Genomic DNA, 112722 nt, shown 5'->3' with positions numbered 1-112722 from the left:
CCTCGACCTGGACGAACCGGCCGCCGCGACGCCCATCGGGATGGGCTGCAAAGTCTGCGACCGGCCGGCCTGCTCGCAGCGCGCGTTCCCGACGATCGGCAAGCAGCTCACCGTCGACGAGAACACCAGCACCTTCGTCCCCTACCCGGCGGTGCCCAAGAGCTGATCAGCCGATCACGCGCGTGGTCCACTTCGACTCGTCCGGGCCGAGCAGCGTGATCCGGCTCAGCAGTTCCTTCGCGGTGACGCCGCCGATCTTCGGCTGGTTGAACGAGACGCAGGCCTTCAGCCCGTTCTTCGTCGTGCACTGCGGTTCGCCGAGACCGTCCGTCGGGCCGCCGGGGGGCGAGACGTTGATCGTCGCCAGTCCGCCCTCCGACGTGTACTGCAGCACCAGCCGCCACGGGACGCCGTCCTGGTCGGGGCGGCGCCGCAGGTAACCGTCGGTGAGGGAGGACTCCTTCGGCAGGCTCGTGATGTGGAGCGGGAGCGGGACCGGCCGGATCCCGAACGTGGCTTCGCCGGCGACCCGCGTCAGCACCTGCTGCAGATCCGGGCCGACGAGGTAGTACGCGTGCAGCTGGGCCCACCGGCCCTCCCGGGTCCGCCAGTGCAGGTAGCTGTCGCCGCGGTTCAGCGGGTCGTCCGGGGCGTTCGTGAGCCAGTAGCCGTCCTGGCCGCCGATCCGGACGGGGATCCGCGACGGCTGCCCGCCCAGGTTGTGCGGGATGGGCGGTTCCTGGTCGGAAATCGACAACGAGATCATCGGCGGCAGCTCGCCGCGGCCGATGGCCAGTGTGCCGTCGCCGTGGGCGCCGACCATGTACTCGATGTCCTTGATCTGCTCCGGCAGCCAGCCGAAGGTCGCCGTCGCCTCCATCGGGTTGGTGACGGGCACCGGGATGACGGGGGTGGGGGTGGGGGTGGGGGTGCCCACTCCGGACCCGGGCGGCGCGGCCGCCGGTGCGATCGCCGGCGGCGGGACCGGCCGGAACAGCGACACCGCCGTCACGCCGCCCGCCGTCACGGCCGCGGCACAGCCGAGGGCCAGCGCCGTGGTCCGTACGCGACGACGGCGTCCCCCGATCCGGCGCGCGCGGTCGAGGTCGATCCGGGGCGGCGGCGCGGGCGTCTCGGCCAGTTCCTTCAGCTTGGTGGCCAGCTCGTGGTCGGTCATGCTCGTCCCTCCCGGATCGGTTCGCGCAGCAACTCGCGAAGGGCGTCCACGGCCTTCGCGGTCTGGCTCTTGACGGTGCCTTCGGAACAGCCCAGCGCCTGCGCGGTCTCCGCGACCGGCAGGTCGCAGAAGTAGCGGAGGACGACGGTCGCGCGCTGCCGGGCTGGCAGCCGCTCCAGCGCCGCCCGCAGGTCCAGCGCCAGTTCCACGTCCGCGCCCGGTGCCGGCGGGTCGTGGTCTTTTTCGCGCAAATCCACTCGCCGCCACCACGACGTCCGCTGTTCGGCCAGGAACGTGTTGACCAGCGTGCGGCGCGCGTAGCCATCCAGGTTGTCGGCGCGGGAGGCCCGCGGCCAGTTCGCGTAGAGGCGGGTGATCGCCGACTGGACCAGGTCGTCGGCCCGGTGCCAGTCGCCGCAGAGCAAGTACGCGACCTTGCGCAGCCACCCCGCCCGCGAGGTCACGTACTCGGTGAATCCGGCGTCCATCGACGTCCCCCATCTCGTTCGACACCCCTTTGATGCGCCCGGAGGGCCGGACGGTTGCCCGGGACGCGCGAGTCGTAGATTCACCGGGGTGCACGACATCGACACGGTGACCGCGGCGACGATCGAAAAGGCCGCCGAGCGGCTGGCCGGGGTGGTGACCCGGACGCCGCTGGAGCCGAGCGCCCGGCTGTCGTCCCGGGTGGACGCGCAGGTCTGGGTGAAGCGCGAGGACCTGCAGACCGTCCGGTCGTACAAGATCCGCGGCGCCTACAACTTCATCGTCCAGCTCGACGAGGGCGTCCGCGCGCGAGGCGTCGTCTGCGCCAGCGCCGGCAACCACGCCCAGGGCGTCGCGTACGCGTGCCGTCGGCTCGGCGCCACCGGCCGCGTGTACGTCCCCGGGACGACGCCGCGGCAGAAGCGCGAACGCATCGCGACGCTCGGCGGCGCGCACATCGAGGTCGTCGTGGTCGGCGAAACGTACGAAGACGCCTTCGCCGCGGCCAACGAGGACGCCCAGCGCACGGGCGCGACGTTGGTGCCCGCGTTCGACGACGTCCGCACCGTCGCAGGCCAGGGCACGGTCGCGTGCGAGGTGATCGAGCAGCTCGGCTTCGTGCCCGACGTCGTGGTCGTGCCGGTCGGCGGCGGCGGGCTGCTCGCGGGGGTCGGCAGCTGGTTGCGGGAGCGGCACCCGGACGTCCGGATCGTCGGCGTCGAACCCGCGGGCGCGGCCTGCATGGCCGCGGCTCTGGAGGCCGGGCACCCGGTGCGGCTACCCGCACTCGACTCGTTCGTCGACGGCGCCGCCGTGCGCGAAGCCGGCGCGGTCACCTATCCCCTGATCCGCGAGAGCGGCGCCGAACTGACCGCGGTCGCCGAGGGCGCGGTGTGCACCGAGATGCTGGCGATGTACCAGTCCGACGGGATCATCGCCGAGCCCGCGGGCGCGCTCGCGGCGGCTTCGCTCGGCACGGTCGTCGAGGTCGAGCCCGGCCAGACCGTCGTCTGCCTGGTCTCCGGCGGCAACAACGACGTGAGCCGCTACAGCGAGATCCTCGAACGCTCGCTGATGCACGAAGGGCTGAAGCACTACTTCCTCGTCGGCTTCCCGCAGGAGCCCGGCGCGCTGCGGCGGTTCCTCGAGCAGGTCCTCGGCCCCGAAGACGACATCACGCGCTTCGAGTACGTCAAGCGCACCAACCGCGAGATGGGCCCGGCGCTGGTCGGCATCGAAATCGCCCGGTCGGCCGACCTGCCCGGGCTGCTGGCGCGGATGGACGCGAGCCCGTTGCAGGTGGAGCGGATCGAGCCGGGCAGCCCCCTGTTCCACTTCCTGCTCTGAGCGCGTGGTCCACTAGGCGGATGGTGAAGGTCGACGGTGTCCGCAGTGTCGAGGCGTTGCGCGAAAAAGTCCACGAGGGTGCGGAGCCCGAGTACCTGCTGTTCTACGGGCACACGCCCTCGAAGTCCGGGCGGGTGACGGCGAGCTGCCTGAGCCAGTGGTGGGCCGACCCGTTCGAGGCAGGCGGCGTCGTCTACCCGACCGCCGAGCACTACATGATGGCCGGCAAGGCCGAGCTGTTCGGCGACCACGAGAAGGCCGAGCTGATCCGGACCACGCCCGACCCGAAGGCGGCGAAGGTGCTCGGCCGCGAGGTCGCCGGGTTCGACGCCGCCACCTGGGAGCGGCACCGGTTCGACATCGTCGTCGACGGCAACCTGGCCAAGTTCCGCGCCCACCGCGACCTGCGCCGGTTCCTGCTGGGGACCGGGGACGCCGTGCTCGTCGAGGCGTCCAAGAAGGACCTCGTCTGGGGCAGCGGCCTCGCGCGCGAGGAGAAGAACGCGACCAAGCCGGACTACTGGCGCGGGCTGAACCTGCTCGGCTTCGCGCTGATGGAGGTCCGCGAGCAGCTGCGGGCCCGCATCTGACTCACGGCCGGCTCATGGCGCCGGCGCACGACGCCGACGTTGTCTTGCCCGTGTCGAAGAAAGTGACCACGGTCGCTTCCCGGCCATCCGGCGGTGATCGTCGACTGGCCGGCCGATCCCCACCACGCCCGCCCCCGGCAGCCTGTGGCCGATTCTCGACCACTCGGGAAATCGCAGGTCAGGAGCGTCGCGGCTGCAGGCGGAGCCGAGCCGGTCAGCCGCCCGGGCAGTCGTTCCCGCCGCCGCTGCGTTCGACGCAGTGGCGGGGACCGGGCGGAGGCGGCGGGCGGTGCCGGAGTTCGTCCGCCCAGTTCAGCGCCGCGACCGCCGCGGCCAGTGCGAGGCAGCTCCCGAAGAACCACGTCCACCCGCGGCGCCGCGTCGTCGCCGAAACGACCACGCCCACCAGCGGCAGGCCGGCGCCGAGCCAGGCCGCCCAGGTCAGGTAGCCGTCGCCCCCGTGCGCGCTCGTGCCGAACACCGGCAGGTTCGCCAACGCGCCTTGCAGGACCAGGAACGGGACGACAACCAGCCACCCCACCGCCGCCAAGGCGAGCAACGCGGACACGGCGACTTCGCGGAACTCCCCCATGCGACCCCACTATGGCCGGAAAACGACCACGCGTCCTGAGTAGTCCTACTGCTCGCCGAGGGTCTTCTGCAGGGCCTTGTTCGCCTTGCGGGCCATGTCCGCGACGGCCTCGCGACGGGCGGCGTCGGCCGCGTAGTCGTCTTCGCGGTTGCGGACCACTCGCGCCGGTGCGCCGACCGCGATCGAGTAGTCCGGAATGTCACCACGGACCACCGCGTGCGCGCCGAGCACGCAGCCGCGGCCGATGCGGGTGCCCTTCAGCACGCTGACCTTGGTGCCGAGCCAGGTGTCCGGGCCGATCCGCACCGGGGACTTCACGATGCCCTGGTCTTTGATCGGCACATGGATGTCCGAAATGACGTGATCGAAGTCACAGATGTAGACCCAGTCAGCGACCAGTGTGGCCGCGCCGAGCTCGATGTCGAGGTAGCAGTTGAGCACGTTCTGGCGGCCGAACACGGACTTGTCGCCGATGCGCAGCGAACCCTCGTGGCAGCGGATGGCGTTGCCGTCGCCGATGTGGACCCAGCGGCCGATCTCCAGCCGTCCGTAACCGGGACGGCAGTGGATCTCGACGTCCTTTCCGAGGAAGAGCATCCCCCGCAGGATGATGTGCGGGTTGGCGAGCCGGAACTTGAGCAGCCGGTAGTACCGGACCAGGTACCAGGGCGTGTACGCGCGGTTGCGCAGTACCCAGCGCAGCGAGTCGGCCGTCAGGAACTTCGCCTGCCGCGGGTCGCGGCGGGCGCGGCGCCAGGCCCGCACCCGCGATAGCGCGGGCGCACCCCACATCGACGTCATGCCCGTGACCGTAACCTGTGTGCGGGACGGGTTCGCAGGCAAGGGGAGCGGGATGGGCACGAAGCTGATCATCGACACCGACCCGGGCGTCGACGACGCGCTGGCGATCGCGCTGGCGGCGCTGTCCCCGGACGTCGACCTGCTGGGTGTGACGTCGGTTTTCGGCAACGTCCCCCTCGACCGCACGACGTCGAACGCGCGCCGGCTGCTGGAGCTCTTCGGCCGGACCGACGTGCCGGTGGCCGCGGGGGCGGCGCGGCCGCTGGTCCACTCCAAGCCGCGTGACGCGAAAGAGGTCCACGGCGGCGACGGCCTGTCGGGCCACTCCTACACCCTGCCCGAGGCGAGCCGTCCGCTGGAAGAGCGCGACGCCGTCCAGCTGATGCTCGATCTGCTGGACACCGCCGGCGAACCGGTGACCATCGCCCCGATCGGGCCCCTGACGAACATCGCCGCGCTGCTCGCGGCCCACCCGGGCGCGGCGGCGAAGATCGCGCGGCTGGTGGTCATGGGTGGCGGCGTGACGTTCGGCAACAGCACGACCGCCGCCGAATTCAACATCTGGAGCGACCCCGAAGCGGCCCGGCGGGTGCTGGTCGAAGAGGACGTCCCGGTGGTGCTGGTGCCGCTGGACCTCACGCACCGCTGCGCCGTCGACGGCGAGTGGCTGGCGAAGCTCGCGTCGTCGGGGCCCGTCGGCGCCACCCTCGAAGGGCTGACGTCGACCTACCGGCAGCACTACACGCGTGTCTTCGGCGAAGACCGGATGGTCATGCACGACGCCGTCGCGGTCGCCGAGGCGATTTCGCCGGGCATCCTGCGCACCGAGACCTACCGGGTCGACGTCGACTGCGGCCTCGGCCCGGCGCGCGGCCAGACCCTGGTCGACCGGCGGCGGCTCGGCGAGGACGACCCGCAGTTCACTCCCGGCCGCCCGATCGAGATCGCGCTGGACACCGACCTCGACGGCCTGCGCGGCTTCGTCCTCGACCGGCTCACCGGAGCGGCCCGGTGAGCGAGGAGCCCGAAGTCGTCCCGGCCGAAACGCCCGCACCCCGCCGCCGGAAGCCCGTGGTCGTGATCGCGGCGGTGGTCGTCGTCGCGGGCGCCCTGGTGGCCGGCATCCTGTTCGCACCGAAACAGCAGGAGACCACGAACGCCGCCGCGACGGCGACACCGGCGTCCTCGTCGCCGAAGCCGTCCGAGCCGCCGACGACCACGCCGCCGCAGACGTCGATGCCGCCGAAGGTGCCCGAAGCGAGCGAGTTCGACGCCTGGGCGTCCAAGACCAGCCAGTGGCTCGACGTCCCGCTGCGCGCGATGGTCGGCTACGCGAAGGCGACGACGAAACTGGGCAAGGACGTCCCCGGCTGCCACCTTTCCTGGGTCACGCTGGCCGCGGTCGGAAAAGTGACCACGGACCACGGCCGGTCGCGGGGCGGGCAGTTCGGCACCACCGGCGTCCTGGACAAGCCGCTCGGGACGATCGAGGTACGCGACTTCTACAACAAGGTCGTCTCGACGGCGAACGCCGCCGGGCCGATGCAGCTCTCCCCGGCGATCTGGGGCAAGTACCAGGCGAGCACGTCCGGCGGGAAACCCGATGTCCAAAACATCGACGACGCCGCCTTGACCACCGGCCGCGCGCTGTGCGCCGACGGCCGCGACCTGTCCCAGGGCCAGGCGTGGTGGGACTCGGTCGGCACGCTGCAGCCGGCGCCGCTGTTCCTGCACCGGACGCTGGCCACGGTCAACGTCTACGGCACGGTCGGCCAGGGCTCGGCGGCGCCGAACCCGGCGGTGCTGAGCGCGGTGAACTTCGCGATCGACAAGATCGGCCTCCCGTACATCTGGGGCGGCAACGGCACCGGCGGCAACGATCCGGGCTTCGACTGCTCGGGCCTGACGACGGCGGCGTACGGCAGCGCGGGGATCAAGCTGATGCGCACGGCCGACACGCAGTTCCGCAGCGTGCCGCACGTGACCGACCCGCAGCTGGGCGACCTGATCTTCTACGGCGAGCCGGCGACGAAGATCCACCACGTCGGGCTCTACATCGGCAACCAGCAGATGATCGACGCGCCCCAGACCGGCCAGGCGGTCCAGGTCCACTCGTACCGCCGGGCCGGCGACGACTACGCGGGAGCGGGCCGCCCGACAGCCTGAACCCGGCTGTGGTCGCGCAGGCGACCAAATGGAGTGGACACGCCGTGACCTGGGCTTGTAGCTTGCCGGGGACCGTGACACCGCCCGAGGAGGTGAGACCCATGAACGCTGGATCGACGTGGGTGCTCCCCCTTCAGTCACGGCCGGGCGACTGACGTAGGTGTCGCCGGGAGCGCCTCGACCACAAGGCACTCCCGAAAGGCACCACCCATGGACTCTTCCACCACCGAGCCGTCGCCGGACGTGATCATCGCCGGCTGCGGGCCGACCGGCGCGACGTTGGCCGCCGAACTGCAGCTGCACGGCGTGCGGGTCCTCGTCCTGGAGCAGGAAACCGAGCCCGCGTCGTTCGTCCGCATCGTCGGGCTGCACATCCGCAGTCTCGAGCTGATGGCCATGCGTGGGCTGCTGGACCGTCTCCTCGCCCACGGACGGCAGCGGCCGGCCGGCGGATTCTTCGCCGCCATCCCCGCTCCCGCGCCACGCGACCTCGACTCCGCGCACGCCTACCTGCTGGGCATCCCGCAGCCGGTCGTCGTCCGGCTCCTCGAAGAACACGCGGTCCACCTGGGCGCGCAGGTCCGGCACGGGTGCGCCGTGGCCGATTTTCGGCAGGACGACGACGGCGTGACCGTCGAGCTGGCCGGCGGCGAGCGGCTGCGTGGCCGCTACCTCGTCGGCTGCGACGGCGGGCGCAGCACGGTGCGCAAGCTCAGCGGCGTCGGCTTCCCCGGCGAGCCCTCGCGGACCGAGACGCTGATGGGCGAGATGGAGGTGGCGGCGCCGCCGGCGGAGATCGCCGCCAAGGTGGCCGAGCTCGGCGAGACCCACAAGCCGTTCTGGCTCAGACCGCTCGGCGGCGTCTACAGCGTCGTCGTCCCCGCCGCGGGTGTCGGCGATCGCGCGGCACCACCCACCCTGGACGATTTCCGGCAACAGCTGCGGGCCATCGCCGGAACCGACTTCGGCGTGCACTCCCCGCGGTGGTTGTCGCGGTTCGGCGACGCCACCCGGCTGGCCGAGCGTTACCGGACCGGGCGGGTGCTGCTGGCCGGCGACGCGGCGCACATCCATCCGCCCATCGGCGGCCAGGGCCTCAACCTGGGCATCCAGGACGCGTTCAACCTCGGCTGGAAACTGGCCGCGCAGATCCGCGGCTGGGCGCCGGAGCCGCTGCTGGACACCTACCAGGCCGAACGTCGCCCGGTCGCCGAGGCCGTGCTGGACAACACCCGCGCGCAGATGGAGCTGTCGTCGCCCGGACCGGGCCCGGAGGCCGTGCGCCGGCTGCTCACCGAGCTGATGGACTTCGACGAAGTGAACCGCCACCTGATCGGGAAGATCACCGCGATCGACCTCCGCTACGACTTCGGCGCGGGCCCCGACCTGCTCGGCCGCCGCCTGCGCGACATCGACGTGAAGCAGGGCCGCCTCTACGACCGGCTGCACCGCGGCCGCGGTCTGCTGCTGGACCGGACCGGACGGCTGACCACCGGCGGCCGGCCGGACCGGGTCGACCACCTCGCGGATCCCACAGCGGCCCTGGACGTTCCGGCTGTCCTGGTGCGCCCCGACGGCCACGTCGCCTGGGTCGGCGACGATCAGCGGGACCTGGACGACCACCTCGCCCGCTGGTTCGGCTCACCTCTCCGGTGAAGCCGCGTGGACGGCGCCGAGGCCGGCCGGCTCGTCCGGGGTGAGCCGGAGGTCTCCGGCGGCGACGTTGTCCTCCAAATGACCAAAGGTGCCCGTGCCGGGGATGACCAGCACGTTCGGGCCTCGCCGCAGTGCCCACGCGAGCCGCACCTGCACCGGCTTGCCCCGTGCGCCCGGGCGGTGGCGAGCACCTCCTCGTGCTCGTCGCCGCCCGCTCCCGCCTCCCGTCCGGCGCCGGCGATCGCGAGGAACGGCACGAACGCGATGCCCCTGCTTCCCGCACGTGTCGAGGAACGCGTCTTGTTCCCGGCGGTAGCCCAGGCCGTAGGCGTTCTGCACGCAGACCACCGGCGCGATGCCGAGGTGCCGGATCAGCCCGGCCTCGCGCAGCCCGGCGACGCGCAGGTTCACCAGGGCCAGGTGGTCGCGGCCCAGCAGCACGGCGATCGCCTGGTCACGATCGCGCGAAACGGCGTCGGCGGCGAACGCCTTGCCGTTTTGCGTCAACCGCATCACGCCGAAGCCGATGCGGTTGACGGTCAGGTCACCGAGCGTCCAGGTGCCGGTCGAGTCCGCGATCATCAGCGGAGTCCGGCACCCGCTCCCCGCGGCTCGGCCGAACAGGCCGGTCGCCAGCTCGCCCGTGCTGAGCCCGAGCCGTCCCTGCACCGCGGGCACCCGGGCCAGCCAGGTCGCGAACGCGGCGCCGCACACCGCGAACACGACGGAAACCCCCAGCCGAGCGCGTTTCAGCTCCCCAGTCACCCAGCCACCCTACGGATCTTGGGCCGCGGCGAAGTGGCTGTCCAGGTCCGCCGAGGCCGGCTTCGGGGCAGCCGATCACGACCCCACGGCCGCCGTCGCCCGGCCTACGGTGGCGAAATGAAGTCTCTGAGCCACGACCGGCTGGCCGGCGCCCTCGTCTCCGAAGCGGACCGGTTCGGGACGGCGATCGCGGGTGCCGCCCCGGACGCACACGTCCCGACGTGTCCGGAGTGGACACTGCGGGACCTGGCCTGCCACGTCGGCGTCGCCTACCACAAGTCCGCCGCGATCATCGCGAGCCGGCCCACGGGTTACGTGCCGTTCGAGGCCGTCACGATCGACGGCCCGCCCGCGTTCGACGCCCTCGGCGGCTGGTTGCGCGACGGCGCGGAGCGGCTCGTCGCCGCGGTGGCCGAGGTCGGCCCCGAGACCCCGACGTCGACGTGGACCCCCGATCGGCGTGCCGGGTTTTGGACGCGGCGGCTGACCCACAAAACGGTCGTCCACCGCGCGGACGCGGCCTTCGCGACGGGCACGCCGTACGACGTCGACGCCGACCTCGCCGCGGACGGGATTTCCGAGAGCTTGGGCCTGGTGGCCGTGTTCTCTCGGCAACAGCACCCGGCGCTGGACAGGACGGCGTTGCGGGGCACCGGCGAAACACTGCTGTTCCACGCCACCGAACCCGAGGTCTCCTGGCTCGTCCGGCGGATGCCGCCGGGGGTCGAGGTGAGCCGGGAAACCGCGGAGGCCGACGTCGTCGTCGAGGGCCGCGCCGCCGATCTGCTCCTCGCGCTGACCGGGCGCGTCACCGCGGACGACCCGCGGCTCACCGTGTCCGGCGACGCGGCCCTGTTCCAGCACTGGCGGGAGCACACCCGCTTCTAGACCGCACGTGGCTTGACGGCCGTCGTATAGTCGGTTCCGACTAATAGGGAGCGACTAGTGCCGACACGCAAGATCCGCAACACCCTCGCGCTCGCCCTGCTCGGCCTGCTGCTGGAACGCCCGATGCACCCGTACGAAATGGCGTCCACGCTGCGCGAGCGCTACAAGGGCTCGACGTTCAAGATCAACCCGGGTTCGCTCTACGACACCGTGGAGTCCCTGGCGAAGCACCGCTGGATCGAGCCGGTCGAGACGGTCCGGGAAGGCAACCGGCCGGAGCGGACCGTCTACGCGCACACCGAACTCGGCCGCCAGGAGTTCGTCGCCTGGCTCGACGAGCTCGTCCGCGAACCGGTCGCGGAGTACGCGAAGTTCGTCGCGGCGGTGAGCTACCTCGGCGCGCTCGGCCCGGAGCGGGCCGCCGACGCGCTGGAGGAACGCGCCCGCCACCTCGCCGAACGCATCGACGACGCCGGCACCGCGCTGGCGGAAACCGTCGGCAAGGGCATGCCGCGGCTGTTCATGATCGAGGTCGAGTTCGCCCAGCACGCCTGGCGCGCGGAGCTCGACTGGGCGCGCCGCACGGCCGCCGAAATCCGGTCCGGCTCCCTGCCGTGGCCCGAAAACTCCTGAGGGGAAACCGTGTCCGATCCCGATGTCCTCATCGCCGGCGCCGGCCCGGCAGGCCTGCTGCTCGCCGCGGAGCTCGCGCTGGCCGGCGTCCGCACCACGGTCGTCGAACGCCTGCCGGAGCGGCCGCCGTATTGCCGCGGCTTCACCCTGAACGCGCGGGCGCTGGACCTGCTGGCCCGCCGCGGCCTGGCCGAAGGGCTGGTGGCCGAAGGGCACCGGGTGCCGCACGCGCCGGTCACCGGCCTGCCCGGCCCGCTCCTGCTCGACGGCGCGGCAACGGACCACCCGTTCTCGCTGGGCATCCCGCAAACCCGCGTCGAAGAGGTCCTGGAAGCACGGGCGCGCGAACTGGGCGCCGAAATCCTGCGCGGACACGACGTGCGGTCGTTCACCCAGTCCGCGGACGACGTGCGCACCGTGGTCCACAATGGACGTTTCGGCCGGACGATCCGCGCCCGCTTCCTCGCCGGGTGCGACGGCGGCCGCAGCACGGTGCGCAAGCAGGCGGGAATCGGTTTCCCCGGAGTCGACGCGCGCTGGTACGCCCTGCTCGGCGACGTCGAATGCGAGCTGCCGTACGGCCCTTCGACGGGCCCGGACGGGCGGAGCGTGTTCGTCATCCCGCGGCCGGGGTACGTCCGTGTCGTGGTCCGGGAGGACGACCCGCCGTCGGACAAGGACACACCGGTCACGCTGGAGAGGCTGCAGGCCCAGGTGGATACGGTCCTCGGCCGCCACGTCGAGCTGCGCGCACCTCGCTGGCTGAGCCGCTTCGGCGACGCGGCGCGCTTGGCCTCGCGGTACCGCGAAGGCCGGGTGTTCTTGGCGGGCGACGCGGCCCACATCCACCCGCCGGCCGGGGCGATCGGCGTGAACGTCGCCCTCGACGACGCGTTCAACCTGGGCTGGAAACTGGCGGCGGCGGTCCACGGGACGGCACCGGAGGGTCTCCTGGACACCTACCACACCGAGCGGCACGCGGCGGGCTCCCGGATCCTGGCGAACACGCGGGCCCAGGTGGCGCTGGAGGAAGCCGGCGACGAGCCGTGGGCCGACTTGCTGCGCCGCGTGGCGGCCCACCCGGCGGGGAACCGGGCGCTGGCGGAGATCATCACGGGATTGGACGCGTGTTACGAGCCGGGCGCACACCCATGGCTGGGGCGGTTGGCTCCGGACGTGCCAATGCGGGTTTCGGGAGCCGAGACGCACTTGGCGGCGCTGCTGCACGCCGGACGGCCGGTGCTGCTGGACCTCACGGCTTCGGGATCGTTCGCCACGTGGTCGGCCGGCGTGGAGGTGGTGACCGCTTCGAGTCCGTCCACTTCGGACGTCGACGCGGTACTGCTGCGGCCGGACGGGCATGTCGCGTGGGTGGGCACGCCGGGCTCGGGTGAGGCAGGGCTGGCGGAAGCGGTGCACCGGTGGGTCGGCGATGTTCCGGTTCCGGCATCCGCCTGAGTCAGGCAGCGAGGGCGGGGGCACAGAATCCCCCGCCCTTCCCTGGCAGGGTTCCGGCGAAGTTGCCTGTCTGCGTTTCGCGCCGTCCGTCGCGGGCCGGGGCCGGCGAGGTAGGCGGTCGCTGCGGTGTCGGTGGCGGTTCGGCGGAATCGGGGTCCTCGCCGCCGGCCGGACCCGTGGCCGGGAAACGGCCGGACAGGACTTTGCCGGTCCCCCGCCACTCCCAGGGGGGCGTCCCCAGGTCCAGTCTATCGGCGGGGTGTGACGAAACCCCGGAAACGACCACCGGACGGCCGGCTTATCCACACCCCGGCCCCGTTGTGGACAACCCTCAGCTCGGCCGCTCCAGGATCGCCCGCCGCTCCACGCGCCCGTCCAGCAGGAACTTGCTGTGCACCGTGAAGCCGAGCTTCTCGACCACCCGCGCCGAAGGCTTGTTCGCCGGCTCGTACACCGCCAGCAGGCGGTCGGCCCAGTCTGCCGCGAAAGCCTTGTCGCGCACCGCCGCTGTTGCTTCCGTGGCGTAACCGCGGCCCCAGCCCGAGGGGGCTATCCACCAGCCCATCTCCACCGCCGGTGCGCCGAGGCCGGACTCCGTGGCCGTGCGGCGCACCAGGGAGACCACTCCGTCGAACGAGCCCGGCGCCGCCGATACCGCGAACCAGCCGAATCCGTGCTCGGCCCAGTGTGCGAGCGTTGCCCGATGCTTGGCCAGCGTGTATTCGCGGCTCCACGGCTCGCCCGTCCCCACGTAGCGGACCGTCTCGGGCAGCTGGGCCAACGCGAACAAATCGTCGAAGCAGTCTTCGGACCACGCGTGCAGCGTGAGCCTCTCCGTGGTGATCAGCACCGCCGCAAGTCTAGTGGCGGGCCAGCAACGCGGCGATTCCGTCGAGCTGGCGGTGTAGGCCGAACTCGAACGCCTCGTCGAGGTCGACGTTCTCCACGCCCGTCATCACTTCGGCCAGCACCGGGAACCGGCCCGAAGCCAGGTGCTCGCCCAGCAACGCCAGGTCGGCCTCCAGGCGCTGATCGCCCGTGATGCCCGTGTCCTGCTCGGCCTGGACCTCGAACGCGTTGCTCGCCGCGAGGCCGCCGACCCAGCCGTTGAGCGTCATGATCACCTGCAGCTTCACCCGCCGCTTCAGGCCGGTTCCGGCCAGCGCTCGCAGCGACCAGTCGACCAGCCTCAGCCCCGCCGCCAGCACCGGCGGGCGGACCAGGGAATTGAGCAGGATCGGCGCCAGCCACGGATGAGCGCGGTACGCCCGCCACTGCGCGCGGGCGGCGAGTTCGAGGCGCCGCCGCCACGGCTCCGGGCCCGGCTCCGGCAGCTCCGCCTCCCCGAGCGCGACATCGGCCATCAGCCGCAGCAGCTCGTCCTTGTCCGGCACGTGCCGGTACAACGCCATCGGGCCGACGCCCAGCTCGGCGGCCAGCCGGCGCATCGACAGCGCCGCGAGGCCTTCGGCGTCGGCGAGCGCGATCGCCGCGCGCACCAACGCGTCACGGCCCAGCGGCGGCTTGGCCGGTGCCCGGTCGGCGACGACCGTGCCGCTGCCCGGCACCGCGCGGACCCAGCCCTGCTCACCCAAGGCAGCCAGCGCCTTCGCCGCGGTCGCCATCGCGACGCCCCATTCGCGGACCAGCGCCCGGGTCGACGGGACGCGGTCGCCCGGCCTCAGCTCGCCCGCGGTGATCCGGCGGCGCAGGTCCGCCGCGATCTGCAGATAGGGCGCCTCGGCCACGAACCCCCGTACTAGAACACTTGCCATGCCGACCTAGAACGGTTTCAGGGTACTCCCCCAATATCAACAGCAAGGATTGCCGGGTGTGAATCCCGAAAATACGGTGCGAGTACACCGTATGAAACAGGGGGATCCATGACGACGACCGCTGTCCGCCGCCCGAGGACGTGGGTGTTTCCGCTCGGCCTCCTGGTGACGGCCTTCCTGGTCTTTTCGCTGCCGCCCTACCTCGGGCTCGATCCCGCGCAGTCGCGGATCCCGGCGCCGACCGGCTGGTACTACCCGGTGCTCGTCACGCACATCGGCTTCGCGACCCTCGCCATGGTGACCTGCGCCCTGCAGATCTGGCCGTGGCTGCGGCAGAAGCACCCGGCCGGGCACCGCCGCACCGGGCGCGTGTACGTCTTCGCCGGCGCGGTCCCGGCGTCGATCGCCGGTTTCGCCATCGCCCTCGCGGCGCCGTTCGGCCCGGTCGCGGCCGTGTCGAACGTCCTGCTCGCGGCGCTGTGGTTCGGCTGCACCGTGCAGGGCTACCGGATGGCGCGGGCCCGCCGGTTCGGCGAGCACCGCCGCTGGATGGTCCGCAGCTTCGCGCTGTGCATGTCGATCATCAGCAACCGGGTCTGGGGCGTGCTCTGCGCGGTCGTGCTGACGCCGCAGCTGGAGACGACGTTCGGCGGCAGCGAATTGGCGCTGGGCCAGGCGATCGCGGGGATCACCACGTGGACCGGCTGGGTGCTTCCGCTGCTGGCCGCCGAGTGGTGGCTCGGCCGGGGACGGCGACGCGCGGCCGCGCAGAGGTAGCACGCTCGAGCCGAAGCCCGCGGATCACCGCGGGCCCGGCCGCCGGCGCGCTGCTTGTGAAGCGAGGTCCGGCTCAGTCGTCGATGAGCTCGATCGAGTCCACGACGTTCGGGTAGAACGCCACGTGGTCCTTGATCGGCGCGACCGCGTCGTACGACTTCTCGTACGTCCAGACCGCGTTCTCGCCCTTCACCTCGCCCGCGTCGAGCGAGTAGTAGCTGCTCTCGCCCTTGTACGGGCAGTACGTCTCGTGGTCGGTCCGCTCCAGCACGCTGAAGTCGACGTCCTCCCGCGGGATGTACTGCACCGCCGGGTAGGACGCTTCCTGCAGCGTGAGCGCGTTGCGGCTGTCGGCGACGACGCGCCCACCCGCCTTGACCACCACGCGCGCCTTCGTGGGCTCGACGGTGATCGGGTGGTCCGGGCCCGGCTGCAGAACCTTCTTCGCCATGTCAGCTCCCTAAGAATCCTGTGTACAGGGAGCAGCACGCCGGGCCCGGCGGTTATTCCGTCCCGAGGGATCAGGGCAGGTAGTACATCGGGTTCGGCAGCTTCACCGGACGCAGCGCGTAGCCGCCTTCGAGGTCGCTGAACTGGTCGCCGAGGTTGAGCACGATCTTCGCGCCGGTGGCCTCGATGTGCGCCCGCGTGCCCGACTTGTACTGGACGGTGGTGCAGGTCAGCCCGCACGGCAGGTAGTCCGGCGCGGTCGTCTTCGGCTTGAAGAACGCGCCGGCCGGAGCCGGGTAGCCCTCGTTGGCCAGGTTCTTCAGCGACTGCGGGCCCTGGAACTCGTTGCGGCCGGTCAGGAAGTACACCTTGACGCCGTGCTGCACGACCGCCGGGTTCTTCACCCCGGCCCAGCTGCTGCTGCAGGAAGCGCTTCGCGTCCGAAACGATCCGGTTGGTGTCCTTCACGAACTGACTGGTGTCCGAATAGTGGTGTTTGCCCGCGGCGTCGAGGTAATCGCCGTAGTACGCCTTGACGTCCAGCTTGACCCGGCCGATGTTGGCCGGCTCCTTCGAGCGCGCGGCGGTCGATTCGTCCGAGGACTAGACGACCGGAGGAACCTACGTCACGCTCACCGGGAGTTCCACCCTCCGAAAGTTCATGTGATGCGTTCGGCATGGCACAGGAACGCGACGGGTGCCCGCCCGATCCGCGTCAGCACCACCGACGCTTCCGCGGCACCACGGGGCTTCAGGCGCCGCCGCAGCGCGTCCGGGTCGATGTCGAGGCCCCGCACCAGGATTTCCAGCCGCCCGACGTCGTGTCGCTTGAGGACGGCCTTCAGCGCCTTCTCGGTGTACGGCCCGTGTTCCAGGACGCGGAACGCCCGCACTCCCGGCGGCGGCGTGTCCCCGGTCAGGTACGCGATGCGTTCGTCCAGCTGCCACAACCCGTGCCGCGCCGCGTAGTGGCGGACCAGCCCGGCCCGGACGACGGCACCGTCGGGGTCGACGATCCACTCCCCCGGCTCCCGCGTGGGCAGTTCGTCCGGTTCGGTGTCGGTGACCGTCCACTGTGTCCCGTCCGAGCGCAGCACGCTCGCCCGGCGGGTGACGCCGGTGCCCAAGCCCCGCCAGAGGCAGGATTCGCGCACCTGCCCGTCCAGGGACACCAGCTCGACCTCGTCCGCCCACGGCGTCAGCGCGAAGTCGAGGCCGGGCGCGCACTTCACGGACAGCGCTCGTCCCGGGTGGGCCTCGACCAGCCCGTCCAGCGGCGGGGCGAAGTCCGCGGGTTTCCACGCCCGCCGTCCGGCGGAGTCGCGCCGGGCCGGGTCCGCGACGACGACACCCGAACGGCTCACCGGCCGCAGCGCGTCGGCACGGACGAGCCCGAACGCGACCCCGGCCGTGCTTCCATTGTGCCGCGCCATCTCCAGCCGGACCGGGTCCAGATCGGACCCGAGCGCGCGCCGCGCCACGCGGGCGATTTCGACGAGGTCGGCGCCGACCGAACACGTGACGTCGTGCACGTCGAGCCCCGCGAGCCGGGCGGCCCGGTGCCGCGCCACGATCGACGCGCTCGCCTGCTGGAGCGCGTCGGACGTGAACAGCAAGTCCACACCGGACAGTTTGCCGACGGCTTTCCGCCGCAGCAGCACGGTTTCCAGCACCGCGGCGGCGTGCTCTTCGCCGACCAGACGGCGAACGGCGGCGACGGACGCGATGCGGTCGGTCAGCGGCAGTGCCGCGACCTCGGCGAGCGCCGCCACCCCCGCGTCCGAACGCAGGTGGGCGACGTCGCCGAGGCTGAACGAATAACCCAATTCAGGACGGCCGCTTGGTCCCGGTGATCATGACGTTGTAGAACAGCTCCCGCGGCAGGATCTTGGCCAGGACCTTCTTGTCCACGGCGGACAGCCGCAGCCACAGGTGGTAGGCGAACAGCCGCCAGCGCACGGTCAGCTTCTCGGCGGGCACCGCCGCCTCGAACGTCCGGATCGGCCAGCCCGCGAGCGCTGCCGCAAACTCCTCGGTGACCGCGCGGACGTCCTGGGCGCCGGCGCCACGGGCCCACGACTCCAGCTCCGACGGGTCGAAGGTGTGGATGTCGACCACGGCTTCGAGCGCGGCGGCGCGCGACGATTCGTCCAGTTCGGACTGCGGACGCCGCCAGCCGCGCAGCGCGGGCAGCTTCGTCACGCGGGTGGTCAGGAACCAGGTGAACTGGCCGAGCTTGCGGGCGTAGAAGTCGCCGACCTTGGTCGGCTCGCCGGCGAAGACGAACCGGCCGCCCGGCTTGAGCACGCGCAGCACCTCGCGGAACGCCGCCTGGACGTCCGGGATGTGGTGCAGCACCGCGTGCCCGACGACCAGGTCGAACGTGTTGTCGTCGTAGGGGATGCGCTCGGCGTCGGCGACCCGGCCGTCGACGTCGAGGCCGAGCTTCTCGGCGTTGCGCAGCGCGACCTGGACCATGCCGGGCGAGAGGTCGGTGACCGAGCCCTTCTTGGCGACGCCGCCCTGCATCAGGTTCAGCAGGAAGAAGCCGGTGCCGCTGCCCAGCTCCATCGCGTGCTGGTAGGGCTGGCCGTCCTCGCCCGCGACGGCGTTGAACACGTCGGTGGCGTAGGAGATGCAGCGCTCGTCGTACGAGATCGACCACTTCTCGTCGTAGGTGCCGGCTTCCCAGTCGTGGTAGAGCACGTTCGCCAGCTTGGGGTCGGCGTAGGCCGCCTGGACCTCTTCGGCGGTGGCGTGCGGGTTCGGCGCCGGGTCGTTCACGTCGGTCAAGGCGTCATTTCCCTTCGAAAGTGGCCTTGCCGGGCCCGTTTTCGATGAACGACTTCATGCCGTTCTGCTGGTCTTCGGTCGCCCAGAGAGCGGCGAACAGGTGCGATTCGAGCTTGAGCCCGTTCGCCAGATCGGTGTCGAGGCCGCCGTCGATGGCCGCCTTCGCCGCGCGCAGCGCCACGGCCGGGCCGTTGGCGAACTGCGCCGCCCACTTGTGCGCGGCCGCGTAGACGTCGTCGGGCGCGACGACCTGGTCGACGATCCCGAGGCGCAGCGCCTCTTCGGCCTTGACGAACCGTCCGGTGTAGACGATGTCCTTGGTCTTGCTCGGCCCGATCAGCCGGGCCAGGCGCTGGGTGCCGCCCGCGCCGGGGATGACGCCGAGCTGGATCTCCGGCTGGCCGACCTTGACGTTGTCGCCGGCGACCCGCCAGTCCGCGGTGAGCGCCAGTTCGAGGCCGCCGCCGAGGGCGTAGCCGGTGATGGCCGCGACGACCGGCTTCGGGATGTTGGCGATGGCGGCCAGCGTGCCGGTGAGGGTCGCGCCGAACTTCGCGATCTCCGGGTACGTGCGGGTGGCCATCTCCTTGATGTCCGCGCCGCCGGCGAAGGTCTTCTCGCCGCCGTAGAGGATCACCGCGCGGACGTCGTCACGCTCGGTGGCCTCCTTCGCCAGCTCGGCGAGTTCGGCGGTGACCTGGGCGTTCAGGGCGTTGACCGGCGGCCGGTCGAGCCGGATGGTGCCGACCCCGTCCTTGACCTCCAGGGTTACGAACTCTCCCACGCCCATCCTCCTCGTTGACGACCGGCCAACAAGGGCACTTTCACGTGAAAGTGCCCTTCTTGACGCCCTGCCGGCACCCTACCGGCCGGTAAGCGACAGCTTAGCGACGACGGGCGAAGAAGCGGTCGCCGGAGCGCTCCAGGACGAGGTCCTGGTCGAACGCCTTCGACAGGTTTTCGCTGGTGATGACGTCGTCGACGAGCCCGGACACCACCGCGTGGCCGTCACGCAGCAGCAGCGCGTGGGTGAACCCCGGCGGGATCTCCTCGACGTGGTGGGTGACCAGGACCATGGCCGGCGCGTCGGGGTCCATCGCCAGCTCGGACAGCCGGGCGACCAGGTCTTCGCGGCCGCCGAGGTCGAGCCCCGCGGCGGGCTCGTCCAGCAGGAGCATCTCCGGGTCGGTCATCAGCGACCGGGCGATCAGCGCCCGCTTGCGCTCGCCCTCGGACAGCGTGCCGAAGGTGCGCTCGGCGAGCTGCCCGATGCCCATCGCGTCGAGCAGCTCGGTCGCGCGCGCCATGTCGAGGGTGTCGTATTCCTCACGCCACCGGCCGAGCACCGCGTAGCCGGCGCTGACCACGACGTCCTTGACCAGCTCGTCGCCCGGCACGCGCTGGGCGATGGCGGCCGAGGTGAAGCCGATGCGGGGACGCAGGTCGAAGATGTTGACCCGGCCGATCCGCTCGCCGAGCAGGTCGACCTCGCCGGTGGTCGGGTGCAGCTCGGCCGCGGCGAGGCGCAGCAGGGTGGTCTTGCCTGCGCCGTTCGGCCCGAGCACCACCCAGCGTTCGTCCAGTTCCACGGTCCAGTCGAGGCCGGCGAGGAGGTCGTTGGTCCCCCGGCGGACGCCGACACCGGCCATCCGGACCACGAGGTCGTCAAGTTCGCTGGGCTGGATCGGCTCGCTCACGAGGCCCATTCTGTCTGCCGTCGCGCGCGCGTGCGCACCCGGCCGGGTGAGACGGCGAACCGGCAGGTCGGAACTGTCCACGACGTGGAACGCCCCGGTCGGGGACGGTGGGTTGTGCCACTATCGACGGCATGTCCGCCGACGCGCCCGTGACCCCGGTGACCCGGGGCTCGTTCTGGCGCCGTCGCGCGATCGACCTGCTCCTCGTCGCTTCGGCCGGGTGTACGCGGGCGCGGCTCCGCTGATCCCTCGCGTCCCCGTGAGGCGTGCGGTGCCGCGCTGTCCCGGCGTCCCGATCACCACCCGTTGCGAGGAGCACCCGCGTTGACCACGTCCCTGGTTCGCCCACCCGTCGAAATCCACCCGCAGCTGACCGACCCGCTGCTGCCCGAGCTGCTGCACCCGTCGCGGCTGCTCTGGACGCCGCGCGAGCTGGCCGACCTGACCGCCACCGTCACCACCGAGCTGACCGCGGGCCTGCGCGGCATCCTGCGGTTCGACGAGGATCGCCGCTGGTGGGCCCGGCTGGCGCTGACCGACGGCGTCGAGCTCTGGCTGCTGTCGTGGCTGCCCGGCCAGCACACGAAGCCGCACGACCACGGCGGCGCGTCCGGGTCGTTCACCGTCCTGCAGGGCGAGCTGGGCGAGGAGTACCGCTACCCCGGCGGCCCGGTCCGGCGCCGCACGCACGTCGCCGGCCAGGGCCTCGGCTTCGGCGCCGGCCGCGCCCACCAGGTCACCGGCCTCGGCGACCGGCCCGCGGCCAGCGTCCACGCGTATTCGCCGCCACTGGTGGCGACGCGGGAGTACACCTCGCTCGCCGACGTCCCGGCGGAAATCCCGCCGCTGCCCGCTATCGTCCGGTCATGAGCGCTGTCGATTCGCTGCTGGCCACCGCACGGTCCGGCCTGGACCGGGTCACCCCGGCCCGGGCCCGCGAACTGCAGGAGGCGGGAGCGCTGCTGGTCGACATCCGGCCGCTGGCGAACCGCGAGGCGGAGGGCGAGATCCCCGGCGCGGTGATCGTCGAGCGGATCCACCTGGAGTGGCGGCTGGCGCCGGACAGCGAGTGGCGGCTGCCCTCGGTGACGCCCGGCTCGACGGTGATCGTGGTCTGCAACGAAGGCTATTCGTCGAGCCTGGCGGCGGCCGACCTGCAGCGGCTGGGGCTGGGCAACGCAACCGACCTCGACGGCGGGTTCCGCGCCTGGGCCGCCGCCGGCCTGCCCGTGCAGGCCGGCGGGAGCCCGGCGGTGCCTTAGCAGCCCCCGTTTTCCACGTTACCGAAGGGGACCGACGGTTTTTCGGCCGACACTGTTCAGCCCGCCAGCGCCGGGGCGACGTGCTGGGTGAACAGGTCGATGCCGCTCCGGTCGTACGCGGCCTCCGGGAAGTTCAAGATCGCGTACGACAGGCCGCGCTTGCCCAGTGCGGCGAGGTGCTCGGCGACCTGCTCCGGCGTGCCGACCGTCGGGCCGCTCGCGAAGGTGGCGATCGCCCGCTCGGCCTCCTCCGCCGGGACGTACTTCGCGTAGTGCGCCTTCAGCCAGGCCACCTTCTCCTCGACCGCCTTTTCGGTCTCGGCGAGGACGACGCCGAGGTTGCCCGAGCGCACGATCGCGTCGAAGTCGGTGCCGACGTCCTTGCAGTGCGCCGCCAGGATCTCCGACTTGCGCGTGAACGTCTCCGGCTCGGGGAAGAAGTTCGTGTACCGCGCGTACTTCGCGGCGATCCGGAGCGTCTTCTTCTCGCCACCGCCGGCGATCCACAGCGGGATGCCGCCCTCCTGCGCCGGCAGGGGCCGGAGGATCGCCCCGTCGGTCTTGTAGTGCTTGCCGTCCAATGTGGACGTACCGGTGGTCCACAGGTCCCGCATGATCCGGACGCCCTCGTCGAGCTGGCCGAGCCGCTCGCCGGCGGACGGGAAGCCGTAGCCGTAGGCCCGCCACTCGTGCTCGTACCAGCCGGCGCCGATGCCCATCTCGACCCGGCCGCCGGAGATGAGGTCGGCGGTGGCGGCGACCTTCGCCAGGTAGGCGGGGTTGCGGTAGCCCATGCAGGTGCACATCTGCCCGAGCCGGATGGTCTCGGTCGACGCGGCGAACGCCGAGATCAGGGACCACGCCTCGTGCGTGGCCTCCTCGGTCGGGACGGGCACGGTGTGGAAGTGGTCGTAGACCCAGATCGATTCGAAGGGGCCCGCCTCCGCGTGTTTCGCGAGGCCGAGCATGGTCTTCCAGTGGTCCGCGGGGTCGATGCCGGCCAGGTCGAGCCGCCAGCCCTGCGGGACGAACATTCCGAAGCGCATGCCTACAACTTAGCTCTGCTCAGGGATGTGCGCGGCGTGATTTCACGGCTGGAGCCGCTCCAGGTCAGCGGCCGGTGAGGTGGTCGAGCACGGCGTCGCACAGGTCCTGCAGGTTGTCGCGGTACGCCACGCGATCCACGTCACCGAGCCGCGGATCGACCGGCTCTTCGGGTTCGGGCCCGGGAGCCGGCCCGCCTCGCCGGACCGGTGGCGGCGGCAGCAGCGGCGGCCCGCCGACCGCCGGTACCGGCGCGGCCACCGCCACGGCGTGCTCGGGGAGCACCGGCCGGAGCGCGGCGAGTTCGCCGGCCGCCTCCCGGCAGGCGGCTTCCGCCAGTTCGCCCAGCTCCGCAAGGGTCTCGGCGTAGTCGTCCAGCACCCGGGACGCGAGGTGGTGGGCGTCCGCGGCCGAGCGCAACTGCTTCGCCAAGCGCCCACGCGTGTCGCTTCCTGGAGTTCGCCGAGGGACCTGGCGAGCAGCACGTCACCGGTCTGCTCGGGCTTGGCCGCGTACCGCAGCCCGGGGGAAGCCGCGCACCAGCTCGGCGATCAACGACGGCGGGAGCGAGAAGGCGCGCTCCCGCCCGGTGCCGCTCCGGGCGGGGGCCGGTGACATCCGGCGGCGCCGCGGTACTCGTCCAGCGCACCCCGGTCGCCGAAGACACACAGCCAAGCGCCGCGCGCGCCGAGGTCGATGACGGGCTCGTGACCGGCGTCGGCCGGCGCGCACCAGAACCGGTCCAGGAACCATCGGACCACCGCGGCCGAGTCCAGGTGGAAGCTCTCGATCGGACTGGCCGGGACGGTCCTGGCGGACCCGGGCGCGGCTGGTGAACTCAGGCCAGCACCACGCGCGCCAGCTCGGCCGGCGTCGCCAGCAGGCCGTGCTTCGGCAGCACCCGGACCGTGTAGCCGATCGAGCCCGGCCGCGGCAGCTTCACGCGGGCCGCGAACGCGCCGATGCCGTCGGCGGTCATCGGGACCGTCACCGGGTCGCGGAGCTCGTCGTCGTCGGCCACCCCGCCGACCACCGCCTGGATGTCCACTTCGGACGCGTCGAGGCCGGCCAGGTCGATGCGGGCCCTGATGGTCACCTCGGTGCCCACCACCAGCGGCTCGGTCGCCTCCACCAGCAGCTCCGAGTCGAAGATCCGCAGCCGCGGCCACGACACCTCGAGTTTCGTGCGGTAGTCCGCCAGCGACAGCGCGCCGCGGTAGCCGTCACCGGTCGCCGCCGCGACCATGCGGGACGCCGGCAGGTAGCCGTTGTCGACGTACTCGCGGACCATCCGGGACGCCTGGACGCGCGGGCCGAGCGTCTCCAGCGTGTGCCACACCATCGACAGCCAGCCCGTGGGCACGCCGTCGGGCGAGCGGTCGTAGAACAGCGGCGCGATCTGCTGGCCGAGCAGCTCGTACAGGGCCGCCGCCTCCAGGTCGTCGCGGCGGAGCGGGTCGGCGACGCCGTCCGCGGTCGGGATCGCCCAGCCGTTGCTGCCGTCGTAGCACTCGTCCCACCAGCCGTCGCGGATGGAGAGGTTCAAGCCGCCGTTCAGCGCCGACTTCATCCCCGACGTCCCGCACGCTTCCAGCGGCCGCACCGGGTTGTTCAGCCACACGTCGCAGCCGCGGTAGAGGTAGCGCGCCATCGACATGTCGTAGTCGGGCAGGAAGACGATCCGGTGCCGCACGTCCGCGCCGTCGACGAACCGGACGATCTGCTGGATCAGCTGCTTGCCGTTCTCGTCGGCCGGGTGCGACTTGCCCGCGACGACCACCTGGATCGGCCGATCCTCGTGCAGCAGCAGCGTCCGCAGGCGGTCGGGGTCGCGCAGCATCAGCGTCAGCCGCTTGTAGGTCGGCACGCGGCGGGCGAAGCCGACGGTCAGCACGTCCGGGTCGAAGACCGAGTCCACCCAGCCCAGCTCCAGCGGCGACGCGCCGCGCTGCAGCCACGCCGCACGCACCCGGCGCCGCACCTCGTGCACCAGCTTCTCGCGCAGCTCGCGCCGCAGCTCCCACAGCTGGGCGTCGGAAACGCCGTCGCGCAACGGCCCCTCGCCGACGTCGAGGCCCCATTCCCGGCCGAGCAGCGTGCTCAGCTCGCGCGCGACCCACGTCGGGCCGTGGACGCCGTTCGTCACCGACGAAACCGGCACCTCGTCGTGGTCGAACCCGGGCCACAGCCGGGAGAACATCTTGCGCGTGACGCGCCCGTGCAGCTGCGAGACGCCGTTCGCGCGCTGCGCCAGCCGCAGGCCCATGTGCGCCATGTTGAACAGGCCGGGGTTGTCCTCGGCGCCGAGCGCGAGCACGCGGCGCGGGTCGATGTCGGGCACCAGGCGGCCGTCGTTGAAGTAGCGCTGCACCAGGTCCACCGGGAACCGGTCGATGCCCGCGCTGACCGGGGTGTGCGTGGTGAACACCGTCCCGGCCCGGACGGCGGGCATGGCCTCGTCGAAGGCGAGGCCGTCGGCCTGGACGATCTCGCGGGCGCGCTCGAGGCCGAGGAACCCCGCGTGTCCCTCGTTCGTGTGAAACACCATGGGCTGCGGGTGCCCGGTCAGCTCGCAGTACTTCCGCACCGCGCGGAACCCGCCGATGCCGGCCAGGATCTCCTGCCGCAGCCGGTGGTCGGCGTCGCCGCCGTAGAGCCGGTCGGTGACGCCGCGCAGGTCTTCGTCGTTGGCCTCGGTGTCGGTGTCGAGCAGCAGCAACGGCACCCGCCCGACCCGGGCCTGCCAGATCTGCGCGCACAGCTCGCGCCCGCCCGGCATCGCGACGCCGATCAGCACCGGCCGCCCGCCCGCGGTCAGCAGCTCCAGCGGGAAGGCGTTCGGGTCGATCACCGGGTAGTGCTCGACCTGCCAGCCGTCGAGCGACAGCGACTGCCGGAAGTAGCCGTTGCGGTAGAGCAGCCCGACGCCGACCATCGGCACGCCCAGGTCGGACGCGGCCTTGAGGTGGTCGCCGGCCAGCACGCCGAGGCCGCCGGAGTAGTTCGGCAGCGCTTCGGTGACGCCGAACTCCATCGAGAAGTAGGCAACCGCGGACGGCAGGCCGTCGTCTTCCCGGCGCTGGTACCAGCGTGGTTCCGACAGGTACTTCTCCAGGTCCTCGGCCGCGGCACGGGCGCGCGCGAGGAAGTCGTCGTCGACGGCGAGCTCGTCGAGCCGCGCCGGCGGCAGCGCGGTGAGCATCCGCAGCGGGTCCCGCACGGCGTTGAAGAGCTCGGCGTCCATCGACGCGAACAGGTCACGCGTCGGCGGGTGCCACGTCCAGCGCAGGTTGGTGGCCAGCGCGCCCAGGCCGGACAGGGAATCCGGGAGACTGGCGCGGACGGTGAACCGGCGGACTGCACGCATGGGAAGCGACGATATCGGGCCGCGGGCCGCGGTGCGCAGGGAGTAGTTCGGGGATAACGTGCACGCCCCGCGTATGCCCTGGGTAGGGTCCTGCCCGTCGGGTACCGGGTGGGCACGAGAGCGAGTTGGACAGATGATCCCAGGGGGAGGACGGCGGGCGCTGATCGCGCTGCTGGCCGTCGCGGCGGTCGCCGTGAGCGGGTGCAACGGCAAGGGCGGTTCGAACAGCGGACCGGTCCAGGACAACGGCGCCGGATCCGTGTCCGGGCTGCCGGTGACGCACTTCGAGAGCGGCCTCAAGCCGGACGCGCCGACGCCGAGCCTGAACGTCCGCAACGCCGACGGCGGCGAGGACGACAAGCTCGCCACCGCCGCGATCGCCGACGTCCAGACGTACTGGGGCGAGATGCTGCCCGCCAACTTCGGCGAGCAGTTCGAGCCGGTCAAGGCCCTGCTGTCCTACGACGCGCAGACCGACACCGAGGAAACCGGCTGCGGCAGCGTGAAGAAGCTCGTGAACGCGTTCTACTGCCCGGTCGACGACTCGGTGGCGTGGGACCGCGGCGTGCTGCTGCCGATGCTGCGCCAGCGCTTCGGTCCGATGTCGGTGGTCGTGGTGCTCGCGCACGAGTTCGGCCACGCCGTCCAGTACCGGCTCGGCGACAAGGCCGGGATCGCCAAGAACACCCCGACCGTGGTCAAGGAACAGCAGGCCGACTGCTTCGCCGGCGGCTACTTCCGCTGGGTCGCCGAGGACAAGAGCAAGTACTACCGGGTGTCGACGTCCGAAGGCCTGAACCAGGTGATGGCGTCGATGTTCCTGATCCGCGACCAGGCGGGCACCAGCGCGGCCGACAAGGGCGCGCACGGCACGGCGTTCGACCGCACCTACGCGTTCCAGGCCGGGTTCGAGAAGGGCCCGAAGGAGTGTGCGGGGATGACCGCCGAGAACATCAAGTCCCGGCTCACCGAGCGTCCCTTCGACAAGGGCGACAAGGGCAAGGGCGACGCGAAGTTCAACGCCCAGACCGTCGAACTGCTGAAGAAGAGCCTCGACGAGGCGTTCAAGGGCGCCGGGGTGGCCGCGCCGGAGATCACCGACAGCGGCAGCTGCCAGACCACGCCGCCGGCGTCGTACTGCCCGGACGACAACACCGTGAGCATCGACATGGCCAAGCTCGCCCAGCTGGCCCAGCCGATCGACCGCGAGGCCGAGATGAAGGGCGAGGACCCGGGCGGCATGGGTGACTTCGCGGCGTTCTCGGAGGTCGCGGCCCGGTACGCGCTGGGCATCCAGAAGGGCGTCGGCGCGTCGATCGACAACGCCAACGCGGGCCTGCGCACGGCCTGCCTGGTGGGCGCCTGGGCGGCGTTCACCAACCGGCCGGGCGACCTGCGCCTGTCGGCGGGCGACCTCGACGAGGCCATCGCGGACCTGCTGCAGCCGGAGAGCCTCGTGTCGGCGGACGTCAACGGGAAGCGCCCGGACAGCGGTTTCGACCGGGTCGAGGCGCTGCGGAAGGGCTACCTCGAGGGCTCGGCGGTCTGCTCGAAGCAGTACGCCTGATCGGTTTCACGGAAAGGGCCCCCACCGCGGTGGGGGCCCTTTCCCGTGCGTTCTAGAACAGGGCGCTCGCGAGGTCGCGGCGGGCCTTCATCACCCGGTCGTCGGCCGGGTCGAACAGGTCGAACAGGGCCACCAGGTGCTCGCGGACCTTGTTGCGGTCCTCGCCCGCCGTGCGGCGGACGGTGTCGATCAGGCGCTTGAAGCCCGCCTCGACCTCGTTCGCCGCGATCTCCAGGTCGGCCGCGTCGAGCTGGGCCGCCAGGTCCGACGGGTCCGCGTCCGCCTTGGCGCGCGCCTCCGGGTCGGCGTTTTCGGCGCGGGCGGTGAACTTGACCTGGGCCAGGGCGTTCTTCGCCAGCTCGTTCGCCGGTTCGACGTCGAGGATGCGCTCGTACGCGGCCTGCGCGGCGGCGAAGTCGCCCCGCTCGAAGGCCTCTTCCGCCTCGGTGAAGCGCGGGTCCTCCGGCTCCTCGACCGGGCCGCCCGCCGCCTCCGCGTCCCGGATCCCCGGCAGCTTGTCGCGCAGGGCGTCCAGGAGCGAATTGATCCACTTCCGGATCTCCGGCTCGGGCAGGGCGCCGGAGAAGGCGTCGACCGGCTGGCCGCCGGCGATGGCGACGATCGTCGGGATGGACTGCGCGCCGAACAGCTGCGCGATCCGCGGGTTCGCGTCGACGTCGACCTTCGCGACGACCCACGCGCCACCGGACTCGGCGGCCATCCGCTCCAGCACCGGGGACAGCTGCTTGCACGGGCCGCACCACTCGGCCCACAGGTCGACGACCACGAGCTGGTGCAGGGACCGTTCCACGACCTCGGCCTGGAAGGTGGCCTCGGTGACATCGATCACGGCACCGCCCGGGGCGGGCCGCGGCGGCCCGTCACCACCGGCGGGGCCGGCGGGCGGGGCCGGTTGCCGTTGCGCCGCTTCGGCACGGGCCTTGAGCGCGGACAGGTCGACCGCGCCGGAGAGGGCGGCGGACAGGGCCGCTGACTTCGCTGCAGATCCGCGTGGTTGTGTCACGGTTCCATCCTGGCACGGGCACCGGAGGAGTTTCACCGGGTGCCCGGCCCGTCCGCCGGGCAGGACGGCGGCCGCCGGCCGCCGACCGGTGCCGCACGCCCCGCGCCGTGGGCTTCGGCACCCTCCCGCCCCGTCCGCTTGGCAGGACGGCAGCGCTGAGGCAGGCTCGGCCGGGTGCACATCCGGCGTGACGTGAAGGTGGGGCTGTCGATCACCGCCGCCGTCGTCTGGGTCGGCGCGGTCACGCTGCTCATCGCGCACGAGCCGGACCCCGGCGCGGCCTCACCCACCGAACTGCGCGACCGGCTCGCCGCGGCCCTCACCGGCCACGACGCGGACGCCTTCGCCGACCTCGTCGACTACCCCGGCTCGGGCGGCGACGACTTCGCGAAGGAGTACGTCTCGGTGCTCGCCGGCCGCGGCGTCCACGGTGTGCGCGTCGAGCTGGGCCCGGACGCGGGCGCCCCGACCCAGGCGACGATCTCCGGCGCCCTCGGCGACGGCAAGCCGTTCAGCTACCCGCTGACGGTGACGAGCGACGACGGCCGCTGGACGGTCGCCTTCACCCCACCTCTCCCCTGACCCGAGCGCCCCAATGTGGCCTTGGTTGCGTTCAACGCACCGAAGGCCACCTTGGGTGCGTTCAACGCACCGAAGGCCACATTGGGGCGCTGGAAACCGGTCAGTCCTCGCGGAGGTGGGCTTCGATGCGGTCCACCTTCGCCTCGAGCTGGCCGGAGAAGCCCGGCCGGATGTCCGCCTTCAAGACCAGGCTGACCCGGGACGAGCCTTCACCCGCGGCCTCGACCGCGCGCTTCACGACGTCCATCACCTGATCCCAGGACTCACCTTCCACGTTCGTGAACATCGCGTTGGTCGAGTTGGGCAGGCCGGACTCGCGGACCACTTTCACCGCGCGGGCCACGGCTTCGCTCACCCCGCCGTCGGGGTCCCCGCCGGACGGGCTGACGCTGAACGCGACGATCATGCTCGGAAGTCCCTTCTTCGGTGGTCGTTTCCGCCAGTCGTGCGACACCCGCCGGTACCCGCTGGTAACTTCGCGTGTCATGAACCGTCCGCTGCCGTTCGACCCGATCGCCCGCGCGGCCCGGATCTGGGAGGACCGGATCGGGCCCTCCGGGACCATGGCCGCGGTGACCGGGGTGATGCGGGTCCAGCAGATCATCCAGTCCGCGGTGGACGGCGCGCTCAAGCCGCACGGCCTGACCTTCGCCCGGTACGAAGCACTGGTGCTGCTCACCTTCGCCCGCAGCGCCAGCCTGCCGATGCGGGTGATGGGCGAGCGGCTCCAGCTGCACCCCACCAGTGTCACCAACATAGTGGACCGGCTGGAGCGCGACGGGCTCGTGAAGCGGGTCCCGCACCCGACGGACCGCCGCACGACGCTGGTGGAGATCACCACCGAGGGCCGGGCGCGCCGCGAGGCCGCGACCGAGGCCGTCACCGCCATCGACTTCGGGCTCAACGGGCTGACCGAGCGGCAGACCGAGCAGCTGACGGACCTGCTGACGAAGGTGCGCCGCGCCGCCGGGGACTTCAGCGAGTAAGGGCGCGGCTGCGCACCGCCAAAGAAGGCACCGCCAAAGAAGGCACTGTCCAAAAAGAAAGGCCCGCGCCGAAGCGCGGGCCTTTCTCACGTCTTGGGAAGTCAGACGGCGACGGGTTCCTTCGCCTGGAACAGGCCGACCCCGCCGTGGGACAGCCGCTGCGGGCCGTCGAGCTTGCCGTTGCGCAGCGCCCACTTCTCGAACAGCCACGTGAACAGCGGCGGGATGCTGGCCAGCAACGCCAGGACCAGCGTCTTCGGGCGCCAGCCGAGCGGCTTCGCCACGGACAGGGAGATCACCACGTAGAGGACGAAGATCACGCCGTGCACCATGCCGAGGACGGGAACGCCGCCCTCGCCGGAGGAGTGGACGACGTACTTGAGGAACATCCCGACCAGCAGCCCGGCCCACGAGAGGGCTTCGGCTACCGCGGCCACGCGGAACACTAGAGCGGCCTTGCTGGACACTTCTTCCTCCTGTGGGGTCTCACCACGTTGTTTCATGACACAAGAAAACGCCCGACACCGTCCAAGGCGGACTTGCCATGGACGTCAACAGCGCTGTCGGACGTGTTGGTACCAGTGTGAGGCGTGACGGCCCTCACGGGAACACCGGGGCCCGTGACGATGCTCACGGCCGTGGTCCTTTGTGGTCTGGTCCACGGCCGTGAGCGTCCGTTGTCTACTCCGCGCAGGGCGGAGCCGGGACCGACGATGGTGACGTCCCCCACTTCGCCGTGGCGTCGGCGGTGAGCGCGAAGTCGAGCGTCGTACCGCGTTTCAACTGGTCGACGCCGACGTACACGCGGTCACTCGGCTTCGAACCGATCTTCAGGCCCGAGATGTACTGGAGCTTCGAGCCGTCGGCGCCGGCCGCCTCGATCGTGATGTCCCGCCCGTTCTCCGGGTGCAGGACGGATTTCGCGAAACGCGGAGCGTCGAGCACGAAGTTCCCAGTCCCTGGAACGGCCGGGTACAGGCCGAGGGCGCTGAAGACGTACCAGGCCGACATGGTGCCCAGGTCGTCGTTCCCGGTGACGCCGTTGGGCGCGTTGGTGAACAACGTGTGCGCCGCTCGCACGACCGTGGACGTCTTCGCCGGCTGCCCGGTGAGCGCGTACATCCACGGCGAGTGCAGGTCCGGCTCGTTGTTCGGGTTGTAGCGGAACTGGTCGTAGTAGTCGTACGGGCCGACGACCCAGTTCTCGCGCACCGCCGTCGCCGGGTTCTTCACCAGTTCGTCGTAGGCGAAGAAGTCGTCGAGGCGCTTGCCGGTGGCCGCCGGGCCGCCCATGCGTTCGACGAGCCCGGGGACGTCCTGCTGCACGAGCCACTGGTACTGCCAGGCCGTGCCCTCGTGGAAGCCGTCCTGGCTCTGCGGGCTGTAGGGCTTGTCGGCGGGTGAGAACCACGCGCCGCCGAGGACCTTCGGCCGGAAGAAGCCGGTGAAGCCGCGGTCCGTCAGCGACGAATCCCACAGTGTCCGGTAAGTCCGGCCCTTCGCGGCCAGCGCCGCCGCGTCGTCCTTCTTGCCGAGCGCGGCCGCCATGATCGACAGCGAACAGTCACCGAGCGCGTACTCCAGGGTCGCCGACGCGCCGTGGTTCGGGTCGGTGTCCTGGCCCTTCTTCGGGAAATCCGGGTCGTACTGGACAAACCCGTCCCGTTGGTAGCTCGCGTTGCCCGAGCGCCCTTGGAACGGCGACGCGGCGGGCGGGATCTCCCGCGAGTTCTGCAGGAGCGCCTGGTAGGCGTACACCTCCTCGCCCGGCAACGCGCCGAAGCGCCAGAGGTCGACCAGGAACGGCGTGACCGGGTCGCCGGTCATCGTGTTCGTCTCCTGGCTCGCGTACGCCCACCGCGGCAGCCAGCCGCCCTGGTCGTGGATGGCCAGGATGCTCTTCGCGATGTCACGCGCCCGGGACGGCCGCAGCAGCGCCAGGAGCTGGTTCTGCGTGCGGTAGGTGTCCCACAGCGAGAAGAAGCCGTAGTACGTCCAGCCGACCGCACGGTGGATCTTCTTGTCGAAGCCGTAGTAGCGGCCGTCGGCGTCGTTCGCCGTCAGCGGCTGCAGCAACGCGTGGTACAGCGAGGTGTAGAAGACCGTGCGGTCGTCCGGGGTACCGCCCTTGACGTCCACAGTGGACAGCTCACGCCGCCAGGTGCGCTGCACGGCGTCCTTGGCCGCGTCGAACGAGGAGATCCGCTCCGACGCCAGGTTCGTCCGCGCACCGGCGGCGTCGACCTGGGAGATCGCCGTGGTGGCGGTGACCTGGCCGCCGCCGAAGGTCAGCCACGCGCCGCGCAGGCCCGCCCCGCCCCCGGACGAGCGCGAGCCGGGCGTGCCGCCGGTCGGCGACCACGTGCCGAAGGACTTGAACGGCTTGTCGAACTTCGTGGTGAAGTACGTCGTGTAGGCCTTGCCGCCGCAGAACGCCTGCGACTCCACCGTGCCCTCGACGGTCCGGTCGTCGACGACGCGGATGCTGCTGCCCGTCACCGGTTCCTTGTCGTTGGCCTGCCCGACGTTGACGAAGACGTTGGCGTCCCCCGGCTTCGTGAAGGTGTACCGCTCGACACCGGCCCGCGTCGCCGCCGTCGTCTCGACGTCGACGCCGCCGTAGCCGGTCAGGCGGACCTTGTAGTAGCCGGGCTTCCCCACCTCGCCGTCGTGGGTGAACGGCGAGGCGTACTGCTTCTGGTCGAACGAGGCCGGCTCGGTCGTGTCGAACGCCTTGCCGGGACCCACTTCCCCGGTCGTCGGCAGGGTCGCAACCAGGCCGCCCTGCTCCCAGCAGCCCGCGCCGGACAGGAAGAAGTGGCCGAAGCCGCGGATCGCGGTGTCGGTGTAGCGGTAGCCGGCGTAGTGCGAGGTGATCGGGCTGACCTGCGTCATCCCGAACGGCGCCGAAGCACCCGGGAACGTATTGCCCTCGTCCTGTGTGCCGATGAACGTGTTGACGGCGTCAAGGGCGTCCCCGCCGGCCGCGACCGCGACGGCGGGACTCACCCCCGTCGCCACCACGGCGAGCGTCAACGCGCTCACCAGGACCTTGTTCTTCATGCGCCGACTCCGATCGCGAAGACGTGCAGGACACCGCCGCTGACGTTGGACGGCAGGGTCACGCCGGCCACGGTCTTGCCCGCGTCGAGGGTGATCGGGTTCGTGCCGAACACCATGGTGCGGATCTGCTGCGGGTCGCCGCCCGAAGCGTTGCGGTACGGGGTGGACAGCACGATCCGGTTGCCGAACGCCGGCTGCGCGCCGCCGCCGCCGAGGGTCCAGTCGGAGAACCCGATGGTGGCGGTGGACTGGCTGCCGTCGGTGTAGGTGACGGTCAGCGTGCCGGAGGCGTTGCCGTTCGACGCCGAGCCGAGCAGCGCGAGCCGCCCGGAGCCGGAGACGTTCACCGTCTGCCCGGCGGCGATCGCGTTGTCCGGGTCACCGGCCGGGAACGACGGCCAGGTGAACTTCAGCCCGTCGGTGGTGACCGTGCCGCCCGGGGCGGCCCCGGCCGCGGCGAGGGCGTCGGCCGAGTAGCTCCAGCCGCCGCCGTCGAAGTTCGCTGCCTCGGGCTTCGCGTCCGGCGAGACCCCGGCGTTGTTCACCGTGGCCAGCCAGCTGTTCGGCTGGGCCACGAGCACCGTGAGCACGGCCTGCGAGGAGGCCACCCCGGGTGCCGAGAACGTCACCGGGATGCGGCGGGCACCGTCGGCCAGTCCCGTCGGGACCGAAACCGTGAGCTCGGCCTGCGCCTTGCCCGCGGCGGGCACCGCGATGCTCCCGGCCGCCGGGGTCAGCGTGATCCCGTCGACGCTGCCCGCGGAGTACGCCCAGCTCCGCGCGGTGCCGGAGAGGTCCTGCACCCCCACTGACACCTTGGACGTCGCCCCCGCCGGGGTCACCGCCCGCGCCGGGTCGACGAACGACAGGCTCGGCTTCTCCTGGTCGCGGAAGGACGGCGGGGCGTCGGCGGGCGCGCTGCTCCACGCGGTCGGGGTCGCCGACCGCGCGAAGTCGAGGGTGCCGCCCGTGGACACCAGGGCTTCCGGCATCCACGCCTTGGCCGCGTCGGCGCCGTTGACCTTCAGACCGGCGACGTAGTCACCCGTGCCCGCGGAGGTGACGGTGATCTTCTTGCCCGCGCCGGTGGTCAGCACGGCCTTGCCGAACAGCGGCGTGTTGAGCACGAACTCGGCGCGGCCCGGGATCTCCGGGTAGATGCCGAGCGCGGCCCAGACGTACCAGGACGACATCTGGCCGAGGTCGTCGTTGCCGATCAGGCCTTCGGGACGCGGGTTGTACAGCTCGGTCATCGAGCGCCGGACGATCGACTGCGTCTTGGCCGGCGCCCCCGCGTAGGAGTACACCCACGGGGCGTTCGAGTTCGGCTCGTTGCCCATGAACGCGTACGGCTCCTGCGTGCCCGCGTTCAGCTGCGTGAAGAAGGTGTCCAATCGGGACTGGACCGCGATGTTGCCGCCGAACGCCGTGACGAGGCCGCCGAGGTCGTAGGGCACCATCCAGTCGTACTGGGCGCCGTTGCCCTCGACCCAGCCCTGCGAGCCGGCCGGGTCGTAGGTGCCGGCGAAGGAGCCGTCGGCGTTGCGCGGCTGCAGGTGGCCGGTGCCCGGGTTGTAGAGGTTCTGCCAGTTCTGGGCGCGCTTCATGAACGTCGTGTACGTCGCGGAGTCGCCGAGCCGCTTGGCGAACTGGGCGATGGCGAAGTCCGCGCTGGTGTACTCGAGGGTGTCGGCGCCGGCACCCGGGACGTACCCGAGGGTCTGGTAGTCCTCGAGACCCGGCCGTTCGGTGTAGCCCTGCGTCGGCTGCGTGGCGCCCTTGATCATGAGCAGCAACGCCTTCTGCGCGTCGAAGTCCCGCGCGCCGAACGCGTACGCGCTCGACACGATGATGTGGTACGGGTCGCCGTTCATGACGCCGGTGTAGTCGTTGGCCACCGTCCAGCGGTCCCAGGAGCCACCCTGTTCCGCGTAGGCCATCATCGACCGGACGATGTCCGACGTCTCGTGCGGCGCGATCGTCGCCAGCAGCGGGATCTCCGAGCGGTAGATGTCCCAGCCGGAGAAGTTCGTGTACATCGCGTGGCCCGGGTCGGCAGTGTGGATCCGCCCGTCGAAGCCGATGTACTGGCCGTTGACGTCGGAGAACACGTTCGGCTGGATCAGCGAGTGGTACAGCGAGGTGTAGAACGTCGTCAGGTCGGTGTCCGAGCCGCCGGAGACGGCGATCTTGCCGAGCTGGGCGTTCCACGCCTTGCGCGCGCCGGCGGCCACCGTGTCGAACGACTTGCCGGTGTTCTCCGCCTTGAGGTTGGCCTTCGCGCCGTCGACGGACACAAAGGACAGTCCGACCTGGACGTTCACCCGGGCGCCGTTGAGGTTCGCGAAGGTGACGTACCCGCCGCTGCCCGGGCCGCTGACGGTGGTGTTCTGCGGAGCGGTCTTCGCCGGGCGCGCGATCGAGGCGCCGACGCCGTTGGGCTGCGCGACCTTCGTCCTGGCCCCGCCGGTCTCGGCGGCCTTGCCCGGCGTCACGGCGCCGTTCTTCCAGGTGCCGATCGACGCGAACGGCGTGTCGAACTTGGCCGAGAAGTAGACGCGGTAGCTGTTGCGCGCGCCGCAGAAGCGGCCACTGGTGGCCCAGCCGCTGATGGTGTCCTTGCCGATGGTGATCGACGCGTCGTCGGTGCCGTTGACCGAGCCGGACGTGTTGACCAGCAGCGTCGAGGACGCGCCCGCCGGGTAGGTCAGCCGCGCCGAGCCGGTGCGCCGGGTCGCGCTCAGCTCGACCTTCGCTCCACTGTCGAGGGTGACGTCGTAGGCGCCCGCCGTCGCGTGTTCGTTCGTGTGCGAGAAAGTCGACGTGTAGCGGGCCGGGTCGGTCGCCGGGGAAGTCGTCACTTCACCGACATAAGGGATGAACGGGATGTCCTGGTAGGTCGAACAGCCCGCGCCGGACAGGTGCGTCAGGCTGAAGCCGGTCAGGGCGTTGTCGTCGTAGAAGTAGCCGCCCGGCTGGGATTTCACCGTGTCGGGGCTCCACTGGACCATGCCGAACGGCGCGACCGCGCCCGGGAACGTGTTGCCCGCACCGCCGCCGGTGCCGTGGTCGGCGCCGCCGGGGCGAGTGCCGACGAAGGGGTTGACCCACTTCGCGTAATCGGTGCCGGTAGCCGCCGCGGCGGGGACAGCGGGAGCCACCGCTGCGGTCACCGCCAAAGCCAGGAAAACCGCTACACCGGCGAAGCCGGTTCGGGGGGTCCGGGGGGTCGTCCCCCCAGGAATGTCACAGCCGGCTCTTGAGCGCGCTCGCGCCATGGCCATCGCCTCTCCACCTCGTCAGCGCGACCGGAACCGGGTGACATGACAACCTTGTCGCGCCCGGCCACCTTGGGCAGCGGTTCACCAAGCAGTCAAGGAACTCGTCAGGACCTGTCCGCTTCCGGACAGCACGATCCGCCGATCGCGGGGCCGAATCGGCACAATCCGCACACGGGGCGTTGACAAGGACGCCGGTCGGGAGTTCAATCCCCGTCACTATGACAACGTTGTCTCCTCTCGGCCGGGATCGGGACGGCAGCACGCGCACCGCGAGCAGGCGGGCCACGATGAGCGACGTGGCCCGGCTGGCGGGCGTGAGCATCAAGACCGTCTCGCGTGTGGTCAACGACGAACCGGCGGTGCACCCCGACACCGCCGAGCGGGTCATGGCGGCCATCGAGCAGCTGGGGTTCCGGCGCAACCTGGGCGCGCGGAACCTGCGCCGCGGGTCGACGACCGGCACCATCGGGCTGATCGTCGAGGACGTCGGGAACCCCTTCTACTCCGAGCTGAACCGTGCGGTCGAGCGCATCGCGACGTCGTTCGGCCGCCAGGTGCTCACCGGCTCGTCCGAGGAGAACTCCGACCGCGAGCGCGAGCTCGTCCTGGAGTTCTGCGCGCGGCGGGTGGACGGCATCCTCGTCGTCCCGGCCGGTCTCCAGCACGGCTACCTGGTGCCGGAGATGCGCGCGGGCACGCCGGTGGTGTTCATCGACCGGCCGGCCGGCGACATCGTGGCCGACACCGTGCTGGTGGACAACCTCGGCGGCACCATCGAGGCCGTCACACACCTGGCGCGGCACGGGCACCGGCGGATCGCGTTCCTGGGCGACAGCCCGGACATCTTCACCGCCGCCGAGCGCCTGCACGGGTTCCGCGAAGGCTGCGTGCGCAACGGGATCACCTACGACGAGTCGCTGGTGTCGATGGGGACGCCGACGCCGGACTCGATCGGCAACACCGTCAAACGGCTGCTCGACGGCCCGGACGCGGCCACGGCGGTGATCGCGGGCAACAACCGGGTCGCCGTGCACCTCCTGCGCGCCCTCGCGCACGCCGAGCGCCGCCCGGCGATGGTCGGGTTCGACGACTTCGAGCTGGCGGATCTGCTGAACCCGCCGGTCACCGTGATCGCGCACGACGTCAGCGCACTGGGCCACGCCGCGGCCGAGCTGCTCTTCGCCCGCGTCCAAGGAGATCAGTCCCCGCCCAGAAAGGTCGTCCTGCCCGTGCATCTCGTCGCCCGTGGTTCCGGTGAGGTGGCCCCGTGACCCTCGAACCGATCCGGCTCCCCGCCAACCAGCCGCCGCAGTTCTACCGCGGCGGCGACGCCATCGCGGCGCTGCGCGGCGCGTCTTCGGACAAGAAGTCCGGCCCGGAGGACTGGGTCGCGTCCGCGACCACGATGTTCGGCCAGGAGACCAACGGCCTCACCCGCCTCCCCGGCGGCGCCTGGCTGCGCGACGCCGTCGAAGCGGACGCGAACGGCTGGCTCGGCGCGAAGCACGTCGAGGCGCTCGGGACGTCGACCGGGCTGCTGGTGAAGCTGCTCGACGCGGGCCAGCGGCTGCCCGTGCACTTCCACCCGGACGACACCTTCGCGAAGCGGCACTTCGACTCCCACTTCGGCAAGACGGAGGCGTGGATCGTCGTCGGCACCTACGGCGACGACCCGCGCGTCTACCCCGGCTTCAAGGAGACGCTGCCGAAGGCGGCCGTGTCGGAGTGGACGCGCGAGCAGGACGTGCCGTCCATGCTGGGCGCGCTGAACAGCGTTCCGGTGACGGCGGGCGACACCGTCTACATCCCGGCCGGGCTGCCGCACGCGATCGGCGAGGGGGTGTTCGTCGTCGAGCTGCAGCAGCCGACCGACTTCTCGCTCACCATCGAGTGGCGGGACTTCCTCACGTCGCCGGAGAAGGGCCACCTCGGCCTCGGCTTCGACACCGCCATCGAGGCGCTGGACACCTCGGGCTGGGACCCCGAACGGCTGGACACGATCATCAAGCGCACGGCGGGCGACCGCTCGTCCACTGTGGACCTGCTGGCCGGCGGCTCGGAACGGTTCTTCCGAGCCGAACAGCTGCGTACCGACAAGCTGACAACGTTGTCACTCGATCCGTCCTTCGCGGTCCTCGTCGTCCTCGACGGCGAAGGCACCCTGCGGACCGAGCACGGCGGCGAGCACGCGCTGGCGAAGGGCGACACCTACGTCGTCCCGTTCGACGCCGGCCAGACCGAGCTGTCCGGCCCGGCGACGGTGATCCGCTGCCGCCCGCCGGCGCCGGAAGAGAGGCGCGGATGAGCGAAATCCTCCTGGAAGCGATCGACCTGACCAAGCACTACGGGTCCGTCGAAGCCCTGCGCGGCGCGTCGTTCCAGGCACGCGCGGGCGAGGTGACGGCGCTGATCGGCGACAACGGCGCCGGCAAGTCCACCCTGGTCAAGTGCCTCTCCGGCGCGGAACAGCCGTCATCGGGGCAGATCCTCCTCGACGGCGCACCGGTGCACTTCGACTCGCCGACCACCGCCCGGCGCCTCGGCATCGAGACCGTCTACCAGGACCTCGCCGTCGCCCCCGAGCTCGACCCGGCGGCCAACCTGTTCCTCGGCCGCGAAATCCACCGCAAGGGCATCCTCGGCAAGCTCGGGATGCTCGACAAGGCCGAGATGCGGCGGCGGGCCGTCGAGGAGTTCCAGCGTCTCGGCGTGACGCTGCAGAGCACGGACGTCCCGATCGGCTCGCTGTCCGGCGGCCAGCGTCAAAGCGTCGCCGTGGCGCGCTCGGTCGTGTGGGCGTCGAAGGTCGTGTTCATGGACGAGCCGACGGCCGCGCTCGGCGTCGTGCAGCGCGAGCGCGTGCTCGACGTCATCAAGAAGGTGCGCGACAAGGGCATCGCCGTCGTGCTGATCAGCCACAACATGCCCGAGGTGCTCTCGGTCGCCGACCGCGTCGAGGTGCTGCGGCTCGGCAAGCGCGTCGCCCGGTTCACCGGATCGGACACGAAGCTCGAAGACCTCGTCGCCGCGATGACCGGCGCGCTCGTGCAGGAGGAGGTCACGTGACCGAGCCTGCGAGGTCCGCAATAGACACGGCACCGTCGGTCACGACGCCGACGAGCGCGAGCGAGGAGGAGGCGTGACCGAAATCCAGGAAGCGCCGGACGCCGGGTTCGGCAAGCGGCCGCTGGGCAAGCGGCTCGCCGGCGCCAACACGTTCTGGATCGCGCTGGTCCTGGTGGCGCTGGTCATCGTGTTCAGCGCGATCGCCCCCGGCGAGTTCGCGACGCTGTTCACCTTCCAGACGCTGCTCATCGAGACGTCGGTGCTGCTGGTGCTGTCGGTCGGGATGACGTTCGTGATCATCACCTCCGGCATCGACCTGTCCGTCGGCTCCGTGCTGATCTTCGCGGGCATGGTGGCCGGCAAGGTGATGGAGGCGATGTCCGCCGGCAACGCCTCCGCCGCGGGCTGGGGCGTCATCACCGTCGGCCTGGTCGCCGCGGTCGTCGCCGGGACGGTGTGGGGACTGGTCAACGGGTTCCTCATCGCGGTGGCGGGGATCCCGCCGCTGATCGTCACCCTCGGCACCATGGGCGCCGCCCTCGGCGCGGCCTACCTGCTCAACAACGGGTCGGACGTGCGCAGCGTGCCGGTCGTGCTCAACCAGACCCTCGGCTACGGCACGTCGTTCGGCGTCGTGCCGAACCTGGTCATCGTCGCCGTGGTGATCACGCTGATCGGCGCGTGGCTGCTGCACACGACCAAGTTCGGCCGGTACACCTTCGCGGTCGGCTCCAACGCCGAGGGCGCGCGGCGCGCGGGCATCGGCGTCACCCGGCACCTGCTGAAGGTGTACACGCTGACGGGTTTCCTGGCCGGGATCGCCGGGTTCCTCTCGCTGGCGTACTACGCGTCGACGACGATCTCGGCGCACACCACCGACAACCTCAACGCCATCGCCGCGGTCGTGATGGGCGGCACGAGCCTGTTCGGCGGCGTCGGTTCGGTGCTGGGCACGGTGATCGGCGTGTTCATCCCGGCCGTGCTCAAGAAGGGCTTCAACATCACGCACGTCCAGGACTTCTGGCAGATGATCGCCGTCGGTGCCGTGCTCATCGCCGCCGTCTGGTTCGACCAGCGCCGCCGCCGTCGTCGCAACTCCCGCTGAGTTCCCCCCGAGTGCAGTTCAACCGAGTGCAGTTCAACCGAGTACAAAGAGGTGCTTGCGTCATGAACCTGTCCAAGACTTTCGTCGCCGCCGGCGCGCTGGCCTCGGCCGCCGCCCTGCTCACCGCGTGCGGCTCCGGCACGGTCGGGCAGACCGGGTCCGGCGACGGCCAGGCCGCCTCGGCCGGCTCCAAGAAGCTCGCACTCATCCCGGGCGTGCAGGCCGAACCGTTCTACATCTCGCTGCAGTGCGGCGCGCAGGCCGAAGCGCAGAAACTGGGCTACGAGCTGACCACGCAGGCACCGCAGAAGTTCGACGCGGCGATGCAGACCCAGCTCGTCAACGCGCTGGGCTCGAACCCGCCGGCCGCGCTGCTGATCGCCCCCACCGACGACACGGCGATGCTCGCCCCGATCCAGCAGGTCAAGAACCGCGGCGCGAAGATCGTCGAGGTCGACACCTCGCTGAAGGACACCGGCGTGGCCGTGTCGTCGGTGTCCTCCGACAACACCGCGGGCGGCAAGCTCGCCGCGCAGACGATGGCGAAGCTCGCGGCCGGCAAGAGCGGCTCGGTCCTGGTGCTCGACACGATCGCGGGCACCTCGACCACGGCGGCCCGCGCGAAGGGCTTCGAGGACGAACTGAAGAACACCCCGAACCTGAAGTCGATCGGCGTCCAGTTCACCCAGAACGAGCCCGACCAGGCGGCGTCCAAGGTGACCGCGGCCCTGTCGTCGACCCCGGACCTCATCGGCGTCTTCGCGACCAACCTCAACACCGGGGAAGGCGCGGCGACCGGCCTGCGCAACGCGGGCAAGGTCGGCGCGGTCAATCTGGTCGGCTTCGACGCGAGCCCGTCCGAGGTCGAGGGCCTCAAGAACGGCCAGTACCAGGCCCTGATCGCCCAGGACCCGGCCTCGATCGGCGCCCAGGGCGTTCAGCAGGCGGTCGCGGCCATCGAGGGGAAGCCGGTGACGCGGAACCTCACCGCGGAGCTGCACTCGATCACCAAGGCCGACATGGACGCCCACTCGCAGTACTTCTACAAGCAGAGCTGCTGACCCGCGTCCGTCAGGGTCCTGTGCGCGGTACGGTCCCCGGTGCAGGGCCCTGAACAGGGGTGTTCACCGGCAGTGAACACCCACTGCCGGTCACCGCGGTGGGGGAACCGCTCACCGCACCGCCCGTTTGCCCGGACGGGTGCCCTGCGTCACACTCATCTGCACATGCATTTGCACTACCAGATGCATGATCGCAGGGAGGGTGCGATGAAGTACGAGCGGCCGGCTTTGCACCGGACGATCTTCGCCGTGGACGTCGAGGGCTACGGCGACCAGCGCAGGACCACACCACACCGGCTGGCGCTGCGCAAAGGGCTGTACCGAGCGCTTTGCCGGGCGTTCGACGACGCCGGCGTCCCGTGGGCGGACTGCCGGCGCGAGGACTGCGGCGACGGCGTCTTCGTCCTCGTCCCGCCGGAGATCCCGAAGGGGCTCTTCGTCGAGTTCCTGCCCGCCGCGCTCGCCGTCGCGCTGCACCGGCACAACCGCACGCACGACCCCGGAGCGCGGATCCGGCTCCGGATGGCGCTGCACGCGGGCGAGGTCGCCTACGACGACCACGGCGTCACCGCGCCGGCGATCAACCAGACGTTCCGGCTGCTGGAGGCGCGGCCGCTGAAGGAGGCGCTCAAGGCGTCGCGCGGCGTGCTGGCGCTGATCACGTCGGCGTGGTTCTTCGACGAGGTCGTCCGGCACAGCGACGGCCTCGACCCGACCACGTTCCGGCCGGTGCCGGTGGCGGTCAAGGAGACCCGCACGACCGGGTGGATCTCGCTGCCGGACCGGCCGTACCCGGCGAACTCGAGCCTGCTCGGCGCCGTGACGGCGATCGACCACTACCGGACCTGGCGCCGCTTCCGCCGCCACGCCCAGGTGCTGGCCGACCGCGACGGGCCCGCGTAGCCGTAGGATCTACTGCCCTGGACACCGCCGCCGAGGGAGGCTCGACCGTGCACCTGCGCCCGGCGTCCCGCGCCGACCCGCTGCCGGTGCTCGCCGCCGCCCGCCGCATCACCGACGACCTGCGCGACGGCCTGTCCGGCATGCCCGCCCGCCGCGCCGCGCACCGCCTGCGCCGGCTCTTCGGCTTCCCGGGGCTCGGCCTCGCCGACCTGTCCGGTGCCCTGCTGTGGTCGGGGCGGCCCGGGCCGGACGCGGTCGTCGCGACGGTGCTCGACAGCGTGCTCCACAGCGAAGAACCCGGCTCGGCACCGGACGTCCTGGTGCTGCCGCTGCACGTCCGCGACGAGCTGGCCGGGGCGCTGCTGGTCGTCGGGGACGTCCGGGACGCGGTCGCGGCCCAGGCCGCCGACCTCGTCGTGCAGGCACTGGAGCGGGGACGGCTCGAGGCGTCGGCGGAACAGGCGGCGCAGGCCGAACTGCGGGCACTGCGCGCGGAGATGTCGCCGCACTTCGTCTACAACGCCCTGACGGTGATCGCGTCGCTGGTGCGGTCGGATCCCGACCGCGCCCGCGACCTCATGCTCGACTTCGCCGACTACACCCGCTACAGCCTGGCCCGCCACGGCGAGTACACCGTGGTCGCCGAGGAGTTCCGGGCGATCGAGACGTACCTGGCCCTGCAGAAGGCGGTGCTCGGCGAGCGGCTGCGCGTCCAGGTGCGGGTCGCGCCGGAGATCCTCGCCGTCGCGGTGCCGTACCTCGTGCTGGAGCCGCTGGTGGAGAACGCGATCCGGCACGGCATCGAGCCGCGGTCGGGCACCGGGCAGGTCCAGGTGCACGGCCAGGCGGAAGGGAACGACTGCGTGATCTTCGTCGAGGACGACGGGGTCGGCATGGACCCGAAGCGGGCCGCGGACATCCTCGCCGGCCGCACCGGCGAGGACGACCCCGCCGGTCTCGGACTGGCCAATGTGGACAGACGGCTGCGGGACGTGTACGGCCCCTGGTACGGCCTCACCGTCGAAACCGAGGTCGGCGCGGGCACCCGGGTGATCGTGCGGGTGCCGCGGTTCCAGCCGGGGGTGCTGCCGTGACCGGCCTGCGTGTCCTCGCCGTCGACGACCTGCCGCCCGCGCTGGACGAACTCTGCCGCATGCTCCGCGAAGCGCCCGAAGTCGGCGAAGTCGTCGGGGCGGGTGATGCGCTGAAGGCGTTGAAGCTGCTTCAGGCGGATCGATTCGACGCGGTGTTCCTCGACATCTCGATGCCGGGCCTCGACGGCTTGGAGCTGGCGTCGCTGCTGGCGAAGCTGAGCGAGCCGCCGGTGATCGTGTTCGTCACCGCGCACGACGGGCACGCGGTGACCGCGTACGGCATCGGCGCGGTCGACTACCTGCTCAAACCGGTCCGCACCGAACGGCTGGCCGCGGCCTTGGCGAAGGTGCTGCGGATGGCCACCCCGGCGTCCCGGCCGACCCCGGACGCGATGGCGGCGCTGCCGGTCGAGTCGGGCGGGCGGACCCGGTACGTCCGCCGTGACGACGTCCTGTTCGTGGAGGCCCACGGCGACTACGTCCGCCTGCACACGCGGGGCGGGGTCCACCTGGTGCGGATGCCGATCTCGCGGCTGGAGGAGTACTGGGAGGGCACCGGGTTCAGCCGGGTCCACCGGGGTTTCCTGCTGGCCGTCGGGGCGGTGCTGGAGCTGCGCAGCGACACGGCGGGCGGGTTGCTGGCCCACACGGAGGCCGGCGACGTCCCGGTCAGCCGCCGTCACGCGCGGGACCTGCGTGACCGGCTGCTCGAAGCCGCGCAACGCGGCCAGCTCGGATCGGACCCGCGATGAGCAGGATCCGCCGGGTCGCCGTCACCAGCCCGCAGACCCGCCTCGCCCACGCCCGCCGCCGGTCGCGCGGCCGCTGGCGCCAGCCCCGGCTCCCCGCGGGCGACACCCAGCGCGCCACCGCCCTCTACGCCGCCCAGCGTCGTCACGGCCTTCCCGCGCTCGTCCTCATGTTCGCGCTGCTGCTCGGCCTCCCCGGCGTCTTCGCGCTCTTCCCGGCCCTGGACACCGTCCGGCTGCTGGGGATTCCGCTGTCCTGGCTGATGCTCGCGGTCCTCCCCTACCCCGCGATGGCCCTCCTGGCCCGCTGGCAGCTGCGCCGCGCCGAACGCCTCGAGGACGACCAGTGACCAGAGCGCCCCAATGTGGCCTTCGGTGCGTTCAACGCACCCAATGTGGCCTTCGGTGCGTTGAACGCAACCAAGGCCACCTTGGGGCGCATGAGCGCGGCGGGGAGCGGTAGTGGGTGTCGCGCTCGCCGTCGCGCCGGTCGTGCTCGTGACGCTGCTGATCGGCGTCCGCGGGGTCGCCGCGATGCGCACGACGTCGGACTTCCTCGTCGCGTCCCGCCGCATTTCGCCACTGGTCAATTCGGCGGCCGTCTCCGGTGAGTACCTGAGCGCGGCCTCCTTCCTCGGCATCGCCGGGCTCGTCGTCAAGGACGGCATCGGGGCACTCTGGTACCCGGTCGGCTTCACCGCCGGCTACATCGCGATGCTCGTGCTCGTCGCCGCGCCGATGCGGCGGTCGGGCGCGCTGACCGTCCCCGACTTCGCCGAAGCCCGGCTCAACTCCCCCGCTCTCCGCCGCCTCACCGCCGTCGTCGTGCTGGTGATCGGCACCATCTACGTCGTCCCGCAGTTCCGCACCGCCGGCCTGGTGCTCGCCGCGGTCGGCGGCACCCCGTACTGGGTCGGCGTGGTGCTGGCCGGCGCCGCGGTCAGCGTCACCCTGGCGCTGGGCGGGATGCGCGCGGCGACGTACGTGCAGGCGTTCCAGTTCGTCCTGAAGCTGCTGCTGTTCCTCATCCCGGCGATCTGGCTGGTGCTGCAGGCCGGCGCGGTCAACCGGACCGACGCGCTCAACCCCGTCGAGTTCACCCACTTCACGCGCGAGACGCCGGTGCGGTTCGAGGTCGACGTCACCATGGAGATCCGCGAACCGACGCCGGTGCGGCGCAACGGCGTCGTCGAGATCCTGCCGCCGGGTGAGTTCACCGCGCACAGCCAGGACGAGGTCGTGTTCGGCACCGGCGCGGCCGTCCCGGCGGTCCGCGGCGGCGCCGCGCTCGGCGGCCCCGACTGGCAGCGCCCGCTGCTCGACCTCGGCGACCAGGGCTACCCGCTGCTCGGCACCTGGGCCGTCCTCATCGCGACCATGCTGGGCACGATGGGCCTGCCGCACATCCTGATGCGCTTCCACACCAGCCCGGACGGCCGCGCCGCCCGCCGCACCGCCGCGATCACCGTCGCGCTGCTCGGCATCTTCTACCTCTTCCCCGGTGTCTACGGCGTGCTCGGCCGCGTCCTCGTCCCCGGGCTGTACCTGTCGGGCGCCACCGACACGGTGGTCGTCGCGCTCCCGGCCCAGGTGGACAGTGGCTGGGCCGGCGGGCTGTTCACGGCGCTGCTGACCGCGGGCGCGTTCGCCGCGTTCCTGGCGACGTCGCTCGGCCTGCTGCTGGTCATGTCCGGCGCGCTCGCGCACGACCTCGTCCCCGGCGGGCTGCGGCGGCTGCGGATCGCCGTGTTCGGCGTCGCCGGGGTGATGGTGCTGCTGGCGCTGCGCTCGGCCGAGCTCGACGCCGGCGTCCTGGTGACGTGGGGCTTCACCGTGGCCGCGTCGACGTTCTGCCCGCTGCTGGTGCTCGGCATCTGGTGGCCGCGGCTGACCGCGACCGGCGGGATCGCCGGCGTGCTGACCGGGCTGGTGGCGTCGTCCGGCTCGATCCTGTTCGCCCTCGCCGGGCCGCCGCTGCGCGGCTGGGTGGCGATCCTGGTGCAGCAACCGGCACCATGGTCGGTACCGTTGGCGTTCGGCGTAATGGCACTGGTCTCCTTGCGGGGCAGACCACCCGCCTGGTCGACGGCGGCGATGCTGCGCCTCCACCTCGACGAACCCCGTTCGACCGGGCCGCGCGACCGTTCGTCAACCGTTCGTCGTCTGGCGAGGCTGTTGAACCGCTAGTTCTTCACGCGCGCCTCACCCGTCCCTACGGTGTCGCACGTCACTTTCCGCAAAGTCGCAGGGAGCAGCGATGAGCACCACGGACACCGGCGGGCCCCCGGAGACCTCGGACACGATCTGGGAACGCGCACACGAAAGCACCGAGTTCCGTGAGCTGCGCAGCCGCCTGCGCCGGTTCGTCTTCCCGATGACGGCGTTCTTCCTCCTCTGGTACCTGCTGTACGTGCTCCTCGCGGACTACGCGCACGGCTTCATGAGCACGAAGGTGTTCGGCAACATCAACATCGGCCTGCTCTTCGGCCTGCTGCAGTTCGTCTCGACGTTCGTGATCACCGGCCTCTACGTCCGGTACGCCAACCGGAAACTGGACCCGGTCGCCGAGAAGATCCGTGAAGACATCGAAGAAGGCACCGCGAAGGAGCACGAATGAACGCCACCCTCGCCGCGAGTGTTGAGGGCAGCAACCCGCTCCTCAACATCGGCATCTTCGCCCTCTTCGTGATCATCACGATGGTGATCGTGTTCCGGGCCAGCCGCAACACGAAGACGGCGTCGGACTACTACGCCGCCGGCCGCGCCTTCACCGGCCCGCAGAACGGTGTCGCCATCGCGGGTGACTACCTGTCGGCGGCGTCGTTCCTCGGCATCGCCGGCGCGATCGCCATCAACGGCTACGACGGCTTCCTCTACTCCATCGGCTTCCTGGTGGCGTGGCTCGTCGCGCTGCTGCTGGTCGCGGAACTGCTGCGCAACACCGGCAAGTTCACCATGGGCGACGTCCTGGCCTTCCGGATGAAGCAGCGGCCGGTGCGGGCCGCGGCCGCGACGTCGACGCTGGCCGTCTCGTTCTTCTACCTGCTCGCGCAGATGGCGGGCGCCGGCGGCCTCGTGGCCCTGCTGCTCGGCGTCGAAGGCGGCGGCGCGCAGGCGCTGGTGATCGCCGTGGTCGGCATCATCATGATCGCCTACGTCCTGATCGGCGGCATGAAGGGCACCACCTGGGTGCAGATCATCAAGGCCGCGCTGCTGATCGTCGGCGCGCTCGTGATCACCCTGTGGGTGCTCGGCAAGTACGGCTTCAACTTCTCCAGCCTGCTGCAGGCCGCCGTCGACAAGGCGGGCAAGGCCGGGGAGACGCTGCTCGGCCCGGGCAAGCAGTACGGCGCCACCGGCACGTCCAAGCTGGACTTCCTGTCCCTCGGCATCGCACTGGTGCTGGGCACGGCGGGCCTGCCGCACGTGCTGATGCGCTTCTACACGGTGCCGACGGCCCGCGACGCGCGGCGCTCGGTGGTCTGGGCGATCGTCCTGATCGGCGTGTTCTACCTGTTCACGCTGGTGCTCGGCTACGGCGCCGGTGCGCTGGTCGGGCCGGACACGATCAGGAAGGCGCCGGGCGGGGTCAACTCCGCGGCTCCGCTGCTCGCGCTCGAACTGGGCGGGCCGGTGCTGCTGGGCCTGATCTCCGCGATCGCCTTCGCGACGATCCTCGCGGTGGTCGCCGGCCTGACGATCACGGCGTCGGCGTCCTTCGCCCACGACGTCTACGCGAACGTCGTCAAGCGGGGCAAGACGTCGCCGGACTCGGAGGTCAAGGTCGCCCGGATCACCGCGGTGGTGATCGGCATCCTCGCCATCGGCGGCGGCATCCTGGCCAACGGGCAGAACGTCGCGTTCCTGGTCGCGCTGGCCTTCGCGGTCGCGGCCTCGGCGAACCTGCCGACGATCCTCTACTCGCTGTTCTGGAAGCGGTTCAACACCCAGGGCGCGCTGTGGTCGATCTACGGCGGCCTGGCCATCACGATCGTGCTGATCGTGTTCTCGCCCGCCGTTTCCGGCAAGAGCACGTCGATGTTCAAGAACGCCGACTTCGCCTGGTTCCCGCTGAGCAACCCCGGCATCGTCTCGATCCCGGCCGCGTTCATCCTGGGCTGGCTGGGCACGGTCCTGTCCAAGGAGCACGACGAGAAGAAGTACGTCGAGATGGAGGTCCGCTCCCTCACCGGCGCGGGCGCCGAGAAGGCGGTCGTCCACTAAGGGCTTTCCGACAGGCTTTTCACGGGCGGCATGACACCGGAGGCCGCCGCGAGGGTGTTCCCGATCCCCTCGCGGCGGCCTCCGGCCATTCAGTACGGCAGCTTGCCCTGCGCGACGCCGGCGACCACCGCTTCGAACTGCTTGCGCACGTACTGCCACAGCCCGCCGCCCAGTGAAATCCTCGCCACCCCCAGTCCGGCGAGGCCTTCGAGGCCCGGACTGCCCGGCCAGGCGGCCGTGTTGACCGCGCCGCCGGTCGCCCGCACGAACTCCGCGATCAGCTCGGGCGTGCGCAGGTGGATCGGGTAGACGCAGTCGGCGCCCGCTTCGAGGTAGGCCTTCGCCCGGGCGACGCCCGCTTCGAGCGCCCCTTTCGGGTCCACGCCGCGGAAGGAGTCGACGCGGGCGTTGATCACCAGCCCGTCCCCCGCCGCCTCGCGCAGGGCGGCGATCCGGGCCGCCTGCTCGCCGACCGGCCGGACGTCACCGGCGGCGTGATCGGTGTCCTCGAAGTTGCAGCCGACCGCGCCGGCGTCGAGCAGCCGGCCCGCCAGTTCGGCCCCGGACAGGCCGTAGCCCGACTCGGCGTCGACGGTGACCGGGACACCGACCGCCTTCGCGATCCGCGCGGCCGCGGCGAGCATCTCGTCCGCGGGCGCCTGCTCGCCGTCGGCGAACCCGAGCGCGGCCGCCACGGCGACCGAGCTGGTCGCGATGGCCGGGAACCCGGCGGCCTCGACCAGCTTCGCGGTGTCGGCGTCCCAGACGTTCGGCAGGACCAGGGGCTTGCCGGGGACGTGCAGCGCCTTGAGCGCGGCGGCGGTCACGCGTCCCGCTTCGGCAGCGGCGTGTGGCTGGTGATGGTCATCCGGTTCCAGCTGTTGATGGCGATGATCTCCCACGCGACGGCCTGGTACTGCTCCTCGGTGAACACCTTCACCGCCTGCTCGTAGACGTCGTCGGGCACGCTCTGCGTCACCGGCAGCTTGGTCATCGCTTCGGTGAGGGCGAGGGCGGCCTGCTCCTGCTCGGTGAACAGGTCGGTCTCGCGCCAGCCGTCGAGCACGAACAGCCGCCGCGGCGACTCGCCCAGCTCGAGCGCGTCGCGGGAGTGCATGTCGAGGCAGTACGCGCAGCCGTTGATCTGCGACGCGCGGGTCTTCACCAGTTCCAGCAGTTTGGGGTCGAGCCCCGCGTTGGCGCCGGCCTTGTTCACCTCGGCCTGCAGGTTCGCCATCGCCTGGTAGAGCTCGGGAGCACCGCCGAGCCCGATTCGCTTGGTCATAGCGGCTACGCTAGTGCGAACTGGTCCACGAGTATGGTCCAGTCACATGACGGAATCGTGGTCCAGTTCCGGGCTCGACGTCCACCTCGGCTGGCAGCCTTCGACGGGCCGCAGCGGGCTCGCGGCGGCGATCCGCGCGGCGATCCGGGACGGCCGGTGGCAGGCGGGCGCGACGGTGCCCTCGACCCGGGCCTTGGCCCACGACCTCGGTGTCGCCCGTGGAACGGTGACGCGCGTGTACGCCGATCTCGCCGCCGAGGGGTACCTGCGCACGGCCCAGGGCGCGCCGACCCGGGTGGCGACGGCGGGTTCGCTCCCCCAGTCCGCGCCACGGCAGGTCCCGCGCGACCCGGCACCGCGCTGGGACCTGCGGCCGGGCCGTCCGGACCTGACGGCGTTCCCGCGGCAGGCGTGGCTCACCGCGACCCGCCGGACGCTGCTGCGGACCCCGGCGTCGGCACTCGGCTATGAGGCGGAGCTGGGCGCACCGGAGCTGCGGGACACGCTCGCCGGCTACCTGGCCCGGGCCCGCGGGGTCGTCGCCGACCCGGCGCGGATCGTGGTGTGCCACGGGTATTCGCACGCCATCGCGGTGGTGTCCCGCGCGCTTTCCGGCCTGGGCATCGGCGAAATGGCGTTCGAGAACCCTTCGCTGGGCATGTACCGCTCGATCGCGGCGGCGCAGGGCCCGCGGATCGTGGGCGTGGACGTCGACGGGCACGGCATCGACGTGTCCGCTTTGGACAGTCCGGCGGTGGTCGTCACCCCGGCGCACCAGTACCCCACCGGCGTCACGCTGGCCCCACCGCGCCGGGCGGCGCTGGCCCGCTGGGCGAGCGATGCGGGCGCGTTCGTGCTGGAGGACGACTACGACGGCGAGTTCCGCTTCGACCGCCAGCAGGTGGGGGCGTTGCAGGCCCTCGCGCCGGAGCGGGTGGTGTACGCGGGCACGGCCAGCAAGACGCTCGCCCCGGCCCTCCGGCTCGCGTGGCTGGTGCTGCCGCGCTCGCTGGTGGAGCCGGTCCGCTCGGCGATGGCCGACAGCGGCTCGCGCCCGTCGTTGCTGAACCAGCTGGTGCTGGCCGAGCTGATCGACTCGGGTGCCTACGACCGGCACGTCCGCCGCAGCCGCGCGGAGTACCGCTCCCGCCGCACCCGGCTGCTGGCGGCCCTGCCGGACTCGGTGCGCCCGCACGGCATCGCGGCGGGCCTGCACCTGCTGCTGATGCTCCCGCCGGACGGCCCTTCGGAGGCAACGGCCCTGGCGGCCTGCCGCCGCCGCGCGATCGGCATCGAGGGCCTGGCCGGCCACTGGATGACCCCCAACGCCCCCGGCGGCCTGATCGTCGGCTACGCGGCCACCCCGGCCCACGCCTTCGCCGGCGCAACCCAAAACCTGGTCGAAGCCCTGGCCGAAATCACCCCCTAACCCACCCGACTCCCGCCCCAACCACCCGACTCCCGCCCCCAATCACACGACTTCCGTCCCCAATCACACGAGTCCCGCCCCCAATCACACGACTTCCGTCCCCAATCACACGAGTCCCGCCCCCAATCACACGAACCGACCCTCTAGGCACGCGAGTCGACCTTCCAAGCACACGAGTCGACCTTCCAAGCACACGTGATGCCCGCGGGCCGCCCCACCGGAGCGGCCCGCGACCACCGTCAGAACCAGCAATCAGGCCGGACGCGAAGCAGTTCCGTCCGCAGCACCGGCGTGCCGTCGACCGGCGCCGGGTCCTCCGCGGTCGGCTGAATCCCCCCGGCCGCGACCTTGTCGAGGGTCTTCAGCCCTTCCGGACCGACCGTGCCGAACACCGTGTAGTTCGGCCGGAGCGCGGAATCGCCGTACACGACGAAGAACTGCGAACCGTTCGTATCCGGCCCCGCGTTGGCCATGGCGAGCAGGCCACGCGCGTAGACGCGACGGGCGCCGGTCGGGTCGGTCGGGGCCGGCGGCAGATCCACCGGCAGCTCGTCCCGGTACTTGTAACCCGGCCCGCCTTCACCGGTCGCCGTCGGGTCTCCGCACTGAAGCACCTTCAACGTCGGGTACGCGGTGAGCCGGTGGCACACCGTGTGGTCGTAGAACCGGTGCCGTGCCAGGTGCAGGAAGCTCTGCACGGTGCACGGCGCCTTCGCCCGGTCCAGCCGCAGCGGCAGCGCGCCCTGGCTGGTCGGGACGGTGACGTCGACCTTGCCGTGGCTCGGCGTGTGCCGCGGGTCGGGTGGCAGCGGCACCGGCCGTGCGGGCGGTTCGGCGGGGGTTTCGGTGTACTGGCAGGGCCCGTGCGTCGTCTTCGGCGGCGGGGCGTCGGCCGCCGCGGCGACACCGTTCCCGGCCACGAACAACGCGCCCGCCGCCAGTGCGGTGAGAAGTGTCTTCTTCATGCTGCACGCCCTCCCAGTGATCGCCCGGTTCCGGAGCGCCCCGCAGTCTAGGGCGCGGCACCGACGGCCAGAACCGGCGAAAGTCGCCCCCATCAGCCGGTCGGGTGAATGTCGGGCCCCGCACCCCGGAAATTGTCGGACCCCCGGCGCACGATGGTCAGCACGCGGCAAACCCGCCGCACCACGAGGAGGGCACCATGGCAGTTCGACGAAGACCCGTTGCGGTGGCACGGTTTCTGCTCGCCCGGCTCGCGTCGGCGGTCCGGCGCGCGCTACCCCCGCAGGTCCGCGATCAGTTCCTCGGCGGCGGCGAACGGGTCGAGCTCCCGCGCCACGACCCGCTCGGCGACCCCGGCGAGCCGCCCCCCGCCGCGCAGGTCCACGAGCTCGGCCCGCAACCGCCGGAGCGCGATGGCCTCGACCTCGTCGCGCGCCCGGGCCACCCGGCGCCGGGCCAGCTCGTCGTGGCCGACCAGCCAGTCGTGGTGCGCGGCCAGCGCTTGCACGACCTCGCCGACCCCCTCGCCCTTCGCCGCGACGGTCCGCACGATCGGCTGGCGCCAGCTCGGCCCCCGGATTTCCCGGCGCGCCAGGGAGATCATCTGCTTGAGGTCGTGCACCGTGGCGTCGGCGCCCTCGCGGTCCGCCTTGTTCACGACGAAGACGTCGGCGATCTCCAGCACGCCGGCCTTCGCGGCCTGGATGCCGTCGCCCATGCCCGGGGCGAGCAGCACCACCGTGGTGTCGGCCAGTTTCACAACGTCCACTTCGGACTGCCCGACGCCGACGGTCTCGATCAGGACGACGTCGAAACCGGCCGCGTCCAGGACGCGCACCGCCTGCGGGGTCGCCCACGAGAGCCCGCCGAGGTGCCCGCGCGTGGCCATCGAGCGGATGAACACGCCGGGATCGGTGGCGTGCTCGGTCATCCGGATCCGGTCGCCGAGCAGTGCCCCGCCCGAAAACGGCGAAGACGGGTCGATGGCGAGGACCCCGACCCGCTTGCCCTCCGCGCGCAACGCGGTGAGCAGCGCCGAGGTCGAAGTCGACTTGCCGACGCCGGGTGGTCCGGTGAGCCCGACGACCCGGGCCCGCCCGGTGTGCGGGGTCAGTGCCCGCGCGATTTCGGCGACGCGGGGGTGGGCGTCCTCGACGAGCGACAGCAGCCGCGCGACGGCACGGGGGTGTCCGTCCCGCGCGCGGCCGACCAGGTCGTCGAGGTCGAGTGCACTGGCCACTTACGCGGACGGAACCCGCAGCAGCAGGGCGTCGCCCTGGCCGCCGCCACCGCACAGCGCGGCCGCGCCGAGCCCGCCGCCGCGGCGGCGCAGCTCGTGGATCAGGTGCACGGCGAGCCGGGCACCGGAGGCGCCGATCGGGTGGCCGAGGGCGATCGCGCCGCCGTTGACGTTGACCTTCTCCGGGTCGAGGCCGAGCTTCTCGGTGGAGACGAGCCCGACCGCGGCGAAGGCCTCGTTGATCTCGACGAGGTCGAGCGCGTCGGCGGCAAGGCCGGCCTTCGCCAGCGCGGCGAGGATGGCGTTCGACGGCTGCTCGTGCAGGCTCGCGTCGGGCCCGGCGACGACACCGTGCGCACCGATCTCGGCGAGCGGGGTGAGGCCGAGCTCCTCGGCCTTCGCCTTGCTGGCCACGACGACCGCGGCGGCGCCGTCGGAGATCTGCGAGGCCGAGCCCGCGGTGATGGTGCCGTCGGAGGCGAAGGCGGGACGCAGCTTGGCGAGGCCTTCGGCGGTGGTGTCGGCGCGGACGCCCTCGTCGGTGTCGAAGACGACCGGGTCGCCCTTGCGCTGCGGGATGGCGACCGGAGCGATCTCGTCGGCGAAGTAGCCGTTCTTGATCGCCTCGGCGGCGCGCTGGTGGGAGCGGGCGGAGAAGGCGTCCTGCTGCTCGCGGGTGATGCCGTAGCGGGAGTTGTACTTCTCCGTCGAAGAGCCCATGGCGACCTGGTCGAAGGCGCAGAAGAGACCGTCGTAGGCCATGTGGTCGACGAGGGTGGTGTCGCCGTACTTGAAGCCGGAGCGCGACTTGGGCAGCAGGTGCGGTGCCTGGGTCATCGACTCCTGGCCGCCGGCGACGACGAGGTCGAACTCGCCGGCGCGGATGAGCTGGTCGGCGAGCGCGATGGCGTCGAGGCCGGAGAGGCAGACCTTGTTGATCGTCAGCGCGGGCACGCTCATCGGAATGCCCGCGGCGACGGCGGCCTGGCGGGCCGGGATCTGGCCGGCGCCGGCGGTCAGGACCTGGCCCATGATCGTGTACTGCACCGCGTCCGGGGAGACCCCGGCGCGTTCGAGGGCCGCCTTGATCGCGACCCCGCCCAGCTGAGCTCCCGTGAAGTCCTTGAGGGAGCCCAGCAGGCGCCCGATCGGCGTACGGGCGGCACCCAGGATCACGGAACCGGACACGGCGTCCTCCAAGCATCGGCGCATGGGCAGTTTTCCCGACCATACCCGGGAGCAGGGCTTCTTGATGGAGCCAGTGTGAGGCGGGGCACGCGACGATTCCGCCTCGCCGCGGCGCGCGGGCCCCCTATCCTGCCTCCATGAATGACGCCCTGCAGCCGTTCGTGACGGCCATCGACCACGTCGGCATCGCGGTCCCGGACCTGGACGCGGCCATCGAGTTCCACCGCGCGCACTTCGGCCTGGAGGTCGCGCACGAGGAGGTGAACGAGGAGCAGGGGGTGCGCGAGGCCATGCTCCGCGCACCGGGCACGGCGGGCACGGAGACGCAGATCCAGCTGCTGGCCCCGCTGCGCGAAGACTCGGCGATCGGCAAGTTCCTGTCCAAGAGCGGCCCGGGGCTGCAGCAGCTGGCGTACCGCGTGTCCGATGTGGACGCCGCAGCGGCGGCCCTGCGGGAAAAGGGCCTGCGCATGCTGTACGAGGAGGCGAAGAGGGGCACATCGAACAGCCGGGTGAACTTCGTCCACCCGAAGGACGCGGGCGGCGTCCTGGTGGAACTGGTGGAGCCGGCCAAGAACGCGGCGGCGCACTGAGCCCGGCCACCTCGTTCCGGCACAAGGATTCCGCGCACCGCTCCGGCACTGAGCCACACACCGGCGGCAAGAGCCGGACAGGCGGCCAGCCGGCGCGGCCGAGAGCAAGGCAGGGCGGCCGGTCGGCGCGCGGCTGAAAGGCCAGACAGGCAGGCGGGCGGCCGGCGCGGGGGCCGAAAGCCGGGCAAGCGGATGCCCGGCGCGCAGCCGAGCCGGACAGCAGCCGGCCGGCGTGCGGCCGAGAGCCCGGCGGCCGGCGAGCACACCGGCGGGCGCCGACACGTCGGCGGAGGCCGGGTGGGCCTGCCCGGCCACAGCGCCCGTCGGCCGAGGGCCGCCGGGGGCGCAGGCGCGCCCGGCTCGCCCAAGCGCGCCCGCCCTGCCGAGCGCGCCCAGCTGGCCGAGCGGTCGCACTCCGACAAGCCGTCGCGGCTCGGCGAAACCCATGCGCCCCCCGCCAAGCCGGCCCAGCCCGCGGCCAAGCGCGCAGCCAAGCCAGCCAGGCCGGCGGCCAGGCCAAACCGGCGCAGCCCGCCAACCGAGCACGCCCGCCCCAGTCACGCCAGCGCAGCCCGGCCACGCAGGCGACCCCGCAGACCACCAGCCAGCCAAGCCGCAGCCCGGCCAAGCCAGCGCGGCCAGGCCAAGCCAGCGCCGCCCGGTCACGCAGGCGACCCCGCAGACCACCAGCCAGCCAAGCCGCAGCCTGGCTAAGCGGGCGCGGCCTTGGAGGCCAAAGCGTCGGCGATGAACGTCAGCTCGCCGTCGAACTCTGCGGGGAGGTCGTCTTCCGAATGGCGGGCCGTTGCGTGGCGGTGGCTGACCGCCCGGGCCAGCAGGCCCGAGGCTCGGTCCACGTCGGCCGTCGGCAGACCACCTCCTGTTGCGGCCACGATCACCGCCCGGACCTGGCGGACCAGGATCTGGAAACGGTCGTGGAGGGCGTCGCGGACCACGTGGTGCGTGTCGGCTTCGCGCCACAGCAGGTGGGACAAGCCCAACGATCGGCTGAAGCGGTGGTCCAGCTCGCGGACCAGGCGGCGCAGGCTGCCCACCAGGTCGCCCGGGACCACGACCACCGCCGGCTCGATGCGCTCGTCGGGCAGGCGCTCGACGAGCGCCGTGAGCAGGTCCGACTTGTGGCGGAAGTAGTAGTGGACCAGCCCCTTCGGCACCCCGGCCTGCTCCGCGATGCGGGACGTCGGGGTGGCGTCGAAGCCGGACTCGGCGAAGAGCGCCTCGGCGGCGCAGAGGATGCGCTCCTTCGCCGAATCCTCGGTCATTCCCGTGCCTCCTGCGTCGTCAGTGCTGCCCGGCCGTGCGGTGCACGGCGTTCGCGACCGGCATCGCTGCCGCGCCGGCGATGACCGTCAGCACCCCGGCGATCCAGGACGTCCAGGATGCGCCGTTGAACTCCGTGTACCCCATCACCCACGGCGCGATGAAGAGCAGCACGCCGAGCGCGATCTGGATGCCTTCGCCGTAGACCATGCCCGGCATCGCCAGCGAAACCAGGCCGTCGAGTGCGATCAGTGCGCCCAAGACGACCATCGTCCACATCGCGGTCGTGTCCGTGCTCAGCCAAAGGGGTGAAAGCGCGGCGACCACCCCGATGACGACCTCGGCCCAGTCGTGCGGCCGGGACCACGCGCGCGTAGAGACTTCACTCATTCGTGCTCACCTCCGTCGGTGAAACTGCTGGTCGGGTGGGTGTACCCGACATCGATGATCCGCTTGACTGGCCAACCGGTCAAGGTAAGCCGGTCACAGTTCGACGTGTAATCGTGCTGTCCGTCTCGTACAGTTGTGGGCGCGTGTTACCGGCGAGTAATTTCTGCCGCCAACGCCCCCCATCTCCGCGGAGGAACCGATGACGCAGCTCGGCGAGATCCAGCAGGCCATTCTGACCGGCGAATCCGCCGCGGTCGGCTCGTTGCCCGTGCCCGAGAGCTACCGCGGGGTCACCGTGCACGCCGACGAGGTCGACATGTTCGAGGGCCTCGAGAGCCGGGACAAGGATCCGCGCAAGTCGCTGCACGTCGACGACGTGCCCGTGCCCGAACTGGGCCCGGGTGAGGCGCTGGTCGCGGTGATGGCGAGCGCCATCAACTACAACACCGTGTGGACGTCGATCTTCGAGCCGATCCCCACGTTCAAGTTCCTCAAGAAGTACGGGAAGCTCTCGCCGCTGGCCAAGCGGCACGACCTGCCGTACCACGTCGTCGGCTCGGACCTGTCCGGCGTCGTGCTCCGGACCGGCGTCGGGGTGCACAACTGGAAGCCGGGCGACGAGGTCGTCGCGCACTGCCTGAACGTCGAGCTGGAGAGCCCCGACGGGCACAACGACACGATGCTCGACACCGAGCAGCGGATCTGGGGCTTCGAGACCAACTTCGGCGGCCTCGCCGAGATCGCGCTGGTCAAGGCCAACCAGCTGATGCCGAAGCCGGACCACCTGACCTGGGAAGAGGCCGCCTCGCCCGGTCTGGTCAACTCGACCGCCTACCGCCAGCTCGTCTCGCGCAACGGCGCGGACATGAAGCAGGGCGACGTCGTCCTGATCTGGGGCGCTTCGGGCGGCCTCGGCTCCTACGCGACGCAGTACGCGCTGAACGGCGGCGCCATCCCCGTGTGCGTCGTGTCCAGCCCGGAAAAGGCGGCGATCTGCCGGAAGCTCGGCGCCGAGCTGATCATCGACCGCAACGCCGAGGGCTACAAGTTCTGGAAGAACGACGCCGAGCAGGACCCGAAGGAGTGGCAGCGCTTCGGGGCGAAGATCCGGGAGCTGACCGGCGGCGAGGACCCGGACATCGTGTTCGAGCACCCGGGCCGGGAGACCTTCGGCGCGTCCGTCTACGCCGCGCGCAAGGGCGGCACGATCGTCACGTGCGCTTCGACGTCGGGGTTCATGCACCAGTACGACAACCGCTACCTGTGGATGAACCTGAAGCGGATCATCGGCTCCCACTTCGCGAACTACCGCGAATCGTGGGAGGCGAACCGGCTGATCGCGAAGGGGCTGATCCACCCGACGCTGTCGAAGACCTACGCGCTCGAGGAGACCGGGCAGGCCGCGCTGGACGTGCACCGCAACGCCCACCAGGGCAAGGTCGGCGTGCTCGCGCTCGCCCCGCAGGAAGGCCTCGGCGTCCGCGACGAAGAGAAGCGCGCGAAGCACCTCGAGGGCATCAACGCGTTCCGCGGCGCCTGAGCCACGGCGACGCGCGACGCCGCCGGGAGCCGCCGGGCTCCCGGCGGCGGGAATCCCCGGGAAACCGCCGGAATCCGGCGCTTCCTTTCGCCGCGGCAGACGGCGCGTTCGGCGCAGGGCCCGGGTGCTCACCCTTCCGTGACCCGGCTGCGGCTACGGTAGGCCCCATGAGCCTTGGCGATGAACGGGAGCTTGTGCCGCTGGGAGCCGGCTTCGACGTGGCGAAGCGCGGGTACAGCCGAGCACAGGTCGACGAGCACCTCGAACGGCTGGACGCCGATCTGAAGATGCTCACCGCGGATCGGGACGCCGCCATCGCGCAGGCGGGGGACCTCGCCCGCCAGCTGGAGATCGCGCGCGGCGAAATCGCGGACCTGCGCGGGCAGGTCGACCGGCTCGCCCAGCCGCCGACGAGCGTCGAAGGCCTGTCCGAACGGCTGCAGCGCATGTTGCGCCTGGCGCAGGACGAATCCGCCGACACCCGCGCCCGCGCCGAAGCCGAGGCCGGGCACATCCGGGCGAAGGCCGAGACGGATGCCAGCGCCATGCGTGCGCGCTACGAGCAGCTGCTCAACGAGCTCGATCTGCGCCGCAAGGAGATGGAGGCGGAGCACCGCAAGGTCCTCGAAGACGCCCGGGCGCAGGCCAAGAAGATCACCGACGAGGCCGAAGCCGAGCGCAAGCGGCTCGACACCGAGTCCCAGGACCGCCGCACCAAGGTCGAAGAGGACTTCGAGATCGCGATGGCCTCGCGCCGCACCGAGGCGATGCGGGTGCTGGCCGAGCAGGAGGCGGCGAGCAAGGCCGAAGCCGCGCGGCGCGTCCAGGAGGCCACGCAGGACGCCGCCGACATCCGCGCGAAGGTCCTCGAAGAAGAGAAGGCCGCGAAAGCCGGCATCGACCGCCGTCAGCGGGAGTCGGTCGCGGAGGCGAACAAGCGCCGTCAGGACTCGATCACCGAGGCCAACGCCCGGCTCGCGGAGGCCGCCGACGAGGCACGGCGCCGCGTGACGTCGGCCACCGAGGAGTCGAACCGGCGGATCACCCAGGCGAACGAGCGGGTCGACGCGCTGCGGAAGGTGCGCGGCGGGCTGGCCGAGCAGGTGCGCGCGGCGCGGGCGGTGCTGGCCGAGGCGCACACCGTCCTCGGCGACGACGTGAAGGTGCCCGCCGACGTCAAGGCCGACCTGGTGGCGGACAAGAAACCGGACGCCGTCGACGAAACCGAGCGGACGGTCCGGGTCACCGACATCGAAGAGACGATCCGGATCCGCGCCTCGGACGTGCCGAAGCCGAAGCCCGCGGCCAAGCCGGCCGCGAAGCCCGCAGCCAAGCCCACCTCCGCAGCGCCCTCCACAGTGCCCCCCGCAGCGTCCTCCAAAGCAGCGCCGAAGCCGGCTCCGCGGGCGAGCGGAGCGCAGAAAGCGACTGGCGAGTAACCTTCCACCCGACACGGGCGCGGACGAGCCTGCGCGGTCGGTACCGACCGGCTATCGTCCCTGCTCACGCGGGATCACCTGGAGGTTTTGCGCATGGGTGCGGCATATCGGACCGTGGTGGTGGGCACGGACGGCTCGGAGTCTTCGTTCGCGGCGGTGGACCGCGCGGCGGCGGTGGCCGGCGACGCCGGCGCCACACTCGTCATCGCGTGTGCGTTCTACCCGGCGAGCCAGTCCGACGTCGACAAGGCCCAGGACGTCCTCGGCGAAGAGGCGTACCAGGTCGTCGGCTCGGCCCCGGCCGAAGACACCCTGCAGTCCGCGCGGGACCGGGCGGCGCGCGCGGGCGCCGAGAAGATCGACACGGTCGCGGTCAAGGGCGACCCGGTCGACTCGCTGCGCAAGGTGGTCAAGGAGCGCGAGGCCGACCTGCTGGTGGTCGGCAACCGCGGGCTGAACACGATCGCCGGCCGGATCCTGGGCTCGGTGCCGTCCGAGGTGGCTCGCAAGTCCGGCGTGGACGTGCTGATCGTCCACACGACCTGACGTGCCCGATCCGAGCGAGGAACTGCAGCAGCGGCTCGAACGCGTCCTGCTCGGCGGCAGGCGGAAGTACACCCGGCTCGAAGTGGCGGAAAAGGCCGGCGTGCCCGAAGAGCGGTCACGCCGGCTCTGGCGCGCGCTGGGGTTCGCGACCGTGCGCGACGACGAGGTCGTCTTCACCGACGCGGACGTCGAGGCGATGCGGACCGCCGACCAGCTGGTGCAGTCGGGGCTGATCGACCCGAGCATCGAGGTCTCGGTGACGCGCGCACTCGGCCAGCACCTGTCGCGGCTGGCCGAGTGGCAGGTCGACATGCTGTGGCAGCTGATCAGGGAGCAACCGGAGCTGGGCCGCAGCGAGCGCCAGGTGACGCGCCTGGTCGACCGGTTGCTGCCGGAGCTGGAGCAGGTGCAGAACTTCGTCTGGCGACGGCACCTGGCGGCGTACGCGGGGCGGGCGTTCGCGGCGCCGGAGGAACACCTGGAAACCCGCACCGTGGTCGGGTTCGTCGACATGGTGGGCTACACCCGCTTGACGCGCCAGATCGGCGAGGACGAGCTGAGCCGGGTGCTCGACGCGTTCGAGACCCTGGCCACGGAGGTGATCGCCGAGCACCACGGCCGCGTGGTGAAGATGATCGGCGACGAGGTCCTGTTCGTGGCGGACGCCTCGGTCGACGCGGCGGAGATAGCCCTGACGCTGACCGAGCGCACGTCGGCGGACGAGACGTTGCCGTCGGTCCGCGCGGGCATGGCCTCGGGCCGGATCCTGTCGCGGTTCGGCGACGTGTACGGCTCGGTGGTGAACCTGGCGGCCCGCCTGACCTCGGTGGCCCGTCCGGGCACGATCCTGGTCGACCGCGAGCTGGCCGCGGAGCTGGCGGAGGAGAAGGCGTACGACCTGCGTGCCCGCCGGCCGGTGACGGTCCGGGGCTACAACCGCCTCCGCCCGGCCGCGCTGCGCCGGGCGAGCGAGGCACCGACGGGCATGTTCGCGAGTTCCCAGCAGCTGGCCGCGGAGATGCTGGGCCTGGCGGACCCGTCGGCTCGGGTGCCCGCGGAACCGGAGACCGCGCCGGAGGACCAGGTGACGCAGACCCCGGAGCCGAGGCCCCGCCGCCGGCGACGCCGCAAACTTTGACCCGCGCGCCGGCACAGCCCCCGCCAGCACAGCCCCCGCCAGCACAGCCCCCGCCAGCACAGCCCCCGCCAGCACAGCCCCCGCCAGCACAGCCCCCGCCAGCACAGCCCCCGCCAGCACAGCCCCCGCCAGCACAGCCCCCGCCACTCCCAGGGGGGCGTCCCCAGGTCCATTCTATCGGCGCCGGTCGGCTGGACTCGCCGGAAAGCCTCGGCCGGCCCCGGTAGTCCACAACCGGACGGCCTTGTGGACTACCGGTTCGCGTGTCGAACGGCTCAGGCGTCGAAGTCGACCGTGAGGGTCTCCGAGACCGGGTACGACTGGCACGTCAGGACGAAACCCGCCTCGACCTCCGCCTGCTCCAGTGCGAAGTTGCGGCGCAGGTCCACCTTTCCCTCGGTGACGCGAGCCCGGCACGTTCCGCACACGCCGCCCTTGCAGGCGAACGGCAGGTCCGGGCGGAACTTCTGGGCGCCGTCCAGCACCGACGTCGAGCGCGGCAACGTCATCGGGGTCGATCGGCCGTCCAGGACCACTGACACCTCCGAGGACTCGCCCGCCACCGCCGGGTCGAGGTGCTCCACCGGGGCCGGGGGCGTGTCCACGTAGAAGAGCTCCTGGTGGATCCGCTCGCGCGGCACGCCCAGCGACGCCAGCAGCTCCTGCGCGCCCGACACCAGCTCGAACGGGCCGCACAGCCACCAGTGGTCCACGGACTCCACCGGCACCAAGGTGGAGAACAGCGTGCGCAGCTTCGGGACGTCCAAGCGGCCCGTGAACAGCTCCGCCTCGCGGGGCTCGCGGGAAAGCACGTGGATCAGCTCGAGCCGCGAAGGTGCGCTGTCCTTCAGGTCCGCCAGCTCGTCCGCGAACATCACCGTGTCCGTGCGGCGGTTGCCGTACAGCACCGTCACCGTTGCCGTGGACGACCGCAGCAGCGAGGACACGATCGACAGCACCGGGGTGATGCCCGAGCCCGCCGCGATCAGGACGTGGTGGCCGCCCTCCGAGAGGTCCGGGGTGAACGAACCCGTCGGCGGGGCCACCTCGATCGTGTCGCCCGGGCGGACTTCGTTCACCAGCCACGACGAGAAGAACCCGTCCGGGACCAGGCGGACGCCCACCCGCGGCGCCGCGCCCGCCGGGGCGCAGATCGAGTACGACCGGCGCTCGTCACGGCCGTCGATCGAGCGCCGCAGCGTCAGGGACTGGCCCGGTTTGAACGCGTACTCGGCAGCCAGCGACGAGGGCACGTCGAACGTCACCGCGACCGCGTCGTCGCACAGCCGCTCGACCCCGGCCACCTTCAGTTCGTGGAACCGCGCCACCTCAGATCTCCTTGACGTGTTCGAACGGCTCCAGGCACGTGCGGCAGCGCCGGAGCGCCTTGCACGCCGTCGCGCCGAAACGGGACTGCTCTTCGGTGTCCGCGGAACCGCAGTGCGGGCACGAGACGCGCGCGACCGGCGCCGACAGGGTCAGCGGGATCGGGCCCGACCGCCGCGGTGCCGCGCCCGGCGGCGCGATGCCGGCTGCGGCCAGCTTCTCCCGCCCCGCGGCGGAAATCCAATCCGACGTCCACGCCGGCGACAGCTGCGTCCGGATCTCGACGTCCGGATAGCCCGCCGAAACCAGGGCGTGCTCCAGGTCGTCGCGCATGGTGTCCATGGCCGGGCAACCCGTGTACGTCGGCGTGATCGCGACGACCACGCGCCCCTCGGCCTCGGACACCGAGCGCAGCACGCCCAGGTCCGCCAGGGTCAGCATCGGCAGCTCGGGGTCGGTGACCGTGGCGGCCACCGCGGCCGCGGTCACCACTTCGCGTCCGGCATCGCCCGGGCCACGCTCTGCAGCTCCGCCAGCAGGAACCCCAGCTGCTCGGTGTGGACGCCGTCGCGGCCCGTCCGGCCCGACACGCCCGCCAGCTCGCCGGCCGACGGCACCGAAAGCGTCGCGGCGGACAACGCCTGGTCGAGAACAAGATCGAACTCCGGCCGCAGGGTCGCCGCGTCGACGAACTCCGTGGCGTGCGTGCGGAACAGCTCCCCCACGTACGGCCAGACCGCGTCCAGGCCTTCCTGCATCCGCGAATGCGACAGCGGCGTTCCGTCGCCGAGGCGGACCAGCCACTGCGCCGCGTAGTCGCGGTGGTAGGTCAGCTCCTTGACGCCCTTGTCCGCGATCGCCGCCAGTACCGGGTCCACGGACGACTCCAGCTGCTGGAACAGCGCCAGCCGCCACGTCGAGAACACGAACAGCCGCGCGATCAGGTGGCCGAAGTGCCCGCCGCCCAGCTCCGCCAGCCGGACGTTGCGGAACTCGTTCTCGGGGCGCTGGAACGCGAACGAGTCCTCCGAGCGGCCGGTTCCGTCGGCCTTGCCGGCGCGGGCGAGCAGCAGCCGGGCCTGCCCCAGCAGGTCCAGGGCGATGTTGGCGATCGCGACCTCGTCCTCGAGCTCGGGTGCGTTGGTGCACCACTCCTGGAGCCGGTGGGAGAAGATCAACGCATCGTCGCCCAGCATCAGGCAGTACGCGGCCAGCCGGGCACCGTCCACCCCGGACGGCACCGAAGTGTCCACTCCGGACAGCGGGTCCTCGAAGCCGGTGCCGAACGCCCAGCGCGCGTCGTTGTCCTCGGTGATGGCCTCGTACACGTTGTCGAAACTCATATGTGCGGCACCTCCTCGGGAATGTCGTAGAACGTCGGGTGCCGGTAGACCTTGTCGCCGCTGGGGGCGAAGAACGGGTCCTTCTCGTCCGGCGACGACGCCGTGATGTCCGCCGCGCGCACGACCCAGATCGACACGCCTTCGTTGCGGCGCGTGTAGAGGTCGCGCGCGTGGTGCAGCGCCATCTGGTCGTCGGCCGCGTGCAGCGATCCGACGTGCACGTGGTTCAGCCCGCGCTTGCCGCGGACGAACACCTCGTACAGCGGCCAGTCGTGCTTGATCGGCCCCGGCGCGGCGGGGACGCCCTCCAGCGGGACGGCGCCGTGGCCGCCTTCGGCCGTCAGGTCGCTCACTTGCGCTCCTTCTTCTCGGCGTGCGCGACGGCGGCTTCCCGCACCCACGCGCCGTCTTCGTGGGCGCGACGCCGGTGCGCGATCCGCGAAGCGTTGCAGGGCCCGTTGCCCTTCAGCACGTTCTTGAACTCGTCCCAGTCGACCGCGCCGAAGTCGTAGTGCCCGCGTTCGGCGTTCCAGCGCAGCTCGGGGTCCGGGAAGGTGACGCCCAGCGCCTCGGCCTGCGGCACCGACATGTCGACGAACCGCTGCCGCAGCTCGTCGTTGGTGTGCCGCTTGACCTTCCACGCCATCGACTGCGCGGTGTTGGGCGAATCGGCGTCCGGCGGGCCGAACATCATCAGCGACGGCCACCACCAGCGGTTGACGGACTCCTGGACCATTTCGCGCTGCTGGGAAGTGCCCTTCATCATCGTCATCAGCAGCTCGTAGCCCTGCCGCTGGTGGAAGGACTCCTCCTTGCAGATCCGGATCATCGCCCGCGCGTACGGCCCGTACGAAGACCGGCACAGCGGCACCTGGTTGCAGATCGCCGCGCCGTCGACCAGCCAGCCGATCACGCCGACGTCGGCGAAGGTCAGCGTCGGGTAGTTGAAGATCGACGAGTACTTCTGCTTACCGGTGATCAGCTTGTCGGTCAGGTCCGCCCGGTCCGCGCCCAACGTCGCCGCGGCCGAGTACAGGTAGAGGCCGTGGCCGGCTTCGTCCTGCACCTTGGCCAGCAGGATCGCCTTGCGCCGCAGCGACGGCGCCCGCGTGATCCAGTTGCCCTCGGGCTGCATCCCGATGATCTCCGAGTGCGCGTGCTGCGCGATCTGCCGGATCATCGTCTTGCGGTAGCCCTCGGGCACCCAGTCGCGCGGCTCGATCCGCTGGTCGCGCTCGATGGTGTGCTCGAAGTGTTCTTCCAGCGACACGGTGGCGGTCACGGCTGCTCCTTCGAAACCAGGGTCAGGACGTCGTACTTCGCGACGGACTCGCCCTCGGCGTTGGTGACGTCGGCGTCCCAGCGGACCTCGCCGTACTCCTGGTCGATCCGCGGGGTGATCTGCTTGGCGGTCAACGTCACCGTCAGCGAGTCGCCGACCTTCACCGGGGTGAGGAAGCGCAGGTTCTCCAAGCCGTAGTTGGCCAGCACCGGGCCCGGCTCGGGCGAGACGAACAGCCCCGCGGCGAACGAGACGACGAGGTAGCCGTGCGCGACGATCCCGCCGAACAGCGGGTTCGCGGCCGCCGCTTCGGGGTCGGTGTGCGCGTAGAACGTGTCGCCGGTGAACTCGGCGAAGTGGTCGATGTCCTCCTGGGTGACCGTGCGCGGCCCGGCGACGACGGAGTCGCCGATCTTCAGCTCCGCCAGGGACTTCCGGAACGGGTGGACGTCGCCCTCGGTACGCGGCGCGCCGGTGACCCAGCGGCCGGTGACGGCCGAAAGCACCGCGGGCGAGCCCTGCACGGCGGTGCGCTGCATGTGGTGCAGGACCCCGCGGATGCCGCCCATCTCCTCGCCGCCGCCCGCGCGGCCCGGGCCGCCGTGGACCAGCTGCGGCATCGGCGAGCCGTGCCCGGTGGACTCCTTGGCGTCGTCGGCGTCGAGCACCAGCAGCCGTCCGTGGAACGGCGCCGCGCCGAGCACGACCTCGCGCACGAACTCCTTGTCGGCGGACACGACCGACCCGGCCAGGCTGCCGCCACCGCGCGCGGCAAAGGCGACGACCTGCTCGGTGGAGGTGTACGGCATCAGCGTCGAGACCGGGCCGAACGCCTCGACCTCGTGCGGCTCGGAGCGCTCGGGGTCGGCCTTGAGCAGCACCGGAGAGATGAAGGCACCGCGCTCGGCGTCGGCGTCGACGACCTCGACGCGCTCCGGGTCGCCGAACACGACGCTGCCGGCGTCCAGCAGCGCCTTCAGCGACCGCCGGACCTCCTCGCGCTGCTCCAGGCTGGCCAGCGCACCCATCCGGACGCCTTCGGACGCCGGGTTGCCGACGGTCACCTTCGCGAGCCGCGCCGAAGCGGCTTCAGCAACGTCGTCAAGCAGGGCGGCCGGGACGAACGCGCGCCGGATCGCGGTGCACTTCTGCCCCGCCTTGACCGTCATTTCGGTGACGAGCTGCTTGACGAACAGGTCGAACTCCGTCGTGCCCTTGACCGCGTCCGGGCCGAGGATCGAGCAGTTCAGCGAGTCGGCCTCGGCGTTGAACCGCACCGAGTTCCGCACGATCGCCGGGTGCGCCCGCAGCTTCTGCGCCGTCGACGCCGAGCCGGTGAACGACACCAGGTCCTGCGCGGTGACGTGGTCGAGGAGGTCCCCGGCGCTGCCGGCGACGAACTGCAGCGAGCCTTCGGGCAGGATCCCGGACCCGATGATCAGCTCGGCCACGCGCGCGGTCAGGTACGCGGTCTGGCTGGCCGGCTTGACCAGGCTCGGGACGCCGGCCAGGAACGCCGGCGCGAACTTCTCCAGCGGCCCCCACACCGGGAAGTTGAACGCGTTGATCTGGACGGCGACGCCCCGCAGCGGGGTCGCGATGTGCTGCGCGACGAACGTGCCCCCACGCGAGAGCGGCTCGACGTTGCCCTCGACGTAGACGGTGTCGTTCGGCAGCTCGCGCTTGCCCTTCGAGGCGTAGCTGAACAGCACGCCGATGCCGCCGTCGATGTCGAACTTCGAGTCACCCAGGGTGGCACCGGTGCGAGCGGAGAGGGCGTACAGCTCGTCACGGTGCTCGCGCAGGTGGGAGGCCAGTGCCTTGAGCAGCGCCGCACGCTGGTGGAACGTCAGCTCCCGCAGCGCCGGGCCGCCGACGCGGCGGCCGTACTCGAGGGCGGCCGCGAAGTCGACCCCCGCCGACGAGATCCGGGCGACCTCCTCGCCGGTGGCCGCGTCGTGCAGCGGGACGCCTTCGTCCGCCGCCGTCTGCCACTCGCCCGAGACGTAGCTGCGCAGCAATGCCATCAGGTCCGACCCTCTCACCGAATTACCTACCGGACGTTCAGTTAATCGCATGGTAACCGCTGACCTCCGTGATCGGAAGGGGTGGACGCTTGACACCGCCCCGGCCACTGCCTTTACTGAGCGGCACCCCCAGGTGACCGTCCATTCGGTCAGTCCGCGGACGGAGAGCCGATGACCAACGCCGCGCACGCGATGTTCGCCGCCGACGAGGCTTCGCGCGCGCTGGGCATCGAGCTCGCCGAGGCGGGCGACGGCCGCGCCGTGGCGACCATGACCATCACGCCCGCGATGGTCAACGGCCACGACATCGCCCACGGCGGGTACGTCTTCCTGCTGGCCGACACGGCGTTCGCCTGCGCCTGCAACACCCACGGGCCGGTGACGGTCGCCGCGGGCGCCGAGATCTCCTTCGTCGCGGCCGGCCGGCTGGGCGACCACCTCGTCGCCACGGCCACCGAGCGCACCCGCTACGGCCGCAACGGCATCTACGACGTCACGGTGCACCGGGAGACCCCCGGCGGGCCCGAGGTCGTCGCCGAATTCCGCGGCCGCAGCCGCGTCCTCTCCGCGAAACGGGACCGACCATGATCGAGACGGACATCGGCGCGGACGAGCTGGCCGCGCTCCAGCTGGAACGTCTGCAGTGGACACTCCGGCACGCCTACGCGAACGTGCCCGCCTACACGCGGAAGTTCGACGAAGCCGGCGTCCACCCGGACGACTGCAAGGAACTGGGCGACCTGGCCGGGTTCCCGTTCACCACCAAGCAGGACCTGCGCGAGAACTACCCGTTCGGGATGTTCGCGGTGCCGCAGGAGCAGGTGCGGCGCATCCACGCCTCCAGCGGCACGACCGGCAAGGCCACCGTCGTCGGGTACACCGAGCAGGACATCGACACGTGGGCGACGGTGATGGCCCGGTCGATCCACGCGGCGGGCGGGCGGCCGGGGCACAAGGTGCACGTCGCCTACGGCTACGGCCTGTTCACCGGCGGGCTCGGCGCGCACTACGGCGCCGAGAAGCTGGGCTGCACGGTGATCCCGGCCTCGGGCGGGATGACCGCGCGGCAGGTCCAGCTGATCACCGACTTCCGGCCCGAGATCATCATGGTGACGCCGTCGTACATGCTGACGCTGCTCGACGAGTTCGAGCGCCAGGGCGTCGACCCGCGGTCGAGCTCGCTCAAGGTCGGCATCTTCGGCGCCGAGCCGTGGACCGAGCAGATGCGCGCCGAGATCGAGGAGCGGTTCGCCCTGGACGCCGTCGACATCTACGGGCTGTCGGAGGTGATGGGCCCGGGTGTCGCGCAGGAGTGCGTCGAGACGAAGGACGGCCTGCACATCTGGGAGGACCACTTCTACCCCGAGGTGATCGACCCGTATTCCGAGGAGGTCCTCGGCGGCGGCGAGACCGGCGAGCTGGTGTTCACGTCGCTGACCAAGCAGGCACTGCCGATCATCCGCTACCGCACCCGCGACCTCACGGCGCTGTCGCCCGGCACCGCGCGGCCGGCGTTCCGGCGGATGGCCAAGGTCACCGGCCGCACCGACGACCTGATCATCCTGCGCGGGGTCAACGTCTTCCCGACGCAGATCGAGGAGATCGTGCTGCGGACGGCCGGGCTGAGCCCGCACTTCCAGCTCGTCCGGTCCACGCGCGGCCGGCTCGACCACCTGACCGTGCGGGTAGAGGCGCGGCACGACGCTTCGGCCGCATCGCGGGAGCAAGCCGCCACTTCACTGGTGAACGGCGTGAAGGACGGGGTCGGCGTCACCGTGTCGGTGGAGGTCGTCGACCCGGACACCCTGGAGCGGTCGATGGGCAAGATGCGGCGGACCGTCGACCAGCGGGACAAGCCGTGACGGCGCCGCGGCGCGGGCGGCCCGGCTACGACCTCGAATCACTGCTGCAGGTGGCGGTGAAGCTGTTCAACGAGCGCGGCTACGACGGAACGAGCATGGAGGACCTCTCCCGCAAGCTCGGCATCACGAAGTCGGCGATCTACCACCACGTGCCCAGCAAGGAGGAACTGCTGCGGCTCGCGGTGGACCGGGCACTGGACGGGTTGTTCGAAGTGGCGTCGGAGACGGCTCGGCTCGACGGGCGCGCGATCGACCGCCTGGAGCACCTGGTGCGTGGCAGCGTGCTGGTGCTGGCGGACCGGCTGCCGTTCGTGACGCTGCTGCTGCGCGTGCGCGGCAACACGAAGGTCGAGCGCGCGGCGCTGGCCCGGCGGCGCGAGTTCGACCGGCTGGTGACCGACCTGGTGAAGCAGGCCGAAGCGGAGGGCGACGTCCGCCCGGACGTCGACCCGGCGGTGACCGCGCGGCTCGTGTTCGGGATGGTGAACTCGCTGATCGAGTGGTACAAGCCGCGCCGCGGTTCGGCGGCCGCCGAGGTGGCGGACGCGGTGTGCAAAGTGGCCTTCGAAGGGCTGCGCACCGGGTCGTGAGCGGTAACGCGGGTCAGCACCCTCTGTGCTGTCTCAGGACAAGCCGCGGCAGGGTTATTCCTCGGCGGTCTGCGGTGGACGGCCCGCCTGCCACAGCAGGGCTTCGCGCAGCTGGCCGATGAGCCGCTCGTCGTCCGCTTCGGACGGGTCGATGCCCAGCGGGATCCAGCGCTCGGACACCTTCTCGCCCCGGTCGTAACCGGAGATCACGATGCCCGAGTACGACAGGGACGCTTCGTCCGCGCAGTCGCCGTCCGGCAGGGGTTCGTCCGCTTCGAAGCCCTCGTCGAAGCTGACGTGGCGATGCTGCAGGCGGACGCTCACCCAACGCCCGGCCGGCCGGATCGGGGCGCCTTCTTCGTTCATCTGCTCCTACCCCCGGTCGCGGGCCTCTGCCGTCTCGTCGCATCCGGACGCCGGGAAGTTACCGGCGGGTTGTTCCGGTTGCGTAACGACAAAGGTTGACGTGAAACGCCTCTTGCCGCCAACGGAGTCACTCTTTTGACCATGGGTCAACTACTTGTTGACAGCGTGCCGATCCCCCGCGAGGCTGAGCGGATGACCAGTGGGACCCGGCCCCGGCGCCGCCGGCTCGAACCGGCCGAACGGCGCGCGGAGATCCTCGCCGCCGCCCGGCACCTGTTCGGGGCGGGCAGCTACGCCTCGGTGTCCACTTCGGACATCGCCGCGGCCGCCGGGGTGGCGCGCCCGCTGATCAACCACTACTTCGGCGGCAAGCGCGAGCTGTACCTGGAAGTGGTGCGGCAGCTGATGATCGTGCCCGCGCCGGTCACCGAGGCACTGCCGGACACCACGATGGAGCAGCGGCTGGCGATCGGCGTCGAACGGTGGATCGAGGTCGTGGACCGCAACCGCGACGCGTGGCTGACCGTGATCGGGCCGGAAGCGGCCGGGCGCGATCCCGAGATCGAGCGGATCATGCTGGAGGCCGACGAGATCGCCGCCGACCGGGTGCTGGAGGCCGCACTGATGACCGGCGTGACCGAGGGCCGCGAAGAACTGCGCGCGATGATCCGGTCGTTCGGCGGGATGCTGCGCGCGGCGTCGCGGGAGTGGCTGATCCGCGGCACGCTGGACCGCGTGGCGCTGCGCACCTTCCTCACCGATGCGCTCCTCAACCTGCTGAAGATCACCTACCCGGCGGTGCTTGCCGAGCGGCGCGGAAGCGGCGGGCGAACGCCGCCGGCGTCAGCCCGGTCCAGCGCTTGAACGCGTGGATGAAGCTCGACGCCTCGGCGTACCCGAGCCGGTAGGCGACGTCCTCGACCGACAGCACGCCGGTGTCGAGCAGCTCTTCGGCGAGCGTCTGGCGGACCTCGTCGACCAGTGCCCGGTAGCTCGTCCCCGCTTCGGCCAGGCGACGGCGCAGCGTGCGGGTGCTGAGCGCCAGCTGCCGGGCGATCTCGTCCATCCCGGCGTCGACACCGCCGAGCCGGACCAGGCGTTCCCGCACCTGCTGCGAAATACCCGAACGCTGACGGCGTCGCGCGACGAGCGCTTCGCACTGCGCGGCGCACAGGGCGACGGTCTGGTCGTTGGCCTGCGGCAGCGGCCGGCTCAGCAGCGCCGGGTCGAGCGTCGCCCGGCAGGCGTCGGCGCCGAAGCGCGGCCGCACGCCGAACGCGGCCAGGTACTCCTCCGGCGTGGACGTTTCGTGCCGGAAGCTCAGCTCGTCCAGCGCGATCCCGGGCAGGAGGTCGCGCATGACGGCGAAGATCGCGGCCAGGTCGCGCAGGACGAGGAACCGGGCGACGTCGGCGGGCACGCGGCTGTCGTCGAGCTCCAGGGTCAGCCGGTCGGCGCCGAGGACGACGTGCGGGATGCAGAACGCGAAGCTCAGGTCGAAGTAGCGGAGGGCGAACAGCATCGCGTCGCGCAACGTCGGGCTGCTGATGCAGGCGAAGCCGAAGATGCCGAAGGTGGTGACGCGGTAGCGGCGCCCGAGCTCCAGCGCCGTCGCGTCCGCACCGTCCAGACCGGCCAGTGCCCGGACGACGGCGAGCTCCTGGCGCGCGTCGACCTGAACCGAGGGGTCCGCGAGGAGCTCCGGCGTCAGGGTGGTTCCGGCGAGCAGTTCGCCCGCGGCCAGGCCGCGTTCGGCGGCGAACCGGGTCATCAGCTCGATGCTCGCGGTGCCGCGGGGGAAGTCCCAGTCCCCGACGGCGGGCGCGGCGAGCTCGGCCATGGCCGGAATTCTGGATCACGCCGGGAGAACGTGTCCAATCGAGGACCGGAACTGTCCTGGGTGATCGTTAGGGTGACGACGTGGAGACCTTGAGCCGACGAGCCCTGAACCGCGCCACGCTGGAGCGCCAGCTGCTGCTGCGCCGGGCGAAGATGTCCGCCTACGACGCGGTGGAGCACCTGGCCGGACTCCAGGCGCAGGCGCCGTTCCCGCCGTACTTCGCGTTGTGGTCGCGGCTGGAGGGGTTCCGGCCCGGCGAGCTGGCGGAGCTGCTCGAAAGCCGGCGCGTGGTGCGGATCGCGCTGATGCGCGGCACGGTCCACCTGGTGACGGCGGCGGACGCGCTGGCGTGGCGCCCGGTGGTCCAGCCGCTGTACGACCGGGACCTCAAGCAGAACGCCCAGCACGCGCGCGAGATAGCCGGTCTCGACCACGACGAGGTCGCCGAGGCGGCGCGGAAGCTGCTCCTCCGTGGCCCGATGCCGGGCACCGCGCTGGGCGCCGAGCTGGCGCAGCGCTGGCCCGACGTCCCCAAGGCCTCTCTGACACACCTGGCCCGGGCCCGGCTGCCGCTGGTGCAGACCCCACCGCGGGCGATCTGGGGCAAGGCCGGGCAGACGACGTACGCGTGCCTGGACGAATGGGTCGGTGCTCCCCTGTCACCGCCTTCGCCGTCGGAACTGATCGCGCGGTACCTGCGCGCGTTCGGGCCCGCCACGGTGGCGGACGTGCAGACGTGGGCGGGCATCACCCGCCTGGGCGAGGTGGCCGCCGGGATGGACCTGCGCCGCTACCGCGACGAGGACGGCCGCGAGCTGCTGGACCTGCCGGAGCTGACGCTGCCGGGTGCGGACGTCCCGGCGCCACCGCGGCTGCTGGGACCGTTCGACCAGATGATCCTCTCGTACGCGGACCGGACACGGGTGATTTCGGACGCGTACCGCAAGCGCGTGATCTCGCCGAACGGCCTGGCCAAGGGCGCGTTGCTGGTCGACGGGCAGGTGCGGGGCGTCTGGGACGTCAAGGCGTCCCGCAAGGCGGCGGTGATCGAGCTGTCGCCGTTCGAGAAGCTGCCGAAGCGGGACCTGGCGACGCTGGAGAGCTCGGCGGGCCGGCTGGTGCAGTGGGCGGAGGCGGCCGCGGAGACGCACGAGGTCCGCGTCCGGCCGCCAGAGTGAGCTGGCCGGAAATCTCGATTGAGTGACCGTTCGTGGCCTGTTGTCACAGCCTTCCGGTGCGTAGCTTTTGCGGCATGACTGGTTCGGCGAAGGGGCCGTCGGTGCTGATCGTGGGCAGCGGGTTCGGCGGCATCGGGACGGCGATCGAGCTCAAGCGGGCGGGGTTCACCGATTTCACGATCCTGGAGAGCGCCGCCGAAGCCGGTGGTGTCTGGCGGGACAACACCTACCCCGGGGCCGCCTGTGACATCCCGTCGCCGTTGTACTCCTTCTCCTTCGAGCCCAACCCGCGGTGGCCGAAGCGGTTCTCGCACCAGCCCGACATCCTCGCCTACCTGCGGCGCGTCATCGCGAAGTACGGGCTCGAGCCGCACATCCGGTACCGGACCGAGGTCACCGGGGCCGCCTTCGACGAAGGTCGCGGCCTCTGGCGCGTCGAAACGAAGGGCGGGGAGAGCTTCGAGGCGAACGTCTTCGTGCCCGCCGTCGGACAGCTGTCGCGGCCGGTGCTGCCGGACATCCCGAACCGGGAAAGCTTCGCCGGGGACGCCTTCCACTCCGCGCGGTGGGACCACGGCGTCGAGCTGACCGGCAAGCGCGTCGCCGTGATCGGGACCGGGGCCAGCGCCGTGCAGTTCGTGCCCGAGCTGCGGAAACGCGCCCAGCACGTCACCGTCTTCCAGCGCACGCCGCCGTACGTCATGGCGAAGTCCGACCCGAGCTACCGGCGGTGGCAGCACTGGCTGTTCGAGCACCTGCCGCCGACCCAGCTGCTCGGCAGGCTGCGGATCTTCCTGCTCGCCGAGTACGCCACCTACGCGATGACGCGCCACCCCGTGCTGGCGAAGGTGTTCGAGCTGCGGACCGCCCAGCTGCGGCGGCGCCACATCGAGGACCCCGAGCTGCGGGCGAAGCTGAAGCCGGCGTACCCGCTGGGCTGCAAGCGGATCCTCTTCACCAACGACTACCTGCCCGCCCTCGCCCAGCCGGACGTCGACGTCGAGACGCGGCGGATCCGCGAGATCACCGAGAAGGGGGTGCGGGTCGAGGACGGGACGGAGATCGAGGCGGACGTCCTGATCTACGGCACCGGCTTCGCCGCGACGGACTTCCTCGGCCGGATGGCGGTGCGTGGCCTCGGCGGGCGGTCGCTCCAGGACGAGTGGTCCGGCGGCGCGCGGGCGTACCTGGGCATGACCGTGCCCGGCTTCCCCAACCTGTTCTGCGTCTACGGGCCCAACACGAACCTCGGCGCCGGGTCCATCATCTCCATGATCGAACGCCAGGCGCGCTACATCCGGCAGGCGGTGGAACGGCTCGCCCGGCCTGGCGTGTCCTATGTGGACGTGCGGCCGGAGGTCGAAGAGCGGTACGACCGGGAAGTGCAGCAGCGGCTGGGCCGCAGCGTGTGGAGCGCCTGCACGAGCTGGTACCGGCAGGCCGACGGCCGGGTGACGGCCAACTGGCCCGGCCTGGTCACCGAGTACGACCGCCGGACCCGGCGCTTCGACGTCGCCGACTACCGGGTGGCGGGCTGATGGACTACGACGTCCTGGTGATCGGCTCGGGGTTCGGCGGCAGCGTCACCGCGCTCCGGCTGACCGAGAAGGGCTACCGCGTCGGCGTGCTGGAGACCGGCCGCCGGTTCGCCGACCACGAGTTCGCGAAGACGTCCTGGCGGGTCCGGAAGTACCTGTGGGCTCCCGCGCTGCGCTGCTTCGGCATCCAGCGCCTGACGCTGCTGAAGAACACGTTCGTGATGAGCGGTTCCGGTGTCGGCGGCGGGTCGCTGGTGTACGCGAACACGCTGTACGAGCCTCCGGACGGCTTCTACGCCGACCCGCAGTGGGCGCACATCACCGACTGGAAGGCCGAACTGGCGCCGTACTACGACCAGGCGAAGCGGATGCTCGGCGTGGTCGAGAACCCGGCGACGACCGCCGCGGACCGGGTGCTGCGGGACGTCGCCGAAGACATGGGCGTCGGGCACACGTACCGGCGCACGCCGGTCGGCGTCTACTTCGGACAGTCCGGGGCAGACCCGTTCTTCGGCGGCGCGGGCCCGGCACGGCAGTCGTGCACGCTGTGCGGCGAGTGCATGACCGGCTGCCGGGTCGGGGCCAAGAACACGACCGTCAAGAACTACCTGTACCTGGCCGAGCGGGCGGGCGCGGTGGTGCACCCGCTGACGACGGCGGTGTCGGTGCGGCCGATCGACGGCGGCTACGCGGTCGGCACGCGACGGACCGGCGGCCGCGCGCGCCGGACGTTCACCGCGACGCAAGTCGTGTTCTCCGCGGCTTCCCTGGGCACCCAGCGCCTCCTGCACCGGATGCGCGACACCGGGACGCTGCCCGACCTGTCCCCGCGGCTGGGGCTGCTGGCCCGGACGAACTCCGAAGCCGTGCTGGCGGCCCGGTCGCTGCGGACGGACACGGACCACACGCGGGGCGTCGCGATCACGTCGTCGATCCACCCGGACGCGGTGACGCACGTGGAGCCGGTGCGGTACGGGCGCGGCAGCAACCTGCTGGGCCTGCTGGCGACGGTGCTGGTGGACGGGCAGCCCGGCCGACGGCGCTGGGTGCTGGGGCTGCGGGAGCTGTGGCGGTCCCGCCGCGACCTGCTGCGGATCCACAACCCGCGGCACTGGTCGGAGCGGATGATCGGGCTGCTGGTGATGCAGACGCTGGACAACTCCGTGACGACGTACACGAAACGCGGGCTGTTCGGCCGGCGCATGACGACCAGGCAGGGGGCGGGCGCCCCTTCGCCGGACTGGATCCCGGCCGGGCACGAGGTGACGCGCCGGGTGGCCGCGAAGATCGGCGGCCTGCCCCAGGGCGCCTGGACGGACCTGGCGAACATCCCGATCACGGGTCACTTCATCGGCGGCTGCGCGATCGGCGACTCCCCCGCCACCGGCGTGGTCGACCCGTACCAGCGGCTGTACGGCTACCCCGGCCTGCACGTGGTGGACGGCTCGGCGATCTCGGCGAACCTGGGCGTGAACCCGTCGCTGACGATCACCGCGCAGGCCGAGCGGGCGATGGCGTTCTGGCCGAACCACGGGGAGGCCGATCCGCGGCCGCCACTGGGTGAGCCGTACCGGCGCGTGACGGCGGTGGCGCCGGAGAACCCGGTGGTGCCGCCGGCGGCACCGGGTGCCCTGCGGCTGCCGTTGACGCCCCGCTGAGCGGGCCCTCCCGGACCGCGCCGCCGGGAGGACCGCTCAGCGCACGGTCACGGCAGGCCCGCGAGCCCGGCCGACACCGTGTTGGCGAACGCGTACCCCTGCGACGCGTCCCAGTTGATCGACCACGTCATCGCGCCGCGGATCGACGGGTACGTCGCCGGCGGCTTGAAGCTGCCGCACGACGTCCCCTTCGCCAGGCAGTTCAGCGCCGACACCGTGTTGGCGGGTGCCTGGTAGCCGCCGCCCGCCGCCTGCGGGGAGGCCGGGAGGCCGAGGCCGACCTGGTCCGCGCGCAGGCCGCCCTGCAGCTGGATGCAGGCCAGCGCCGTCAGGAAGTCGGCTGTCCCCTGCGCGTAGACGTTGCCGTTGCAGCCGTTCATCGAGCCGGAGTTGTAGTACTGCATGTTGACGATCGTCAGGATGTCCTTGATGTTCAGGGCCAGCTGAAAGTAGCCACCTGCGGTGGACTGCATGTCGATCGTCTGCGGCGCCATCGTGATGACCTTGCCGCCGCCGTTGTGGATGCTTCGCAGCGCCTGGCCCATGTACGTGGCGTTGATGCCGTTCTCCAGGTCGATGTCGACGCCGTCGAAGCCGTAGTTCGCGATCAGCGACTTGATGCTGTTCGCGAAGTTGGCGGCCGAGTTCGAGTCGCCGACGCTGATCGTGCCGTTCTGGCCGCCGACCGAGATGATCACCTTCTGGCCGCGTGCCTGCACGGTCTTGACGTCGGCCTTGAACTGCGCGTCCGTGTAGCCGCCGAGCTGCGAGGACAGGCCGGAGTCGAGCGTGAAGCCCACCGCGCCCGGCGTACCGGTGGCGTCCGCGAAGGACACCGCGATGATGTTGTACTTCGCCGGGACGTCGGCGAGCTTCAGCGCCTTGGCGCCGTTGTAGAAGTTCTGCCAGTAGCCCGTCAGGACGTGTTTCGGCAGGTCACCCTGGGTGGGCGGCGTCGTGGTCGTCGTCGGCGGGGTGGTGGTCGTCGGCGGCGTGGTCGAGGTGGTGGGCGTGGTCGGCGGTGTCGTCGGTGGGGTACCGGGGCCGTCGAGGCTGAGGTCGTCGGCGTAGTACGCCGGCTGGCCGTACCAGCCGTGCAGGTACACCGTCAGCGACGTGCTCGAGCCGGTCGTGAAGCTCAGCGACAGCTGCTGGTAGCCGCTGGTGCCGGGCGTCCAGGTGCTCGCCGAGGCCGAGCCCGAAGCACCCAGGTAGACGTAGCTGCCCTGGACCCAGGCCGACAGCTTGTACGCCGTGTTCGGCGAGACGGTGAGCGTCTGCGAGCACTGGGCGTTGTCCGACGACGACGGCGTCGCGTTCAGGGCGCGGCTCCCGCTGTGCACCGGCGTGCTCACCGCGGCCGGCGTGCCGGTGCACGTCCAGCCCGTGGTGCCGGCTTCGAACCCGGGATTGGCCAGGATGTTCGCCGCCGAGGCGCTGCCGGCGAGCACGAAAGTCACGCCCAGGCACAGCGCGACCACGGAAAGTAAGGAAAGCAGAGCGGAGCGGACCTTGGGGACCACGGGCGACCTCCACGACACTGGTGAGGCAGGTCACCACAAAGTGGACTAGACCAATCTGATTGTCAAGCGGCCCCATCCGAAAGTCGGGGTGGCGGAAACGGCAGAATGAGAGGATCCGATCCAGGGCTAAGCGGGAGCGTGTTGCAGTGAGCGTGTCGGTCGAGCAGAAGATCGCCGAAGAACTGGGCGTGCGCGAAGGACAGGTCAAGGCCGCCGTCGAGCTGCTCGACGGCGGGTCGACCGTGCCGTTCATCGCGCGTTACCGCAAGGAAGTCACCGGCATGCTCGACGACGCGCAGCTGCGCACGCTCGAGGAGCGGCTGCGCTACCTGCGGGAACTCGACGAGCGCCGGCTCGCCGTGCTGGAATCGATCCGCAGCCAGGGCAAGCTCGACGAGGCCCTGGAAGCTTCGATCCTCGCCGCGGACACGAAGTCGCGGCTGGAGGACATCTACCTCCCGTACAAGCCGAAGCGCCGGACCAAGGCGATGATCGCGCGCGAAGCGGGTCTCGAGCCGCTGGCCGACGGCCTGCTGAACGACCCCGGCACGGACCCGCAGGCCGCCGCGGCGGTGTTCGTCGACGCGGACAAGGGCGTCGCGGACACGCAGGCGGCCCTCGACGGCGCCCGCGCCATCCTCGTCGAGCGCTTCGCCGAGGACGCCGACCTCATCGGCGAGCTGCGCGAGAAGATGTGGGGCCAGGGGCACCTGGTGGCCAAGGTCCGGTCCGGCAAGGAGGAGGAAGGCGCCAAGTTCTCCGACTACTTCGACTTCTCCGAGCCGTACACCAAGCTCCCCTCGCACCGGATCCTCGCGATGCTGCGCGGCGAGAAGGAGGAGGTCCTCGACCTCACGATGTCGCCGGACGAGCCCACCGACGAGCCGCAGGTGGGGCCGACGGAGTACGAGCACCGCATCGCGGCGAAGTTCGGCATCACGCAGCAGGGGCGCCCGGCCGACAAGTGGCTCGGCGACACCGTGCGCTGGGCGTGGCGCACCAAGATCCTCCTGCACCTGGGCATCGACCTGCGGATGCGGCTGCGCCAGGCGGCCGAGGACGACGCCGTGCGCGTGTTCGCGGCCAACCTGCGCGACCTGCTGCTGGCCGCGCCGGCCGGCACCCGCGCGACCATGGGCCTCGACCCGGGCTTCCGGACCGGGGTCAAGGTGGCGGTCGTGGACGCGACCGGCAAGGTCGTCGACACCCACGTCATCTACCCGCACCAGCCGGCGAACAAGTGGGACCAGTCGATCGCGGAGCTGGCGGCGCTGTGCGCCCGGCACCGGGTCGAGCTGATCTCGATCGGCAACGGCACGGCGTCGCGCGAGACCGACAAGCTCGCCGTCGAGCTGATCAAGAAGCACCCCGAGCTGAAGCTGACCAAGGCCGTCGTGTCCGAAGCGGGCGCGTCGGTGTACTCGGCGTCGGCGTTCGCTTCGGCGGAACTGCCGAACATGGACGTCTCGCTGCGCGGCGCGGTCTCGATCGCGCGGCGGCTGCAGGACCCGCTGGCCGAGCTGGTGAAGATCGACCCGAAGTCGATCGGTGTCGGGCAGTACCAGCACGACCTGTCCGAGGTCTCGCTGTCGCGCTCGCTGGACGCGGTGGTCGAGGACTGCGTGAACGCGGTCGGCGTGGACGTCAACACCGCGTCCGCGCCCCTGCTGACCCGGGTCTCGGGCATCACGACGGGCCTGGCGGAGAACATCGTCTCCCACCGCGACACGAACGGGCCGTTCCGCTCCCGGACGGCGCTGAAGGAGGTCGCGCGGCTCGGCCCGAAGGCGTTCGAGCAGTGCGCGGGCTTCCTGCGGATCCCGGACGGCGACGACCCGCTCGACTCGTCGGCGGTGCACCCGGAGGCCTACCCGGTGGTCCGGCGCATCCTGTCGAAGACGGGCACGGACATCCGCTCGCTGATCGGCAACACGCGGACGCTGACGGCGCTTCGCCCGGCCGAGTTCGTGGACGAGACGTTCGGCCTCCCGACGGTGACGGACATCCTGGCGGAGCTCGACAAGCCGGGCCGCGACCCCCGCCCGGCGTTCAAGACGGCGACGTTCGCCGAAGGCGTGGACAAGCTCTCGGACCTGAAGCCGGGCATGCGCCTGGAGGGCGTGGTGACCAACGTGGCGGCGTTCGGCGCGTTCATCGACGTCGGCGTCCACCAGGACGGGCTGGCGCACGTTTCGGCGTTGTCGAAGAACTTCGTGAAGGACCCCCGCGAGGTCGTGAAGCCCGGGGACATCGTGAAGGTGAAGGTCCTCGAGGTCGATGTGCCGCGCAAGCGGATCTCGCTGACGCTGCGGCTGGACGACGAGCCGGGAGCGGCGACTTCGCGCGGCGGCGGCGAGCGCCGGGACCGCGGTCAGGGTGGCCAAGGCGGTCAGGGCGGCCAGGGCGGCCAGCGCCGCGGCGGCAGCGGTGGTGGCGGCGGTGGCGGCGACCGGCGCGGTGGTGGCGGCGGTGGCGGTGCCCGCGGCGGGAACGCGAGCGGCTCGATGGCCGACGCGCTTCGGCGGGCCGGATTCGGCAAGTAGGACGCGTTGTCCGTGAAGGCCACCCCGGCTCGCCGGGGTGGCCTTCGGCGTTCACGGCACCGTCAGCCGCACTGCATCCGTCAGCCGCACTGCACCGTCAGCCGCACTGCACCGTCAGCCGCACTGCATGGTGCACGCGCGCGGTCGAAACGGCCGGCCTCGAGGTCATCGGTACGGATGACCCAGTACAGCATTCCGACGTCGCCCCAGATCATGCCTGCCTTGTCGTCGGAGTCGATCTGGGCGAGCAGGACCCAGCGGGCCGCCTCCTCGGCCCGGCCCGGATCCTCGTAGTCCCCGAGCACCGCCGCGGCGATCTCGTTTTCCACCGCACCCTGGACGGGTGCGGCGAACCCGCCGACCTGGTGCTCCCGGCCCGGGCCCCGGGCCTGCGCGGCCAGCACGCCGAACACCTCGGAGCCCACGAACCCGCCGGGGAGTTCCACCATCTCGGCCGCTTCGTCGAGTGACTCCCCGCTCGCGACCTTCGTCTGGTCGAGCAGGTCGTGCTCCTGCTCCGGGACCGTAGGCACCACCTCGGCGGAGAGGTCGAGGGCCGGGTACGGGACGGGCCCTTCGGGCGCTGTCCGCTCGACGACCGGCACGCCCGCCGGGACGAACAGCACGCGGCTGCCCTCGACGTCCTTGAGCAGCGCGTTTTCGTCGGCGCCCCGGCGGAACCCGTCGAAGTAGAAGAACAGCAGCGTGCCCGCGCCGGGCAACGGGATGCTCGAGAACTCCCGTGGCAGCGCCGCGCAGTCCACCGCGGCCACGAAGTCGAGGGGCCCCCGCCCCGGCCATTCGGGCCACGCCACCTCCGCGGGCATCGCGGGCGCGCCGCCGATCCGGCCCACGCGCGGGCCCTCGCCGCCGGGCACCAGGCGGATGCCCGGGCGGCACAGCGCGGTCCACGCGGAAGCCGGCTCGGCGGGCAGCCACTCGTGGGCGAGGGTGCCGAGTCGATCTCTCCAAGACGTCACCGGGACATCGTGGCAGGGGGGACCGACAAAAAATCACGGGAGCGCGAAGAGCCCCACCGCGAACAGCACCACCGGAACCACCGCGGCCGCCGCGCTGATCAGCCACGTTCCCCCGCGCCACCCGACCGGCGACGCGTCCAGAACCAGCCGCCGCACCAAGGCCGCCTCCACCACCGCCGCCAGCAGGAACCCCAGCCCCACGCTGAAGATCGCCGCCGCGCCGACGAACAGCAGGCCCGACGTCGAGGCCGCGCCCAGCGGGGCCGCCACCTCCCAGCGCACCACGCCCGCGGCCGCCGCCAGCAGCGCCAGCAGCAGCACGAACGCCACCAGGAAGCCGATTCGCGCCGTCATCGGGTGGGGGCCGCGTGCGAACACCCAGAAACCCGCGTCGAGCCCCGCCACCACCACCGCCAGCACGACGAAACCCGCACGGAACGTCAGCACCTCGTCACTCTAGCGGGGCCGGGCGGAACCTCGCCTCCACACTGCCCAGCTCGCCGAAGTCCGCCACCACGTGGCCACCCGCGTGGATCGGGCACGGCGGGGTCGCCGTTCCCGTCGTCACGATCTCGCCCGCACGCAGGGCGCGGCCGTGGCGGGGCAGCTCCATCGCCAGCCAGTGCAGCGCCAGCCGCGGGTCGCCCAGCACCAGGCTGCCGCTGCCGCGCGCGAACTCCTCGCCGTCGGCGTGGAGGACCACCGGGCGGCGGGCCAGGTCGAGGTCGCGCCACCCCGGCACCGGACGGCCCTCGACGAACCGGCCCGCGCACGCCGCGTCGGCCAGCAGCTGCGGGCCGCCCGCGTGGCGGTGGTCGGTGTAGCGGCTGTCCGGCAGCTCGATCGCCAGGAACATCGTGTCGACCGCGTCGAGCACCGCGGCCAGCGACGGCGACAGGCCCGGGTCGGCCTTGAGCCGGAAGGCGAACTCGGGTTCGGCGACGCCCATCGTCATCGTGTCGGCCGGCACCGGTTCGCCCTCGACGTGGTGGAACCGCTCGAACACCGGGCCCGGCAGCGGCCGGGGGACGTCGAGGTACTGCCGGGCGTACACCGTGGTCGCGCCGATCTTCCAGCCGGACACCGGCCCGCCCAGTTCGGCGAGCACCGCCTGCGCCGCCATGCCTTCGGCGACATCGCGGGGGCGGGCGTCGTCCGGAAGCCCCTCCAGCCGCTTGCCGGTCAGCCACGCGTCCCAGATGAGTTCCGCCGCCCGCTCTCGCTTCACGTCCGCGATCTTGCCAACCGGAACACCGGGTGTCGATCGGCTTCCGCGGCGAAGGCCGCCGGCGAGCCGGTCAGCTTCGCGTCGAAGAACGGCGCTGTCACCGGGATCTTGCGGACGTACGCGCGCAGCACCGGGCCCGCCGTGGCGGCGTCGGCCTCCTCGACCTCCCAGGTCTCGCGCCGACGGCCGCGCCACAACCGGGCGACGGGTTCGGCACGCAGGTTGTGCACCCAGCCGACCTGCCCGTACGGCGACACGAGCCACCGGTCACCGGCCACTTCGAGGACGTTGACCGGCGTGGTCCGGTCGACGCCGCTCCGGCGCCCCCGCGTGGTCAGCAGGAAACCCGTGCTGCCGTTGACCGGGATCCCGCGCTCCAGCAGCGCCCCGATGACCACGTTGGCGGCTTTCCGCGTCACGCCCAGCCGGTACTTCCGCGCCATCACGGGTGCATGGCGTAGACGCCGGACAGCGCCCGCACCCGCGCCCAGACGTTCTCGAACCGCGCGGCGTCCACCACCGGCTTGCGCAGCGCGGCCAGCGCGATCGCCTGCTGGGCCCCGGTCGAGCTCGCCTTGCCGTTGAGGTCCACCGCCGCGACGCTGAAGTCCTGCACCAGCACCGCGAAGATCTGGTCGACGACCTCGTCGTCGAGGCCGGTGATCCGCGCCTGCTCCAGGATCAGCTGGCCGTACACGATCAGCGTGAACAGCTCGGTGAGCGCGAGCCCGAAGTCGAGGTCGGCCTGCTGCGCCTCGTCCGGCGCCGCCTCGGTGAGCAGCTTGACCAGGTAGCCGGCCTGCTCGGTGAACAGCGCGACGTTCGGGATGTGCGCGGCTTCGGCGTAGGCGGTCTTCCAGTCGTGGAACCGGACCTTCGACAGGCCGCGCGCCGGGCCCTGGCGGAAGAGGAACTCGTCGTCCGCGGCGTCGGTCCGGGTCGGCACCGGGGCGTATTCCTGCGGCGCGAAGAGGTAGTTCGGCATGAACTTCGCGATCAGCGCGAGGTTGACCGCCACCGTGCCTTCGAGCTTGGGCAGGCCGTCGATGTCGTTCTTCGACATCGCGAGGTAGGTGTCGGCCTCGAAGCCCTTGGCCGCGACGACGTCGGCGACCAGGCCGATCACCTTCTGCGCCTCGGTGGTCACCTTCATCTTGGTGATCGGGTTGAACAGCAGGTACCGGCGGTCGTCCGGGTTCGCGCTGCGGAAGTAGTCGACGGCGCGGTCGGAGAACAGCTTCATCGCGGTCAGCCGCGCGTAGGCCTCGACGAACTCGCGGCGGACGTGCGGGAAGTCCGTGACGGGCTTGCCGTAGAGGACGCGGTTGTGCGCGTGCGTGATGGCTTCGTACACCGAGTGCGTCGCCATGCCGATGCCGCCGAAGCAGAGGTTGAACTTGCCGATGTTGACGGTGTTCAGCGCGGCGCTGAAGGCCTCGGCGCCGACGTGGAGGATGTCGTCGGCGTGCACCGGGTAGTCCTCGAGCCGGAATTCGGCGACGTACATCTGCGACGGCACGACGTTCTTCACGACGTGGTAGTTCGGGTGCTCGGAGTCGGCGTAGAAGAAGACGTACTGGTCAGGGCCCTCGACGCCGTCGATGCGGCCGAAGACCGACACCGTGCGCGCGCAGTTGCCGTTGCCGATGTAGTACTTCGAGCCGGTCGCGCGGTAGCCGTCACCGTCGCGCGTGAGCACCATGTCGGAGGAGTAGATGTCGGCGCCGTGGTCCTTTTCGGACAGTCCGAACGCGCCGACGCCGCCGGCGTCCAGCGCGTCCGCCGCGCGCTTGCGGGCGGCGTCGTTGCCGCTCTGCCACACCGGGCCGAGGCCGAGGATCGTGACCTGCCACGGGTACCAGTAGTTCAGGCCGTAGAACCCGAGGATCTCCGACAGCGCGGCGACGCGGCTGGTGTCCCAGCGCTTGTCCGGGTTCCCGCCGGCGCTCGCGGCCGGGGTCAGGAAGGTCGAGAACAGGCCTTCCTTGCCCGCGAACTCGATGAAGTCGGCGTAGAAGGTGCGGTTGTGGTAGTCCTCGGTCAGTTTCGCCTTGCCGCGCTGCTCGAACCAGTCGATGGTGGCGCGCAGCAGGCGCCGCGTCTCGGCGTCGAAGTGCGCCGGGTCGTAGTCCCGCGGGTTCAGCAGCATGGTGGGGCCTCCTCGATTACCGACCGGTAACTTAGCAAGGCCACGCGACTGCGGGCAATCTCACTGGGGGTACGTCACTCTCTACCGCTACACTGATCATGCGGGCCGCTCAGTTCTGCCTCGGCCCGCTGCTGTTGTCGACTACCACGCGCCGCGGCCGCACAACTCGGTCTGCGCCGGGCAGGACAACCCTTCTCACATTATGGAGACCAGGGCGCTTCCACGCCCGCATGCACTTATGAGCACTTTCGCTGAACTCGGCTTGCCCACCCCGCTCGTGGCCGCGCTGGCCACCCAGGGCGTCACCGAGCCGTTCCCCATCCAGGCGGCGACCCTGCCGCACACCCTCGCCGGACGTGACGTCCTCGGCCGCGGCCGCACCGGCTCCGGCAAGACCTACGGCTTCGTGCTGCCCGTGCTGGCCCGCCTCGCCGCGGGCCCGACGCGGCGCAAGCCGGGCCGTCCCCGTGCGCTGATCCTGGCGCCGACGCGCGAGCTCGCGACGCAGATCGAGGCGTCGATCCTGCCGCTGGCGAAGCCGCTGGGCCTGAAGACGACGACCATCTTCGGCGGCGTCAGCGCGAACCCGCAGATCACCCGGCTGCGCGACGGCATCGACATCGTCGTCGCCTGCCCCGGCCGGCTCGCCGACCACATGCGTTCGGGCCACGTGAAGCTCGACGCCATCGAGATCACCGTGCTGGACGAGGCCGACCACATGGCCGACCTGGGCTTCCTGCCCGAGGTGCGGCGGATCATGGACCAGACGCCGTCGCGCGGGCAGCGGATGCTGTTCTCCGCGACCCTGGACAACGGCGTCGACGTGCTGGTCAAGCGCTTCATGAACGACCCGATCACGCACAGCGTCGACTCGGCGCAGTCGCCGGTGTCGACGATGGACCACCACGTGCTGCACCTGGAGGAGACCCACCGGCTGCCGGTGCTGGTCGACCTCACCGCGGCGCCGGGCCGCACGCTGGTGTTCACGCGGACGAAGAGCCGCGCGAAGGCGCTGACGCGCAAGCTGGTGGCGTCGGGCGTCCCGGCGGTGGAGCTGCACGGCAACCTGGGCCAGAACGCCCGCACGCGCAACCTCGAGGCGTTCTCGTCCGGATCGGCCCGCACCCTGGTGGCGACGGACATCGCGGCGCGCGGCATCCACGTCGACGACGTCCGGCTGGTCATCCACGCGGACCCGCCGGTGGAGCACAAGGCGTACCTGCACCGCTCGGGCCGCACGGCACGCGCCGGCGCGTCGGGCACGGTGGTGACGTTGATGACGGACGCCCAGGTCCGCGACGTCCGCGACCTGACCCGCAAGGCGGGCATCAAGCCGACGACGACCCAGCTGGGCCCGGGCCACCCGCTGCTGGCCGAGCTGGCCCCGGGCGAGCGAACGTTCTCGAAGGCCCCGGCGGTGGACAGCCGCCCGAAGAAGGTCTCGGCGACGGGAGCTGCCCCGGGCGGCGGCCGTGGCCGGCGAAGCGCAGCCCCGAAGGAGAACCGCGGCGGTCAGCGCTCCCGCGCGGCCGGCCAGGAGCAGCGTTCGGGCGGCTCTTCGCGCCGTTCGGAAGGCGCAGCGGCCTCGGGCGGCGCCCGCCGGTCGGGCGCACCGGCATCGGGTGGTTCGCGACGGACGGGCGGCCAGGCCGCCTCGGGCCGCTCCGGCAGCCCGGCCGCTCCGGCTGCCTCGGGCGGCGGCGTTCGCCGCTCGGGTTCGGGCGGTGCGGCAGCGTTCTCGTCCGGCACTCGCGCGGGCGCGCGCCGCTCGCGCTGATCTCGCGCTGATTTGCCCCGGGCCCCGGCATTCTTTGCCGGGGCCCCGGGCGTCTCTGCCTTCTCCGGCAGGATTCCGGCAAAGGTGACGTCGTCGGTGGCGGTTCGGCGGAGTCGCGGCCCTCGCCGCCGGCTGGAACGACCGCCACCACTTCTACAGCGACGAAGTCAGCCCGCGAGCCCGCAGCACCGCACGCTCCAGCGGGCGGAACACCAGCAGCTCGATCCCCACGCCGACCAGCAGGATCAGGAAGATCGCCGCGATCACCGTCTCCATGCTGTTGAACGACGATCCCTGGTTCAGGTACGCGCCTAGACCGATGCCGAGCTGCGGGGACAGCGCGATCAGCTCCGCCGCCATCAACGAGCGCCACGAGAACGCCCAGCCCTGCTTCAACCCGGCGAGGAAGCCCGGCAGCGCCGCCGGCAACAGGATGTGGCGGGCCGACGACAACCGGTTCGCGCCCATCACCTGGCCGACGCGCGGGAGGATCGGGGGGATCTGGTCGATGCCGGACACCAGGCCGTTCGCGATCGAGGGCACCGAGCCGAGCAGCACCACGAAGTAGATCGCCGCGTCGTTGATCCCGAACCACAGGATCGCCGCCGGGACCCAGGCCACCGACGGGAGGCTCTGCAGCCCCGTCAGCAGCGGGCCGATCGCCGCCCGCACCACACGGACCTTCGCCACGACCAGGCCGAGCGGCGTTCCGATGAGCACGCCGGCGAGGAAGCCAAGTGCCGCCCGGTGCACCGACGTCCAGACGAAGCCGAACACCTGGCCGTCGACGACGATGCCCCAGAACTCGTTCCACACCGAGAGCGGCGAGGGCAGCTGCGACTCCGGCCAGAAGGCGGCGGCCCAGAGGATCTGCCAGACGACGACCAGCAGCACGACTGCGCCCACCGGCGGCAGGAAGCCCCAGGCGAACCGTTTCCAGAAGCTCGGGCGGCGTTCGCCGACGGGGGCGTCGAGCGAGTCCAATCCGGCGCCGACCGCGTCCAGGTCGGCCTCCGCGGACCGGTCAAGCTGCGGCATGGGTGCTGATCACCTCACGCAGGTGCCCGGTGATTTCCTCGGTCAGTTCCGCGGCGTCGGCCAGCGGCACGTCCGCCCACTCGCGCACGACCCGGCCGGGCCGCGACGACAGCAGCACCACGCGCTGGCCGAGCCGGACCGCCTCGCGCACGTCGTGCGTCACGAACAGCACGGACGTGCCCGTGCTGCGGTAGACGCGCAGCAGCTCGCCCTGCAGGACGTCGCGGGTGATGGCGTCGAGCGCGGCGAACGGCTCGTCCATCAGCAGGAGCGACTGCTCCGGGTCGCCGCCGACGCGCAGTGTCGCGGCCAGGGCGCGGGCCAGCGCGACGCGCTGCCGCATCCCGCCGGACAGCTCGTGCGGCCGCTTGCCGCCCGCGCCGTTCAGCCGGACCAGGTCCAGCAGCTCGGCGGCCTTTTCGCGGCGCTCGGTCCGGCCGAACCCGGCCAGCCGCAGCGGCAGTTCGACGTTGCGGGCCGCGGTCAGCCACGGCATCAGCGCCGCCTCCTGGAACATCACCGCCGGCCGGGAGGTGTTCAGCGTGATCTCGCCCGCGGAGGGCGCGTCCAGGCCGGCGACCAGGTTCAGCAGCGTGCTCTTGCCGCAGCCGGACGCGCCGAGCAGGCAGACGAACTCGCCGGGCGCGACCGTCAGGTCCACGCCGTCGAGCGCGACGACCGCGCGGCCGGCGGTGCCGAACGTCTTGCGCACGCCGTCGAGACGCACCGCGGTCGCGCCGGTGAAACTGCTGCGGCCGGTCGGGAGGGTCGTGGTCATCGCTGGCCTCTCCGGATCACTCTCTTTTTTCGGGGTCCCGGGGAGCGGAACCCCCGGGTTTCACTTGGTCAGTTCGGGAGCGTCGACGGCGGGCAGGTTCCCGGCCTTCAGCACCTCGTTCAGCGGGCCGAAGTCCGCGAAACCCTTCAGCGCCACCGCCGACTTGACCACGCCGGCCGTCACCGAGTCCTGCGCGAGCTGCGGGAATTCGGCGGCGACGGGGTCGGTGGTCAGCTCGATGCCGGAGAAGGCGCGGTCCAGGACCGCCGCGCTCAGGGTACTGCCGGCCAGCTCCTTGAGCGCGCCGTTGACCACGGTCTTGGCGTCCGCGGGGTTGGCCTTGGCCCAGTCGATGGCGGCGAGCTCGCCCTTGAGCAGCGCGCGGACGGTGTCGGGGTGCTGCTGCAGGAACTCGCTGCGCACGATGACGACGGTGGACGGGAAGCGGCCCCCCGGCCACAGCGTCTTCTCGTCGACCAGCACCTTCGCGCCGGCGTCGAGGACCAGCCGGGACGCCCACGGCTCGGGCAGCCAGCCGCCGTCGACCTCGCCCTTCTTGAACGCGTCGAACGTCTTCGGGTTGTCGAGGTTGGTGATCTTGACCTGGTCGGTCAGCTGCTTCTCGGCGAGGAACTTCTTGAGCGCGACGTCCTGGGTGTTGGCCAGCTGCGGCGTCGCGATGTTCTTGCCCTTGAGCCCCTCGACGCCGGTGATGTCGGGCTTGACGACCAGCTGCGCGCCGCCCGAGACGGCGCCGGAGACCAGCTGGATGGCACCCCTGGACTTGGTGAAGGCGTTGATCGCCGGGCCGGAGCCGATGAAGGCGATGTCGAGGGAGCCGCCGAGCAGGGCGTTGACCTCGTCCGGGCCGGCGTTGAAGGTCTGCGTGGTGAGCTTGGTCGCGCCGAGCTCGTTCTTGAAGAAGTCCTTCTTGACGCCGATCAGCGCCGGCGCGTGGGTCACGTTCGGGAAGAACCCGACCCGGACCTCGCCGGCGGCCCCCTGGTTCGCGACCGGGGCGGCGCTGCTGTCCGCGCGCGAACAGCCCGCAAGCACGCCCACGACGGTCAGGGCGGCCAGCGCCGAGGCCAGGGTTCTCCGAGGGGTGCGCACGTCAGCATCGCCTTTCGTCGGTGTTCGGGCGAGGTTCGCACGGTCACCCACTCAGGCGCATAGCCATCCGCATCCCGGGAATCCTGGTGAGATTTCTTGACATCGGCGGCCGCGACGCTTAAGGCCCGGGAGAAAGTCACCGGCGTGGGCAACCGCTCGCGTCACCCGGACGTGGTACAGGGTGGACCAGGAATTCGGGAGGAAGACATGACGAGCAGGGGCCAGGGAGCCGCCGGCGTCCGCGTGGCGCTGGTCGTGTTGTTCATCGGGCTGGGCCAGGCGTCCTTCGAGTGGCTCAGGTCACTGGGGATGGACGCGGTGACGAGCCTGGTGGTGTGGGCGATCCCGGTCGTCACGGCCGCGACGGTGACGCTGGTGCTCTGGGTGGCGTCCGACCGGGCGTTCACGCTGCGCAACTGGCTGCCGGTGGCGATTTCCATCCCGGTGTACCTGGGCGGGGCATTCGGCCTGGCAACGGGCACGGCCAGCCTGGTGGCATCGATCATCAGCGGCATCGGGCTCGGAGTGGCGGCGGTGGTCATCAGCGGCCTGATCCGCTCACGGCGACGGGTCGAGGCTGGTCAGTAGGGGTTCGGCAGAGTTGTCCACAGGGGGGTGGGGGTGTGGACAACTCGGCCTTGGGGAGGGCTTTTCCGGGTTTTCGCCGGGGGTGGCCGATACGATGGACCTGGGACGCCCCCCTGGGAGTGGCGGGGGCTGCTTGAGGGGCGGGGGCTGCTCCCAACCCCCGCCGATCAGTGGCGCAGGAGGAGTGACACGTCGCCGAACTCGTGCCACAGGTACCGGTGCTCCACCGCTGCGTCGTACGCCTTCTGGACCACCTCCGCCCCCGCCACCGCTTCGAGCAGGAGCAAGTGGGATGCCTCCGGGGCGTGCAGGCCCGTGATGATCCCGTCGACCACCCGCGCCGGGCGGTCCGGGCCCAGGACCAGGTTCGTCCAGCCCTCGGCCGCACGAAGGTCGCCGAGGTCGCCGAAGTCGCCGCCCGGCACTGCCGACTCCAGCGCCCTGGCCGCCGTGGTGCCGACCGCTATCACCCGGCCTCCGCGTGACCGGACCCACGAGACCAACGCCGCCGTTGCCGGGGGGACGCGGAAGCGCTCCGCCTGGGGTGGCTCCGCCGCCTCCGGGGATGACACTCCCGTGTGCAGCAGGAGCGGGGCGAACAGCACGCCGTCCGTTACCAGGCCGGTCACAAGCTCCGGGGTGAACGGCCGGGCCGCCGAGGGCATCTCCGCGCTGCCCTGCTCGCGGGCGAACACCGTCTGGTAATCCGCGAGCGGCCACGCCCGCGGGACGTACCCGTAGCGGATCGGACGGCCCGCCGCCGCGAGCAACGGCGGTACCTCCACCGATACCGCCGCCCGCCACAGGCGGGACGTGTCCGGGGACGCCGGGGCCAGCAGCGTCAGCGACGCGTCGCCGGCCAGCGAAAGGTGCTCCCCCGGACGGCCGTCCAGCAGGGGGCCGCCCGGCGCGCGCAGCTCCACGATCCACGAACCGTCGTCGAGGGAGGTCGCGAAGTGGACCACGATCGGGCGGCCCGCTCGCCGGGCGTCGATCGCCGCCGGGAGGGTTCCGGACGTGTTGACGACCAGGAGGTCCCCCGGCCGCAGGTACTCGCCGAGTGACGTGAACACCGTGTGGTGGACGCCGGACGGGCCGGCCACCAGCAGGCGGACCCCGTCGCGGGACAGGCCGCGGGACTCCGGGGGTGCCGACGCCGACAGGTCCGGCGGCAGGTCGAAGCGGATGTTCATGCCGTCACCAGAAGATCGGCCGCGCGGTAGCGGCCGCTCGGCGGACGCTCGTCGAGCAGTCTGAGGAACGCCGGGACCGCGGACGACGGCAGCGGCCGGTCCGAGATGTCCTCGCCCGGGAACGCGCGCTGGTGCATGGCCGTGCGCAGGTCGCCCGGGTCGACCGCGTACACGGACAGGGCCGGGTGTTCCGCGCCCAGGACGGCGGTCAGCTGATCGAGCGCCGCCTTCGCGGAGCCGTAACCACCCCAGCCTTCGTACGCCTCGACGGCGGCGTCGGAGCTGACGTCGATGACGACGCCGCGCGCCGCGGTCAACGCGGGCAACAGAAGCTGCGTCAGCGCCAGTGGCGCGAAGACGTTGACGCGGTAGACCTCTTCCAGGTCCGCCAACGGATAGCGCGCCAGCGGCGGCAGCGGGCTGACGCCGAGCGCACTGGCGTTGTTGACGAGCAGGTCGAGCGAAGGGCAGGCCTCGGCCAACGAGGCACGGTGGGCCGGGTCGGTGACGTCGCCGGGGACGGCCGTGAAGCCTTCTTCTCGAGCGGCCGAACCGAGGGCGGCCGCGTCGCGGCCGTCGCCGATGACCGTCCACTTGCGACGTACCAGGGCGGCGGCGAGCGCGCGGCCCAGCCCGGCGGAAGCGCCGGTGACGAGTGCGGTGGGCATGGTTCCTCCTTCGAGGGGTACCCCACCATCGTGAAACCTCTACATTACTCGAGGTCAACCGGAGTGCGGCCGCGGAGGAGGAAATACGCTGCCGGCGAAACGACGAGGCCGACGTAGTACGCGAGGTCCGCGCCGTGCAGGGCCGCCGCGACCGGTCCGGTGTAGAGGGACGTGTTCATGAACGGCACCGCGGCACCGAACCCTGCCACGAACGCCACCACCGCCGCCCAGGGGCGCACGGGCACCGACGTCAGGACGTCCACGCGCCGGCCGCCGCGGGTGCGGACGAGCCAGTCCGGCACCACCACGCCGAGGAACGGCGGAATCCAGTACGAGACGAACAGCAGCACGTTCTCGAACTTCGTGGACAGGTCGCCGCTGTGCATCCAGAGGATCAGCGCGAACGCGAGCACGGTGACGACCACCGCCGACACCGGGCGCCGCAGCCGGACACCGACGGTCTGCAGCGCCAGCGAGCCGCTGTAGTCGTTCATCGCGTTCGACGACACCGCCGCCAGCGCGATCACGGCCAGCGCCAGCGCACCCAGAAACCCGCCGCCGAGCAGCTGCGCGATCCCCGATGCCGTGTGGTCGCCCAGCGACGACCCGAGAGCGAGCCCGAGACCTTCGCCGATCGCGTACGAGCCGACGAGGCCGAGCAGCGTCGCCCAGAAGATGCTGCGGGACGACGTCGAAGCGGGCAGGTACCGGCTGAAGTCCGACGCGTAGGGCGCCCAGGAGATCGCCAGCGACAACGTGATCGTCGTGAACAGGACGACGCCACCCGCCAGGTCCGCGCCGGACGCGGTGTCGGCGACGGCGATCGGGTGCCCGGCAACGACCTTCACGGCGAGCGCGGCGAACGCGAGCACCAGCAGCACGCTCATCACCGCCTGCACGCGGTGGATCAGCGCGTAGCCGAACACGCCGAGCGCGCACTGCAGCACGAGCACGATCAGCACCGCCGCCCAGAACGGCAGCCCGGTCAGCTCGGACAGGGCCTCGCCGCCGAACAGGCCGACCAGTGCGTCCCAGGCGATCGAGCCGAGCCACTGCACCAGGCCGGGCAGCACGACGCCGCCGCCGAACGGCAGCCGGGCGAGCGGCAGCTGGCCGGTGCCGGTGCGCGGGCCCCACGTCGACAGGTACGCCACCGGCAGCGAACCGAGCACGGTGCCGGCGAGCATCGCGGCCAGCCCCGTCCAGAAGCCGAGGCCGAGCGACGCCGCCAGGGTGCCGGTGAACACCGCCGTCATCGTCAGGTTCGGTGCGAACCACACGCTGAACAGCCGCCACGGGTGCCCGAACCGGTTGCCCTCCGGCACCGGCGCGATGCCGTGGGTTTCGATCGCCAGGTCCCGGCCGCCGGCCGGCATCCGCCCGCCGAAGACCTCGGCGTCCAGACCGCGTCCGCTCATGTCCTGCCTCCCGTCACGATCACCCTAAAGCGCAGCCGCGTGGTGTAACGCGACGGCCCGAACGGACGAATCACGGTTAGCCGTTGCCGGACTGCTCCACGCCACGGCCAGGACCCACCGGGAGGGTCGCGAAGTGCAGCACCCGCGGACTTTGGCGATGACCGGCCTGCTGGCCGCCGGGTCTGCGCTCGGCGTCGTCGCGCTGACGCTCAAAGCCGGCGAAGGCACCCACACGGCGCTCGACACCGCGCTCAGCACCACGACCGGGTACCTCTTCCTGCTCGCGGGTGCGGTCGCGCACGTGCGGCGCCCGGCCAACCCGATCGGGGTGCTCATCGCCCTCGCCGGCGTCGCCCTGTTCCTGGAAGACCTGCAGTTCACGCGGAACCCGGTGCTGTACACGGTCGCCGTGCCGCTGCGGGCCGCGTCCAGCCCGGTGATCGCGCACCTGGTGCTCGCCTTCCCGCACGGGCGGCTCCGCTCGCGGTGGGAGCGGCTGCTGGTGGCCGCGGCCTACCTGGTGGTGCTCGGCTCGGGCGTGGTCGGGCTGCTGTTCGGCGACGACCCGCGCGACCTGCTGGCGCTCTCGCCGGGCTCGGGCGGCGGCGCGTTCGCCGACCGCGCACTGGAGCTGGCCGCGACGGCGATCAGCGCGGGTGTGGTCGTCGTGCTGCTCTACCGCTGGCTGACCGGGCGGCTGCCGCAGCGGCGGCTGCTGTCGCCGGTGGTGGTCATCGCCCTGGCCGGTGCGCTGACCTCGGGGACGGGCACGGCGCTCGGCGACGCGCACCCGCTGTCGGGCCCGCTGCTGCAGGCGTACCGGATCCTGTTCTGCCTGTGGCCGCTGGCCTTCCTGGCCGGGGTGCTGCGGGCCAGGGTCGGCAACGCCGAGATGATCCGGCTGCTGCTGGAACGCGACGGCACCGGGCTGGCCGCGCTCGTGCAGGACGACGAGGTGTGGAAGGACAGCCGGTCGATCGACGCGCTCAACGCGGCCGCCGGGCTGGTGCTGGACAACCAGCGGCTCACCGCCGAGCTGGAGCAGCGACTGGCCGAGGTGCGCGCGTCGCGGGCGCGGCTGGTCGCGGCCGGGGACGAGGAACGCCGACGGCTCGAGCGCGACCTGCACGACGGCGCCCAGCAGCGGCTGGTCAGCGTCGTGCTGCTGCTGCGGATGGCCGGTCGCCGGTCCGGGGCCGAACTGCCGCCGGAGATCCGCGCGCTGCTCACCGGCGCGGTCGACGAGCTGCAGACGGCGATCACCGAGCTGCGCGAGCTGGCCCGCGGCATCCGCCCGGCGATCCTCACCGAAGCGGGCCTGGTCGCGGCGGTCCGGTCGCTGGCCGACCGCATCCCGATGGAGGTGGCGCTGACCGTCGGCACGGTGCCGCGCCTCGACGCGGCGGTGGAGGCGACGGCCTACTTCGTGACGTCGGAGGCGCTGACGAACGCGTTGAAGCACGCCCGGACCGACCGCGCCGACGTCCGGATCGAGGTGACGGGCGCCGAGCTGCGGGTGGCCGTGACGGACGCGGGCGTCGGCGGCGCGGACGTCGAGGGCGGCACCGGCCTGGCCGGGCTGCGCGACCGGGTGCAGGCCCTCGGCGGGGAACTCGACGTCGCCAGCGGCGCCGGCGGCACCACCGTCACCGCGGTCATCCCCCTGGCGGACCCTGGGGGCACTTTCACGTGAAAGTGCCCCCTCGCCGGGCCGGCGAGGGGGCACTCCGGCAAGCACCGACTAGACGAGCAGCAGGAACAGCAGCCCGTTGGGCGTGCCGAGGCCGGTCACGTCGTCGTAGCCGGGGGTGGTGTGGATGGTCAGGCCCGGGTAGTCCAGCGTGCGGACCGAGCGGAGCAGGCCGTCCGTGGCGTCGACCGAGTTCGCGTAGTCCACGCGGGCCACCGCGGCGTCCACGTGCGTCACGTCGCTGATCGCCGCGGTGCGGGAGGTCAGCTTGTAGAGCACGGGGTTGATGAAGCCGTGGTGGAAGTGGTCGAAGCTGTCGGCCACCGCCATGATGCCGGCGAACACCGGCGACGCGAGGCTCGTGCCGCCGATCCGGTACTGGTCGTAGTAGGCGCCGTCCGGGAAGGTCTGCGTCTGGCCGACCAGGAAGCCGGTGTTCGGGTCGCCGACCGCGGAGATGTCCGGGACGACCCGGCCCTTCTTCTGGCCGGTCTGGTTCTTCGTCGCCAGCGCGTCCGGCACGACGCCCTTCTGGTAGAAGGGCTGCTCGAACAGCCGGCTCGTGCCACCGCCGGAACCGCCGGTGTAGGCCGCGGGGCCGTAGACGCCGCCGGTCAGCGACGACTTGCTGGTCTCCCAGCCGGTCTCGAAGATCTTCTTGCCGTCCTTGCCGATGGCGATGGACGTGCCGCCGACCGCGGTGATCCACGGCGCCGAAGCGGAGAAGTCCGGCGACGGCGTGCCGAGGCGGGCGACCTCGTCACCGTTGTCGCCCGAGGAGAAGTAGACGCCGATGCCCTCGAGGACCGCCTGCAGCGAGATCTGGTTGAACACCTTGACCTCGTCGGCCGGGATGTCCTCGCCGGCGTCGCCGTAGGAGTTCGACACGATGTCGGCCCGGTGGCCGGCGACGATGTAGTTCAGCGCGGTGTCGAGCGAGTTGTCCTGGCAGTCGGACCCGCCGACGTAGAGGATGTTCGCGCCCGGCGCCATGCCGTGGGCGGCCTCGACGTCGAGGGTCTCCTCGCCGTACCAGCCCGCCGCGTCGCACTGGTCCGGCGGCTCCATGCCGGGGTTCACCGGGAAGACGTGCTGCGAGAACTGGCTTTGCTTCAGCGGGTGCGCCGGGTCGTTGCGGCGCGCGTACTCGCTGGCGTCGGCGTAGATGGTCGGCGAGGCGAAGGCGTCCACGATGGCGATCGTGGTGCCCTTGCCGTCCGCGCCGGCCTTGTCGATGCCGTAGGCCGACCGCAGCTGCGCCGGGGTGTAGCCGCAGGGTGCGTACGGCGGCTGCTTGCCGTCGTAGGCGGGATCGGTGGTGTCGGTCTTCTCGCCGTAGTAGGCGCTGCACGGCGGCGCGTTGCGGAACCCGTCGCCGGGCGCGACGTCGGAGGGCGTGCCGGAGCCGGTCGCGTGGTCCGGCACGAACAGGTTGGTCGCCTGGTCGACACCGACGACGCCGAGCACGTCGCCGGCCAGGTTCGCGGGCACCGAAAGGTTCTTGTCGGCGGCGCGCAGCGTCTGGCCCTTGACCCGGTACTTGGCGAGGTCGACGGCGAACGCCTGTTCCGTCTGGGCGGCGGTGCCGGTGACTTCGACGTAGGCGCGGTTGGACGGGATCTCGCCGATGCTGAAGCCGTTGCCGGTCAGCCACGCCTTGACGGCGCCGACGGTCGCGTCACCGGCCGCGAAGCGGTCGCGCACCTGGCCGGGGCTCAGGAACTGGCGGTAGGTCCTGCTGTCCGGATCGGACACGGCCTGGGCCAGCGCCTCGGCACCGGCGTTGTCGCGCTGGTTCAGGTAAACCCGGAAGCTCAGCTTCGCGGCGGGCGCCGTGTCGGCGACCTTCGCCTGCGCGTTCGCCCACAACGGGTGCGACTGCGGGATGTCCTGACGTCCCTGCGCGGACGCCGTCGCCGGCAGGGCGCCGGTCAGGCCACCCACCACCGCGAGCGAAAGGAGCAGGGTGGAGCTTCTTCGCACAGAAATCTCCCTCTTCGAAACGGCCCCCGGAAATCGGGCCTCGGCACACCGGGGTGAGACTAAGCCGGTGTTCCACTCGCGGGGAAGTGCTTGCGGAACCGTTATCTCGCCAGGAATTTGCGGGCCGTGAACCGTGGTACGGAAATCCGATTTGTCGCGGCGAAAACGCGACGAATGGCGTTCGATACGCATTAAGTCCGTTTTGTGGCGGTGCGGCAAAGGGGCGCGCACCACCTACTAAAGTCGGTCGCTCCGTCCACTCGGAACAGTCCGGCGGTGACCGCACTTCGGCCGTCACGCCCGTGCGGCGAGCCGCCGATCCACCTCCGCCGGGGCGAACACCGCGTCGACCACCATCGCCACCGCGCCGCCGACCGCCATTCCTTCGCCGCGGCCGCCGATTTCCACGCGCAGGTGCTGCGTCGCCCGCGGCAGTGCCCGCCGGTACAGCACCTCACGGACCCCCGCCACGAAGTGCGGCTCGGCGAGGTCGCCGGCGATCACCACCACACCCGGGTTGACCACGCAGACCAGCGTCGCCAGCACCTCCCCCACCTGGCGGCCGGCCACTTCGGCGAGCCGGACGGCGGCCGGCTCCCCCGCCGTGATGCGGTCGCGGACGCCCGAGCCCGACGTCGTCGGCAGGCCCAGCTCCGTCAGCTTCGCGGCCAGCGCGCCGCCGCCGGCGACGGCCGCGAGGCAGCCGTGCGAACCGCACAGGCAGCGGGCCTCCGGGTGCTCCGGGAGCCGGATGTGGCCGATGTCGCCCGCGCCGCCGTCGATCCCGCGGTACACCTCGCCGCCGAGCACCAGCCCCGCGCCGATTCCGGTCGACACCTTGACCACGACCAGGGCCGCCGAATCCGGGTGGCGGGCGCGGTGCTCGCCCAGAGCCATCAGGTTCGCGTCGTTGTCGACCAGCACCGGGGCGCCGAAGCGCCCGCCGAGGTGGGCGTCGATCGGGTAGCCGTCCCAGCCCGGCATGATCGGCGGCTGGGTGACCCGGGCGCGGCCGGGCTCCACCGGCCCCGGCACCGAAACGCCGACGCCGCACACCGGCCGTCCCGCCTCGGTACGCAGCGTCTCGAACCACTCCGCGATCCGGTCGAGGACGGGTTCCGGGCCGTCGGCGACCCGCAGCGGGCCCGCGCGGCGGGCCAGGACCCGCCCCGCCAGGTCGGTGACGGCCGCCTCGGCGTGCGTGGTGTCGATGCTCGCGGCGAGGACGACCGCGTGCCGGTCGTCGAACCGCAGGTACCGCGCCGGGCGGCCGCCGGTCGAGTCCTCCTGGCCGCCCTCGGCGAGCAGGCCCGCCGCCTGGAGCTGGTCCAGGCGCGCGGTCAGCGTCGAGCGCGACAGCCCGCTGCGTTCCAGGAGGGCCTTCCGCGTGCTCGCGCGCCCGGTCCGGACCAGCTGCAGCAGCTCGCCCGCACTGGTCGGCGTGGTCATCGCGCGGTTCCTTTCGCACTTTTGTCCATTGACAAGACACAAGTCGGAGATAGATTGGACATATGAACGTAACACGGGAGCGGGCCGCGGCTGTCCTCGCGGGCAACTGGCTCGGCGCGTCCACCGTGCCCTCGCGGGGGCTCTACCCGCACCAGTGGAGCTGGGACTCCGCCTTCATCGCCTTCGGCCTGCGCCGGCTGCACCCCGGGCACGCCCGGCGCGAGCTGCGGACGCTCTTCGCCGCGCAGTGGCCCGACGGCCGCGTCCCGCACATCGTGTTCGACCCGCAGACACCGGCCGAGGCGTACTTCCCCGGGCCGTCCTTCTGGCACGCCGGGCGGACGTCGGGCCTGGTCCAGCCGCCGGTCCACGCCCGCGCCGCGCTCGCGGTGCACGAAGCCGAGCCCGACCGGGAGTTCCTCGCCGCGCTGTACCCGCAGCTGGTGGCCTGGCACGACTACCTGCGCACCCACCGCAACGCGGGCGGGCGCGGGCTGGTGGCGATCGTGCACCCGTGGGAGTCGGGCATGGACAACAGCCCCGCCTGGGACGAGCCCCTCGCCCGCGTCTCGCCCGCCACCGGGTTCGTCCGCCGCGACCTGACGCACGGCGAGGCGGGCGACCGGCCCAGCGACGACGACTACGGCCGGTACGTCCGGCTCGCCGCCGACTACCGGGACAGCGGCTACCGGGCCATGGGCGCCTTCGCCGTGGAAGACCCGGGCTTCAACGCCCTGCTGGCCGACGCCGAACTGGCGCTGGCCGAAATCGCCGACGAGCTCGGCCTGCCGTCGGCGGGCCACCGCGAGACCGCGGCCCGGGTCGAGAAGGCGTTGCAGGAGACGTTGTGGGACAGCGCCGCCGGCTTCTTCTTCGCCCGCGACGTCCACACCGGCTCGCTGATCCGCGAGCACACGTGCGCCGGCCTGCTGCCGCTGGTGCTGCCGGACCTGGCGGTCGCGCCCGCTCTGCTGACGACCGCGACCGGCCCGCGCTTCCGGCTCGGCCGGGTGCACGGCGTGCCGAGCTACGACCTCACCGCACCGGGCTTCGACCCCGGCCGCTACTGGCGCGGGCCGTCGTGGTTCAACGTCGGCTGGCTGGTCCGCCAGGGCCTGGTGCGCCACGGCGAACACGCCCTCGCCGCCCGGTTGCGCGACGACCTCGTCGAGACGGCCGCACAGACCGGCTTCGCCGAGTACCTCGACCCGCTGACCGGCGCCGGCCACGGCACCCGCTCGTTCAGCTGGACGGCGGCCCTGACCGTGGACCTGCTGTCCGAGGGGAGCTGACGGGCCGTCCAGCCGCGTCGGGGGCGGCTGGACGGCCCGCCCGTCCCAGCTGGTTGATCCCGGGCTGCCGTCGCCCGCCGACTGTCCACTGTGTCCACTCGCGGACGCGGTGGCACGAGCGGAACGTCGAGATCGCCGCTCCGGGGACCCGCGCCACCCCCAGCCGGGGCGCGGGTCCCCCGCGATCGGAGGTCCCTGTGTCCATTCAGGATTCTCGGAGTCTACCTTCGCCCGGCCCGCCGGCCCCGTGCGTTTTTCATGGTCCGGACCATGAATGCGGCATGATCGGCCGTGCTCAGGCGAACCCTACGCCGGACGACAGCAACGTGAACGCCCGTTCGGCCGTCACCCGGGCCTCCGGAAGGCGCTCCCGCGCGGCGACGCCGTCCGCCACCGCGGCCATGTTCGCCGTGGCCAGCGTCCGCCGGACCGCCGTGATCTGCGCCGCGGCCAAGCTCGCGTCCAGCGCGGGAACGCCGGCCTCGGCGAGCGCGGCGGCCAGCGCCGCCTCCCCCGCGCCGGCGAACTCCGCGAGCCGGGCGACCAGCGCCGGCGTGCCGGTGACCAGCCGGAACACCGCGACGACTTCGGGGAGGTCGCACAGCCCGGTCACCGGCTCCCGCGCCTCGAGCCCCCGCAGGAACGCCTCCCGCAACGCGGACAGGGGCCCCTGCTCCGGCCGGCGGGCGCGGACGACGTCCGCCGCGTCGGTCTCGTGGTCGGCGAACCGGTGCAGCACGAGGTCCTCCTTGGTCGGGAAGTAGGCGAAGAGCGTCCGTTTGGACACCTCCGCCACCCGCGCCACCTCGGCGACCCCGACGGCGTCGAACCCGCGCTCCAGGAAGAGCCCGATCGCCGCCGTCGAGATCGCCGCCCGCGTGCGGAGCTTCTTGCGCTCCCGCAGACCCAGTTCACCGGTCACGTCACGCAGGGTAGCGCCCGCGGGGTCAGACCTGCTGGAGGCCGGGCTTGCCCGCTTGCACTACGTAGCTGCGGTCGGTCTTGATCACCACCGACGCGGGGTCGTAGACGCTGGTGTCGGACGTCGTCATGAAGTCCGCCCGCATCTGCGACGGCGTGGTCGTGACGCGGACGTAGCCGCGCTCGCCCTTGCAGTACTTGACGTGCGGGTTGTTCGCGTACCAGGCCGCGCTGGGCGCGGAGGCGTTGTCGCTGTTGCTCGTGACCGACGTCGTGACCAGCTCCGAGCCGATGACCGGGCTGCTGTGGTTGAAGTAGTCCAGCCGCAGGTCGGCGGCCCAGTGCCGGTGGACGTCACCGGTGAGCACGACCGGGTTGGCGACCTTGCGGTCGACCCAGCCCTGCTGGATCCGGTTCCGGGAGGCCTCGTAGCCCTGCCAGGAGTCGTTGCCCTCGCAGGTGGCCTTGTTGCCGTCGGCGTCCCGCGTGGCGAAGAAGACCTGCTGGCCGAGGAAGTCCCAGGTCGCGGGGTGCGACTCGAACTGCTTGAGCAGCCACGCCTCCTCCGTGGCGCCGAGGATGCTGCGGGAGGTGCTGCGCATGTCGGCGCAGGCCGGACCGGCGTCGCCGGCGGGGTCGGCCACCTGGGCACTGCGGTACTGGCGCGTGTCGAGCATGTGGAACCGGGCCAGGTTGCCCCACACCAGCTGCCGGTACAGCTGGATCGACGCGCCGTTGGGCTTGGCCGTCGACCGGATCGGGGTGTTCTCGTAGAAGGCCTGGAACCCGGCGGCCTTGCGCGCGGCGTTGGCCGGCGCGGTGGTGCCGTTCCAGTTGTTCATCACCTCGTGGTCGTCGAAGACCACGATCCAGGGTGCGACGGCGTGCGCGGCCTGCAGGTCGGCGTCGGTCTTGTGCTGGGCGTGGCGGGCGCGGTACTGCGCGAGCGTGGTGACGTCCTCGGTGAAGGCCAGGCTCCGCGGGTTGCGCTCCTGCGCGGTGCGGCCCGACTTCTTCTCGTAGATGTAGTCGCCGAGGAACAGCACCAGGTCCGGGTCGTCGGCCACGATGCCCTTGTACGCGTGGTAGTAGCCCTCCTCCCAGTGCTGGCAGGAGCTGAAGCAGTACTTGAGCTGGTTGACCGCGGCACCGGCGGCGGGCGCGGTGCGCGTCCGGCCGACCGGCGAGAGGTAGCCGGAACTGCGGAACCGGTAGAAGTACTCGCGGGCCGGCTGCAGGCCGGTCGGTTCGATGTGGACACTGTGCCCGGCAGCACTGGCGGCGCTCACCGAGCCGCTCTGCACGATCGAGCTGAACGCCTCGTCGTTCGCGATCTCCCAGTCGACCGCGTACGTGGCGTCCGGCATGCCGCCGAAGCCGTCCGGGTTGAGCGGCGCGGGTGCGAGCCGCGTCCACAGCACGACGCTGTCGGGCAGCGGATCGCCGGAGGCGACACCCAGCTGGAAGGGATCGCGGATGGCGGGGGCGGCGGCCGTGGTGCGGGCGTTCGCCCACGACGGCAGCGCCGCCGAAGCCGCGGTGGCGGTGACCGCGGCGAGCCCGCCGAGCAGCACCTTGCGCCGGTTTACCTGACCCATGGGAAAGCCCTTTCTCGTGGTGGAGGCGCGGTCAGGCCGCGAAGTCGGTGATGCCGTCGCTGCAGGACTTCAGGTCGGGCTTGGCCGTCGTGTAGTTCGCGACGCACACCTTGTAGAAGACCCAGCCGCCGTGCGGGACCGTGACGGCCTTGTCGACCTTCGTGCCCTCGCCCCCGGAGTTCCAGACGTAGAACGGGCCGGCGCCGCCCTTGAGCCAGTAGGCCACCACGGCGGAGTAGCCGTCGGAACTCGTGTCGTAGACGAGGAAGTGCGAGTCGGACGAGCGGTACTGCGCCTCGCCCGCGCAGGCGTCGGCGCACTGGCCGCTGCCCGAGCCGACGCCGCAGTCGGGCGCCACCCGCGTGTCGGAGTTGGTGAAGACGTAGGTGTCCGAAATGTACCCGCCGAGCGCGGGCACGTAGTCCCACAACGTGCTCGTGCCGTAGGTGCCGGTGACCGACGTGCCGTGGATCTGGCAGTCGATGGTCACCGCCGCGCCGTTGGCGACGGTTTTGACGGCCGAGGCGCTCGCGGTGGGCGCCCGGCGGACGTTGAGCGGGTCACCCGCGGTCTTGACGGTGCCGGTCGCCGCGGCCGACGCCTCGAGCGCGCCGCCGACCACGAGTGTGCCGACGGCGGCCAGGATCACCCCTAAGCCGGCGATACGCCGGAGGTTCAAACGCTTCATGGCCGCAGCGTGGCTCTCCGCCGTACACGTCGCGTACAAAACCGCACGTGTGCGCACGGACACACACTCCGAATGGATCTAGCCCCTGCGCCGGACGGGTCCTAGAGTCCGGGACATGGGGGAACTCATCGGGCAGGTTGAGACCACCTCGCTGACCATCCGCGTCCTCGGTCCGCTGGAGGTCACCGCCGCCGGGCGGGTGATCGCCCTCGGCGGCCCGAAGCCCCGGCTGCTGCTGGCCGCGCTGGCCCTGCAGCCGAACGTCGTCGTCTCGACCGACGTGCTGGTGGAAGTGCTGTGGCCACAGGCGGCGCCGCGGTCGGCCGCGGCGAACATCCGCACGTACGTGCATTCCCTGCGAAGGCGCTTCGCCGAGATCGACCCCGCCCTCGGCGAGCGGATCAGCAGCGGGCCCTCCGGCTACCTGCTGACCGCGTCGCCGGACGAACTGGACCACCTCGCCTTCACCGCCTTGGCAGGCGAAGCCCAGGAAGCGCTCGACGACGGGGAAACCGAGAGCGCCCTCAAACTCCTCGACAAGGCCGACGCGCTGTGGCGCGGTGAAGTCCTCGAAGGCCTCCAGCACGACCACAGCTGGGGCGCGACCATCGCCCGGCTCACCGAACTCCGGCTGTCGGTGCAGGAACAGCGCCTGCGCGCGCGGATCGGCCTCGGCCGCTCCGGTGAGGCCATCGCCGAGCTGCGCGGGCTGGTCACCGAACACCCGCTGCGCGAGGAACTGTGGGCGCAGCTGATCGTCGCCCTGCGGGCCGCGGGCCGGACCGGGGACGCGATCGAGGCGTACGAGTCGGCCGAGCGGGTCCTGCGCGAGGAGCTCGACGCCGAACCGGGTGCCCGGCTGCGCGAGCTGCGCGCCACCCTGGTCCCGGACCACGTCCTCCCCCCGCGTGCCGCCGACGTCGCCCCGGTCTGCCAGCTGCCCCTCGACCTGCCGGACTTCACCGGCCGCGGCGGCCTGATCCGCACCGTCGTCACCCTGCTGCAGGAGCGCGCGGACTCCGGCACGCCCGCCGTGATCGTGCTGTCGGGTGCCCCCGGCGTCGGCAAGTCGGCGGTCGCCGTCCGGGTCGCGCACGCGGTCCGCGACCAGTTCCCCGACGGCCAGCTGCACGTCGACCTGGCCGGCACGTCGTCGTCGCCGCGGGCACCGATGAGCGTGCTCGCCGAGCTGCTGCGCACGCTGGGCATCCCCGACGCCGGCCTGCCGCGCGAGCTGGCCGAGCGTTCGGCGCTGCTGCGGTCGCGGCTGGCCGGGCGGCGGATGTGCGTCGTGCTCGACGACGCCGGCAGCGAGGCACAGGTGCGGCCGCTGCTGCCCGGGGCCGGTGTCTGCGCGGTGCTGGTGACCAGCCGGATCCGGCTGCCCGGGCTCGCCGGCGCGAAGCCGGTGGACGTCGACCTGCTGCCCGAGGCCGAGGCCGCGCGGCTGCTGGAGGGCATCGTCGGCGCCGAGCGGGTGGCCGCCGAGCCGGAGAGCGCCGCGGCGATCCTGCGCCAGTGCGGGCACCTGCCGCTGGCGATCCGGGTGGCCGGCGCGAAGCTGACGCACCGGCCCGGCTGGACGCTGCGGCTGCTGGCCGGCCGGCTCGGCGACGAGCGCCGCCGGCTCGACGAGCTGCGCGTCGGCGACCTCGCCGTCCGCGCGAGCGTGACGCTGTCCTACGACCTGCTGCCGATGTCGGCGGCCACCGCGTTCCGCGGGCTGGGCCTGCTCGGGCCGGTCCAGTTCCCGGCGTGGGTGGTCGCGGCGGCGCTGGGCCGCCGCGACGCCGACGACGTCCTCGACGTCCTGGTCGACGGCCACCTCGTCGAGCTCGTCGGCTCCGATTCGGCAGGCCAGCCGCGCTACCGGCTGCACGACCTGCTGCGCGTGTACGCGGTGGAGCTCGCCGAGCGCAGTGACGCGGCCAAGACCCGCGCCGGCCTGCGGCGGATGCTGGAGGGCTACCTGGGGCTCGCGCTGGAGGCGGCGCGCCGGATGCCGCTGCACTTCTTCGGCATGTACTGCGACGACCGGCTGCCGCGCCCCGCCGTGCCCGAAGGCGTGCTGCCCGAAGACCCGGCCACGTGGTTCGCGGCCGAGCGGCACACGACCGTCGCGGCGGTTTCGCTGGCCGCCCAGCACGGTTTCGACGACCTGGCCTGGCAGCTGGCTTCGGCGCTGACGCCGTACTTCGACCTGAGGGGCCCGCAGGACGACTGGCACAGCACGCACCTCGTCGCGCTGGCGGCGGCCCGCCGGACGGGCTCGAAGCGGGCCGAGGCGATCGTCCAGCGCAACCTCGGGCAGTACCTGCTCTACCAGGACGAATACGCCGAGGCCCGGGTGGCCTTCGAGGAGTCGAAGATGCTGTTCGACGCGATCGGTGACATCCAGGGCGTCGCCGTCGCCCTGACCGGGCTCTCGACGATCCTCCGCATCGAAGGCGAAGATGACCTGGCCCTCGACCACTGCCACGAGGCGCTGAAGCTGTTCGCGGAGGCCGACGACCCGAACGGCGAAGCGGTGGCCCGGCTGAGCGCGGGCGCGGTGTGGATGTCCCGGGGGTGTTACGCGGCGGCGAAGCGCTGGATCACGGACGCGCTGGAGCTGACGGCCTCGATCGGCGACCGCCACCGCGAAGCGCACGCGCTCAAGCGGCTGGGCCTGCTGTACCAGCACCAGGGCAACCTGGCGGCGGCCCGCGAGCACGTCGACCGCGCGATCGCGATCTTCACCGACCTCGGCGACGACCACTGCGTCGGGTACGCCAACCAGAACCTGGGTGAGCTGTGCCTGCACAGCGGCGACTTCGCCCACGCGCAGCTGCTGCTGGTGAACTCGCTGGCGGTGCACCGCCGCAACGGGGACCGGCGGTCGGAGGCGGAGGTGTCGCAGCTGCTCGGCGAGCTGCACCGGGCGCTTTCGCAGCCGGAGCGGTCGCGGGACTACTCGGAGCGGGCGCTGGCGATCTGGCGCGAGTTGTCGACGCGGCCGAAGGAGCCGCCGGCCGTGGTGGAAGCGCGGCCGCACATAGCTTCCGCCTGACGCACAAACCTGCTTGTACGGATCATGTACGCCGTCCCGTCAGTCTTTCTCCACCTTCGAACGAACAGGTGCGAGAGGAGAACCGGGGATGATCCGGAACATGAAGGCCGGCCGCGTGACTGCGGCGGTCCTGGCCGCCGGGGCGGTGACGGCGCTGGCCGGAGCCCCCGCCCAGGCCGCGACGACGCCGTCCGCAGGCACCGGCTGGACCGCCGATTTGTCCACTGTGGACTACGATGACGTCAACGTCACCGGTGCGGGCGGAACGCTGACGCTGGCCGACGCCGCGTGGCACAGAACCACCCGGGTGTTCGCCGGCAGCGAGGGCAGCCTCACCACCGCCGGGCACAAGCTCGGTTCGCCGGCCAACCGCGTCAGCGCGGAACTGACCGCCGACACCCCCAAGGGCACTTCGGTCGACGTCGACGTCCGCGGCCGGACCGGCGTGAACGACTGGACCGAGTGGACCCCCGCGGGCACCACGCTGAAGAGCACGGTGAGCGAGGTGCAGGTGCGGATCAGCCTGCACAGCACCACCGACGGCGTGCGGCCCGCGGTCAAGGGCGTCGCGCTCAGCGCCGACAGCGTCCCGCAGACCAACGCCGTCACCGCCGGGACCGAGCTGACCTACAAGGTCTACGGCACCCGCGAAGGCCTGATCGGCGGGACCACCGCCAACGGCCACGTCATCACCAGCCGCGACCACTTCGTCGCGCTGCCCTCCGGCAAGGGGCTGGCCCCCAAGGGCACCGGCAACTACTCGGTCCGCGTCTGCCGGACCGACGGCAGCAAGTGCGAGTACGCGCCCGTGTGGGACGTCGGCCCGTGGAACGAGCAGGACGACTACTGGAACCCCGCGTCGGTGCGGACCAAGTTCAAGGACCTGCCGCAGGGCCAGCCCGAGGCGTACGCCGCCTACTACAACGGCTACAACGGCGGCAAGAGCGGCCTCGGCTACAAGGTGCAGAACCCGGCAGGCATCGACCTCGCCGACGGCGTCTTCTGGGACGGGCTCGGCATGTCGGACAACGGCAACGTGAACGTCACCTACCTGTGGACCGGCTCCGGCCCGACCGGTGTCGTCAGCACGGCAGGCGACCCGATGAACGTCCGGGCGAGCGCCAGCACGACGGCCGCCGTCAAGGGCCTCGCGGCGAACTACGCCAAGGTGAACATCGAGTGCTACGTCGAGGGTGACACCGTCACCGGCAAGTTCGGCACCAGCAACATCTGGGACCGGATCGGCCCCGGGCACTACGTGTCGGACACGTACCTGCAGACGGGTTCCGACCAGCCGGTCGCCCCGCACTGCTGAGCGGTACCCCCGATCGTCGCGTGGTTGACTGCCCTCACCCGCGACATCAGCGAAGGCCCGGTGACCCCCGCCGGGCCTTCGCCCATTTCTCCGCCATTCCGCTCACCGGCACACAATTCACAACCGTGAACAAATATCCGCCGGGTGTACAACGGCCCGCCCATCCGGATTTCTGGCCCGGTCAGTTGTGGCTGGCCTGGCTGCACAGCGGCGAAGAACAATTCAAGACCCTCGCGCTGGCCTCCGCGGAAAAGCTCGCGCCGCGCCGGACCGACACGGGCACCCACGACCTCGGCTTCCTCTTCTCCCCGTCGTAGGTGACCGCGTGGCGGCTCACCGGCGACGAAAAGTGGAAGGCGGGGGCGATTCAGGCCGCGTCGTCGCTCATCAAGCGCTACCACCCGGCGGGGGAGTTCATCCGCCCTGGGGAGCGCTGGCCGACCCGGACAACGCCGGCCGCTGCACCCGCAACCGCCCGGCCGAGGACGGCGTCGAGGTGTCACTGCCCTACGCCGACTACTACCTGCTGGAAGGCGTCCTGCGGGTGCTCGACCGGAGCAAGGTGGACCGCGCGATCGACCTTTCGAGCGGGTAGCGGCGTCCGGGGAGGCCGCCACCTCCCCGGACGCGCTGTTCAGTGGTGGTGGTGCGCGTGCACCTTGGCGTGGCCGAGGCCCCGCCCGATCATCCACTTGTTGACCGGCACCGTGACGACGAACGCGACCGCCAGCGAGAGCGCGAGGGCCAGCCAGAAAACCAGGCCGGCCAGCCCGGCGTCCATCGCGCCGGGAATCGCCATGATCACGGTGTTGTCGATCAGCTCCATCACGGCGATGGACACGGTGTCCGCGGCCAGGGCGACCTTGAACGCCGCCGCGACGCCCAGCCCCGACTTCAGCACGCCCCGCATGGTCAGGGCGTACCCGAAGACGAAGGCCAGCGCGATCGCCAGGACCACGGTCGCCGCGTTGTGCAGGCCGAACGCCGTGCCCAGCACCATGCCGAGCACCTCACCGATGGCACAGCCGGTCAGGCAGTGCAGAGTCGCCTGGATAGCCGTCGCCCACGAAGCCCCATGCTGTTCACTCATGCCGCCACTATACCCCCCAGGGGTACCAACCGCACGCCTTCGCCCGCCCCGCCCGCCCCGCCCGCCCCGACCCCAAACGCCCCAATGTGGCCTTGGGTGCGTTCAACGCACCGAAGGCCGCCTTGGGTGCGTTCAACGCACCGAAGGCCACATTGGGGCGCTTGAGGGTCACGCTGGGTAGTAGGTGCGGCCGACCAGGGGATCCATCTTCGAAGACGCCGGGCGCAGAACTCACTTCCGTAACCCTTTGCGCACATCCCGTTGACCACAGTTACCCGGGGCCCTACGTTCGCCCTTGGTCTCCACCATGCGCAGACCGATCGAACGGATCGAATTTCGGTGAGGAACGGGTGGGGATGCGAGGGCCGACGAAGACCTTCCGGCTGGTCGCGACGGTGCTGCTGGTCGCGGCGCTCGCGCTCGGGGGCTGCTCGGACCAGCTGGGCAGCGCGCCCGCGCCGTCGCCGACCCGGATCGAGTTCGTGCCCAAGGTGGGCGGCATCCCGTACTTCGAGGCGATGGACAACGGCGGTCTCGAGGCGGCGAAACAGCTCGGCGTGGCGTGGCACACGACCGGGCCGTCGACGGTCGACCCGGCCGCGCAGGTGACGATCCTGCGTGACCTGATCGCGAAGAAGGTCGACGTCATCGTGGTGGCCCCGAACGACCCGGCCGCGCTCGCCGGCGTGATCGCCGAGGCCAGGGCGAAGGGCATCCACGTGCTCACCTCGGACACCGACGCGCCGGGCACGCAGCGCGAGGTGTTCGTCAACCAGGCCAGCGCCCAGGGCATCGGTGCCGCGCTCGTCGACGCGCTGATGGCGAAGACCGGCGGCACCGGCCAGTACGCGATCGTCTCCTGCGGCCGGGCCGCGGCGAACCTCAACTCGTGGATCGACGTCCAGAAGGAGTACGCGGCCGCGCACTACCCGAAGGCCCAGCTCGTCGAGACCGTGTACGCGGGCGAAGACGAAGCCGCCGCGACGACCCTCGCCAAGCAGCTCATGGCCCGCCACCCCGGCCTGACCGGGCTGATCGGCGAGTGCACGACATCCGCGCCCGGCGTCGCGAAGGCCGTGGGCGACGAGCAGAAGATCGGCCGGGTGTTCACCGTCGGCGTCGGGACACCGCAGGCCATCAAGCCGTTCCTGCTCGACGGCTCGTGCTCGCAGTCGGTGCTGTGGAACGTCGAGTCGCTGGGCTACCTGACCGCGTGGACGGCGAAGCAGGTCGCCGACGGCAAGCCGCTGGCCCCGGTCAACAAGGTGAGCCTGGAGCTGCCGGCGGTGAAGTACGACGCCACGTCGAAGACCGTCCTGCTGGGCGACCCCCTGCTCATCACCGCCGACAACGTCGACCAGTTCAAGTACTGACCCGGCTCACCGGTGCCGGCGCCCGCGTGCGACCGCCGCGCCCCCGCCGAGCACGAGGATCAGCGCCGTCAGTCCCCACCGCCGCTTCTCCTCGGTCCGCTGCCCGGTGTCCTGGGCCACTGGCGCGGCCTCCTTCTCCGGACGCGCACGGGGCGTCGTCGGCGGCGGAGGTGGCGGGACCGAGGTGGACGGCGGGGGCGTGACCACGGGCGGCGGAGGTGCCGGCGCGGGGGACGGCGGCACCACGACGGGCTGCTCCACCGGCGGCGGCTGCGGCGGCGGCTGCGGCGGCGGCTCCGGTGCCGGGGGCACCGGCTGCTCGGTCCGGGGCGGCGGAGGCGGCTGGCCGGGGGACGTCGAGGGCGGAGGCGACGACTGCTCCGGGGGCGTCGACGGCGGGGGCGGCGGTGCGGGTGCGGGTGCCTCGGCGAAGCACCCGGCCGCGTCGGCGCTCACCAGCGGCGGGCCGGTCGCGACCTCGGTGGGCGGGCCCGATCCGTCGCGCGGCAGGCGGAACGTGGCGCTGCGCCGCCCGGCGTGGTTGGCCGTGGCGTAGATCGCGCCGGGGGCGAGCACCACCGAGCCGTACGCGCCGCCCTCGGGGAACCGGAGCCCGGGCACCACCGCGACCTTCCCGCTGGACGGGTCGATCTTGACCACCGAGCTGCGGCCGTGTGAGGTCGCCGAGACACCGTAGAGGAGCCCGTCCGCCGGGTCGAAGGCGAAGTCGTCGACGCCGACGGCGAGCGACACCGGCCGCAGCGCCGTCCGGTGCACCACCCGCACGTAGTCCTGGCCGGCCGGGTCGATGTCCACTGTGTACAGATCGCTGCCCTGCCGCACGTACCAGCGGTCGCCGTCGATCGCGCCCGCGGTGGCGCCGGTGACCGGGCTCCACCCGGGCTGCCGCGCGCCGGCCCGGCGGATCACCCCCAGGTCCGTGACCACGCCGCCGGCGTCGATCCGCACCGCGTGCGCGCCGTGGTAGCGACCGGCGCGGGTGCCGTCGGCCACGCCGTAGACCACGTCCTGCGCGGCGGAGTAGCCCATCGCGTTGATCCAGTACCCGGCCTGGCTCACCCGCTGCGTGCCCCCGCCGGGCAGAGAAAGCAGCCGCAAGGTCGTCGGCGCGCCGCTGCGCTGGTTCTCCGCCTGCAGGACCGTGCAGCCGCCCGGCTCCCGCGCCACCGCGAGGCGGGGCGCCGGGGGCGCGAGCCAGCCCGTCGCCGCCAGCAGCACCGAGACCGCCGCGGCCACACCGAACGCCGCCGCCCAGCGGATCCGCGTGCCGGTCAAACCAGCCTGGCCAGCGCCGAGGTGAACGCCTCGGGGGGCACGCTCACCCCGCCGCTGAACGGGTTCTGCAGCTGGTAGATCGCGAACAGCAGCAACGTGATCGTGCCGGCCAGGGTGGACACGATGACGACGTGCGCGGCCAGCCGCGTGCCGCCGAACAGGTTGGGCAGCAGGATCGCGGTGATCAGGCTGCCGAGGATGAGCGCGAACCAGACGACCGCGCCGACGCCGCCGGCCCCGGAGTGGCTCAGCCGCTGCTGCCGGGCCTGGTAGACCGACCAGAGCTGGTCGCTCGCCTCGGTTTTGCGGTCCAGCTGCCAGTCACCGTCGGCCGGGGCTTCCGCGACCGCCCGGCGCATCTGGTCCAGCTGGGTCGCCCCGGTCGCGGGTACCTCGCCGCCGTCGGCCAGGCGCGGCCACTCCTGCTCCTCGACCGTGCGCGCGTAGGCCGCGGCGAGGCGGTGGACGCGGTCCTTCGTCTCCTCCGGCAGCGCGTCGGCCGCCCAGCTGGCCGCGACCAGGCCGTCGGCCTCGGTCTGCGCGGTCTGGCTCACGGTGCTCACCTCGTCGTACAGCGAGATGAGCACGAACGCGAGCAGGACCGCGTGCAGCCCGCCGACGATGGTGAACACCTGGCCCGCCGCGTCGTTGTTGCCGGGCCTGCCCTCGTCGGTCCGGCCGAACCGGCGGACGAGGTAGGCGATCAGGCCACCGACGCAGGCCGCACCGGCCACCCAGAGACTGCCGGCCACGAAGATGTTCATCCGGGTCCTTTCGCCCGCGAAGCGCGGGAAGCACTGCCCGGCGCATTCCACGGCCGGGACCGTTCAAGTTAGTGCACCCATTTCCGAGCGGACAACAGAAAAGGCGGAATTCATCCGGGTGGCCGCACAAGTGTCACGAAAGTCGCCGATTCGGCGCAGTTGACGCGGGGTACCACCATCCCCGCCGTTTCACTGGGCAACCACGAACCATGCCGCCGACCAGGGAATCTCACGACCGAGTGACGCCCGCCGACAGCCTGTGACCACGCCGTTCGAAGATCAGCGGAAGATGATCAAGCCGCACACCAGCCAATAAGCCGGTGACCCGATCGTGTCATTGTGCGACCCGGCGCGGTTGCTATGTTGATTTCGCGGTGCCACGAAACCGCGCATATCAGCAAATAGCAGGTCATGACCGGCGTGCCGGCTGGGGCGGGCACGTGCCGAACGCGAATGATTGGGTGGTTCTCGTTGTGACTGTCACCGACCCGGTGGAATCCGAGCAGGTGCCCTCCAGCCTGGGACGGGCAGCCGCCCGCACCCTCGCCACAACCACGAAGTCCGTCCCCCAGATGCAGGGCATCTCCTCCCGCTGGCTGCTCAAACTCCTGCCCTGGGTCGAAGTCTCCGGCGGAGCCTACCGAGTCAACCGCCGCCTCTCCTACGCCGTCGGCGACGGCCGCGTCACCTTCACCACCACCGGCACCCAAGTCCGCGTCATCCCCCCCGAACTCGGCGAACTCGCCC

104 protein-coding genes and 4 pseudogenes (1 of these 108 only partly in view) are annotated in these 112722 nt (G+C 71.7%); 51 read left to right on the top strand and 57 right to left on the bottom strand.

What is annotated here, in order from left to right; all coding sequences use genetic code 11:
* Window positions 1–166: the 3' end of a short-chain fatty acyl-CoA regulator family protein gene (locus ACLJQE_RS25510; RefSeq protein WP_410641876.1), read on the top strand. 1259 nt of this gene lie to the left of the window's left edge; only the last 166 of its 1425 coding nucleotides appear in the window; its start codon lies beyond the left edge, outside the window; its stop codon occupies window positions 164–166.
* Here ACLJQE_RS25510 and ACLJQE_RS25505 read toward each other — a convergent pair whose 3' ends face one another.
* Entirely contained in the window at window positions 167–1177 is a 1011-nt protein-coding gene (locus ACLJQE_RS25505; protein ID WP_410641875.1) for a hypothetical protein, read from the bottom strand.
* Complete coding sequence (locus tag ACLJQE_RS25500; RefSeq protein ID WP_410641874.1) at window positions 1174–1665, bottom strand: SigE family RNA polymerase sigma factor; 492 nt, start codon at window positions 1663–1665, stop codon at window positions 1174–1176. The genes ACLJQE_RS25505 and ACLJQE_RS25500 overlap by 4 nt, the downstream gene beginning before the upstream one ends.
* 88 nt (window positions 1666–1753) lie before the next feature.
* Between ACLJQE_RS25500 and ilvA the strand changes: the two genes are divergently transcribed.
* Both ilvA and ACLJQE_RS25490 read left to right on the top strand, forming a co-directional pair.
* Entirely contained in the window at window positions 1754–3010 is a 1257-nt protein-coding gene (gene ilvA / locus ACLJQE_RS25495) for a threonine ammonia-lyase IlvA (protein WP_410641873.1), read from the top strand.
* 20 nt (window positions 3011–3030) lie between these two features.
* Window positions 3031–3600 (top strand): NADAR family protein, encoded by a 570-nt coding sequence (locus tag ACLJQE_RS25490; protein ID WP_410641872.1) that lies wholly within the window; start codon window positions 3031–3033, stop codon window positions 3598–3600.
* 214 nt (window positions 3601–3814) lie between these two features.
* Here ACLJQE_RS25490 and ACLJQE_RS25485 read toward each other — a convergent pair whose 3' ends face one another.
* Entirely contained in the window at window positions 3815–4192 is a 378-nt protein-coding gene (locus tag ACLJQE_RS25485; RefSeq protein WP_410641871.1) for a hypothetical protein, read from the bottom strand.
* 45 nt (window positions 4193–4237) lie between these two features.
* Entirely contained in the window at window positions 4238–4993 is a 756-nt protein-coding gene (locus ACLJQE_RS25480) for an acyltransferase (protein ID WP_410641870.1), read from the bottom strand.
* Window positions 4994–5045: 52 nt separating this feature from the next.
* On the opposite strand from ACLJQE_RS25480, the gene ACLJQE_RS25475 reads away from it, so the two are divergent.
* The 3 genes from ACLJQE_RS25475 (at window position 5046) to ACLJQE_RS25465 (ending at window position 8815) form a co-directional block, all read left to right on the top strand.
* Window positions 5046–6008, top strand: coding sequence for a nucleoside hydrolase (locus ACLJQE_RS25475; RefSeq protein ID WP_410641869.1), 963 nt, complete (start codon window positions 5046–5048; stop codon window positions 6006–6008).
* A 56-nt stretch (window positions 6009–6064) separates the two neighbouring features.
* A complete protein-coding gene (locus tag ACLJQE_RS25470; RefSeq protein WP_410642120.1) occupies window positions 6065–7159 on the top strand; it encodes an NlpC/P60 family protein in 1095 nt (364 codons plus the stop codon).
* A gap of 210 nt (window positions 7160–7369) precedes the next feature.
* Entirely contained in the window at window positions 7370–8815 is a 1446-nt protein-coding gene (locus tag ACLJQE_RS25465; protein WP_410641867.1) for an FAD-dependent monooxygenase, read from the top strand.
* Here ACLJQE_RS25465 and ACLJQE_RS25460 read toward each other — a convergent pair.
* Window positions 8801–9397: pseudogene (locus tag ACLJQE_RS25460) on the bottom strand (aldo/keto reductase). The gene ACLJQE_RS25465 and the pseudogene ACLJQE_RS25460 sit on opposite strands and share 15 nt — an antisense overlap.
* A gap of 300 nt (window positions 9398–9697) precedes the next feature.
* On the opposite strand from ACLJQE_RS25460, the gene ACLJQE_RS25455 reads away from it, so the two are divergent.
* The 3 genes from ACLJQE_RS25455 to ACLJQE_RS25445 are packed head-to-tail and all read left to right on the top strand — an operon-like array spanning window position 9698 to window position 12559.
* Window positions 9698–10468: a maleylpyruvate isomerase family mycothiol-dependent enzyme gene (locus ACLJQE_RS25455; RefSeq protein WP_410641866.1), complete on the top strand. Its 771-nt coding sequence runs from the start codon at window positions 9698–9700 to the stop codon at window positions 10466–10468.
* 57 nt (window positions 10469–10525) lie between these two features.
* Window positions 10526–11101 (top strand): PadR family transcriptional regulator, encoded by a 576-nt coding sequence (locus ACLJQE_RS25450; protein ID WP_410641865.1) that lies wholly within the window; start codon window positions 10526–10528, stop codon window positions 11099–11101.
* A gap of 9 nt (window positions 11102–11110) precedes the next feature.
* Window positions 11111–12559 carry an FAD-dependent monooxygenase gene (locus ACLJQE_RS25445; protein ID WP_410641864.1) on the top strand — a complete coding sequence of 483 codons (1449 nt, stop codon included), beginning with the start codon at window positions 11111–11113 and terminating at the stop codon, window positions 12557–12559.
* A gap of 331 nt (window positions 12560–12890) precedes the next feature.
* Here the strand turns inward: ACLJQE_RS25445 and ACLJQE_RS25440 are convergent, their stop codons facing one another.
* Together ACLJQE_RS25440 and ACLJQE_RS25435 are read right to left on the bottom strand one after the other, a co-directional pair.
* A complete protein-coding gene (locus ACLJQE_RS25440; RefSeq protein WP_410641863.1) occupies window positions 12891–13409 on the bottom strand; it encodes a GNAT family N-acetyltransferase in 519 nt (172 codons plus the stop codon).
* A 10-nt stretch (window positions 13410–13419) separates the two neighbouring features.
* Window positions 13420–14307 (bottom strand): TetR/AcrR family transcriptional regulator C-terminal domain-containing protein, encoded by an 888-nt coding sequence (locus ACLJQE_RS25435; protein WP_410641862.1) that lies wholly within the window; start codon window positions 14305–14307, stop codon window positions 13420–13422.
* 135 nt (window positions 14308–14442) lie between these two features.
* Here ACLJQE_RS25435 and ACLJQE_RS25430 point away from each other — a divergent pair, with 135 nt between their 5' ends.
* On the top strand, window positions 14443–15111 hold the full coding sequence (locus ACLJQE_RS25430; protein ID WP_410641861.1) for a DUF2306 domain-containing protein: 669 nt from the start codon (window positions 14443–14445) through the stop codon (window positions 15109–15111).
* Window positions 15112–15184: 73 nt separating this feature from the next.
* On the opposite strand, the gene ACLJQE_RS25425 is transcribed toward ACLJQE_RS25430, so the two are convergent.
* From ACLJQE_RS25425 to ACLJQE_RS25400, 6 genes and pseudogenes are all read right to left on the bottom strand, one after another.
* Window positions 15185–15562, bottom strand: coding sequence for a DUF427 domain-containing protein (locus ACLJQE_RS25425; RefSeq protein ID WP_410641860.1), 378 nt, complete (start codon window positions 15560–15562; stop codon window positions 15185–15187).
* Window positions 15563–15632: 70 nt separating this feature from the next.
* A pseudogene (locus ACLJQE_RS25420) lies at window positions 15633–16119 on the bottom strand (HAD family acid phosphatase).
* Between the two features lie 101 nt (window positions 16120–16220).
* Window positions 16221–17387: a THUMP-like domain-containing protein gene (locus ACLJQE_RS25415; protein WP_410641859.1), complete on the bottom strand. Its 1167-nt coding sequence runs from the start codon at window positions 17385–17387 to the stop codon at window positions 16221–16223.
* A 1-nt stretch (window position 17388) separates the two neighbouring features.
* On the bottom strand, window positions 17389–18354 hold the full coding sequence (locus ACLJQE_RS25410; protein ID WP_103350402.1) for a class I SAM-dependent methyltransferase: 966 nt from the start codon (window positions 18352–18354) through the stop codon (window positions 17389–17391).
* 4 nt (window positions 18355–18358) lie between these two features.
* Entirely contained in the window at window positions 18359–19138 is a 780-nt protein-coding gene (locus tag ACLJQE_RS25405; protein ID WP_410641858.1) for an enoyl-CoA hydratase/isomerase family protein, read from the bottom strand.
* Window positions 19139–19238: 100 nt separating this feature from the next.
* Window positions 19239–20060, bottom strand: coding sequence for an ABC transporter ATP-binding protein (locus tag ACLJQE_RS25400; protein WP_410641857.1), 822 nt, complete (start codon window positions 20058–20060; stop codon window positions 19239–19241).
* Between the two features lie 315 nt (window positions 20061–20375).
* Here ACLJQE_RS25400 and ACLJQE_RS25395 point away from each other — a divergent pair, with 315 nt between their 5' ends.
* Window positions 20376–20921, top strand: a complete 546-nt coding sequence (locus ACLJQE_RS25395) for a cysteine dioxygenase (RefSeq protein ID WP_410641856.1) — start codon at window positions 20376–20378, stop codon at window positions 20919–20921.
* Entirely contained in the window at window positions 20918–21313 is a 396-nt protein-coding gene (locus tag ACLJQE_RS25390) for a rhodanese-like domain-containing protein (protein WP_410641855.1), read from the top strand. Before ACLJQE_RS25395 ends, ACLJQE_RS25390 begins: the two co-directional genes overlap by 4 nt.
* Before the next feature lie 56 nt (window positions 21314–21369).
* Here the strand turns inward: ACLJQE_RS25390 and ACLJQE_RS25385 are convergent, their stop codons facing one another.
* From ACLJQE_RS25385 to glgP, 3 genes are all read right to left on the bottom strand, one after another.
* Window positions 21370–22359, bottom strand: coding sequence for an LLM class F420-dependent oxidoreductase (locus ACLJQE_RS25385; RefSeq protein WP_410641854.1), 990 nt, complete (start codon window positions 22357–22359; stop codon window positions 21370–21372).
* Window positions 22360–22423: 64 nt separating this feature from the next.
* A complete protein-coding gene (locus ACLJQE_RS25380) occupies window positions 22424–22789 on the bottom strand; it encodes a hypothetical protein (protein WP_410641853.1) in 366 nt (121 codons plus the stop codon).
* Between the two features lie 406 nt (window positions 22790–23195).
* Window positions 23196–25724, bottom strand: coding sequence for an alpha-glucan family phosphorylase (glgP, locus tag ACLJQE_RS25375; RefSeq protein ID WP_410641852.1), 2529 nt, complete (start codon window positions 25722–25724; stop codon window positions 23196–23198).
* Between the two features lie 133 nt (window positions 25725–25857).
* Between glgP and ACLJQE_RS25370 the strand changes: the two genes are divergently transcribed.
* Window positions 25858–27291 carry a neutral zinc metallopeptidase gene (locus ACLJQE_RS25370; RefSeq protein ID WP_410641851.1) on the top strand — a complete coding sequence of 478 codons (1434 nt, stop codon included), beginning with the start codon at window positions 25858–25860 and terminating at the stop codon, window positions 27289–27291.
* Window positions 27292–27343: 52 nt separating this feature from the next.
* Here the strand turns inward: ACLJQE_RS25370 and ACLJQE_RS25365 are convergent, their stop codons facing one another.
* The gene (locus ACLJQE_RS25365; RefSeq protein ID WP_410641850.1) at window positions 27344–28315 is read right to left on the bottom strand and encodes a tetratricopeptide repeat protein; all 972 of its coding nucleotides are present in this window, start codon (window positions 28313–28315) and stop codon (window positions 27344–27346) included.
* 174 nt (window positions 28316–28489) lie between these two features.
* Here ACLJQE_RS25365 and ACLJQE_RS25360 point away from each other — a divergent pair, with 174 nt between their 5' ends.
* The gene (locus ACLJQE_RS25360) at window positions 28490–28897 is read left to right on the top strand and encodes a hypothetical protein (protein ID WP_410641849.1); all 408 of its coding nucleotides are present in this window, start codon (window positions 28490–28492) and stop codon (window positions 28895–28897) included.
* 100 nt (window positions 28898–28997) lie between these two features.
* Here ACLJQE_RS25360 and ACLJQE_RS25355 read toward each other — a convergent pair whose 3' ends face one another.
* Entirely contained in the window at window positions 28998–29303 is a 306-nt protein-coding gene (locus ACLJQE_RS25355) for an MTH1187 family thiamine-binding protein (protein WP_410642119.1), read from the bottom strand.
* Window positions 29304–29382: 79 nt separating this feature from the next.
* Here ACLJQE_RS25355 and ACLJQE_RS25350 point away from each other — a divergent pair, with 79 nt between their 5' ends.
* On the top strand, window positions 29383–29883 hold the full coding sequence (locus ACLJQE_RS25350; RefSeq protein ID WP_410641848.1) for a MarR family winged helix-turn-helix transcriptional regulator: 501 nt from the start codon (window positions 29383–29385) through the stop codon (window positions 29881–29883).
* 101 nt (window positions 29884–29984) lie between these two features.
* Here ACLJQE_RS25350 and ACLJQE_RS25345 read toward each other — a convergent pair whose 3' ends face one another.
* The 3 genes from ACLJQE_RS25345 to ACLJQE_RS25335 all read right to left on the bottom strand — a co-directional run bounded on the left by ACLJQE_RS25345 (window position 29985) and on the right by ACLJQE_RS25335 (window position 36131).
* Complete coding sequence (locus ACLJQE_RS25345) at window positions 29985–30350, bottom strand: DUF3817 domain-containing protein (protein WP_086844911.1); 366 nt, start codon at window positions 30348–30350, stop codon at window positions 29985–29987.
* Between the two features lie 214 nt (window positions 30351–30564).
* Window positions 30565–32946 carry a GH92 family glycosyl hydrolase gene (locus ACLJQE_RS25340; protein ID WP_410641846.1) on the bottom strand — a complete coding sequence of 794 codons (2382 nt, stop codon included), beginning with the start codon at window positions 32944–32946 and terminating at the stop codon, window positions 30565–30567.
* A complete protein-coding gene (locus ACLJQE_RS25335) occupies window positions 32943–36131 on the bottom strand; it encodes a GH92 family glycosyl hydrolase (RefSeq protein WP_410642118.1) in 3189 nt (1062 codons plus the stop codon). Before ACLJQE_RS25335 ends, ACLJQE_RS25340 begins: the two co-directional genes overlap by 4 nt.
* A 383-nt stretch (window positions 36132–36514) precedes the next feature.
* Between ACLJQE_RS25335 and ACLJQE_RS25330 the strand changes: the two genes are divergently transcribed.
* The 12 genes from ACLJQE_RS25330 (at window position 36515) to ACLJQE_RS25275 (ending at window position 48429) form a co-directional block, all read left to right on the top strand.
* Window positions 36515–37498: a LacI family DNA-binding transcriptional regulator gene (locus ACLJQE_RS25330; RefSeq protein ID WP_410641844.1), complete on the top strand. Its 984-nt coding sequence runs from the start codon at window positions 36515–36517 to the stop codon at window positions 37496–37498.
* Window positions 37495–38532: a class I mannose-6-phosphate isomerase gene (locus ACLJQE_RS25325; protein ID WP_410641843.1), complete on the top strand. Its 1038-nt coding sequence runs from the start codon at window positions 37495–37497 to the stop codon at window positions 38530–38532. The genes ACLJQE_RS25330 and ACLJQE_RS25325 overlap by 4 nt, the downstream gene beginning before the upstream one ends.
* The gene (locus ACLJQE_RS25320; RefSeq protein WP_410641842.1) at window positions 38529–39293 is read left to right on the top strand and encodes an ATP-binding cassette domain-containing protein; all 765 of its coding nucleotides are present in this window, start codon (window positions 38529–38531) and stop codon (window positions 39291–39293) included. Before ACLJQE_RS25325 ends, ACLJQE_RS25320 begins: the two co-directional genes overlap by 4 nt.
* Before the next feature lie 73 nt (window positions 39294–39366).
* The gene (locus tag ACLJQE_RS25315; protein WP_410641841.1) at window positions 39367–40398 is read left to right on the top strand and encodes an ABC transporter permease; all 1032 of its coding nucleotides are present in this window, start codon (window positions 39367–39369) and stop codon (window positions 40396–40398) included.
* A 62-nt stretch (window positions 40399–40460) separates the two neighbouring features.
* Window positions 40461–41459: an ABC transporter substrate-binding protein gene (locus ACLJQE_RS25310; RefSeq protein WP_410641840.1), complete on the top strand. Its 999-nt coding sequence runs from the start codon at window positions 40461–40463 to the stop codon at window positions 41457–41459.
* Window positions 41460–41666: 207 nt separating this feature from the next.
* Window positions 41667–42362 (top strand): hypothetical protein, encoded by a 696-nt coding sequence (locus ACLJQE_RS25305; RefSeq protein ID WP_410641838.1) that lies wholly within the window; start codon window positions 41667–41669, stop codon window positions 42360–42362.
* Between the two features lie 47 nt (window positions 42363–42409).
* Window positions 42410–43456 (top strand): sensor histidine kinase, encoded by a 1047-nt coding sequence (locus ACLJQE_RS25300; protein ID WP_410641837.1) that lies wholly within the window; start codon window positions 42410–42412, stop codon window positions 43454–43456.
* Window positions 43453–44208 (top strand): LytR/AlgR family response regulator transcription factor, encoded by a 756-nt coding sequence (locus ACLJQE_RS25295; RefSeq protein WP_410641835.1) that lies wholly within the window; start codon window positions 43453–43455, stop codon window positions 44206–44208. Before ACLJQE_RS25300 ends, ACLJQE_RS25295 begins: the two co-directional genes overlap by 4 nt.
* Window positions 44205–44555, top strand: a complete 351-nt coding sequence (locus ACLJQE_RS25290) for a hypothetical protein (protein WP_410641833.1) — start codon at window positions 44205–44207, stop codon at window positions 44553–44555. Before ACLJQE_RS25295 ends, ACLJQE_RS25290 begins: the two co-directional genes overlap by 4 nt.
* A 112-nt stretch (window positions 44556–44667) precedes the next feature.
* Entirely contained in the window at window positions 44668–46392 is a 1725-nt protein-coding gene (locus ACLJQE_RS25285) for a cation acetate symporter (protein ID WP_410641831.1), read from the top strand.
* A gap of 70 nt (window positions 46393–46462) precedes the next feature.
* Complete coding sequence (locus tag ACLJQE_RS25280) at window positions 46463–46822, top strand: DUF485 domain-containing protein (protein WP_410641830.1); 360 nt, start codon at window positions 46463–46465, stop codon at window positions 46820–46822.
* Window positions 46819–48429 (top strand): cation acetate symporter, encoded by a 1611-nt coding sequence (locus ACLJQE_RS25275; RefSeq protein WP_410641829.1) that lies wholly within the window; start codon window positions 46819–46821, stop codon window positions 48427–48429. The genes ACLJQE_RS25280 and ACLJQE_RS25275 overlap by 4 nt, the downstream gene beginning before the upstream one ends.
* Window positions 48430–48518: 89 nt before the next feature.
* On the opposite strand, the gene ACLJQE_RS25270 is transcribed toward ACLJQE_RS25275, so the two are convergent.
* On the bottom strand, window positions 48519–49256 hold the full coding sequence (locus ACLJQE_RS25270) for an isocitrate lyase/phosphoenolpyruvate mutase family protein (RefSeq protein WP_410641828.1): 738 nt from the start codon (window positions 49254–49256) through the stop codon (window positions 48519–48521).
* Window positions 49253–49714, bottom strand: a complete 462-nt coding sequence (locus ACLJQE_RS25265; protein WP_410641827.1) for a carboxymuconolactone decarboxylase family protein — start codon at window positions 49712–49714, stop codon at window positions 49253–49255. The genes ACLJQE_RS25270 and ACLJQE_RS25265 overlap by 4 nt, the downstream gene beginning before the upstream one ends.
* A 46-nt stretch (window positions 49715–49760) precedes the next feature.
* Between ACLJQE_RS25265 and ACLJQE_RS25260 the strand changes: the two genes are divergently transcribed.
* Window positions 49761–51143, top strand: coding sequence for a PLP-dependent aminotransferase family protein (locus ACLJQE_RS25260; RefSeq protein ID WP_410641826.1), 1383 nt, complete (start codon window positions 49761–49763; stop codon window positions 51141–51143).
* Between the two features lie 239 nt (window positions 51144–51382).
* Here the strand turns inward: ACLJQE_RS25260 and ACLJQE_RS25255 are convergent, their stop codons facing one another.
* The 3 genes from ACLJQE_RS25255 to ACLJQE_RS25245 all read right to left on the bottom strand — a co-directional run bounded on the left by ACLJQE_RS25255 (window position 51383) and on the right by ACLJQE_RS25245 (window position 54534).
* Entirely contained in the window at window positions 51383–52108 is a 726-nt protein-coding gene (locus ACLJQE_RS25255; RefSeq protein ID WP_410641825.1) for a peptidylprolyl isomerase, read from the bottom strand.
* Window positions 52109–52380: 272 nt separating this feature from the next.
* Entirely contained in the window at window positions 52381–53346 is a 966-nt protein-coding gene (gene meaB, locus ACLJQE_RS25250; protein ID WP_410641824.1) for a methylmalonyl Co-A mutase-associated GTPase MeaB, read from the bottom strand.
* Window positions 53347–54534, bottom strand: coding sequence for an acetyl-CoA C-acetyltransferase (locus ACLJQE_RS25245; protein WP_410641823.1), 1188 nt, complete (start codon window positions 54532–54534; stop codon window positions 53347–53349).
* Between the two features lie 137 nt (window positions 54535–54671).
* Between ACLJQE_RS25245 and mce the strand changes: the two genes are divergently transcribed.
* Window positions 54672–55127, top strand: a complete 456-nt coding sequence (gene mce / locus ACLJQE_RS25240; protein ID WP_410641822.1) for a methylmalonyl-CoA epimerase — start codon at window positions 54672–54674, stop codon at window positions 55125–55127.
* Between the two features lie 710 nt (window positions 55128–55837).
* On the opposite strand, the gene ACLJQE_RS25235 is transcribed toward mce, so the two are convergent.
* Together ACLJQE_RS25235 and ACLJQE_RS25230 are read right to left on the bottom strand one after the other, a co-directional pair.
* Entirely contained in the window at window positions 55838–56410 is a 573-nt protein-coding gene (locus ACLJQE_RS25235; protein ID WP_410641821.1) for a TetR/AcrR family transcriptional regulator, read from the bottom strand.
* A 19-nt stretch (window positions 56411–56429) separates the two neighbouring features.
* Window positions 56430–56798: an SPW repeat protein gene (locus ACLJQE_RS25230; RefSeq protein WP_410641820.1), complete on the bottom strand. Its 369-nt coding sequence runs from the start codon at window positions 56796–56798 to the stop codon at window positions 56430–56432.
* Between the two features lie 199 nt (window positions 56799–56997).
* Here ACLJQE_RS25230 and ccrA point away from each other — a divergent pair, with 199 nt between their 5' ends.
* From ccrA to ACLJQE_RS25210, 4 genes are all read left to right on the top strand, one after another.
* On the top strand, window positions 56998–58338 hold the full coding sequence (gene ccrA, locus ACLJQE_RS25225; protein ID WP_410641819.1) for a crotonyl-CoA carboxylase/reductase: 1341 nt from the start codon (window positions 56998–57000) through the stop codon (window positions 58336–58338).
* A 194-nt stretch (window positions 58339–58532) separates the two neighbouring features.
* Window positions 58533–59777 carry a chromosome segregation protein gene (locus tag ACLJQE_RS25220; protein ID WP_410642117.1) on the top strand — a complete coding sequence of 415 codons (1245 nt, stop codon included), beginning with the start codon at window positions 58533–58535 and terminating at the stop codon, window positions 59775–59777.
* Window positions 59778–59870: 93 nt separating this feature from the next.
* Window positions 59871–60323 (top strand): universal stress protein, encoded by a 453-nt coding sequence (locus tag ACLJQE_RS25215; protein WP_086838234.1) that lies wholly within the window; start codon window positions 59871–59873, stop codon window positions 60321–60323.
* Window position 60324: 1 nt separating this feature from the next.
* A complete protein-coding gene (locus ACLJQE_RS25210; RefSeq protein WP_410641818.1) occupies window positions 60325–61461 on the top strand; it encodes an adenylate/guanylate cyclase domain-containing protein in 1137 nt (378 codons plus the stop codon).
* A gap of 24 nt (window positions 61462–61485) precedes the next feature.
* Here the strand turns inward: ACLJQE_RS25210 and ACLJQE_RS25205 are convergent.
* From ACLJQE_RS25205 to paaZ, 7 genes and pseudogenes are all read right to left on the bottom strand, one after another.
* A pseudogene (locus ACLJQE_RS25205) lies at window positions 61486–61596 on the bottom strand (pentapeptide repeat-containing protein); the annotation flags it as partial.
* 140 nt (window positions 61597–61736) lie between these two features.
* Window positions 61737–62789 carry a 1,2-phenylacetyl-CoA epoxidase subunit PaaE gene (gene paaE / locus ACLJQE_RS25200; RefSeq protein WP_410641817.1) on the bottom strand — a complete coding sequence of 351 codons (1053 nt, stop codon included), beginning with the start codon at window positions 62787–62789 and terminating at the stop codon, window positions 61737–61739.
* 1 nt (window position 62790) lies between these two features.
* Window positions 62791–63279 carry a 1,2-phenylacetyl-CoA epoxidase subunit PaaD gene (gene paaD / locus ACLJQE_RS25195; RefSeq protein WP_410641816.1) on the bottom strand — a complete coding sequence of 163 codons (489 nt, stop codon included), beginning with the start codon at window positions 63277–63279 and terminating at the stop codon, window positions 62791–62793.
* Window positions 63273–64130: a 1,2-phenylacetyl-CoA epoxidase subunit PaaC gene (paaC, locus tag ACLJQE_RS25190; RefSeq protein ID WP_410641815.1), complete on the bottom strand. Its 858-nt coding sequence runs from the start codon at window positions 64128–64130 to the stop codon at window positions 63273–63275. Before paaC ends, paaD begins: the two co-directional genes overlap by 7 nt.
* On the bottom strand, window positions 64127–64411 hold the full coding sequence (gene paaB / locus ACLJQE_RS25185) for a 1,2-phenylacetyl-CoA epoxidase subunit PaaB (RefSeq protein WP_167384962.1): 285 nt from the start codon (window positions 64409–64411) through the stop codon (window positions 64127–64129). Before paaB ends, paaC begins: the two co-directional genes overlap by 4 nt.
* Window positions 64412–64479: 68 nt before the next feature.
* Window positions 64480–65412: a 1,2-phenylacetyl-CoA epoxidase subunit PaaA gene (gene paaA, locus ACLJQE_RS25180; RefSeq protein ID WP_410641814.1), complete on the bottom strand. Its 933-nt coding sequence runs from the start codon at window positions 65410–65412 to the stop codon at window positions 64480–64482.
* A complete protein-coding gene (gene paaZ, locus ACLJQE_RS25175; protein ID WP_410642116.1) occupies window positions 65409–67439 on the bottom strand; it encodes a phenylacetic acid degradation bifunctional protein PaaZ in 2031 nt (676 codons plus the stop codon). Before paaZ ends, paaA begins: the two co-directional genes overlap by 4 nt.
* 171 nt (window positions 67440–67610) lie before the next feature.
* Between paaZ and paaI the strand changes: the two genes are divergently transcribed.
* The 3 genes from paaI to ACLJQE_RS25160 are packed head-to-tail and all read left to right on the top strand — an operon-like array spanning window position 67611 to window position 69891.
* Window positions 67611–68027: a hydroxyphenylacetyl-CoA thioesterase PaaI gene (gene paaI / locus ACLJQE_RS25170; RefSeq protein WP_410641813.1), complete on the top strand. Its 417-nt coding sequence runs from the start codon at window positions 67611–67613 to the stop codon at window positions 68025–68027.
* Complete coding sequence (paaK, locus tag ACLJQE_RS25165; protein ID WP_410641812.1) at window positions 68024–69301, top strand: phenylacetate--CoA ligase PaaK; 1278 nt, start codon at window positions 68024–68026, stop codon at window positions 69299–69301. Before paaI ends, paaK begins: the two co-directional genes overlap by 4 nt.
* Window positions 69298–69891 carry a TetR/AcrR family transcriptional regulator gene (locus ACLJQE_RS25160; protein WP_410641811.1) on the top strand — a complete coding sequence of 198 codons (594 nt, stop codon included), beginning with the start codon at window positions 69298–69300 and terminating at the stop codon, window positions 69889–69891. The genes paaK and ACLJQE_RS25160 overlap by 4 nt, the downstream gene beginning before the upstream one ends.
* A gap of 54 nt (window positions 69892–69945) precedes the next feature.
* Here ACLJQE_RS25160 and ACLJQE_RS25155 read toward each other — a convergent pair whose 3' ends face one another.
* On the bottom strand, window positions 69946–70257 hold the full coding sequence (locus tag ACLJQE_RS25155) for a hypothetical protein (RefSeq protein WP_410641810.1): 312 nt from the start codon (window positions 70255–70257) through the stop codon (window positions 69946–69948).
* Window positions 70258–70449: 192 nt separating this feature from the next.
* Here ACLJQE_RS25155 and ACLJQE_RS25150 point away from each other — a divergent pair, with 192 nt between their 5' ends.
* Complete coding sequence (locus tag ACLJQE_RS25150) at window positions 70450–71121, top strand: TetR/AcrR family transcriptional regulator (RefSeq protein ID WP_410641809.1); 672 nt, start codon at window positions 70450–70452, stop codon at window positions 71119–71121.
* Here the strand turns inward: ACLJQE_RS25150 and ACLJQE_RS25145 are convergent.
* Window positions 71042–72097: an AraC family transcriptional regulator gene (locus ACLJQE_RS25145; RefSeq protein ID WP_410641808.1), complete on the bottom strand. Its 1056-nt coding sequence runs from the start codon at window positions 72095–72097 to the stop codon at window positions 71042–71044. The genes ACLJQE_RS25150 and ACLJQE_RS25145 overlap by 80 nt on opposite strands.
* Before the next feature lie 80 nt (window positions 72098–72177).
* Here ACLJQE_RS25145 and ACLJQE_RS25140 point away from each other — a divergent pair, with 80 nt between their 5' ends.
* The 3 genes from ACLJQE_RS25140 (at window position 72178) to ACLJQE_RS25130 (ending at window position 76471) form a co-directional block, all read left to right on the top strand.
* Window positions 72178–73275, top strand: coding sequence for a winged helix DNA-binding domain-containing protein (locus ACLJQE_RS25140; protein WP_410641807.1), 1098 nt, complete (start codon window positions 72178–72180; stop codon window positions 73273–73275).
* 74 nt (window positions 73276–73349) lie between these two features.
* A complete protein-coding gene (locus ACLJQE_RS25135) occupies window positions 73350–74813 on the top strand; it encodes a flavin-containing monooxygenase (protein ID WP_410641806.1) in 1464 nt (487 codons plus the stop codon).
* A complete protein-coding gene (locus ACLJQE_RS25130) occupies window positions 74813–76471 on the top strand; it encodes a GMC oxidoreductase (protein WP_410641805.1) in 1659 nt (552 codons plus the stop codon). Before ACLJQE_RS25135 ends, ACLJQE_RS25130 begins: the two co-directional genes overlap by 1 nt.
* A 47-nt stretch (window positions 76472–76518) precedes the next feature.
* Here the strand turns inward: ACLJQE_RS25130 and ACLJQE_RS25125 are convergent, their stop codons facing one another.
* Window positions 76519–77994: a chitinase gene (locus ACLJQE_RS25125; protein WP_410641804.1), complete on the bottom strand. Its 1476-nt coding sequence runs from the start codon at window positions 77992–77994 to the stop codon at window positions 76519–76521.
* Window positions 77995–78140: 146 nt separating this feature from the next.
* Here ACLJQE_RS25125 and ACLJQE_RS25120 point away from each other — a divergent pair, with 146 nt between their 5' ends.
* Complete coding sequence (locus ACLJQE_RS25120) at window positions 78141–80537, top strand: Tex family protein (protein WP_410641803.1); 2397 nt, start codon at window positions 78141–78143, stop codon at window positions 80535–80537.
* 80 nt (window positions 80538–80617) lie between these two features.
* Here ACLJQE_RS25120 and ACLJQE_RS25115 read toward each other — a convergent pair whose 3' ends face one another.
* From ACLJQE_RS25115 to ACLJQE_RS25095, 5 genes are read right to left on the bottom strand one after another with little or no spacing between them, the layout of a single operon-like run.
* On the bottom strand, window positions 80618–81517 hold the full coding sequence (locus ACLJQE_RS25115) for a YwqG family protein (protein WP_410641802.1): 900 nt from the start codon (window positions 81515–81517) through the stop codon (window positions 80618–80620).
* Between the two features lie 33 nt (window positions 81518–81550).
* Window positions 81551–81964: a hypothetical protein gene (locus ACLJQE_RS25110; RefSeq protein ID WP_410641801.1), complete on the bottom strand. Its 414-nt coding sequence runs from the start codon at window positions 81962–81964 to the stop codon at window positions 81551–81553.
* 4 nt (window positions 81965–81968) lie between these two features.
* On the bottom strand, window positions 81969–82745 hold the full coding sequence (locus tag ACLJQE_RS25105) for a 2-keto-4-pentenoate hydratase (protein WP_410641800.1): 777 nt from the start codon (window positions 82743–82745) through the stop codon (window positions 81969–81971).
* On the bottom strand, window positions 82742–83188 hold the full coding sequence (locus tag ACLJQE_RS25100) for a nitroreductase family deazaflavin-dependent oxidoreductase (RefSeq protein WP_410641799.1): 447 nt from the start codon (window positions 83186–83188) through the stop codon (window positions 82742–82744). The genes ACLJQE_RS25105 and ACLJQE_RS25100 overlap by 4 nt, the downstream gene beginning before the upstream one ends.
* Complete coding sequence (locus ACLJQE_RS25095) at window positions 83188–84894, bottom strand: acyl-CoA dehydrogenase (RefSeq protein WP_410641798.1); 1707 nt, start codon at window positions 84892–84894, stop codon at window positions 83188–83190. Before ACLJQE_RS25095 ends, ACLJQE_RS25100 begins: the two co-directional genes overlap by 1 nt.
* Window positions 84895–85132: 238 nt before the next feature.
* On the opposite strand from ACLJQE_RS25095, the gene ACLJQE_RS25090 reads away from it, so the two are divergent.
* The gene (locus tag ACLJQE_RS25090) at window positions 85133–86671 is read left to right on the top strand and encodes a DEAD/DEAH box helicase (RefSeq protein WP_410641797.1); all 1539 of its coding nucleotides are present in this window, start codon (window positions 85133–85135) and stop codon (window positions 86669–86671) included.
* Window positions 86672–86824: 153 nt separating this feature from the next.
* Here the strand turns inward: ACLJQE_RS25090 and ACLJQE_RS25085 are convergent, their stop codons facing one another.
* The 3 genes from ACLJQE_RS25085 to ACLJQE_RS25075 are packed head-to-tail and all read right to left on the bottom strand — an operon-like array spanning window position 86825 to window position 89600.
* Entirely contained in the window at window positions 86825–87709 is an 885-nt protein-coding gene (locus tag ACLJQE_RS25085; protein ID WP_410641796.1) for an ABC transporter permease, read from the bottom strand.
* Window positions 87696–88487, bottom strand: a complete 792-nt coding sequence (locus tag ACLJQE_RS25080; RefSeq protein WP_410641795.1) for an ABC transporter ATP-binding protein — start codon at window positions 88485–88487, stop codon at window positions 87696–87698. Before ACLJQE_RS25080 ends, ACLJQE_RS25085 begins: the two co-directional genes overlap by 14 nt.
* A 60-nt stretch (window positions 88488–88547) precedes the next feature.
* Window positions 88548–89600 (bottom strand): ABC transporter substrate-binding protein, encoded by a 1053-nt coding sequence (locus tag ACLJQE_RS25075; protein WP_410641794.1) that lies wholly within the window; start codon window positions 89598–89600, stop codon window positions 88548–88550.
* A gap of 207 nt (window positions 89601–89807) precedes the next feature.
* Between ACLJQE_RS25075 and ACLJQE_RS25070 the strand changes: the two genes are divergently transcribed.
* Window positions 89808–90188, top strand: a complete 381-nt coding sequence (locus ACLJQE_RS25070; RefSeq protein ID WP_410641793.1) for a hypothetical protein — start codon at window positions 89808–89810, stop codon at window positions 90186–90188.
* A 167-nt stretch (window positions 90189–90355) separates the two neighbouring features.
* Here the strand turns inward: ACLJQE_RS25070 and ACLJQE_RS25065 are convergent, their stop codons facing one another.
* From ACLJQE_RS25065 to ACLJQE_RS25055, 3 genes are read right to left on the bottom strand one after another with little or no spacing between them, the layout of a single operon-like run.
* A complete protein-coding gene (locus ACLJQE_RS25065; RefSeq protein WP_410641792.1) occupies window positions 90356–91381 on the bottom strand; it encodes an S-adenosylmethionine:tRNA ribosyltransferase-isomerase in 1026 nt (341 codons plus the stop codon).
* Window positions 91378–92049, bottom strand: a complete 672-nt coding sequence (locus ACLJQE_RS25060; RefSeq protein ID WP_410641791.1) for an SDR family NAD(P)-dependent oxidoreductase — start codon at window positions 92047–92049, stop codon at window positions 91378–91380. The genes ACLJQE_RS25065 and ACLJQE_RS25060 overlap by 4 nt, the downstream gene beginning before the upstream one ends.
* A 44-nt stretch (window positions 92050–92093) precedes the next feature.
* Window positions 92094–93467, bottom strand: coding sequence for a purine-cytosine permease family protein (locus tag ACLJQE_RS25055; RefSeq protein ID WP_410641790.1), 1374 nt, complete (start codon window positions 93465–93467; stop codon window positions 92094–92096).
* A gap of 133 nt (window positions 93468–93600) precedes the next feature.
* On the opposite strand from ACLJQE_RS25055, the gene ACLJQE_RS25050 reads away from it, so the two are divergent.
* Window positions 93601–95160 (top strand): sensor histidine kinase, encoded by a 1560-nt coding sequence (locus ACLJQE_RS25050; protein ID WP_410641789.1) that lies wholly within the window; start codon window positions 93601–93603, stop codon window positions 95158–95160.
* 48 nt (window positions 95161–95208) lie between these two features.
* Here the strand turns inward: ACLJQE_RS25050 and ACLJQE_RS25045 are convergent, their stop codons facing one another.
* Window positions 95209–97140, bottom strand: a complete 1932-nt coding sequence (locus ACLJQE_RS25045) for a protease pro-enzyme activation domain-containing protein (protein WP_410641788.1) — start codon at window positions 97138–97140, stop codon at window positions 95209–95211.
* 294 nt (window positions 97141–97434) lie between these two features.
* Entirely contained in the window at window positions 97435–98589 is a 1155-nt protein-coding gene (locus ACLJQE_RS25040; protein ID WP_410641787.1) for an ROK family protein, read from the bottom strand.
* Window positions 98590–98651: 62 nt separating this feature from the next.
* On the opposite strand from ACLJQE_RS25040, the gene ACLJQE_RS25035 reads away from it, so the two are divergent.
* The gene (locus tag ACLJQE_RS25035; protein ID WP_410641786.1) at window positions 98652–99881 is read left to right on the top strand and encodes an amylo-alpha-1,6-glucosidase; all 1230 of its coding nucleotides are present in this window, start codon (window positions 98652–98654) and stop codon (window positions 99879–99881) included.
* A gap of 295 nt (window positions 99882–100176) precedes the next feature.
* Here the strand turns inward: ACLJQE_RS25035 and ACLJQE_RS25030 are convergent, their stop codons facing one another.
* Genes ACLJQE_RS25030 through ACLJQE_RS25020 form a run of 3 tightly spaced genes read right to left on the bottom strand, consistent with a single transcriptional unit; the run spans window position 100177 to window position 103088 of the window.
* Window positions 100177–100803: a TetR family transcriptional regulator gene (locus ACLJQE_RS25030; protein ID WP_410641785.1), complete on the bottom strand. Its 627-nt coding sequence runs from the start codon at window positions 100801–100803 to the stop codon at window positions 100177–100179.
* 25 nt (window positions 100804–100828) lie between these two features.
* Window positions 100829–102400, bottom strand: a complete 1572-nt coding sequence (locus ACLJQE_RS25025; protein WP_410641784.1) for an alkaline phosphatase D family protein — start codon at window positions 102398–102400, stop codon at window positions 100829–100831.
* Window positions 102401–102431: 31 nt separating this feature from the next.
* The gene (locus ACLJQE_RS25020; RefSeq protein ID WP_410641783.1) at window positions 102432–103088 is read right to left on the bottom strand and encodes an SH3 domain-containing protein; all 657 of its coding nucleotides are present in this window, start codon (window positions 103086–103088) and stop codon (window positions 102432–102434) included.
* Window positions 103089–103203: 115 nt separating this feature from the next.
* On the opposite strand from ACLJQE_RS25020, the gene ACLJQE_RS25015 reads away from it, so the two are divergent.
* From ACLJQE_RS25015 to ACLJQE_RS25000, 4 genes are all read left to right on the top strand, one after another.
* A complete protein-coding gene (locus ACLJQE_RS25015) occupies window positions 103204–106137 on the top strand; it encodes an AfsR/SARP family transcriptional regulator (protein WP_410641782.1) in 2934 nt (977 codons plus the stop codon).
* An 88-nt stretch (window positions 106138–106225) separates the two neighbouring features.
* Window positions 106226–107452: a hypothetical protein gene (locus ACLJQE_RS25010; RefSeq protein ID WP_410641781.1), complete on the top strand. Its 1227-nt coding sequence runs from the start codon at window positions 106226–106228 to the stop codon at window positions 107450–107452.
* 125 nt (window positions 107453–107577) lie between these two features.
* Window positions 107578–107769, top strand: coding sequence for a hypothetical protein (locus ACLJQE_RS25005; RefSeq protein ID WP_410641780.1), 192 nt, complete (start codon window positions 107578–107580; stop codon window positions 107767–107769).
* Window positions 107770–107777: 8 nt separating this feature from the next.
* Window positions 107778–108047 carry a hypothetical protein gene (locus ACLJQE_RS25000; protein WP_410641779.1) on the top strand — a complete coding sequence of 90 codons (270 nt, stop codon included), beginning with the start codon at window positions 107778–107780 and terminating at the stop codon, window positions 108045–108047.
* Between the two features lie 39 nt (window positions 108048–108086).
* Here the strand turns inward: ACLJQE_RS25000 and ACLJQE_RS24995 are convergent, their stop codons facing one another.
* Entirely contained in the window at window positions 108087–108542 is a 456-nt protein-coding gene (locus ACLJQE_RS24995) for a DUF4396 domain-containing protein (protein WP_410641778.1), read from the bottom strand.
* Window positions 108543–108898: 356 nt separating this feature from the next.
* Here ACLJQE_RS24995 and ACLJQE_RS24990 point away from each other — a divergent pair, with 356 nt between their 5' ends.
* Window positions 108899–109915, top strand: a complete 1017-nt coding sequence (locus tag ACLJQE_RS24990) for an autoinducer 2 ABC transporter substrate-binding protein (protein ID WP_410641777.1) — start codon at window positions 108899–108901, stop codon at window positions 109913–109915.
* A gap of 6 nt (window positions 109916–109921) precedes the next feature.
* Here ACLJQE_RS24990 and ACLJQE_RS24985 read toward each other — a convergent pair whose 3' ends face one another.
* Window positions 109922–111211: a DUF6923 family protein gene (locus tag ACLJQE_RS24985; protein WP_410641776.1), complete on the bottom strand. Its 1290-nt coding sequence runs from the start codon at window positions 111209–111211 to the stop codon at window positions 109922–109924.
* The gene (locus ACLJQE_RS24980) at window positions 111208–111975 is read right to left on the bottom strand and encodes a hypothetical protein (RefSeq protein WP_410641775.1); all 768 of its coding nucleotides are present in this window, start codon (window positions 111973–111975) and stop codon (window positions 111208–111210) included. Before ACLJQE_RS24980 ends, ACLJQE_RS24985 begins: the two co-directional genes overlap by 4 nt.
* A gap of 473 nt (window positions 111976–112448) precedes the next feature.
* Here ACLJQE_RS24980 and ACLJQE_RS24975 point away from each other — a divergent pair.
* Window positions 112449–112722, top strand: a pseudogene (locus ACLJQE_RS24975) (Crp/Fnr family transcriptional regulator); the annotation flags it as partial.

Origin of the sequence: Amycolatopsis sp. lyj-346 (assembly GCF_046548975.1) — a bacterium.
Classification (GTDB): domain Bacteria; phylum Actinomycetota; class Actinomycetes; order Mycobacteriales; family Pseudonocardiaceae; genus Amycolatopsis.
The sequence above is the reverse complement of the archived record's forward strand: the minus strand, read 5'-3'. Positions and strand labels throughout refer to the sequence as shown.

Coding starts and splice junctions, on each gene's coding strand:
- ACLJQE_RS25505 (WP_410641875.1), bottom strand. CDS start 1,177: ATGACCGACCACGAGCTGGCCACCAAGCTGAAGGAACTGGCCGAGACG.
- ACLJQE_RS25500 (WP_410641874.1), bottom strand. CDS start 1,665: ATGGACGCCGGATTCACCGAGTACGTGACCTCGCGGGCGGGGTGGCTG.
- ACLJQE_RS25490 (WP_410641872.1), top strand. CDS start 3,031: ATGGTGAAGGTCGACGGTGTCCGCAGTGTCGAGGCGTTGCGCGAAAAA.
- ACLJQE_RS25485 (WP_410641871.1), bottom strand. CDS start 4,192: ATGGGGGAGTTCCGCGAAGTCGCCGTGTCCGCGTTGCTCGCCTTGGCG.
- ACLJQE_RS25480 (WP_410641870.1), bottom strand. CDS start 4,993: ATGACGTCGATGTGGGGTGCGCCCGCGCTATCGCGGGTGCGGGCCTGG.
- ACLJQE_RS25475 (WP_410641869.1), top strand. CDS start 5,046: ATGGGCACGAAGCTGATCATCGACACCGACCCGGGCGTCGACGACGCG.
- ACLJQE_RS25465 (WP_410641867.1), top strand. CDS start 7,370: ATGGACTCTTCCACCACCGAGCCGTCGCCGGACGTGATCATCGCCGGC.
- ACLJQE_RS25455 (WP_410641866.1), top strand. CDS start 9,698: ATGAAGTCTCTGAGCCACGACCGGCTGGCCGGCGCCCTCGTCTCCGAA.
- ACLJQE_RS25430 (WP_410641861.1), top strand. CDS start 14,443: ATGACGACGACCGCTGTCCGCCGCCCGAGGACGTGGGTGTTTCCGCTC.
- ACLJQE_RS25425 (WP_410641860.1), bottom strand. CDS start 15,562: ATGGCGAAGAAGGTTCTGCAGCCGGGCCCGGACCACCCGATCACCGTC.
- ACLJQE_RS25400 (WP_410641857.1), bottom strand. CDS start 20,060: ATGGGCCTCGTGAGCGAGCCGATCCAGCCCAGCGAACTTGACGACCTC.
- ACLJQE_RS25390 (WP_410641855.1), top strand. CDS start 20,918: ATGAGCGCTGTCGATTCGCTGCTGGCCACCGCACGGTCCGGCCTGGAC.
- ACLJQE_RS25385 (WP_410641854.1), bottom strand. CDS start 22,359: ATGCGCTTCGGAATGTTCGTCCCGCAGGGCTGGCGGCTCGACCTGGCC.
- glgP (WP_410641852.1), bottom strand. CDS start 25,724: ATGCGTGCAGTCCGCCGGTTCACCGTCCGCGCCAGTCTCCCGGATTCC.
- ACLJQE_RS25370 (WP_410641851.1), top strand. CDS start 25,858: ATGATCCCAGGGGGAGGACGGCGGGCGCTGATCGCGCTGCTGGCCGTC.
- ACLJQE_RS25355 (WP_410642119.1), bottom strand. CDS start 29,303: ATGATCGTCGCGTTCAGCGTCAGCCCGTCCGGCGGGGACCCCGACGGC.
- ACLJQE_RS25350 (WP_410641848.1), top strand. CDS start 29,383: ATGAACCGTCCGCTGCCGTTCGACCCGATCGCCCGCGCGGCCCGGATC.
- ACLJQE_RS25340 (WP_410641846.1), bottom strand. CDS start 32,946: ATGAAGAACAAGGTCCTGGTGAGCGCGTTGACGCTCGCCGTGGTGGCG.
- ACLJQE_RS25330 (WP_410641844.1), top strand. CDS start 36,515: ATGAGCGACGTGGCCCGGCTGGCGGGCGTGAGCATCAAGACCGTCTCG.
- ACLJQE_RS25320 (WP_410641842.1), top strand. CDS start 38,529: ATGAGCGAAATCCTCCTGGAAGCGATCGACCTGACCAAGCACTACGGG.
- ACLJQE_RS25310 (WP_410641840.1), top strand. CDS start 40,461: ATGAACCTGTCCAAGACTTTCGTCGCCGCCGGCGCGCTGGCCTCGGCC.
- ACLJQE_RS25305 (WP_410641838.1), top strand. CDS start 41,667: ATGAAGTACGAGCGGCCGGCTTTGCACCGGACGATCTTCGCCGTGGAC.
- ACLJQE_RS25290 (WP_410641833.1), top strand. CDS start 44,205: ATGAGCAGGATCCGCCGGGTCGCCGTCACCAGCCCGCAGACCCGCCTC.
- ACLJQE_RS25280 (WP_410641830.1), top strand. CDS start 46,463: ATGAGCACCACGGACACCGGCGGGCCCCCGGAGACCTCGGACACGATC.
- ACLJQE_RS25275 (WP_410641829.1), top strand. CDS start 46,819: ATGAACGCCACCCTCGCCGCGAGTGTTGAGGGCAGCAACCCGCTCCTC.
- ACLJQE_RS25265 (WP_410641827.1), bottom strand. CDS start 49,714: ATGACCAAGCGAATCGGGCTCGGCGGTGCTCCCGAGCTCTACCAGGCG.
- ACLJQE_RS25260 (WP_410641826.1), top strand. CDS start 49,761: ATGACGGAATCGTGGTCCAGTTCCGGGCTCGACGTCCACCTCGGCTGG.
- ACLJQE_RS25255 (WP_410641825.1), bottom strand. CDS start 52,108: ATGAAGAAGACACTTCTCACCGCACTGGCGGCGGGCGCGTTGTTCGTG.
- mce (WP_410641822.1), top strand. CDS start 54,672: ATGAATGACGCCCTGCAGCCGTTCGTGACGGCCATCGACCACGTCGGC.
- ACLJQE_RS25235 (WP_410641821.1), bottom strand. CDS start 56,410: ATGACCGAGGATTCGGCGAAGGAGCGCATCCTCTGCGCCGCCGAGGCG.
- ACLJQE_RS25230 (WP_410641820.1), bottom strand. CDS start 56,798: ATGAGTGAAGTCTCTACGCGCGCGTGGTCCCGGCCGCACGACTGGGCC.
- ccrA (WP_410641819.1), top strand. CDS start 56,998: ATGACGCAGCTCGGCGAGATCCAGCAGGCCATTCTGACCGGCGAATCC.
- ACLJQE_RS25215 (WP_086838234.1), top strand. CDS start 59,871: ATGGGTGCGGCATATCGGACCGTGGTGGTGGGCACGGACGGCTCGGAG.
- paaC (WP_410641815.1), bottom strand. CDS start 64,130: ATGAGTTTCGACAACGTGTACGAGGCCATCACCGAGGACAACGACGCG.
- paaZ (WP_410642116.1), bottom strand. CDS start 67,439: ATGGCATTGCTGCGCAGCTACGTCTCGGGCGAGTGGCAGACGGCGGCG.
- paaI (WP_410641813.1), top strand. CDS start 67,611: ATGACCAACGCCGCGCACGCGATGTTCGCCGCCGACGAGGCTTCGCGC.
- paaK (WP_410641812.1), top strand. CDS start 68,024: ATGATCGAGACGGACATCGGCGCGGACGAGCTGGCCGCGCTCCAGCTG.
- ACLJQE_RS25155 (WP_410641810.1), bottom strand. CDS start 70,257: ATGAACGAAGAAGGCGCCCCGATCCGGCCGGCCGGGCGTTGGGTGAGC.
- ACLJQE_RS25150 (WP_410641809.1), top strand. CDS start 70,450: ATGACCAGTGGGACCCGGCCCCGGCGCCGCCGGCTCGAACCGGCCGAA.
- ACLJQE_RS25145 (WP_410641808.1), bottom strand. CDS start 72,097: ATGGCCGAGCTCGCCGCGCCCGCCGTCGGGGACTGGGACTTCCCCCGC.
- ACLJQE_RS25135 (WP_410641806.1), top strand. CDS start 73,350: ATGACTGGTTCGGCGAAGGGGCCGTCGGTGCTGATCGTGGGCAGCGGG.
- ACLJQE_RS25130 (WP_410641805.1), top strand. CDS start 74,813: ATGGACTACGACGTCCTGGTGATCGGCTCGGGGTTCGGCGGCAGCGTC.
- ACLJQE_RS25100 (WP_410641799.1), bottom strand. CDS start 83,188: ATGGCGCGGAAGTACCGGCTGGGCGTGACGCGGAAAGCCGCCAACGTG.
- ACLJQE_RS25095 (WP_410641798.1), bottom strand. CDS start 84,894: ATGCTGCTGAACCCGCGGGACTACGACCCGGCGCACTTCGACGCCGAG.
- ACLJQE_RS25090 (WP_410641797.1), top strand. CDS start 85,133: ATGAGCACTTTCGCTGAACTCGGCTTGCCCACCCCGCTCGTGGCCGCG.
- ACLJQE_RS25085 (WP_410641796.1), bottom strand. CDS start 87,709: ATGCCGCAGCTTGACCGGTCCGCGGAGGCCGACCTGGACGCGGTCGGC.
- ACLJQE_RS25080 (WP_410641795.1), bottom strand. CDS start 88,487: ATGACCACGACCCTCCCGACCGGCCGCAGCAGTTTCACCGGCGCGACC.
- ACLJQE_RS25070 (WP_410641793.1), top strand. CDS start 89,808: ATGACGAGCAGGGGCCAGGGAGCCGCCGGCGTCCGCGTGGCGCTGGTC.
- ACLJQE_RS25065 (WP_410641792.1), bottom strand. CDS start 91,381: ATGAACATCCGCTTCGACCTGCCGCCGGACCTGTCGGCGTCGGCACCC.
- ACLJQE_RS25060 (WP_410641791.1), bottom strand. CDS start 92,049: ATGCCCACCGCACTCGTCACCGGCGCTTCCGCCGGGCTGGGCCGCGCG.
- ACLJQE_RS25055 (WP_410641790.1), bottom strand. CDS start 93,467: ATGAGCGGACGCGGTCTGGACGCCGAGGTCTTCGGCGGGCGGATGCCG.
- ACLJQE_RS25040 (WP_410641787.1), bottom strand. CDS start 98,589: ATGACCACGCCGACCAGTGCGGGCGAGCTGCTGCAGCTGGTCCGGACC.
- ACLJQE_RS25035 (WP_410641786.1), top strand. CDS start 98,652: ATGAACGTAACACGGGAGCGGGCCGCGGCTGTCCTCGCGGGCAACTGG.
- ACLJQE_RS25025 (WP_410641784.1), bottom strand. CDS start 102,400: ATGGGTCAGGTAAACCGGCGCAAGGTGCTGCTCGGCGGGCTCGCCGCG.
- ACLJQE_RS25020 (WP_410641783.1), bottom strand. CDS start 103,088: ATGAAGCGTTTGAACCTCCGGCGTATCGCCGGCTTAGGGGTGATCCTG.
- ACLJQE_RS25015 (WP_410641782.1), top strand. CDS start 103,204: ATGGGGGAACTCATCGGGCAGGTTGAGACCACCTCGCTGACCATCCGC.
- ACLJQE_RS25010 (WP_410641781.1), top strand. CDS start 106,226: ATGATCCGGAACATGAAGGCCGGCCGCGTGACTGCGGCGGTCCTGGCC.
- ACLJQE_RS24995 (WP_410641778.1), bottom strand. CDS start 108,542: ATGAGTGAACAGCATGGGGCTTCGTGGGCGACGGCTATCCAGGCGACT.
- ACLJQE_RS24990 (WP_410641777.1), top strand. CDS start 108,899: ATGCGAGGGCCGACGAAGACCTTCCGGCTGGTCGCGACGGTGCTGCTG.
- ACLJQE_RS24980 (WP_410641775.1), bottom strand. CDS start 111,975: ATGAACATCTTCGTGGCCGGCAGTCTCTGGGTGGCCGGTGCGGCCTGC.